The 115,343-nt window shown below is 42.7% G+C and carries 105 protein-coding genes and 1 other RNA gene (1 of these 106 running past the window's edge); 43 read left to right on the forward strand and 63 right to left on the reverse strand.

Annotation, left to right across the window (positions count from 1 at the left end; all coding sequences use genetic code 11):
• Window positions 1-115 precede the first annotated feature (115 nt).
• A complete protein-coding gene (locus ACFSJE_RS01030) occupies window positions 116-832 on the reverse strand; it encodes a hypothetical protein (protein ID WP_379829116.1) in 717 nt (238 codons plus the stop codon).
• A 412-nt stretch (window positions 833-1,244) separates the two neighbouring features.
• Between ACFSJE_RS01030 and hisS the strand changes: the two genes are divergently transcribed.
• Window positions 1,245-2,633, forward strand: coding sequence for a histidine--tRNA ligase (hisS, locus tag ACFSJE_RS01035; RefSeq protein ID WP_379829117.1), 1,389 nt, complete (start codon window positions 1,245-1,247; stop codon window positions 2,631-2,633).
• On the opposite strand, the gene ACFSJE_RS01040 is transcribed toward hisS, so the two are convergent.
• Window positions 2,617-3,165, reverse strand: a complete 549-nt coding sequence (locus tag ACFSJE_RS01040) for an NUDIX hydrolase (RefSeq protein ID WP_379829118.1) — start codon at window positions 3,163-3,165, stop codon at window positions 2,617-2,619. The two genes, hisS and ACFSJE_RS01040, sit on opposite strands and share 17 nt — an antisense overlap.
• Before the next feature lie 5 nt (window positions 3,166-3,170).
• Window positions 3,171-4,259: a M42 family metallopeptidase gene (locus tag ACFSJE_RS01045; protein WP_379829119.1), complete on the reverse strand. Its 1,089-nt coding sequence runs from the start codon at window positions 4,257-4,259 to the stop codon at window positions 3,171-3,173.
• Between the two features lie 102 nt (window positions 4,260-4,361).
• Here ACFSJE_RS01045 and ACFSJE_RS01050 point away from each other — a divergent pair, with 102 nt between their 5' ends.
• Window positions 4,362-5,066 (forward strand): DUF4294 domain-containing protein, encoded by a 705-nt coding sequence (locus tag ACFSJE_RS01050; RefSeq protein WP_379830030.1) that lies wholly within the window; start codon window positions 4,362-4,364, stop codon window positions 5,064-5,066.
• Here the strand turns inward: ACFSJE_RS01050 and ACFSJE_RS01055 are convergent.
• Window positions 5,063-5,299, reverse strand: a complete 237-nt coding sequence (locus tag ACFSJE_RS01055; protein WP_379829120.1) for a DUF6095 family protein — start codon at window positions 5,297-5,299, stop codon at window positions 5,063-5,065. The genes ACFSJE_RS01050 and ACFSJE_RS01055 overlap by 4 nt on opposite strands.
• Before the next feature lie 56 nt (window positions 5,300-5,355).
• Here ACFSJE_RS01055 and ACFSJE_RS01060 point away from each other — a divergent pair, with 56 nt between their 5' ends.
• Window positions 5,356-6,675: a GntP family permease gene (locus tag ACFSJE_RS01060; RefSeq protein WP_379829121.1), complete on the forward strand. Its 1,320-nt coding sequence runs from the start codon at window positions 5,356-5,358 to the stop codon at window positions 6,673-6,675.
• A gap of 10 nt (window positions 6,676-6,685) precedes the next feature.
• Here the strand turns inward: ACFSJE_RS01060 and ACFSJE_RS01065 are convergent, their stop codons facing one another.
• The 11 genes from ACFSJE_RS01065 to ACFSJE_RS01115 form a co-directional block, all read right to left on the reverse strand.
• Window positions 6,686-7,534: a DUF4249 family protein gene (locus ACFSJE_RS01065; protein ID WP_379829122.1), complete on the reverse strand. Its 849-nt coding sequence runs from the start codon at window positions 7,532-7,534 to the stop codon at window positions 6,686-6,688.
• A gap of 7 nt (window positions 7,535-7,541) precedes the next feature.
• A complete protein-coding gene (locus ACFSJE_RS01070; RefSeq protein ID WP_379829123.1) occupies window positions 7,542-8,435 on the reverse strand; it encodes a DUF4249 family protein in 894 nt (297 codons plus the stop codon).
• A gap of 2 nt (window positions 8,436-8,437) precedes the next feature.
• Window positions 8,438-10,846, reverse strand: a complete 2,409-nt coding sequence (locus ACFSJE_RS01075; protein WP_379829124.1) for a TonB-dependent receptor — start codon at window positions 10,844-10,846, stop codon at window positions 8,438-8,440.
• 97 nt (window positions 10,847-10,943) lie between these two features.
• Window positions 10,944-13,166 carry an NADP-dependent isocitrate dehydrogenase gene (locus tag ACFSJE_RS01080; RefSeq protein WP_379829125.1) on the reverse strand — a complete coding sequence of 741 codons (2,223 nt, stop codon included), beginning with the start codon at window positions 13,164-13,166 and terminating at the stop codon, window positions 10,944-10,946.
• A gap of 639 nt (window positions 13,167-13,805) precedes the next feature.
• Complete coding sequence (rplS, locus tag ACFSJE_RS01085; protein ID WP_036385464.1) at window positions 13,806-14,156, reverse strand: 50S ribosomal protein L19; 351 nt, start codon at window positions 14,154-14,156, stop codon at window positions 13,806-13,808.
• 136 nt (window positions 14,157-14,292) lie between these two features.
• Window positions 14,293-14,601: a hypothetical protein gene (locus ACFSJE_RS01090; RefSeq protein ID WP_379829126.1), complete on the reverse strand. Its 309-nt coding sequence runs from the start codon at window positions 14,599-14,601 to the stop codon at window positions 14,293-14,295.
• 5 nt (window positions 14,602-14,606) lie between these two features.
• Window positions 14,607-15,281, reverse strand: coding sequence for a tRNA (guanosine(37)-N1)-methyltransferase TrmD (gene trmD, locus ACFSJE_RS01095; protein ID WP_379829127.1), 675 nt, complete (start codon window positions 15,279-15,281; stop codon window positions 14,607-14,609).
• Window positions 15,282-15,308: 27 nt separating this feature from the next.
• Window positions 15,309-15,755: a GNAT family N-acetyltransferase gene (locus tag ACFSJE_RS01100; protein ID WP_379829128.1), complete on the reverse strand. Its 447-nt coding sequence runs from the start codon at window positions 15,753-15,755 to the stop codon at window positions 15,309-15,311.
• 42 nt (window positions 15,756-15,797) lie between these two features.
• Entirely contained in the window at window positions 15,798-16,406 is a 609-nt protein-coding gene (locus ACFSJE_RS01105) for a tRNA (guanine-N1)-methyltransferase (protein ID WP_379829129.1), read from the reverse strand.
• 117 nt (window positions 16,407-16,523) lie between these two features.
• Window positions 16,524-17,972, reverse strand: coding sequence for a glyceraldehyde-3-phosphate dehydrogenase (locus ACFSJE_RS01110; RefSeq protein ID WP_379829130.1), 1,449 nt, complete (start codon window positions 17,970-17,972; stop codon window positions 16,524-16,526).
• 132 nt (window positions 17,973-18,104) lie between these two features.
• Window positions 18,105-19,493 carry a S1C family serine protease gene (locus ACFSJE_RS01115; RefSeq protein WP_379829131.1) on the reverse strand — a complete coding sequence of 463 codons (1,389 nt, stop codon included), beginning with the start codon at window positions 19,491-19,493 and terminating at the stop codon, window positions 18,105-18,107.
• 133 nt (window positions 19,494-19,626) lie between these two features.
• On the opposite strand from ACFSJE_RS01115, the gene dapF reads away from it, so the two are divergent.
• From dapF to ACFSJE_RS01135, 4 genes are all read left to right on the forward strand, one after another.
• On the forward strand, window positions 19,627-20,403 hold the full coding sequence (dapF, locus tag ACFSJE_RS01120; protein ID WP_379829132.1) for a diaminopimelate epimerase: 777 nt from the start codon (window positions 19,627-19,629) through the stop codon (window positions 20,401-20,403).
• Window positions 20,397-20,930, forward strand: coding sequence for a GNAT family N-acetyltransferase (locus tag ACFSJE_RS01125; RefSeq protein ID WP_379829133.1), 534 nt, complete (start codon window positions 20,397-20,399; stop codon window positions 20,928-20,930). Before dapF ends, ACFSJE_RS01125 begins: the two co-directional genes overlap by 7 nt.
• Entirely contained in the window at window positions 20,920-21,963 is a 1,044-nt protein-coding gene (mltG, locus tag ACFSJE_RS01130) for an endolytic transglycosylase MltG (RefSeq protein WP_379829134.1), read from the forward strand. The genes ACFSJE_RS01125 and mltG overlap by 11 nt, the downstream gene beginning before the upstream one ends.
• Before the next feature lie 160 nt (window positions 21,964-22,123).
• A complete protein-coding gene (locus ACFSJE_RS01135; protein ID WP_379829135.1) occupies window positions 22,124-22,768 on the forward strand; it encodes a hypothetical protein in 645 nt (214 codons plus the stop codon).
• Window positions 22,769-22,815: 47 nt separating this feature from the next.
• Here the strand turns inward: ACFSJE_RS01135 and ACFSJE_RS01140 are convergent, their stop codons facing one another.
• Genes ACFSJE_RS01140 through dnaA form a run of 3 tightly spaced genes read right to left on the reverse strand, consistent with a single transcriptional unit; the run spans window position 22,816 to window position 25,452 of the window.
• On the reverse strand, window positions 22,816-23,556 hold the full coding sequence (locus ACFSJE_RS01140; RefSeq protein WP_379829136.1) for an SAM-dependent methyltransferase: 741 nt from the start codon (window positions 23,554-23,556) through the stop codon (window positions 22,816-22,818).
• 4 nt (window positions 23,557-23,560) lie between these two features.
• Window positions 23,561-24,013 carry a low molecular weight protein-tyrosine-phosphatase gene (locus tag ACFSJE_RS01145; protein ID WP_379829137.1) on the reverse strand — a complete coding sequence of 151 codons (453 nt, stop codon included), beginning with the start codon at window positions 24,011-24,013 and terminating at the stop codon, window positions 23,561-23,563.
• Between the two features lie 14 nt (window positions 24,014-24,027).
• Entirely contained in the window at window positions 24,028-25,452 is a 1,425-nt protein-coding gene (gene dnaA, locus ACFSJE_RS01150; RefSeq protein WP_379829138.1) for a chromosomal replication initiator protein DnaA, read from the reverse strand.
• A 202-nt stretch (window positions 25,453-25,654) separates the two neighbouring features.
• On the opposite strand from dnaA, the gene ACFSJE_RS01155 reads away from it, so the two are divergent.
• Complete coding sequence (locus ACFSJE_RS01155; protein ID WP_379829139.1) at window positions 25,655-26,053, forward strand: acyl-CoA thioesterase; 399 nt, start codon at window positions 25,655-25,657, stop codon at window positions 26,051-26,053.
• 308 nt (window positions 26,054-26,361) lie between these two features.
• On the opposite strand, the gene ACFSJE_RS01160 is transcribed toward ACFSJE_RS01155, so the two are convergent.
• The 6 genes from ACFSJE_RS01160 to ribD all read right to left on the reverse strand — a co-directional run bounded on the left by ACFSJE_RS01160 (window position 26,362) and on the right by ribD (window position 34,399).
• Window positions 26,362-26,973, reverse strand: coding sequence for an IMPACT family protein (locus tag ACFSJE_RS01160; protein ID WP_379829140.1), 612 nt, complete (start codon window positions 26,971-26,973; stop codon window positions 26,362-26,364).
• A gap of 167 nt (window positions 26,974-27,140) precedes the next feature.
• Window positions 27,141-29,231, reverse strand: a complete 2,091-nt coding sequence (locus tag ACFSJE_RS01165) for a BspA family leucine-rich repeat surface protein (protein WP_379829141.1) — start codon at window positions 29,229-29,231, stop codon at window positions 27,141-27,143.
• Between the two features lie 359 nt (window positions 29,232-29,590).
• The gene (locus tag ACFSJE_RS01170; protein ID WP_379829142.1) at window positions 29,591-31,603 is read right to left on the reverse strand and encodes a BspA family leucine-rich repeat surface protein; all 2,013 of its coding nucleotides are present in this window, start codon (window positions 31,601-31,603) and stop codon (window positions 29,591-29,593) included.
• Between the two features lie 284 nt (window positions 31,604-31,887).
• Entirely contained in the window at window positions 31,888-32,751 is an 864-nt protein-coding gene (locus tag ACFSJE_RS01175; protein ID WP_379829143.1) for an EamA/RhaT family transporter, read from the reverse strand.
• Entirely contained in the window at window positions 32,752-33,354 is a 603-nt protein-coding gene (locus ACFSJE_RS01180; RefSeq protein WP_379829144.1) for an HAD family hydrolase, read from the reverse strand.
• On the reverse strand, window positions 33,347-34,399 hold the full coding sequence (gene ribD / locus ACFSJE_RS01185) for a bifunctional diaminohydroxyphosphoribosylaminopyrimidine deaminase/5-amino-6-(5-phosphoribosylamino)uracil reductase RibD (RefSeq protein WP_379829145.1): 1,053 nt from the start codon (window positions 34,397-34,399) through the stop codon (window positions 33,347-33,349). Before ribD ends, ACFSJE_RS01180 begins: the two co-directional genes overlap by 8 nt.
• Before the next feature lie 28 nt (window positions 34,400-34,427).
• On the opposite strand from ribD, the gene ACFSJE_RS01190 reads away from it, so the two are divergent.
• The 5 genes from ACFSJE_RS01190 to ACFSJE_RS01210 all read left to right on the forward strand — a co-directional run bounded on the left by ACFSJE_RS01190 (window position 34,428) and on the right by ACFSJE_RS01210 (window position 40,474).
• Window positions 34,428-34,913, forward strand: coding sequence for a GNAT family N-acetyltransferase (locus tag ACFSJE_RS01190; protein ID WP_379829146.1), 486 nt, complete (start codon window positions 34,428-34,430; stop codon window positions 34,911-34,913).
• A complete protein-coding gene (gene prmC / locus ACFSJE_RS01195; protein WP_379829147.1) occupies window positions 34,913-35,845 on the forward strand; it encodes a peptide chain release factor N(5)-glutamine methyltransferase in 933 nt (310 codons plus the stop codon). The genes ACFSJE_RS01190 and prmC overlap by 1 nt, the downstream gene beginning before the upstream one ends.
• Before the next feature lie 42 nt (window positions 35,846-35,887).
• Complete coding sequence (gene ligA, locus ACFSJE_RS01200; protein WP_379829148.1) at window positions 35,888-37,888, forward strand: NAD-dependent DNA ligase LigA; 2,001 nt, start codon at window positions 35,888-35,890, stop codon at window positions 37,886-37,888.
• Between the two features lie 208 nt (window positions 37,889-38,096).
• Window positions 38,097-38,405 (forward strand): hypothetical protein, encoded by a 309-nt coding sequence (locus tag ACFSJE_RS01205; RefSeq protein WP_379829149.1) that lies wholly within the window; start codon window positions 38,097-38,099, stop codon window positions 38,403-38,405.
• Between the two features lie 167 nt (window positions 38,406-38,572).
• Complete coding sequence (locus ACFSJE_RS01210; RefSeq protein WP_379829150.1) at window positions 38,573-40,474, forward strand: BspA family leucine-rich repeat surface protein; 1,902 nt, start codon at window positions 38,573-38,575, stop codon at window positions 40,472-40,474.
• A 151-nt stretch (window positions 40,475-40,625) separates the two neighbouring features.
• On the opposite strand, the gene ACFSJE_RS01215 is transcribed toward ACFSJE_RS01210, so the two are convergent.
• Window positions 40,626-42,092: a T9SS type A sorting domain-containing protein gene (locus ACFSJE_RS01215; RefSeq protein ID WP_379829151.1), complete on the reverse strand. Its 1,467-nt coding sequence runs from the start codon at window positions 42,090-42,092 to the stop codon at window positions 40,626-40,628.
• Between the two features lie 117 nt (window positions 42,093-42,209).
• Window positions 42,210-43,757: a ComEC/Rec2 family competence protein gene (locus tag ACFSJE_RS01220; protein WP_379829152.1), complete on the reverse strand. Its 1,548-nt coding sequence runs from the start codon at window positions 43,755-43,757 to the stop codon at window positions 42,210-42,212.
• Between the two features lie 285 nt (window positions 43,758-44,042).
• On the opposite strand from ACFSJE_RS01220, the gene ACFSJE_RS01225 reads away from it, so the two are divergent.
• The gene (locus ACFSJE_RS01225) at window positions 44,043-45,887 is read left to right on the forward strand and encodes a BspA family leucine-rich repeat surface protein (protein ID WP_379829153.1); all 1,845 of its coding nucleotides are present in this window, start codon (window positions 44,043-44,045) and stop codon (window positions 45,885-45,887) included.
• 487 nt (window positions 45,888-46,374) lie between these two features.
• Window positions 46,375-46,671, forward strand: coding sequence for an endonuclease domain-containing protein (locus tag ACFSJE_RS01230; protein ID WP_379830031.1), 297 nt, complete (start codon window positions 46,375-46,377; stop codon window positions 46,669-46,671).
• A 387-nt stretch (window positions 46,672-47,058) separates the two neighbouring features.
• Here the strand turns inward: ACFSJE_RS01230 and ACFSJE_RS01235 are convergent, their stop codons facing one another.
• Both ACFSJE_RS01235 and ACFSJE_RS01240 read right to left on the reverse strand, forming a co-directional pair.
• Window positions 47,059-47,970, reverse strand: a complete 912-nt coding sequence (locus tag ACFSJE_RS01235) for a bifunctional metallophosphatase/5'-nucleotidase (RefSeq protein ID WP_379829154.1) — start codon at window positions 47,968-47,970, stop codon at window positions 47,059-47,061.
• Complete coding sequence (locus ACFSJE_RS01240; protein WP_379829155.1) at window positions 47,971-48,792, reverse strand: 5'-nucleotidase C-terminal domain-containing protein; 822 nt, start codon at window positions 48,790-48,792, stop codon at window positions 47,971-47,973.
• A 6-nt stretch (window positions 48,793-48,798) separates the two neighbouring features.
• On the opposite strand from ACFSJE_RS01240, the gene ACFSJE_RS01245 reads away from it, so the two are divergent.
• The 13 genes from ACFSJE_RS01245 to ACFSJE_RS01305 all read left to right on the forward strand — a co-directional run bounded on the left by ACFSJE_RS01245 (window position 48,799) and on the right by ACFSJE_RS01305 (window position 61,197).
• Window positions 48,799-49,332 (forward strand): DUF6913 domain-containing protein, encoded by a 534-nt coding sequence (locus ACFSJE_RS01245; protein ID WP_379829156.1) that lies wholly within the window; start codon window positions 48,799-48,801, stop codon window positions 49,330-49,332.
• Window positions 49,332-50,222 (forward strand): 4-hydroxy-tetrahydrodipicolinate synthase, encoded by an 891-nt coding sequence (dapA, locus tag ACFSJE_RS01250; protein WP_379829157.1) that lies wholly within the window; start codon window positions 49,332-49,334, stop codon window positions 50,220-50,222. Before ACFSJE_RS01245 ends, dapA begins: the two co-directional genes overlap by 1 nt.
• Before the next feature lie 106 nt (window positions 50,223-50,328).
• Window positions 50,329-51,171, forward strand: coding sequence for an outer membrane protein assembly factor BamD (locus tag ACFSJE_RS01255; protein ID WP_379829158.1), 843 nt, complete (start codon window positions 50,329-50,331; stop codon window positions 51,169-51,171).
• 22 nt (window positions 51,172-51,193) lie between these two features.
• Window positions 51,194-51,520 (forward strand): DNA-directed RNA polymerase subunit omega, encoded by a 327-nt coding sequence (locus tag ACFSJE_RS01260; RefSeq protein ID WP_379829159.1) that lies wholly within the window; start codon window positions 51,194-51,196, stop codon window positions 51,518-51,520.
• A 3-nt stretch (window positions 51,521-51,523) separates the two neighbouring features.
• On the forward strand, window positions 51,524-52,729 hold the full coding sequence (gene coaBC, locus ACFSJE_RS01265; protein WP_379829160.1) for a bifunctional phosphopantothenoylcysteine decarboxylase/phosphopantothenate--cysteine ligase CoaBC: 1,206 nt from the start codon (window positions 51,524-51,526) through the stop codon (window positions 52,727-52,729).
• Window positions 52,722-53,612 (forward strand): type IX secretion system protein PorD, encoded by an 891-nt coding sequence (gene porD / locus ACFSJE_RS01270; protein ID WP_379829161.1) that lies wholly within the window; start codon window positions 52,722-52,724, stop codon window positions 53,610-53,612. Before coaBC ends, porD begins: the two co-directional genes overlap by 8 nt.
• A gap of 46 nt (window positions 53,613-53,658) precedes the next feature.
• Window positions 53,659-55,311 (forward strand): DNA repair protein RecN, encoded by a 1,653-nt coding sequence (gene recN / locus ACFSJE_RS01275; RefSeq protein WP_379829162.1) that lies wholly within the window; start codon window positions 53,659-53,661, stop codon window positions 55,309-55,311.
• Window positions 55,312-55,399: 88 nt separating this feature from the next.
• The gene (locus tag ACFSJE_RS01280) at window positions 55,400-56,212 is read left to right on the forward strand and encodes an enoyl-ACP reductase FabI (RefSeq protein ID WP_379829163.1); all 813 of its coding nucleotides are present in this window, start codon (window positions 55,400-55,402) and stop codon (window positions 56,210-56,212) included.
• Between the two features lie 55 nt (window positions 56,213-56,267).
• Entirely contained in the window at window positions 56,268-57,275 is a 1,008-nt protein-coding gene (locus ACFSJE_RS01285) for a glycosyltransferase family 2 protein (protein WP_379829164.1), read from the forward strand.
• 2 nt (window positions 57,276-57,277) lie between these two features.
• Complete coding sequence (locus ACFSJE_RS01290; protein WP_379829165.1) at window positions 57,278-58,234, forward strand: CdaR family protein; 957 nt, start codon at window positions 57,278-57,280, stop codon at window positions 58,232-58,234.
• Entirely contained in the window at window positions 58,231-58,827 is a 597-nt protein-coding gene (gene coaE, locus ACFSJE_RS01295) for a dephospho-CoA kinase (RefSeq protein WP_379829166.1), read from the forward strand. The genes ACFSJE_RS01290 and coaE overlap by 4 nt, the downstream gene beginning before the upstream one ends.
• A gap of 64 nt (window positions 58,828-58,891) precedes the next feature.
• Window positions 58,892-60,475, forward strand: a complete 1,584-nt coding sequence (locus ACFSJE_RS01300; protein WP_379829167.1) for a sensor histidine kinase — start codon at window positions 58,892-58,894, stop codon at window positions 60,473-60,475.
• Between the two features lie 8 nt (window positions 60,476-60,483).
• Window positions 60,484-61,197: a response regulator transcription factor gene (locus ACFSJE_RS01305; protein WP_379829168.1), complete on the forward strand. Its 714-nt coding sequence runs from the start codon at window positions 60,484-60,486 to the stop codon at window positions 61,195-61,197.
• Between the two features lie 59 nt (window positions 61,198-61,256).
• Here ACFSJE_RS01305 and ACFSJE_RS01310 read toward each other — a convergent pair whose 3' ends face one another.
• The 8 genes from ACFSJE_RS01310 to ACFSJE_RS01345 all read right to left on the reverse strand — a co-directional run bounded on the left by ACFSJE_RS01310 (window position 61,257) and on the right by ACFSJE_RS01345 (window position 68,757).
• Window positions 61,257-61,763 (reverse strand): gluconokinase, encoded by a 507-nt coding sequence (locus ACFSJE_RS01310; protein ID WP_379829169.1) that lies wholly within the window; start codon window positions 61,761-61,763, stop codon window positions 61,257-61,259.
• A complete protein-coding gene (miaA, locus tag ACFSJE_RS01315; protein WP_379829170.1) occupies window positions 61,750-62,679 on the reverse strand; it encodes a tRNA (adenosine(37)-N6)-dimethylallyltransferase MiaA in 930 nt (309 codons plus the stop codon). The genes ACFSJE_RS01310 and miaA overlap by 14 nt, the downstream gene beginning before the upstream one ends.
• Window positions 62,676-63,518, reverse strand: a complete 843-nt coding sequence (locus tag ACFSJE_RS01320; protein ID WP_379829171.1) for an ion transporter — start codon at window positions 63,516-63,518, stop codon at window positions 62,676-62,678. The genes miaA and ACFSJE_RS01320 overlap by 4 nt, the downstream gene beginning before the upstream one ends.
• Window positions 63,515-64,846 (reverse strand): exonuclease domain-containing protein, encoded by a 1,332-nt coding sequence (locus tag ACFSJE_RS01325; RefSeq protein WP_379829172.1) that lies wholly within the window; start codon window positions 64,844-64,846, stop codon window positions 63,515-63,517. Before ACFSJE_RS01325 ends, ACFSJE_RS01320 begins: the two co-directional genes overlap by 4 nt.
• A gap of 18 nt (window positions 64,847-64,864) precedes the next feature.
• The gene (locus ACFSJE_RS01330; RefSeq protein ID WP_379829173.1) at window positions 64,865-65,524 is read right to left on the reverse strand and encodes a YggS family pyridoxal phosphate-dependent enzyme; all 660 of its coding nucleotides are present in this window, start codon (window positions 65,522-65,524) and stop codon (window positions 64,865-64,867) included.
• A gap of 84 nt (window positions 65,525-65,608) precedes the next feature.
• Window positions 65,609-66,844: a DUF1015 domain-containing protein gene (locus ACFSJE_RS01335; protein ID WP_379829174.1), complete on the reverse strand. Its 1,236-nt coding sequence runs from the start codon at window positions 66,842-66,844 to the stop codon at window positions 65,609-65,611.
• Between the two features lie 6 nt (window positions 66,845-66,850).
• Window positions 66,851-67,738 carry a 3-hydroxyacyl-CoA dehydrogenase family protein gene (locus ACFSJE_RS01340; protein ID WP_379829175.1) on the reverse strand — a complete coding sequence of 296 codons (888 nt, stop codon included), beginning with the start codon at window positions 67,736-67,738 and terminating at the stop codon, window positions 66,851-66,853.
• A 53-nt stretch (window positions 67,739-67,791) separates the two neighbouring features.
• Window positions 67,792-68,757 carry a Gfo/Idh/MocA family protein gene (locus ACFSJE_RS01345; RefSeq protein ID WP_379829176.1) on the reverse strand — a complete coding sequence of 322 codons (966 nt, stop codon included), beginning with the start codon at window positions 68,755-68,757 and terminating at the stop codon, window positions 67,792-67,794.
• Between the two features lie 113 nt (window positions 68,758-68,870).
• On the opposite strand from ACFSJE_RS01345, the gene ACFSJE_RS01350 reads away from it, so the two are divergent.
• Window positions 68,871-69,512 carry a protein-L-isoaspartate(D-aspartate) O-methyltransferase gene (locus ACFSJE_RS01350; protein ID WP_379829177.1) on the forward strand — a complete coding sequence of 214 codons (642 nt, stop codon included), beginning with the start codon at window positions 68,871-68,873 and terminating at the stop codon, window positions 69,510-69,512.
• Here the strand turns inward: ACFSJE_RS01350 and smpB are convergent.
• A complete protein-coding gene (gene smpB / locus ACFSJE_RS01355) occupies window positions 69,509-69,970 on the reverse strand; it encodes an SsrA-binding protein SmpB (RefSeq protein WP_379829178.1) in 462 nt (153 codons plus the stop codon). The genes ACFSJE_RS01350 and smpB overlap by 4 nt on opposite strands.
• A gap of 80 nt (window positions 69,971-70,050) precedes the next feature.
• Here smpB and ACFSJE_RS01360 point away from each other — a divergent pair, with 80 nt between their 5' ends.
• The gene (locus tag ACFSJE_RS01360) at window positions 70,051-70,788 is read left to right on the forward strand and encodes a DUF6503 family protein (RefSeq protein WP_379829179.1); all 738 of its coding nucleotides are present in this window, start codon (window positions 70,051-70,053) and stop codon (window positions 70,786-70,788) included.
• 2 nt (window positions 70,789-70,790) lie between these two features.
• On the opposite strand, the gene ACFSJE_RS01365 is transcribed toward ACFSJE_RS01360, so the two are convergent.
• Window positions 70,791-71,312, reverse strand: a complete 522-nt coding sequence (locus ACFSJE_RS01365) for a SixA phosphatase family protein (protein ID WP_379829180.1) — start codon at window positions 71,310-71,312, stop codon at window positions 70,791-70,793.
• A 74-nt stretch (window positions 71,313-71,386) separates the two neighbouring features.
• On the opposite strand from ACFSJE_RS01365, the gene ACFSJE_RS01370 reads away from it, so the two are divergent.
• The gene (locus tag ACFSJE_RS01370) at window positions 71,387-72,844 is read left to right on the forward strand and encodes a PorP/SprF family type IX secretion system membrane protein (protein ID WP_379829181.1); all 1,458 of its coding nucleotides are present in this window, start codon (window positions 71,387-71,389) and stop codon (window positions 72,842-72,844) included.
• A 4-nt stretch (window positions 72,845-72,848) separates the two neighbouring features.
• Here ACFSJE_RS01370 and ACFSJE_RS01375 read toward each other — a convergent pair whose 3' ends face one another.
• From ACFSJE_RS01375 to clpB, 5 genes are all read right to left on the reverse strand, one after another.
• Complete coding sequence (locus tag ACFSJE_RS01375; protein ID WP_379829182.1) at window positions 72,849-73,445, reverse strand: TetR/AcrR family transcriptional regulator; 597 nt, start codon at window positions 73,443-73,445, stop codon at window positions 72,849-72,851.
• A 118-nt stretch (window positions 73,446-73,563) separates the two neighbouring features.
• Window positions 73,564-74,628: a dipeptidase gene (locus ACFSJE_RS01380; protein ID WP_379829183.1), complete on the reverse strand. Its 1,065-nt coding sequence runs from the start codon at window positions 74,626-74,628 to the stop codon at window positions 73,564-73,566.
• A gap of 7 nt (window positions 74,629-74,635) precedes the next feature.
• On the reverse strand, window positions 74,636-75,103 hold the full coding sequence (locus tag ACFSJE_RS01385; protein WP_379829184.1) for a RidA family protein: 468 nt from the start codon (window positions 75,101-75,103) through the stop codon (window positions 74,636-74,638).
• A gap of 6 nt (window positions 75,104-75,109) precedes the next feature.
• Entirely contained in the window at window positions 75,110-76,423 is a 1,314-nt protein-coding gene (locus ACFSJE_RS01390) for a gluconate:H+ symporter (RefSeq protein ID WP_379829185.1), read from the reverse strand.
• A 170-nt stretch (window positions 76,424-76,593) separates the two neighbouring features.
• Window positions 76,594-79,194, reverse strand: a complete 2,601-nt coding sequence (gene clpB / locus ACFSJE_RS01395) for an ATP-dependent chaperone ClpB (protein ID WP_379829186.1) — start codon at window positions 79,192-79,194, stop codon at window positions 76,594-76,596.
• 142 nt (window positions 79,195-79,336) lie between these two features.
• Here clpB and ytxJ point away from each other — a divergent pair, with 142 nt between their 5' ends.
• Entirely contained in the window at window positions 79,337-79,726 is a 390-nt protein-coding gene (gene ytxJ / locus ACFSJE_RS01400) for a bacillithiol system redox-active protein YtxJ (RefSeq protein WP_379829187.1), read from the forward strand.
• 27 nt (window positions 79,727-79,753) lie between these two features.
• Here ytxJ and ACFSJE_RS01405 read toward each other — a convergent pair whose 3' ends face one another.
• Entirely contained in the window at window positions 79,754-80,938 is a 1,185-nt protein-coding gene (locus ACFSJE_RS01405; protein WP_379829188.1) for a hypothetical protein, read from the reverse strand.
• Window positions 80,939-81,186: 248 nt separating this feature from the next.
• On the opposite strand from ACFSJE_RS01405, the gene glyA reads away from it, so the two are divergent.
• Window positions 81,187-82,461 carry a serine hydroxymethyltransferase gene (gene glyA, locus ACFSJE_RS01410; RefSeq protein ID WP_379829189.1) on the forward strand — a complete coding sequence of 425 codons (1,275 nt, stop codon included), beginning with the start codon at window positions 81,187-81,189 and terminating at the stop codon, window positions 82,459-82,461.
• A gap of 41 nt (window positions 82,462-82,502) precedes the next feature.
• Here the strand turns inward: glyA and ACFSJE_RS01415 are convergent, their stop codons facing one another.
• The 8 genes from ACFSJE_RS01415 to ACFSJE_RS01450 all read right to left on the reverse strand — a co-directional run bounded on the left by ACFSJE_RS01415 (window position 82,503) and on the right by ACFSJE_RS01450 (window position 90,632).
• Window positions 82,503-83,162, reverse strand: coding sequence for a hypothetical protein (locus tag ACFSJE_RS01415; protein WP_379829190.1), 660 nt, complete (start codon window positions 83,160-83,162; stop codon window positions 82,503-82,505).
• A gap of 174 nt (window positions 83,163-83,336) precedes the next feature.
• On the reverse strand, window positions 83,337-84,005 hold the full coding sequence (locus ACFSJE_RS01420; protein WP_379829191.1) for a response regulator transcription factor: 669 nt from the start codon (window positions 84,003-84,005) through the stop codon (window positions 83,337-83,339).
• 25 nt (window positions 84,006-84,030) lie between these two features.
• Entirely contained in the window at window positions 84,031-86,127 is a 2,097-nt protein-coding gene (locus ACFSJE_RS01425; protein WP_379829192.1) for a tetratricopeptide repeat-containing sensor histidine kinase, read from the reverse strand.
• A 320-nt stretch (window positions 86,128-86,447) separates the two neighbouring features.
• Entirely contained in the window at window positions 86,448-86,624 is a 177-nt protein-coding gene (locus ACFSJE_RS01430; RefSeq protein ID WP_379829193.1) for a hypothetical protein, read from the reverse strand.
• A 140-nt stretch (window positions 86,625-86,764) separates the two neighbouring features.
• Window positions 86,765-87,499, reverse strand: coding sequence for a LytR/AlgR family response regulator transcription factor (locus ACFSJE_RS01435; protein ID WP_379829194.1), 735 nt, complete (start codon window positions 87,497-87,499; stop codon window positions 86,765-86,767).
• A gap of 129 nt (window positions 87,500-87,628) precedes the next feature.
• Complete coding sequence (locus ACFSJE_RS01440; RefSeq protein WP_379829195.1) at window positions 87,629-89,182, reverse strand: hypothetical protein; 1,554 nt, start codon at window positions 89,180-89,182, stop codon at window positions 87,629-87,631.
• The gene (locus ACFSJE_RS01445; RefSeq protein ID WP_379829196.1) at window positions 89,182-89,571 is read right to left on the reverse strand and encodes an acyl-CoA thioesterase; all 390 of its coding nucleotides are present in this window, start codon (window positions 89,569-89,571) and stop codon (window positions 89,182-89,184) included. Before ACFSJE_RS01445 ends, ACFSJE_RS01440 begins: the two co-directional genes overlap by 1 nt.
• Entirely contained in the window at window positions 89,571-90,632 is a 1,062-nt protein-coding gene (locus ACFSJE_RS01450; RefSeq protein WP_379829197.1) for a glutaminyl-peptide cyclotransferase, read from the reverse strand. The genes ACFSJE_RS01445 and ACFSJE_RS01450 overlap by 1 nt, the downstream gene beginning before the upstream one ends.
• Before the next feature lie 77 nt (window positions 90,633-90,709).
• Here ACFSJE_RS01450 and ffs point away from each other — a divergent pair.
• From ffs to fsa, 3 genes are all read left to right on the forward strand, one after another.
• Window positions 90,710-90,808, forward strand: an RNA gene (gene ffs / locus ACFSJE_RS01455) — signal recognition particle sRNA small type.
• Between the two features lie 23 nt (window positions 90,809-90,831).
• On the forward strand, window positions 90,832-91,641 hold the full coding sequence (locus tag ACFSJE_RS01460) for an SDR family oxidoreductase (RefSeq protein ID WP_379829198.1): 810 nt from the start codon (window positions 90,832-90,834) through the stop codon (window positions 91,639-91,641).
• A 42-nt stretch (window positions 91,642-91,683) separates the two neighbouring features.
• On the forward strand, window positions 91,684-92,340 hold the full coding sequence (gene fsa / locus ACFSJE_RS01465; protein ID WP_379829199.1) for a fructose-6-phosphate aldolase: 657 nt from the start codon (window positions 91,684-91,686) through the stop codon (window positions 92,338-92,340).
• A gap of 59 nt (window positions 92,341-92,399) precedes the next feature.
• Here fsa and ACFSJE_RS01470 read toward each other — a convergent pair whose 3' ends face one another.
• A complete protein-coding gene (locus tag ACFSJE_RS01470) occupies window positions 92,400-93,785 on the reverse strand; it encodes a TlpA family protein disulfide reductase (RefSeq protein WP_379829200.1) in 1,386 nt (461 codons plus the stop codon).
• A 170-nt stretch (window positions 93,786-93,955) separates the two neighbouring features.
• Here ACFSJE_RS01470 and ACFSJE_RS01475 point away from each other — a divergent pair, with 170 nt between their 5' ends.
• Window positions 93,956-95,584, forward strand: a complete 1,629-nt coding sequence (locus tag ACFSJE_RS01475; RefSeq protein WP_379829201.1) for an ABC-F family ATP-binding cassette domain-containing protein — start codon at window positions 93,956-93,958, stop codon at window positions 95,582-95,584.
• A gap of 3 nt (window positions 95,585-95,587) precedes the next feature.
• On the opposite strand, the gene ACFSJE_RS01480 is transcribed toward ACFSJE_RS01475, so the two are convergent.
• Complete coding sequence (locus ACFSJE_RS01480) at window positions 95,588-96,307, reverse strand: hypothetical protein (RefSeq protein WP_379829202.1); 720 nt, start codon at window positions 96,305-96,307, stop codon at window positions 95,588-95,590.
• Window positions 96,308-96,521: 214 nt separating this feature from the next.
• Between ACFSJE_RS01480 and ACFSJE_RS01485 the strand changes: the two genes are divergently transcribed.
• Window positions 96,522-97,061, forward strand: coding sequence for a fasciclin domain-containing protein (locus ACFSJE_RS01485; protein ID WP_379829203.1), 540 nt, complete (start codon window positions 96,522-96,524; stop codon window positions 97,059-97,061).
• A 3-nt stretch (window positions 97,062-97,064) separates the two neighbouring features.
• Here the strand turns inward: ACFSJE_RS01485 and pheT are convergent, their stop codons facing one another.
• Complete coding sequence (gene pheT / locus ACFSJE_RS01490) at window positions 97,065-99,479, reverse strand: phenylalanine--tRNA ligase subunit beta (protein WP_379829204.1); 2,415 nt, start codon at window positions 99,477-99,479, stop codon at window positions 97,065-97,067.
• Window positions 99,480-99,609: 130 nt separating this feature from the next.
• Between pheT and ACFSJE_RS01495 the strand changes: the two genes are divergently transcribed.
• Window positions 99,610-100,857 carry a peroxiredoxin family protein gene (locus tag ACFSJE_RS01495; RefSeq protein WP_379829205.1) on the forward strand — a complete coding sequence of 416 codons (1,248 nt, stop codon included), beginning with the start codon at window positions 99,610-99,612 and terminating at the stop codon, window positions 100,855-100,857.
• Here ACFSJE_RS01495 and leuB read toward each other — a convergent pair.
• Window positions 100,854-101,972, reverse strand: a complete 1,119-nt coding sequence (gene leuB, locus ACFSJE_RS01500) for a 3-isopropylmalate dehydrogenase (protein ID WP_379829206.1) — start codon at window positions 101,970-101,972, stop codon at window positions 100,854-100,856. The two genes, ACFSJE_RS01495 and leuB, sit on opposite strands and share 4 nt — an antisense overlap.
• A 41-nt stretch (window positions 101,973-102,013) precedes the next feature.
• Window positions 102,014-103,186, reverse strand: coding sequence for a 2-isopropylmalate synthase (locus ACFSJE_RS01505; protein WP_379829207.1), 1,173 nt, complete (start codon window positions 103,184-103,186; stop codon window positions 102,014-102,016).
• A 148-nt stretch (window positions 103,187-103,334) separates the two neighbouring features.
• Here ACFSJE_RS01505 and ACFSJE_RS01510 point away from each other — a divergent pair, with 148 nt between their 5' ends.
• Complete coding sequence (locus tag ACFSJE_RS01510) at window positions 103,335-104,879, forward strand: hypothetical protein (protein WP_379829208.1); 1,545 nt, start codon at window positions 103,335-103,337, stop codon at window positions 104,877-104,879.
• Here ACFSJE_RS01510 and ACFSJE_RS01515 read toward each other — a convergent pair.
• Together ACFSJE_RS01515 and panB are read right to left on the reverse strand one after the other, a co-directional pair.
• On the reverse strand, window positions 104,876-105,577 hold the full coding sequence (locus ACFSJE_RS01515; protein ID WP_379829209.1) for an RluA family pseudouridine synthase: 702 nt from the start codon (window positions 105,575-105,577) through the stop codon (window positions 104,876-104,878). The two genes, ACFSJE_RS01510 and ACFSJE_RS01515, sit on opposite strands and share 4 nt — an antisense overlap.
• Window positions 105,578-105,596: 19 nt before the next feature.
• A complete protein-coding gene (panB, locus tag ACFSJE_RS01520; RefSeq protein ID WP_379829210.1) occupies window positions 105,597-106,415 on the reverse strand; it encodes a 3-methyl-2-oxobutanoate hydroxymethyltransferase in 819 nt (272 codons plus the stop codon).
• Window positions 106,416-106,487: 72 nt separating this feature from the next.
• Here panB and ACFSJE_RS01525 point away from each other — a divergent pair, with 72 nt between their 5' ends.
• Window positions 106,488-106,967 carry a nuclear transport factor 2 family protein gene (locus ACFSJE_RS01525; protein ID WP_379829211.1) on the forward strand — a complete coding sequence of 160 codons (480 nt, stop codon included), beginning with the start codon at window positions 106,488-106,490 and terminating at the stop codon, window positions 106,965-106,967.
• On the opposite strand, the gene ACFSJE_RS01530 is transcribed toward ACFSJE_RS01525, so the two are convergent.
• Window positions 106,964-108,388 (reverse strand): L-serine ammonia-lyase, encoded by a 1,425-nt coding sequence (locus ACFSJE_RS01530; RefSeq protein ID WP_379829212.1) that lies wholly within the window; start codon window positions 108,386-108,388, stop codon window positions 106,964-106,966. The genes ACFSJE_RS01525 and ACFSJE_RS01530 overlap by 4 nt on opposite strands.
• A gap of 229 nt (window positions 108,389-108,617) precedes the next feature.
• On the opposite strand from ACFSJE_RS01530, the gene dnaK reads away from it, so the two are divergent.
• The gene (gene dnaK / locus ACFSJE_RS01535) at window positions 108,618-110,528 is read left to right on the forward strand and encodes a molecular chaperone DnaK (protein ID WP_379829213.1); all 1,911 of its coding nucleotides are present in this window, start codon (window positions 108,618-108,620) and stop codon (window positions 110,526-110,528) included.
• Window positions 110,529-110,597: 69 nt separating this feature from the next.
• Here dnaK and ACFSJE_RS01540 read toward each other — a convergent pair whose 3' ends face one another.
• Entirely contained in the window at window positions 110,598-111,242 is a 645-nt protein-coding gene (locus tag ACFSJE_RS01540; protein WP_379829214.1) for a response regulator transcription factor, read from the reverse strand.
• Window positions 111,243-111,906: 664 nt separating this feature from the next.
• On the reverse strand, window positions 111,907-112,752 hold the full coding sequence (locus ACFSJE_RS01545) for a TolB-like translocation protein (protein WP_379829215.1): 846 nt from the start codon (window positions 112,750-112,752) through the stop codon (window positions 111,907-111,909).
• Between the two features lie 433 nt (window positions 112,753-113,185).
• Between ACFSJE_RS01545 and ACFSJE_RS01550 the strand changes: the two genes are divergently transcribed.
• Window positions 113,186-114,667, forward strand: coding sequence for a potassium/proton antiporter (locus tag ACFSJE_RS01550; RefSeq protein ID WP_379829216.1), 1,482 nt, complete (start codon window positions 113,186-113,188; stop codon window positions 114,665-114,667).
• Here ACFSJE_RS01550 and ACFSJE_RS01555 read toward each other — a convergent pair.
• On the reverse strand, window positions 114,664-115,343 hold the 3' portion of the coding sequence (locus ACFSJE_RS01555) for a DUF4421 family protein (RefSeq protein ID WP_379829217.1). 367 nt of this gene lie beyond the right edge of the window; only the last 680 of its 1,047 coding nucleotides appear in the window; its start codon lies off the right edge, out of view; the stop codon is at window positions 114,664-114,666. The two genes, ACFSJE_RS01550 and ACFSJE_RS01555, sit on opposite strands and share 4 nt — an antisense overlap.

Consider the following 115,343-nt stretch of genomic DNA (forward strand, 5'->3'; position numbering starts at 1 on the left):
GACAACCTAAAACCTTTAACCCAATACCCTTCACCAAAAAAGAAAAGGCCCCCTCACGGAAGCCCAATCTCACTGATTATGATTATAGATATGTAGATGAATGTATACTAAGATTTTATTGGTCCAACCCAAAATAGCGTACCACCTCTTTGTAATCATCAGTATTCACCCCTTTGTCTTTTAAAGAAGCCTTAACATCTGTTATAGATTTCATAATGGTAGGTGTTGATGGTTCTGCAGTAGTGGTTGGGATAAGGATGATGTGGACTTCTTGATATATGCTGGGTTGCCATCCAGTATCTGCTAGATCAGCTAATAGTAGCTCCCCATCAAGGTAAGTAACGGAATATTGGGAAAGAATAGTTTCGGTGATGACTACTCCAGGGATAGGATAATAAGTTGTCCCATCGAATATATAGGTCAAAACAGCATGGGTATCCAAGACTTCTTGGGTCAACTCAGCAACCACAAGGGTAACAGGGTTTTGATCTTGGTCGAAACCACTAGTATCCACAATAATCCGCTCTGCGGTGGTTCCTTGCCCATCACCGCCATCAGCACCTTGGCAGTCCAAAGCGTCAAAAATTTCATCACCGTTAATGTCTTCTTCAGGGTCATTTACACCATCACCGTTTAAGTCCCAGCAATTGACACCATCAGCACCATCAGTACCAGCAAGACCATCAGTGCCATTGGTTCCGTTTGTACCATTCGTACCATTGGTACCATCAATGCAGTCCAATCCATCTTTTCCATCCTCTCCTGAGCAAGATGCAATAAGGCCCATGGCAACTACCATACAGCCCAACATAAAAATTCTTTGTAGTTTCATAATTTAAATTTTTGTTTTTACTGTTTTACTAACTAACTGCGCAAATGTATTGGGTAGAGCATGTGTATATAGGCACCAATTGATGAATGGGGTGTTTGGATTGACAAGACCCTTGTATTTTTGAATAAATAAATTTTAGAAGGATTTTTCTTGTTAATATAAAAAGGGGGCGCAGTGAGAACCTTTTGAATCTGTAAATTACCCTTGACCTTTTACCCAAGAACCAAGCACCCATCACCCATTTTCCTTTCACCCTAGACCAATAATCAAGATTTTTGTCATTTCGACAGAGCGAAATATGAGCGACGAGAAATCTCCAATTCGAACAGATTTCTCACATTCGTTCGAAATGACAGCTACCTCACTTAATACAATTAACAAACCCCGTATATTTGCACGAGAATTAAAATACATGGCACAGAAACCATCCATACCAAAGGGAACCCGAGATTTTTCGCCTGCCGAAGTGGCCAAGCGCAACTATATCATCCAGACCATAAAAAAGCATTTTGAAACCTATGGTTTTCAGCCCATTGAGACGCCTTCTTTTGAAAATTCGGAGACGTTGATGGGTAAGTACGGTGATGAAGGTGACCGCTTGATTTTTAAAATCTTAAATTCTGGGGATTTTATATCCAAGGTGGATGATGTGACCTATAGTTCCAAAAACTCAAACTCGCTGACCCCGAAAATCTCTGAGAAAGCCCTGCGTTACGACCTAACCGTGCCGTTTGCCCGATACGTAGTGATGCATCAAAACGAGATTGATTTTCCCTTTAAACGCTACCAGATTCAACCTGTATGGCGAGCGGATAGACCTCAAAAAGGGCGTTTTCGGGAGTTTTACCAATGTGATGCTGATGTGGTGGGTGCTGATTCTTTGTTGCAGGAAGTGGAATTTGTACAGCTGTACGATGCCGTTTTTACGGATTTGGGTCTGACTGGAGCCACCATTAAAATCAACAACCGAAAAATACTTTCGGGCATTGCTGAAGTTATAGGCGCCAAACATTTATTGATTGATTTTACCGTGGCTTTGGACAAGCTCGATAAGATAGGAGAGGAGAAGGTAAAGGCAGAAATGTTGGAAAAAGGGATATCTGAAAGTGCCATCGCAAAGGCTCAACCCCTGTTTTCCATGTCGGGTTCAGCTTCAGAACAGCTGGCGGAGTTGAAAACCTTACTTTCTGAATCTGAGATTGGTCTACAAGGAGTAGCAGATTTGGATGAAATCATCACTACCGTGGAAGCGATTGGATTGCAGTCCGCAAGCTTGCAGCTAGATGTGACCTTGGCCCGCGGCCTCAACTACTATACAGGCGCCATTTTTGAAGTGGCCGCTCCAGAAGGGGTCAGTATGGGTTCTATAGGTGGAGGTGGGCGCTATGATGACCTTACCGGTATTTTTGGGCTGAAAGATGTGAGTGGCGTTGGAATTTCCTTCGGATTGGACCGTATTTATTTGGTTTTGGAAGAATTGAATCTATTTCCCGACAGTTTGGACACTTCTTTGGATGTACTTTGTCTCAATTTTGGAAAAGAAGAGGCTTTGGCAGGATTACGTTTGGTTTCATCTTTGAGAAAAGCAGGGCTTCGAGCCGATTTGTATCCTTCGGATACCAAAGTGCAGAAGCAATTTAAGTATGCGGATAAACGAGGCGTCCCTTATGTGATTCTACTTGGAGAACAGGAACTTACTAATGGCAATTTTGTGGTCAAGAACATGAAATCTGGAGACCAAAAAGCCTACAAATTGGATGAAGTGAATCAATTTGCAGAAGCGCTTAAAGCCGATTTTTAATTTCCTTAATGATGGTTTTGTAGTAGAGCGTGCCGTGAGGAACATATTTTCCCGTGTTGGCCATCCCCCACGTTTCCTCCGCAAATTGGAGCAAAGGGACCAAATCCAAGGCATCTACTTCGCTATCCTGTTTGGTCAACTGATGTAGGGGTTCTTTCAATTCGCCCAAAAACACATGATGGAATTCGGCATCGATAAAATCGTTGGAAATTTTATGGATTGCCTTAAATGTTCCGATAGGTTCCAAATCGGTTTCAGAAATGGTAAGACCGACCTCTTCCGCAACCTCACGCACAGCCGCAATTTTAATATCTTCCCCAAAAGCCACATGCCCCGCCACGGAAACATCCCAAAGGGATGGGTGGGTATCCTTGTGTTTTCCACGTTGTTGAATGAGCACCCTGCCATCCTTGGTATAGAGCCAAACATGAATGGTAGGGTGCAGCAGTCCTTTTTGATGCGCTTCGGATTTTAAACAGGATTTTCCTGTAGGTTTTCCCTGCTCATCCAAAATGTCTACCCATTCGTCCATGGAAATCAATCAAAATAACTGAATGTCTCGCCCTCTTTTATGGTCAAAAGTGTTTCGTAGATTAGACGGATTACATTTTCCACATCTTCTTGGTGCACGGTTTCCACAGTTGTGTGCATATAGCGCAACGGCAACGAAATCAAGGCCGAGGCCACACCGCCATTGCTGTAGGCGAAGGCATCCGTATCTGTTCCAGTATAGCGTGAAGCCGCCAAACGCTGGAAAGGTATCTTTTTGGCTTCTGCAGTTTCCAAAATTCGTTCACGAAGCTTGTTTTGCACGGCGGGAGCGTAAGAAACCACAGGGCCTGACCCGATTAATATCTCGCCCTCTTTCTTTTTGTCAATCATGGGCGTGGTAGTGTCATGGCACACATCGGTAACAATGGCCACATTGGGTTTAATGGTCTGTGTAATCATCTCCGCACCACGTAATCCGATTTCCTCTTGCACAGAATTGGTGATGTACAATCCAAAAGGCAGTTCTTTTTTGTTTTCGTGCAGCAAACGGGCCACTTCGGCAATCATAAAGCCACCAACGCGGTTATCCAAGGCACGGCAAACGAACTTGTCCTTGTTCAAAATGTGGAACTCATCCGGGTAAGTGATCACACAACCGACATGCACCCCCATTTTTTCAACTTCGGCCTTGTCTTTGGCACCTATGTCGATAAAAATATTTTCAATCTTTGGGGTTTCTTCTTTGGCTTTATCCCTGGTATGGATGGCGGGCCAACCAAAAATTCCTTTTACAACTCCGTTTTTGGTATGGATATTTACCCATTTGGAGGGTGCAATTTGATGGTCGCTACCCCCATTTCTAATGACATAAAGCAATCCATCATCGGTAATATAGTTGACATACCAAGAGATTTCATCGGAATGCCCTTCAATGACCACGCGGTATTTTGCATCGGGGTTGATGACAGCGACAGCGGTTCCGTACGTGTCTGTAATGAAGGTGTCAACGTATGGTTTTACATAATCCATCCATATTTTCTGACCTTCCCACTCATAACCCGTAGGAGAGGGGTTGTTCAAGTATTTTTCAAGGAACGTTAGCGATTTCTTATTGATAATTTTTCCTGATGCCATGTGATTAATTTAGTCCACAAACATACTAATATTCACTTTTATTTAATAACCAAATCTTACCTTTATCCTTACTTTTGGCAAGACTTTTGAGCAATGAACCGGATGTTGAGAACGTATATTCTTGTTGTTTTTATCGCTTTTTGCGCCGTGGGATTTTCGCAGGAGATTGAAAACGATTCTGTGCTCAATCCCAACGATTCCATTTCCGATTATTATGTGCGATTTGAAGGCGATTCCATTCTGTATAGCTCGATTCAACTTGAAGAGGTCTACCTTTTCGGCAAGCTGGAATTTGCAGATAGAAGCGAAAGACTCCGGTATCTTATCCTTCAACGAAAGACCTTAAAAGTATATCCATATGCCAAGTTGGCGGCGGAACGCTTGGTGGAATTGAATGATAGCCTGCAACACATCAAAAAGCGACGACACCAAAGAAAGTATACCAAAAAAGTTCAAAAGTTCATTGAGGAGGAATTTTCGGAAGAATTGAAAAAGCTGACTCGCACCGAAGGTCAGATTTTGGTCAAACTGATTTACCGCCAGACAGGAACCACCGCTTTTGACTTGGTTAAGGAACTCCGCAGCGGTTGGAGGGCCTTTTGGTACAATACTACCGCCAGCTTGTTCAAAATCAGTCTTAAGGAAGAGTTTCACCCTGAAAGTATTCACGAAGACTACCTCATTGAAGATATTTTGCAGCGCGCTTTTGCTGGCAATAAGTTGGAGCGTCAGGAATCCGTATTGGACTACGATTATGCCCAGTTGAGCAACAAATGGAAAAACGCTCCTCCTGAATCCAAAAATTAGTCCTTGGATTTTTTTCCGAACACAGCATCCATCACAATATTCACGGAACGGAAGCCTAAATAAATGGCTAATCCGGCAAAAAAGACGCCTAATACTAATACTGGAATATATAGAGGATGTCCTTCATTTTTGAAGGCTTCGTAGATTAAAAATGGCCCCATGAACATTACCGCCACGGTGTAGCCAAACGATTTTAACGCTTTTACCAAAAGTTCCTTATCTGTTCGCCTCATGGGACCAAAGTAGGAATATTAGCTTATATTTAGTGGATATCGCATAAAAATTGACCATGGAACTACTCGTTTTGGGCGTTGTGGTGCTTTTCATCATCATTGCCACGGTAAGGTTTAAAATGCATCCCGTTTTTTCCTTGAACTTGGCCGCGGTGGCTTCAGGATTTCTTTTGGGACTTACGCCACAGGATATTATGGTCACGATTACGGAAGGATTTGGCAAAACATTGTCAGGTATTGGACTGGTGATTGCGTTTGGAACGGTAATCGGAATCTATTTGGAGAAAACCGGCAGTACCCAGGTACTGGCCAATAGTATTTTAAAGATCATTGGGTTGAAGCGTTCTCCGTTGGCCATTAATTTGGCAGGGTTTGTTATTTCAATCCCGGTGTATTGCGATTCAGGCTTTATCATCCTTTCTTCCCTCAACAAGGCCATCAGTAAAAAAACGGGTATTCCGGCCACCGTTTTCGCCATTGCATTAGCGACTGGATTGTATTCAGCCCACGTATTTGTACCACCGACTCCGGGACCTTTGGCGGCCGCGGCTATTATGGAAGCCGATTTGGGGTTGGTCATGACTTTGGGGCTTTTGGTTGCGATTCCAGTGTCCATATCAGGCTATTTTTGGGCTCGATTTATTGGCAAATCCCTCAAAGAGGATGAAACAGCTGAAGTCATGGAGGATAAGAAAGAAATAGTTTCCCCCGTAAAACCTTTTCAAGCCTTTTTGCCCTTACTCGTTCCTATTGTTTTGATAGCCATGAAATCCCTCGTTAATTACCCTACCTATCCGTTGGGCGAAGGAGTTGTGTTTAAAATCATGGACTTTTTAGGTAGCCCCATTATAGCCTTATTGGCGGGGGTGTTCTTTGCTTTTTCCTTGGGGCGGAAAACACCTTCTAAAGAGAAGCAGGAGTGGGTAGGTGAAGCGTTCAAACAAGCGGGTGCCATTGTTTTGATTACGGGGGCAGGAGGCGCCTTTGGAGCCATTTTGCGAACCATTGACATTGCCGCTATCATCAATTTGGAGTCCAGTTCCGGTGTTGGGGGACTTCTCATTGCTTTTGTGATTGCAGCGTTCCTAAAAACGGCTCAAGGGTCGTCCACAGTGGCTATAATTACTACCTCGGCCATTATTGCGCCTTTATTGGAAACCTTCGGGTTGTTGTCCATTACGGATAAAGCGTTGGCAGTTTTGGCCGTGGGGGCAGGGGCTATGACGGTTTCACATATCAACGACAGCTATTTTTGGGTGGTATCCCAGTTTTCCAATATCAATGTAAAAACAGCGTTGCGAGGACACACCTTGGGAACCCTGCTGCAGGGTATTACGGGTATTTTAGTAATTTTAGTGCTCTATTTGGTACTGTGACCACCAAAAGTCACTCAATAGTAATGGTCTGGGAATACTCTTGAACCACTGCAAAGTAACCTAAAGCAAATTCATTGGGAATATTCACGTTGTCAAAGAAATCGATGTTATCCAATTCGGTTACATCAAAGATATTTCCACGAACTGTGGCTGCAGGAGTTTCAAATACCCCAAAATTGTCCTCTGTTTGCTCAATGAGTAGGTTCATGTAGTTGTAGAAAGATTGGTCTGCACCCAAAATTTTAACGGTGAGTTCTTCACCTGGCTCAAACTTTTTGTCGTAGAAATAGGAAAATTGGAATTGTTGTCCTTGGATAAATTGATCATCCACAGTTGTAAAATTTCCCGAACCCATATCAAACACGTAATAATTGAGTCTATCGGGATTATCAGTAAACGTAATAATGACCTCAGTCTCATCTTCGTTGAACAACGTGTCATCCCCAATTTCCACGGCGTCAATGGGTACCGTTGGGATGTATGTTGTGCTGGCATAGTAGCGTTTGTCTTCCCAAGTGATTTGCAATAATATTTCTTCACCTTCAAGGCTTTCCATATAGTCGCGTGATCGTATGCCTTCATAAATCCCAGAACCGGGATTGTTATAATCCACCAAAACGGCACCTGCAAGTGTAATCTGCTCCAAATTGGTCACAGGTATTTCACCAAAGAAGGAATTGGTAAGGCTTACTTTAACCTGTATATTCACGAAATCTGTGCTTGGATTGACGCGCACCAGGGCGTTTACAATAAGTCTGGGCTCTTCTTGGGGAACATCTACTTCAACAACGTCCTCGCATCCAATAACCATCAAGAGAACGCCACTGAGTAACGAGTATTTTAGAACACGTAGTTTCAAAATTAACTTATTGTATCGTTAGGTTGCTTGAAAACCCCTGTACCACCGCAAAATAGCCCAGGGCAAAGTCGTTGGGCCGTTCCACGTTATCAAAAATATCGATATTGTCCAATCCGGTAATATCGAACACATTCCCCCGGACCGTAGCGACGGGCGTCTCAAACACACCCCCATTATTCATAGTCTGTTCCACCAACAGGTCTATATAGTTGTAAAAATCTTGGTTTGCTCCTAAAATGCTAACGGTTACTTCTTGACCCGGTTCCAGGTTGTCATCATAGAAATAGGAAAATTGAAATTGTTGTCCTTTAAAAAAGCGATCTTCCAAGGCCTGAAAATTTCCGAAATCAAAATCAAACACATAATAATTGTCCCGATCTGGGTCATCAGTGAGGGTAACGATTACTTCAGTCTCATTTTCATCAAATAGCGTATTGTCTCCTTGTTGCAAATTATCCAAAGGAACTGCTGGTGCATATTCGGTGCGGGCATAGTAGTTTTTTTCCTTATGGGTGACTTGTAAAACAAAAACGGTCCCGGGTTCGGCACTTGCGGTTCTAATCCGCTGATCCGATGAAAAATTAGGGTCTGGGACATAAACTCCGGTGCCGGGTTCTTCCTCGGTCAATGAAGAAAAGGCAAACTCCCCAAACTCCCCAAACTCATTGGGCACCCCATAGGCAATTACAGCGCTTTCCACTTGGGTAGGTGGATTGTCCTCAAAGAAATTGCTGGTTTCCCGCATGCGTATACGAACATCGATGAACTGTTGACTTTTATCCACACGCAAAAGACCATCTACAATAAGTCTAGGTTCGGTTTCTGGCAATTCTACGTCTACAACATCCTCACAAGATGCAAAGAGCAAGATGATTCCTATGACAAAGATTACTTTTTTCATGGTTAGAATCTAAAGTTATAGGTTACGGCTGGGATAATGCCAAAAATTGAAGTACGTATGGCCTCGTTCCGCCCTGTGTCCTCATTTTCCCTAAAGTTGATGGATGCCGCATTTTTTCTGCTATACAGATTGTAGATGCTAAAGACCCATTCAGATTGAACCTTTTTACGCTGGTTCCGTTTTGGTGTCAAGATGGCGGAGACATCCAGTCTATGGTAATCAGGAAGTCTTTCCTTGTTCCGAAGCCCATAATATGGCACGGTTAGACCTTCAAACTCAAATTGCCCCACAGGATAATTGGAAGGTTGCCCGGTCTGAAAGATAAAATTGGTGTTAAAGCTCCATTTCTCATTGAGATCATAACTTCCATAAATGGAAAGGTCATGGCGCTTATCATATGGTGTGCTGTACCATTCTCCTAGATTGATTCCCGTCTCAAGGTCTGAACGCCCTGTATCTATTCCTAGGGCTCTTAGATCTCTGCCAGGGGTTCGTTGCTCAGATTTAGACCAGGTATAGGCCAACCAGCCCTTAAGTCGACCTTCATTCTTTCGTAATAACAATTCCACGCCATATGCCCTGGCCTGCCCATTTAATATGACCCTTTCAATGGCATTGTTGGCAATTAGGTTGGCACCGTCTATATAGTCAATTCGGTTGGCGATGTCCTTATAGAAACCTTCGGTCTCAAAACTGTAATCGCCACCTTTAATGTTCCTAAAATATCCCACCGCATATTGATCCAATAATTGAGGTTTTACAAATGGACCGCTCGGTGTCCACACATCCAATGGGGTGGGGGAGCTGGTGTTCGACAATAGATGAAGGTACTGTGCCAACCGGGTGTAACTGGCCTTTACTGAACTCTTACCATTAAAATTGTATGAAGCGGAGACACGTGGCTCTAAATTGAAGAATTTTTTCAATGTGCCACTTCTTCCAGGACTCAGGGTATCAATGGGTTCTGCTTCACGATAGACCAGCGCAAAGGGATCGAACAAAACAGGATTGTTGTTTTCATATACATAAAACTCATCCTGTCCAAAGCGGTTAAATTGGCTGGCGCGAAGGCCGTACTCCAGGCTTAAATTTTCTGAGACCTGATGTTCAATATCGATATAGATAGCATTTTCATTGGCGTATTTTTTGGTCAACTGTTCTTCCAAAATGCCGGAATCTGGACTGTTGGGCTTTATTTTTCCAGGATTGAAGACGTAGTAGGTGTTATTGAGACCGTAATTGAGCTGTAGCTTATCGTTTATATAATGTTTAAGGTCATACTTTAGGTTGAAGTTTTGGATGCCAGAATCCCACTCAAATCCCACAAAATCAAGCTCTAGGCCATAGTAATAATCAGAATAGATGAGAGACAGGTTTGAAAACAACCTATCTGAAAACAAATGGTTCCACCTGAAATTACCTACGGCATTTCCATAGGTGTTCACGAAGCGATCACTGATGCTGAACAGGTCACGCCCAAAGTAACCTGAAAGAAAAATGTTGTTCCGATCGTTGATTTTATGATTTATTTTGGCGTTCAGATCATAGAAATAGGCTTTGTTGTCCACATCGAACAGTGGAAGGAACAAATGTGCATAAGACGCCCTTCCACCTACTAAAAATGCCGTTCTATCTTGCTGGATGGGTCCTTCCAGCAATAGTCTACTCGCTACCGCTCCAATACCACCATTGACCTTAAAATCCTTGCTGTTCCCTTCTTTTTGAAAGATTTCGAGTACGGATGAAACTCGACCACCATAACGGGCAGGAATACCTCCTTTGAACAGTTTTACATCTTTGATGGCATCTGGATTGAAGACCGAGAAAAAACCAAACAGGTGCGATGAATTAAACACAGTGGCCTCATCCAAAAGAATAAGGTTTTGGTCCGTGGCCCCTCCTCTCACATTGAATCCGGAGGACGCTTCACCGGCGTTGGTAACACCTGGCAGGAGCAATAACGATTTAATGACATCCGCCTCTCCCAATACCACAGGAATCTGTTTAATGGTCTGTACGGCCATGGTGTTGACACTCATCTGCGGTTTTCGGATGTCCAGACGTTCAACATCATCAGTGACCACAACTTCTTCCAGTTCTTCAGCTTCTTCGAGCAGGCTGAAATCCCGTTTTGTATTGGCGTTTAGATTGATGGTTTGTCGAATATCCTGAAAACCCAAATAACTGACCACCACGTTGTATTCCCCTTGAGGAAGGGTAATGGAATAAAAACCATACTCGTTGGTGGTAACGCCGGTATTGATTTCAGGAAATGCAATGGTGACTCCTATTAAAGTCTCGTTGCTGTTAGCCTCGGAAATAGTGCCACTAAGCGTAAACTTCTGCTGTGCCTGGGCAAGAACACCAAAAAGGAGTAGGCCAAGGCTGAGGACAAAATGTCTAGTCGGCATTTGTTAGATTTTCCTAAAAATACACATTATATGCTTAGGTGGAAAAACTAAAAAAGCCCTGTGCAATACTTTTTTGCTGAACAGGGCTTGTATCCTTTTATCCTATGGAATTCAGGATGTTATTGAATGTTTCACTAGGTCGCATGGCATGGGAAGCCATACCAGCATCGGGCAGATAATATCCGCCGATATCCACGGGCGACCCTTGGGCATCAATCAATTCTTGGGCGATTTTGGCTTCATTGGCGGACAAAGCTTCAAACACTTTTCCAAAAGTTGCTTTTAATTCCTCGTCCTCATTCTGATTTGCCAATTGTTCGGCCCAATAAAGTGCCAAATAAAAATGACTGCCTCTTGTGTCCAGTTCGTTAACCGTTCTGGATGGGGACTTATCGTTATCCAAGAATTTTTCAGTTGCTTTATCGAGGGCATCTGCAAGCACCAAAGCTTTTTGGTTTTTGTTCTTTTCACTGTAGAATTCCAATGAAACCCCAAGGGCCAAGAATTCACCCAATGAATCCCATCGCAAGTGACCCTCTTCCAAAAATTGTTCAACGTGCTTTGGAGCTGACCCACCTGCACCAGTTTCAAATAGACCACCACCGTTCATCAAAGGAACAATGGAGAGCATTTTGGCACTGGTACCGACTTCCAAAATAGGGAAGAGGTCGGTCAAGTAATCCCGTAGAACGTTTCCAGAAACTGATATGGTATCTTTTCCATCCTTTAGGCGTTGAAGCGTAAACTTGGTAGCTTCAATCGGAGATAAGATTCTAATGTCCAATCCTGTGGTATCGTAATCCTTAAGGTATAGATTTACTTTTTTCATCAATTCAACATCGTGTCCTCGGCTTTCATCCAACCAGAAAACAGCAGGCGTATGCGTGGCTTTGGCTCTTCCAACGGCCAGTTTCACCCAATCTTGAACGGGCGCATCCTTAACTTGGCACATTCTCCAAATATCACCTTGCTCTACGTTGTGCTGAATCAGACTTTCACCTGTTGACTGGCTCACAACCTTCACCACACCATCAGATGGAATTTCAAAAGTCTTGTCATGCGAACCATATTCCTCCGCCTTCTGAGCCATTAACCCAACATTGGGAACGGTTCCCATGGTGGATGGGTCAAAAGCGCCATTTTTCTTGCAGAAATCGATGGTTGCCTGATAAACTCCGGAGTAACTACTATCAGGAATGATGGCCTTGGTATCTTGAAGCTTTCCATCTTTATCCCACATTTTACCTGAATTTCGGATCATGGCGGGCATAGAGGCATCAATAATGATGTCTGAGGGTACGTGAAGGTTGGTAATTCCTTTTTCAGAATTTACCATAGCCAAATCGGGTCCATTGTCAATGGTCTTTTTAATGGCTCCTTCAATTTCTTTATGTTGATTTTCTGGAAGCTTTGCGAGCTTGTCGTACAAAGTCTCCAAACCATCATTGGGGTCAACACCAATTTTTTCCAAAGTGGCCCCATGTTCTTTGAACAATTCCGAGAAATACACTTTAAGGGCATGTCCAAAAATGATAGGGTCAGAAACCTTCATCATGGTCGCCTTAAAATGCAGGGACAATAACAAGTGATTTTTTCGTGCATCAGCAATTTCTTCGGTCAAGAAATCCACCAATGCTTTCTTGCTCATTACGGTGGCATCGATGATTTCACCTTTTTGCAAAGCAAGATTATCTTTTAAAACGGTTGTGGAACCGTCGGCACTTACCAATTCAATGCGAACTGAATCGGCATTGGACAATGTAAGGGATTTTTCATTCGCCCTAAAATCACCATGCGACATGGTTGCCACATGGGTCTTGGAATCTGACGACCATTCACCCATGGTATGTGGGTTTTTCATGGCGTAATTTTTTATGGCCTTTGGAGCCCTTCGGTCAGAGTTGCCCTCGCGAAGTACTGGATTTACAGCACTTCCTTTGATTTTATCGTATTTGGCCTTGATGGCTTTTTCTTCATCATTTTTAGGCTCGTCCGGATAATCGGGAAGGTTATATCCCTTTTCTTGTAATTCCTCAATGGCTTCTTTTAATTGTGGAATGGAAGCACTGATATTGGGAAGCTTAATAATGTTGGCTTCTGGTGTCTTGGCCAATTCGCCTAAAATGGCCAGGTCATCTGAAACTTGCTGGTCTTTATTTAGATATTCTGGAAATACAGCAGCAATTCTACCGGCCAAAGAAATGTCCTTGGTCTCGATAGTGATTTTTGCGGTTTCTGTATAAGCTTTTACAATGGGTAGGAAAGATAATGTAGCTAAGGCTGGTGCCTCATCTGTTTTCGTATAAAAAATTTTGGCCATTTAAATGTATTTGTTTGAGCGGTGCAAATATACGATTTATGGATGGTGAAATAATAAGGAAAATCTAAAAGTAAGAGGGAAAAGGTGAGAATTTTTTAAAAACAAAAGCCATATCCATGTGCGAACATTGATATGGCTTTCTTTAAAGGACTAAAAGACTTGTCTTGTGTTGCTACAAAACCACAATCCTGAGATTGCTTACGCCTGTTGCCCTTTAGACGTTTACTTTACTTGATTTATTCAATTTCACAACCAAACTTAATCCTGCAAAGTGTCCTGATAATTTCCTAAATCTTATCAAAACGGGAAATTGCTCTCCCATCCGCACATAAAATTCACGAACTCTCCTTGTGGTCCCACCGAAGTGCTTCCTCAATTTGAAATTCCTTTTGTGATCAGTAGTGTTACCAATTAAAAGGGAAATTTTCAGTTTTTAAAGAACGTCCACTTTAAAACGAAACATGATTTTGATTTTCACCACTCTCATATTTCTTCCACTAAAGTAGTCCAAAGAATGGAATACGCAAATTTTATAACCGATTAAAAATCAACAATGTATGAACCGATGTTATCAACAATTGTTCATAAAAAAAAGCACCTTTTAAAGGTGCTTTTTTGTTCGGTATGAGGAGATAAATACTATCCTCTAACTTCTTTGATACGGGCCTTTTTACCGGTAAGACCTCTAAAGTAGAAGATTCTAGATCTACGTACTTTACCTTTTTTGTTTACTTCAATTCGCTGCAATGCGGGCATGTTGATTGGGAAGATTCTTTCTACCCCAACGGTACCGGACATTTTACGAATGGTGAAAGTTTCAGTGGCACCGCTACCTCTTCTTTGGATTACAACTCCTTTAAAGAACTGGGTACGGGTCTTTTCACCTTCCTTAATTTCATAGTACACAGTAATGGTGTCACCAGATGAAAATTTTGGAAATTCTTTTTTTGGAACAAATTCGTCTTCAACAAATTTTATTAGGGATTCCATGGTTTAATTTTTAATGTTTAGCAAGACCAACTTTCACGTATCTCGTCAGAGGTTGATTTTGAGATTGCAAAAGTAATGCAATATTTAGAAATAGCAAGGTGTTTTTTGTTTTTTGAATAGCCAAATCTTCCGGAGGCTATTTTTTCACCTGCTTTGCCGCAAATAATAGCAATCCAATGGCAAAAAGAATGTAGGGGAGAGGCGTTAAAATACTGCCCAACGCATTGGTGTTAAGGACTGATTCAGGTCCTTCTTGGGCAGAGAAAGTGCTCAAAAGTAGAAAACCAAGCCCGAGTATGATGGATAGCACACTACCCGAAAACATGAGCACCGTACCCAGATTCCGTTGTTTCAACAACAGAATGCCGCAGGCCAAGACCACAATCAATTTTCCAAGTGCGTTTAAACCGCCGCCAATCATAAAATAGGCTTCATAGTTTTCCATAGCATTTACTTTAAAAGGTCAGGTCTTCTTTTTTGTGTGCGTTCCAAGGCTTGTTCCTCTCTCCATTTTTCGATTTTGGGAAAATCCCCACTCAAGAGAATTTTTGGAACTTCCAATCCTTTGTATTCTGCCGGACGGGTATACACTGGTGGCGCCAAGAGATTATCCTGAAACGTATCGGTAAGGGCAGAGGTTTCATCATTCAACACCCCGGGAAGCAATCGAATGACTGCATCACACAAAACCGCAGCGGCCAATTCACCCCCGGAAAGCACATAATCCCCAATGGAAATCTCACGGGTTACATGCATGTCCCGCACGCGCTGGTCCACACCTTTATAATGTCCACATAAAACAATGATGTTTTCTTTCATGGAAATCTGGTTCGCAATACCCTGATTCAGCGTTTCACCATCTGGGGTCATATAAATAACTTCGTCATACGCCCGTTCTGCCTTCAGTTGGGAAATACATTTATCAATAGGCTCTATCATCATCACCATTCCGGCGCCACCACCAAATTGGTAGTCGTCCACCTGTTTGTAGTTTCCCGAGGAGTAATCCCTTAGGTTGTGCAGATGCACTTCAACCAAATCCTTTTCAATGGCTCTTTTTAAAATGGAAGCCTCAAACGGGCTCGCCAATAACTCTGGTAGTACTGTTATAATGTCTATCCGCATGGGTGCAGCTGAAAATACGTAAGTTGATTAAGTTTTGGAATTTCTCCAAAAGTAGTGAATGTAGTCCGTATCATTCTTCCAATCCAAACGCTCGTATAATTTTTGGGCAGGATTGTCCACCGCCGTTTCCAAGGCCAATCCCTTAAAGCCAAGTTCTTGGCAGTGCAATTTAGCCTGATTCAACAATGCTTCCCCAACACCTTTCTTCCGATGGTTGGGAGATATAAACAAATCGTTTAGAATGTAGGAGGGTTGAAGGGACACGGACGAAAATGTCTTGTACAACTGCGTGAACCCTATTGGCTCTTGGTTTTCCAGGGCGATAAAAATCGCCGTTTCGTTTTTTGAGAACCGTTCTTTAAGAAAATTGCGGGCCGATTCCTCATCCGACGGCTGCTTGTAAAACACCCGATATGCATCAAAAAGGGGAACAACGAGTTCCAAATCTGCGATGGAGGCCTTTTTAATGGTCATAGGGTCTAAATTTTAAAAGGCTCCCTTTCGGAAGCCTTGACTTTATTTTTTCTGCTTGTTCAACTCGTCCTGTAACTGACGGCTTATCTTTTGCTCTCGCTCCAAAGATCTTCTGCGATGTTGTTCATATTCCTGTTCCAAGTCGGCTAAAGCCGTTTTGGCCTGTTGGGTCAAGAAGTTACTATTCTTAAAGCGGTAAATAAAGAACAATAGGAACAACAACAACGCAAAAATGATGGACCAAAGAATAAAATTGTAGGTCCCTTTACTGATCAGGGCTCCAAAAAAGGAAATACTGTCCTTCTCTTCGGTAACGTTGTTCAGTTTATTGGTGGTATCCTGCAACTTGGCATTAAGGTCTTCAATCTCTGCTTTGTTAGCGGTTATGTTGGCCGAAAGGTCTTTTATAGACCCATAAGCCGTGTTGATAGTGTCAAAAACATTGCTCTTTATCTCGTTAAGGGTAGACAATTTAATGACTTCATAAGGAACACCATTTCCAGACCTGTAATTGGTGGATTGTCGTTCCATGACCTCAAACTGACCTTTTATGGTCATGTCTTGGGGCTCATCGGAATTTTCCTCTTGTGCGAAGGATGAAAAGTAGGGTGCAAGTAGGGCAACTGCAATTAAAATTCGTAAATGCTTCATGGTCAATATATTCTCGTAAATAATTTAGATTAAGGGTAGGGCGAAATTACACCAATAAACCTAAAATTAAAAGAAAAACCCATTTACTAGGCTTGTGTTCCCGCTTTTCCCAAATCTTTAGTAGTAGGTATAACGCCTAACTTTGGCAATATATTTCGCTAATCGGATAACTTGATGGGAATAACCATACTCGTTATCATACCATATATAAAGCACCACACTTTTCCCGTCGGCCGAGACAATGGTGGCCTTGCTATCGTAAATTGATGGGGCAGAGGTGCCTACAATATCCGTGGAGACCAATTCGTTGCTCAATGAATATTTGATTTGCTCCACCAAATCGCCTTCGAGCGCATACTTTTTTAAAATGGTATTGATGCTCTCTTTGGAAGTCTTGTTCTTTACCTCTAAATGAAGTATGGCCAAAGAACCATTCGGTACAGGTACCCGTATGGCATTGGAGGTCAATTTTCCCTTTAAAGAAGGAAGTGCTTTGGCCACAGCTGAACCGGCTCCAGTTTCCGTAACCACCATGTTCAACGCTGCAGCTCGTCCTCTGCGGTATTTGCTGTGCATATTATCCACCAAATTCTGGTCATTGGTATAAGCATGTATCGTCTCCAAATGTCCCTTTTTTATACCGAGAGAATCCTCGATTACCTTCAGCACAGGGGTAATGGCATTGGTGGTACATGACGCGGCAGAGTAGATTTTGGTTTTGTCTGGGTCAAATTCGGTATGATTGACACCGTGTACAATATTGGGTATCTCTTTTCCGGGAGCGGTGAGGAGCACCTTGCTTGCACCTTTGGACTCCAGATGTCTGGAAAGTGCCTCTTTATCCCGAAACGCTCCAGTATTGTCAATGATTAGGGCGCTATAAATTCCATATTTGGAGTAGTCAATATCCTCAGGTTTGTCCGCGCTGATGAACTTTACGGTGGTGCCGTTGATGATGAGCGCTTGGTTCTTGGCATCCACGTCCACGGTTCCCATAAACTGTCCGTGAACCGAATCAGTTTTTAAAAGAGCGGCGCGTTTTTCCAGTACATCTTCACTTAAATCCCCACGAACCACCACCGCTCGGAGGCGTAGTTGACTCCCTCTTCCTGTTTTGGCCATAAGCTCGCGTGCCACCAATCGACCAATGCGACCAAAACCATAAAGCACTACGTCTTTGGGTTTAATTTCTTTGGTCTGCTGGGCATCTTTGAGTTTATCAAGAACAAATGCCTTTACATTGAGATGGGTATTGTCATCGGAATGATATTCGTAAGTAAGTTTTCCAATATCCAACTTGGCAGGAGGGAGGCTGATGTCATTTATCGCCCGCAAAATCTCCACCGAATCAAAAATGGAGATGGGTTTCTGAACAAATTCACCAGCATACTCATGTAGGTTGATGATGTCACTGACATTCTTATCAATGATTTGATTTTTAAAGAGCACCACCTCAATGGCCTTGTCGTACCAAAGGTCGCTGATAATTTTGATGAATTCTGTGGTTGCTTTTCGTCTATCTGCCTGAAAAGCAAGCTCTTTCTCATAGGATTTGATGTCTCCCATAGTCGTTTGTTTGTTATTGTTTAGTAGTTGCAGCGGCTAAATTAGCTATTTTCAAACGTTTTCGTAAAAGAATAAAGACATAAAAAAAGCACCTGTAAGCAGGTGCTTTTAAGTTTGATTTTGTCACTTTTATTAGAAGATCATGTGTTCCTTTTCACCATTTTCATTGATCATGGTAAAACTGGTTCTTCCATATTTGGTGACTTTTCCAAATTCTTCCTTTGCATCGTCAATATTGTTGACCTCAGTGTCATTTACGGCAATGATCACTTTGTTCTTAAGGTTATATCGACTATATCCTTCAGGCACATCAATAATCTTTACACCTTTGGAGATGCCAAACTTTTTCTTGTCTGCTTTGGAAAGATTTTTTACCATAAAACCTGCGGCAGGAAGAATAACGGTTTCCTCTTTTTTAAGGGTCACATTTTTGGTGATGCTCTCACCATTACGGTCCAATTTAACCTTTACAACATCGCCTGGCCTTTTGGAAGCAAGATATCCTGTGAGTTCCGAGAATTTGTGAATTTCAATGTTATCCACTTGTTTAATAATATCCCCGGACTGCAAACCGGCTTCTTCGGCCCCAGAATCTTCAGTTACCGAATACACATAAACACCTTCAATTTCATTTAGCCCTTCTTCAATGGCTTGTTGCGAGTTAACGTTGGCAGCGGAAATCCCTAAAAGTCCTTTTTGTACATCTCCATACTCCATGATATCCTCAACCACTTTTTTGGCAGTATTGCTGGGAACCGCGAAGGCATAGCCCACATAGGAACCGGTCTGGGAGGTTATGGCAGTGTTGATCCCAATCAAATCCCCATTGGTGTTGACCAAAGCACCACCACTGTTTCCAGGGTTTACGGCAGCATCGGTCTGGATAAAGGATTGACTTCGGCCCAATGAACGTGCTTTGGCGCTCACAATTCCTGCGGTAACGGTAGAGGTCAGGTTAAACGGGTTTCCAACCGCAAGCACCCATTCCCCAATCTTGGCATTGTCTGAATCTCCGAAAGCCAAATAAGGGAGTGCGTCCTCCGCATCAATCTTTAAGAGAGCAATGTCGGATTCTGAATCGGCCCCGATGACCTCTGCATCATACGTTTTATTATTGTTTAGGGTAACCTGCAATTGGCTGGAGTTGGCAATGACGTGGTTGTTGGTCACAATATAGCCATCAGGGGAAATGATCACCCCGGAGCCTGACCCCACCTGAGGGGTTTGCTGGCGTTCAAATCCGTAGAAGAAATCAGAAAGGCTGCTCGGCCCTTTGCTGATGGTCAAGTTTTTTACGTGGACCACGGAATTTACCGTTTTTTCTGCGGCCAACGTAAAGTCAACCTCATTGATTCCAGCTCCACTGGCCGAAGTCGGTAGATTGCTTGTGGTGATAAACGGATTTTCCTGTTCGGCGGCTACCCATTTATAATTGTCTTTTTCAAAAAATAATTTGTAGGATCCCAGTGTAATTGCGCCTGCAAATACGGACACTAGGAGCAAACTGGCTATTCTCTTCATAATTCGATATTTTTTTAACATTCAGTTTGAACAAAATTAAAAGAATTCATTTTTTGACTTTGTCGGTTTAACTCCCTTTTAACTGCAAAAATTTCCTTAAAGAATACGCTATTTTTGTTCCTTTGTAGGGATTATGAAATTGCAGTTTTTTAAATATCAAGGAACGGGAAATGATTTTGTCATCATCGACAATCGTCAGGATATATTTCCCAAAAACAATACCAAACTGGTAGCACAGCTGTGTGATAGGCGGTTTGGCGTTGGTGCGGATGGGTTGATTTTACTCGAGAATGACAAAATGTCGGACTTCAAGATGGTCTACTACAATGCGGATGGAGGAGAAAGTACCATGTGTGGTAATGGCGGTAGATGTTTGGTGGCTTTCGCCCATTTCTTGGGGGTCATCGGAAATGAAACCACCTTTGTTGCTGTTGATGGATTGCACGAAGCCACTATTGAAGGGGATTTGGTCAATTTAAAGATGGTGGATGTCGATGAAATTCGCGAGAAGCCTGCGTATGCTTTTTTGGATACAGGCTCTCCACACCATGTGCAATTGGTGGAAGAGCTGCAAAAATTTGATGTCCATAAGGAAGGTGCGAAACTGCGTTATGGTTTATATGGAAAGGCAGGGAGCAATATCAATTTTGTGGAACAGGAAGGTTCAGATGCGTTTCAAGTGCGTACCTATGAAAGAGGCGTTGAAGATGAAACGTATTCTTGTGGCACAGGGGTTACTGCTGTGGCCATTGCCATGCACAAATTGGGTAAAACCAATTCCAATACCGTAAAAATCACTACCCCAGGGGGTGATTTGTCCATCAGTTTTGAACAAAACAACGGGCACTATACCAATATTCATTTAAAGGGACCGGCCATTCAGGTCTATAAAGGAGAGATAGAATGTTGAACCTAAAAGGGAAGCAGGTATATCTAAGGGCTTTGGAGCCAACTGATTTGGATTTTCTCTACCAGTTGGAGAATGATACAGCCATTTGGGAAATCAGCGGCACCCTAAAACCCTATTCCAAAAAAGTGCTTCAACTGTATTTGGAGAATGCCCATCGGGATATATATGAGGTAAAGCAATTGCGTTTGTGCATCTGCAACTCGGATGATGTTTGCATAGGTCTGATTGATTTATTCGATTTTGACCCAAAACACGGTCGTGCGGGAATGGGCATTGTCATTTCCAATCCATCAGACCGAAACAAGGGTGTGGGGGCAGAGGCCATTGAATTGCTGTGCAACTATGCATTCACCACCCTGAATTTGCATCAGTTGTATGCCAATATTTTGGAGGACAATGAACCAAGTATCCATTTGTTTGAAAAAATGGGCTTTGAAAAAGTGGGCACTAAAAAAGAATGGATTCGCACCAGTGCAGGATTCAAGAATGAAATTATGTTTCAAAAGATAAAGACGAATGAATCTTAAAAAAGTACTTTGGGCTACCGCTATTTTAGGTCTTTTGATCTGTGGATTCATCGCCTACCAGATTTATAGCGCCATTTTCAGTCCCAACACCCAGTTCAATAATACGGAAGCTTTTGTGTTTATCAAGTCGGATGACACCTTTTCAGATGTCAAAAATTCGTTGGAGCCTCTATTAAAAGACTTGTCCACTTTTGAGGCTGTGGCCCAGCGCAAAGGGTACATCAACAATATTAAGGCAGGTAAGTATGCCCTGAAAAAGGGGATGAACAACAACGAAATCATCAATACCCTGCGCAGCGCCAATGTACCGGTTGATGTTTCCTTCAACAATCAAGAGTCACTAGCGTTATTGGCCGGGCGTGTCTCTGAACAAATTGAGGCGGACAGTCTTTCCCTGCTTCAGGCCTTCAATGACCCTGGTTTTTTGAATGAAACAAAGTTTGATGAGGACAGTAAACTCGGAATGTATCTGCCCAATACCTATGAATTCTTTTGGAATACCAGCGCGGAATCTTTTAGAGATCGCATGTTGAAGGAATATCAACGTTATTGGAACGAGGAGCGATTACAGAAGGCAAAGAACCTTGGGCTTACTCCCGCTCAGGTGATTTCATTGGCAGCAGTTGTGCAAAAAGAAACCGCAAAGGTGGATGAGCGTCCTCGGGTGGCCGGAGTGTACCTAAATCGAATTAGAAAAGGAATTCCCTTGCAGGCGGACCCCACGGTTATTTTTGCCATTAAAAAGCAAACAGGAAATTACGATACCATTATTAAGCGCGTATTGTATCGCGATTTGGAAATGGATTCCCCCTATAATACCTATAAATATGGCGGTGTTCCTCCAGGCCCGATCACCATGCCCGATATCTCATCCATCGAGGCGGTTTTAAACCCCGAAAAACATGAATACCTTTATTTTGTAGCTGATGTTTCCAATTTTGGATACCACATGTTTGCCAAAACTTTGGCGCAGCACAACCGAAATAAGGTGCAATACATTCAATGGTTAAATTCACAAAAAGTGCTTCGATAGTGTTCTTTACCGTTTATTTACAGCGGTTTAACGGATTTTAAGCCTTATTTAAGAAAATCTTAGGAGCTTTAGGCAAGCCTTTAACATGACTCCCCCTATATTTGCCGGCCAAATTGATTTTTGATACGTATATAGTATCGAGATCACAAATATGAACATTATGAAAAGATGGATAGGTTTTATACTACATCTTGCCATGATTGTAGTTTTGACAAGTTTTGGTACGTACACCGTATTGAAGAAAGTGGATGTGGAGGTTCCAGATGCACTGAAGGTGACAACGGACTTTGAAACACCTGCTCCCAAGGACTCTATCGCGTTCTCTGGTGAAGTACAGATTGCCCCTCCCTTTTTAGGAAAAGCCTACAATGGGTTTAAAGATGCCCTGGCTTTCAAAGAATCCCAAGGTAAATACCATGTGGTGAACACATTGGGCTACATGGGGAAATATCAGTTTGGGGGAAACACCCTCCATTTGATGGGCGTATATGATGTAGAAACTTTTTTGAACGATCCCATATTACAGGAAAAAGCCTTTGATGTTAACGTAGCCAGAAATAAATGGATTCTACGGAGAGATATTAAGCGTTTTACGGGAAAACGAATCGGTGGTGTTGAGGTTACCGAATCGGGGATTTTGGCCGCAGCTCATTTGGCTGGAGCCGGAAATGTAAAGAAGTATTTACGTTCTTATGGACAGGAGGATGTTTCAGATGCGTACGGAAGCAGCATTTCTTACTACATGAAAAAATTCGCGGGATACGATACTTCCAAGATTCAACAGCGGAAGGATCCCAAAATATAGTGGCAAGGTAACAATTAGCGAAAGCCCAGAATTTATTCTGGGTTTTTTTATGCCTGAATGATATAGATGGTAGGTCTTTTGTCGAGGTCAATATTGATTTCACTCCACTCATGGGCACTCATGGTCTTAATGAACTCAGTAGGTAGGGTAATATCGCAAGCAATGCACAATCGGGTGGTTTTATGCAATATTTTAACCAGCTCTTCAAGCAATTTGTTATTTCGATAAGGGGTTTCCATAAATATTTGGGACTGTCCCTTTTCGCGGGAAAGGTGCTCCAAACTTTTAATTACGGCCTTACGCTCCTTGTTGTCTATGGGTAAATAGCCATTAAAAGCAAAGTTTTGTCCGTTCATTCCACTGGACATCATGGCCATTAGAATAGATGAGGGACCCACCAAAGGAACCACTTGAATTCTTTTTTCATGCGCCACACGAACCACCGAAGCTCCAGGGTCCGCAATCCCGGGGCAACCCGCCTCGGACAATACACCAACATCGTATCCGTGAATGCAGGGATCTAAAAACGAAGGAATTTCTTCTAATTTGGTATACTTGTTCAAGCTTTGCATGTGCAAGCTGGGTTGTGGCTTGCTGGGACTCACTTTTTTGATGAAACGTCGTGCCGTCTTTTCATTTTCCACAATGTAGTGGTCAATTTTTTCAATGGTTCCCTTTAGGGAAATGGGCAATACTTCCAATGGTGCATTGTCACCCAAAGTGGTGGGAATCAGATATAATTTACCGACCACCAATCCTGGTTTTGGCTGTTCCTGCGTTTCTTCCATACGGTCAATTTAGTTTTTTCGCAATTGCCTCGCAAGCCAAATCAATCATTTGATATACATCCTCAAAACCATCTTCCCCTCCATAATAAGGATCCGGAACCTCATTGATGCCCACATTCACCTCACTCAACAAAAGTTTTACTTTATGGGCTTCTTGTGAATTATTAGCCAAGCTGGCAATATCGGAAAAGTTGTTCCGGTCCATCACATAAATGAAATCAAACGACTCAAAATCCATTCTGGAAAACCGTCGACATTTTTGTAGGCTGATATCCAACCCATATTTTTTGGCCACAGCGACCGAACGTGGGTCGGGAGGATTTCCAACATGATATCCCGCGGTACCTGCCGAATCAACATAGACCTCGTTGGGGTCCACTTTGGATTTTAGAATACCTTCGGCCAATGGTGACCTGCAAATGTTGCCCAAGCAGACCATCAAAACTTTGGTTTTCATTAAAAAAGAAGGGATTAAGAGAACTTTTTGCTAAGGTCCTCGATGTATTTTCTGAATTGCTTATCGGTCTCTGCAAGGTTATCCACCGTTTTGCATGCGTGGAGCACGGTGGCGTGATCACGCTTCCCAATTTGTGAACCGATACTGGCCAAAGAGGCCTTCGTGAATTTTTTGGCAAAGAACATGGCCAACTGTCTGGCCTGAACAATATGACGTTTACGGGTCTTGGATTGAAGCGTGGCCACATCCATTTCAAAATAGTCGGATACTACTTTTTGGATATAGTCGATGGAGACTTCGCGCTTGGTATTCTTCACAAATTTTTCCACCACCTGTTGGGCCAATTCCAAAGTGACCTCCCGCTTGTTGAAAGAGGACTGTGCAATCAATGAAATAATGGCGCCTTCCAGCTCCCGAATATTGGTCTTGATGTTTTTGGCGACATGATCAATGATATCTTCGGGCATTTCTACACCATCTCGGTACAGTTTGCTCTTTAATATGGAAACGCGCGTCTCATAATCCGGGCTCTGCAATTCAGCGGAAAGTCCCCATTTGAATCTGGACAACAAACGCTGCTCAATATCCTGCATATCCACTGGAGCTTTGTCCGAAGTCAAGATAACCTGCTTACCATTTTGGTGCAGATGGTTGAAGATATGGAAGAACACATCTTGGGTTCCAGATTTACCGGAAAGGAACTGCACATCATCAATAATGAGCACATCTATCAACTGGTAAAAGTGGATAAAATCGTTACGGGTGTTCTTCTTTACCGACTCTATATATTGTTGGGTGAACTTCTCCGCAGAGATGTACAACACCGTTTTTTCTGGATATTTATCCTTGATTTCAACCCCAATGGCGTGTGCCAAGTGGGTCTTCCCCAAACCAACGCCCCCAAATACCAATAAGGGGTTAAAGGAAGTTCCTCCAGGCTTGTTGGCTACCGCCATTCCAGCGGAACGTGCCAAACGGTTGGAGTCTCCCTCCAAGAAATTATCAAAATTATAATTGGGATTGAGTTGGGACTCTATTTTGATGTTTCGAATCCCAGGGATGACAAAGGGGTTTTTTAACTCGGGACTTTTGGAGGTAATCGGCACATCCAATTCTTGGGGGCCGACGGCGGTACGGTTGGCACTTGGAATCTGTTCGGTGAACGGTTCCTTGTTTCCGTACTTGTTCTCCATTTTTATGATGTAAATGAGTTTTGCACTGCTTCCCAATTCCCGGGTCAAGGCCACCTTTAAAAGCTTCACATAATGCTCCTCCAACCACTCGTAAAAAAACTTGCTGGGAACCTGAATGCTGAGTGCCTTGTCTGTTAACTTGATGGGCTTAATAGGTTCAAACCACGTTTTGAATGCCTGCGGTTGGATGTTATCCTGGATAAATGCCAAACAGTTGTTCCATACGGAATTAGCAGTAACACTCATGAAGTTTTTCCTTGTTTTATTGGTTAGCTTTAATACTTAAGATTAAACATCTAAAGGATAGCAAGATGCTTATTGGATGGGACAAATATGTGAACAAATCTTTTAAAAAAAAAATCATTTTGTCATTGAAAGTTTTGTTTTTTTTTCGCATGTTGTCCTAGCATCAAGCAAGCCTCTAAATATATAATTTTTAACGTAAAGTATGGGGTTAAATTTGTATTCTTTTCGGGTAAGGTACTCAGAAACTGACCAAATGGGTGTGGTTTACCATGGTAACTATGCCCAATATTTGGAAATGGGTAGAGTGGAATGGTTACGAGCCCTCGGAGTCACCTATAAGAGCATGGAAGATAACGGAATCATGCTACCCGTAATATCATTACATATTGACTATAAAAAGTCTGCACTATATGACGATTTGATCACTGTGGAAACTCAGTTGAAAAACAAGCCCATGGTCAAAATTGAGTTCGAGTACAAGATCTATAACGAAGCGAAGGAGCTTTTGGCCACCGCCCACACCGTTCTAGCCTTTATGGATAAAAAAACGAACAAACCCATTCGCTGCCCAGATTATATTTTGGAAAGGTTGGATTTTTAGAGTTCAGAGTTCTGAAAGTTGCATAGTTGGTATTTGTTGATTTGCTATTTGATAGTCGCTTAATGTTAATTCAAAATTGTCATTCTAAGTCTAGCGAGGAGAGTTGTTTTTTCAGTACGACTCTAATTAGCCGAATTTTCACGAATGAACTTGAGCTTGGTCTTGGCTCTTTATTCTTAGTTCAGGTAAAAGTTAAAGGAGGAAAAATTTTTATTATTGGATTGCTGAGATTGTTGGATTGCTGGATGTTTGGAATTTGTTGATTTGGAATTTGTTGATTTGAAATTTGTTGATCTTTCCCATAACCCTTAACCCTTAACCCAAATATTCACCTCCTGCATCTCCCCAAACAGTTGTTGAATATCTTCAGCTTCACTGAGCCGCACTGAAATGACCAACTCACAATCCATTTCCATTTTTTGGGAAACAATGTTCAGATTTTTTTGTTTGATGGCACGCATCACCTTGTCCATTTCAGGATAACCAAAGTTGAGTTTGAATTGTGATTCCACCACACGTTCCATAATATTGGCATTTTCTAGCGCCATCTGAGCGGCGGTCCGGTAGGCCTGAATCAACCCACCGACCCCTAGTTTGGTGCCTCCAAAGATTCGGGTGACGGTTACCAAAATATTGGTCACATCAAAAGATTGAAGCTGCCCATAAATGGGCATTCCTGCTGAATTGTTGGGCTCGCCATCATCATTGGCGCGGTAGGAACGCGCTTGGGCTCCCAATTGCCAGGCATAGCACACATGATTGGCGGTGTGGTGTTTTTTCCGAAGTTCCTCAATGAAGGGTTTTACGTCATCTTCGGATGCTATGGGAAAGGCTTGGGCAAAGAATTTACTTTTCCGGTCTTTGTAGAGGATTTCTTCCGAAGGTTGGGTAATGGTTTTGTAAACGTCATTTTTTTGCATTGCCACAAAACTATTGATTACCGCCCAGATTTCAATTACCAGACATCTGATTTCAGAAATCTGACTTCTGAGTAAAAAAACACCGAGAAGAAAAATTCCCTCCCGGTGCTAATTATGAAAAACCCAATCTCTATAGTTTTTGCATGGGCTTAACCACCCGCATGCACTTAATTACAATTATAGGCATCCCCAGTGATAGTCCATCCTTTGTTGATGCCGGTAAGATACGATCTCTCATTTAAAGCGTTACAAAAAGTTAGTCCTGTTGCTCCTAATGCAATGTTTGCAGGTGCATTGGGGCCAGACCAACCTATTAAGGTGTTATCATAATTGGTTCTTGAAAGCCCAGAATTGTTGAGCATATTGCTCATATTCGTAACACTGCTAATGTTCCAGGCGCCCAAATTTTGGTTAAAAGCTGAAGCACCAGAGAACATCCCTCGCATATCTTCTACCGCACTCACGTCCCATGCTCCTAAACTTTGATTGAACGAGATAGCGTCGATGAACATGTATCGCATTGTGGTTACGGAACTTACATCCCATCCACTGATGCCACGGTTGAACGAACTAGCGCCATTAAACATAGAATCCATATTGGTTACATTTCCCGTTTTTAATCCCCAACCATTGAGAAATCCATTAAAGGCAGTGGCGTCATTGAACATGGCCTGCATGTTGGTCACATTACTTACATCCCAAGAATTAAGGTTCTGGTTAAACAAGGTGGTACCGCTAAACATGAAACTCATATCTGTAACTTTGCTGACATCCCATGCACTGATTCCATTTCCCTCAAAAGCAATATTGTCCTTGAACATTGAAGTCATATATGTTACATTCCCGGTCTCCCAACCACTGACGTCGCCGTTAAAATTGGAAAATCTGAACATGTCGACCATACTTGTGGTCTGTGAAAGATTTGGGACATCCGTAGCGTTGTATAGGAAAAATGTATTGTTAAATGTACTTTCAAAAGATTTCCATTGAATGTCCCCCCATTGCTCCAAACTTTGAAACATACCAGGGTAGTATATATCGAAGTATGGAAATTCCCCTTTTATAGCCATGGTAAAATCGCTTGCGGTTCCGTAGGTGTGTTCAAAATAAATGCCGTCACTGTCAATAAACTCTGGGGTCTCTTCCACGGTGCCATCGCCCCAGTCCACGATAAAGTCATAGGTATATGTTTCGGGATTCACTTCAATGGCCACTTGTAGAGCATCATTAGCTGTTTCCCATGTGGTCACAAACCATTCGGGGTCGGTCGCCTTGTCCTCAAAGCGGTCCAGTACAGTAATGGTGATGTTGGCCTCCACCAGATTGCCATTATTGTCGTCCACACTTACGGTGATTTCATGGAGATCATCGGTCTCTTCATCCAAACTCTTGCCGTCAGCCAAGCTTAGTTTACCATCCGCAGTGATCTCGAACAGGTCATTGTCATTTGTTGTTATGGCAAAAGTAAGTGCATCTTGTTCGGGGTCCGTCGCTAAAACGGTACCGATCACCACATCATCCGCAATGGTCTCTGCGGCCTCAAAGGACTGTGCTACAATGATTGGCGCTCCGTTGGCCTCGGTCACTGTAATGGTAATCTCCGCTTGGGCAGCAGTGTTGCCATCGCTCACACTAACGGTTATGGTATGCTCTGGGGTGGCAAAGTCAAGACTCTCCCCGTCGCCCAGTTTCAGTCCACCAGTTGGTGTGATGTCAAAATGCCCAGAGTTGTCCTGAACCATGGAAAAGGTCAGATCCGCTTGGTCGTTATCCGCATCTGCGGCGACCACGGTGGCAAAGATTTCGGTATCGGCGATGTTCTCGGCCACTTCAAAGCTTTGGGCCTGGATCACCGGGGTCTCATTGGTGGCCACCGCTTGGGTGACATTAATCGTGAAATTGGCCTTGGTCGTTACAGTACCATCATTTACACCAATGCTTAGCGCATGGCTGGACTTGGTGGTAGCATTCAATGTCTTTCCAGCGGTGAGACTTAGGGCACCTGTAGCTGAAATCTCGAACAGGTTATCGCTGTTGGTGGCAATGCTAAAGGTAAGGGTGTCATCCGTATCTACGTCGGTGGCAGTCACCGAGCCGATCACAAAGGTATCGCTGATGTTCTCCGCAACGGTGAATGTTTTTGTGGTGTTCGTTATCACCGGGGCGGTGTTGTCAGGAGCGGAAGGACCATCGTCTTTACCACAGGAAAATACGGTCAGCACAAAAATGACCAGATAAAGCAATTTTTTTTGATTCATGGTATTGGGTTAAAAGTTTAATAGGGCAATTTCCCAATTGTCTTTGCCTTTTATAGGGGTGAATTGATGGATGATGGTTTTGGATTGATGGATCTTAAGTCAGAAGTCAGAAGTCAGAGGACAGCAGTCAGATGTCTGATGTCAGAGATTGGAGGACCGAAGTTGGAAGGTTGGATTTTTGGATGATTGGATTCTTGGGATTGTTGGGCTCTTGGAATTTAGTCTTTGATTTTTGGCTATCAAATTTTAGAAGTCTGATATCTGATATCAGAAATCTGGCTTCTGAGTAAAAAAAACACCGAGAAGAAAAATTCCCTCCCGGTGCTAAAATTAGGTTTATGTTATACCGTTAAATCATTCTATAAGCCGCATGGCACAGCGCCATAATCAGTTATTGACCAACTTTTGGTGGTAGTGAGATGCATTCGTGCAGCAACAGTTTGTTGATTATCACAATAGTTAAGACCAAGAGCACCAATAGCAAGTCCGGAAGGTTGAGTGTTTGAAGCCCAACCTATTAAAATGGAGCTATAAATAGCAGGCGAGAGCCCAGATAGATTCAACATGTTGGCTGTTGTTACTCCCATGCTGTTGAATTCCCAAGTTCCTATACTTGCATTATTGAACGCAGAAGCCGAATTGAACATTGCATTCATGGTATCAACATTGCTTACGTTCCATTGGCTTAAATTTCGATTAAAGGAAGTATTATAAGCAAACATATACTGCATATCGGTTACATTATCAACAATCCAACTACTGATATCACCATTGAAAGCAGTTGGGCTATTAACGTCTGACGCGAACATATATGACATATTGGTAACGTTGCTCACATTCCAATCGTTCAAGTCTTGATTAAATCTAACAGCTCTGTAGAACATAAGAGACATATTGGTTACATTGCTCACATTCCAATCATTGATGTCAGAATTAAAAAATACGGCACCTTCAAACATGGATTTTGTGCTATTGACTGCTGATAGATTAGGAGTGTCCGTAGCGATTGATGTCAAGTTTTGACAGTAATAAAATGCCTCAAACATTGACTTCCATAGATTATTCCCCCATTGTGCTATTCTTGTTAATTTATTACGATTCGCTTGGGTCACGTTGTACATCCGAAGAGCAGGAAAACTACTTCCCTTAATAGCCACCTGATGGGCGCCAGGACCAGCATAAACATGCGATATGGTATTACTATGAGCAATGTTTTCCACTGTGCCATCACCCCAATCCACGGTATAGTTAAATGGAAGATTAAGACCTGCATTTACACCTATGGAGATGGATTCGCTTTGGGAACTCGTTTGCCAAATGGTAATAAAGGATTCGGGATCTTCAAACAAGTTTTCAATAACGTTGGTCACGGTTATTGTAATTTCAGTGGAAACTGGGTCGTTGTTATCATCGGTCACTTCAATGGTAATGGTATGCTCATCTGTGGTTTCAAAGTCTAAACTCTGGCCACCTGCCAAACTCAGTTCGCCTTCTTCCGTGATTTCAAAAAGGCCGTTGTCGTTGGCCGCTATTGAAAAAGAAAGGGTGTCGCCTTCATCTGGGTCGGCAGCCAGTACAGTGCCGATTATATCAGAATCGGAAATATCTTCCGGCACCTCAAAAAGTTGTGCTTCAATTGAAGGTGCTTCATTGATTACGACCACGACTACCTCTGTAACAGTTATAGTTATGGTGGCTTGTGCGGCGGTGTTGCCGTCACTAACACTTACAGTAAAAGTATGCTCTGGGGTGGCAAAGTCAAGACTCTCCCCGTCTCCCAGTTTCAGTCCACCATTTGGAGTGATGTCAAAATGCCCAGAGGCGTCCTCCACCATGGTAAAGGTCAAATCTGCTTGGTCGTTATCCGCATCGGTGGCGACCACGGTCGCAAAGATTTCGGTATCGGCTATGTTCTCGGCCACCTCAAAACTTTGGGCCTGGATAACAGGGGGCTCATTGGTGGCCACCACTTGGGTAACGTTAACGGTGAAATTGGCCTTGGTTGTCACTGTACCGTCATTGACCCCTATGCTCAATGCATGGCTGGACTTAGTGGTGGCATTCAATGTCTTTCCAGCGGCGAGGCTTAGGGCGCCTGTAGCTGAAATCTCGAAAAGATTGTCGCTGTTTGTGGTGATGCTGAAGGTAAGGGTATCATCATCCGCATCGGTAGCGGTCATCGTGCCGATCACAAAGGTATCGTTGATGTTTTCCGCTACCGTGAATGTTTTTGTGGTATTGGTAATCACCGGTGCGGTGTTCTCTGGTGTAGGTGTAGGTGTAGGTGTTGGTTTTGAGGGACTATCATCTTTACTGCAAGAGAGTAGGGTCAACACCATAATAACCAGATAAAGCAATTTTTTTGGATTCATCATATTGGTTTAAAAGTTTAATAGGGCAATTTCCCAATTGTCTTTGCCTTTTATAGGGGTGAATTGATGGATGATGGTTTTGGATTGATGGATCTTAAGTTAGAAGTCAGAAGTTGGAGGTCGGAAGTTGGAGGGTTGGCTTACCAGATGGTTGGATAGTTGGATAGTTGGAATTTGGAATTTGGGATTTGGGATTTGTTGATTCGTTTATTCAACCTAGGCTCTTGAGCTTGAACTTGTTTTCTGGAATTTGTTCATTGTTAATTGGTCATTGCCAATTGGTTTTAGAAAAGAGCCACCAAAACAATGCTCACAACGGCCAAGGCAACGCCGCTCCAATTTTTTAGGCTCAGACGCTCCTTAAACAATACAATCCCAACCAAAGTGGAAAGCATGACGATGGCCACATTGTTTAAAGTGAATATGGCCGCACTGCTGAGCATATCGGTGCGCAGCGCCCGAATCAAAAAATAAATGGAAAAATAATTGGGGACACCAAGGGCAATTCCGCCCAAGATATTTTTAAAATTGACTTTCAACGGGGTGCTTTTGGTTCGAATACCTATAAATAGGATACCTGTTAATGCCGCACAGCCGAAGACCATGGACGAAAATAGGGGAACCTCTGCATCGGTCAGGTGTAGTTCCTCAAAATATTTGATGCTGGTATCAATAATTCCAGAACCCAGAAAAACCAAAAAAGGAAGCAAGAGGGTTTGTCGATTGATGACCAAATGCTTTTGTTTCAATGAAGCCAAATACACTGCTACCAAAGCCAATACAATGCCTATGATTTGAATGAAGGTTAACCTTTCATCAAACAACCAAATCCCAACAATCACTGGGATGACCAGCGACATTTTGGTAGCGACTGAGGCCACGGATACTCCGGCCACCTGTGCCGTTTTGGCCATAAGGTTGAAGATAGTGATGAACAACATTCCCATTAAAATTGGTCCCCAAAACCAAGAGGCATTGAACAGTTGTCCAATATCCACAGTGCCTTCGTACAGAAAAAAACCAGTGATACAGGCCACCATATAATTGACCACAATGGCATAGAGCGTTTGTACTCTATAGGTATCATACAGCTTAAATACCACAAAAATGAGGGTAGAACTGAGAATACTGAGGGCCAAGGCTATCATTTATAGAAAGAGATTTAGTTGGGTGACATCTTCTTGCCCTACTTGGAGGTTCCAAACACGGATGCCCAGACTAGCGGCGGCATCGGTATTCTCTTTTACATCGTCCACGAACAGCGTTTCGTGGGCAGTTAATTGATTTTGTTCCAGTACAAATTCGAAAATCTCTGCATCTGGCTTTCGCATCCCCATTTCATAAGAAAGGTAAAACACCTCAAACGCATTTTTAAACCGATTGAACCGCGACATCCCCATTTCCTTTTTTACAAATTCAATATGTAGGTCGTTGGTATTGCTCAACAAAAAGAGTCGGTATTGATTTTGTTCAGCTAGATTTTCTAGAAAGGTCAGGCGTTCTTCAGGAAAATCCAAAAGAATGGCATTCCACGCACCCAATAATTCTTCCATACTTGCTTTTGGGAATTGATGCGCGACCTGATTTAGAAAGTCTCCAGTATCTACCAATCCTTTTTCGTATTCTTTAAACAAGGTGTCCAACTCTGGAGTGATTCCGGCAAACCCAAACTTCAACATTTCCCGTGCCGTGGCCGACTTGTCCAAATTGATAAGCACATCGCCAAAATCCAGAATAATATTCTTAACCATGAGCGTAAGTGATTAAAGTGTCTGACAAAATGGATTCTTCGCTCAGTAATTTTCCAATAAAACGGGGGGCTTGAATGCCATTTTCAAAGAATTTTTCAGCCTCAAAGATTCGGGCTTCGTCCCACAAACCTTCATCTATAAAAGTTTGAAGGGTTTTTGAACCTCCCTCAACCAACAGGCTGGTTATGGAATGTTTGTACAGCACCTCACATATTTGCTTGGCCACAGGTTTGGAAAAATCGATTACTTCGTAATCAATCCCATTCAAATATTTAGATTTATCTTCAATTTGGGTCAATACCAAAGTTTTAACCGATCCGTCCATCACATGGAAACTCGAACCAATTTTTAAATCTCTGTCCAAAACCACACGAATCGGATTTTTCCCAACCCAATCGCGGGTGTTCAACTTTGGATTGTCCTCCAAAACGGTGTTGGTGCCCACCAAAATGGCCTGTTCCTGACTCCGCCACTGGTGTACCAGTTGTTTGGAGTAGGGGTTGGTAATCCAAAAAGGTTCTGGGTTGGATTTTCTAAGATTTGGGTCCGGTGCGATAAAACCATCTGCGGTCTCGGCCCATTTTAATATGATATAAGGGCGTTTTTGCTCCTGAAACGTCAAAAATCGTTTCAAATGCGCCCGACATTCATCCTCAAGAACTCTTACGGTTACTTTGCATCCTGCTGCTTCCAGCTTTTCAATACCCTTTCCGGCTACTTTGTCATGCGGGTCTTTGATGCCAATCACCACTGCGGGGATGTTATGTTTGATGATCAAATCGGCACAAGGGGGTGTTTTTCCATAATGGGAACATGGTTCCAAAGTGACATACAGCGTAGCCTCGGGCAATAAACTTTTATTTTCTACAGAATTGATGGCATTCACTTCGGCATGTGGACCGCCATACGGACTGGTAAATCCTTCACCGATGATTTTTTCATGGTGAACAATCACGCAGCCCACCATGGGATTGGGAGCAGTGGTGCCCAATCCTTTTTTGCCCAATTCGATACTTCTAAGGATGTATTTTTGGTGTATATTCACCCCGCAAAAATAGAACAATTAACGCAACATGGAAGATACGGTGATTCGCGAAATCACACCTGAAGATAATGCGCAAGTGGCGCAAGTAATCCGGAAGGTTTTTGAGGACATGGGCATAGCCAAAGTGGGGACAGCCTATGCCGATAAAGCTCTGGATGATATGTACTCGGCCTATGATGTACCCAAAGCCACCTATTTTGTGGTGGAGCATCAAGGGCGAATCATTGGTTGCGCGGGAATCGCCCAATTACAGAACTACGAAGGCAATGTCTGTGAACTTCAAAAAATGTATTTTTTGGAAGAGGCGAGGGGCAAAGGAATCGGTTCACAAATGATTGCTGTATGTTTGGAAAAAGCCAAAGAATACGGTTTTGAAGCCTGCTATTTGGAGACCATGCCTTATATGAAAGCTGCCCAAAAACTCTATCAACGAAACGGTTTTGACTATATCGATGCCCCTATGGGCAATACAGGACACTACTCTTGTCCGGTTTGGATGCTTAAAAAATTATAATGTTACTGCGGGAAATCAAGCACATATTCCATAAAGAGTTGGATGCCTTATTTCCTATTGAAGAGGTCGATGCTTTTTTTTACCGATGTGTAGAGCATTACTTAAAGTTGGAACGCTTTGTTTTGGCAGTGCGACCCGAACTCACACTGACCAAGGAGGAGGAACAACCCATGTTTGAAGTGCTTTCCCAATTAAAACAAGAACGTCCGTTGCAATACATTTTAGGCGAAGCCCATTTTATGGATTTGGAACTCAAGGTCAATGAAAGCGTTTTGATTCCAAGACCCGAAACGGAGGAATTGGTGCAATGGATTTTGGATGATTTGGACGCTGAGCACACCCGAAGCGTCATTTCGACTCCGCTCAATGACCCTTTGACCGAGACCCTTCACCCGATACCCATCACCCATCACCCAAAACCCTTTACCCTTTTGGATATCGGTACCGGAAGCGGTTGCATTGCCATAGCCTTAGCCAAACATATTCCACAGGCAAAAGTTTATGCGTTGGATGTTTCCGAAGAAGCCTTGGTAGTGGCCCAAGAGAATGCCAAAAACAATCAAGTTGATATCACGTTTCTCCATCAGGATATCCTTGAACTTGAGCTTGCTCTTGAACTTGATTTTGATCTAATCGTTTCCAATCCACCCTATGTCAGGGAGTTGGAGAAGTCCGAAATCAAAAAAAATGTAAAGGAGTACGAACCTGAAACGGCACTTTTTGTTCCCGATGAAGACCCTTTGCTATTTTACAGGGCCATTGCTGAATTTTCAAAGCGCAACCTAAAGAAAAATGGCACCTTGTATTTGGAAATCAATCAATATCTGGGCGAGGAGACCAAAGCCCTTTTGAAAGCCCATAATTTTTCGGAAATTGAACTGCGAAAAGACCTTTTTGGCAACGACCGAATGCTTAAAACAATTGTCCCCTAGAGGGGACTTTAGGGGTGTTTTTCATCTTGAAAAATAAAACATATGAACATCGAACAAAAAATAACATCCCTTCGGGATGAACTCCGCGAACACAACTACAAATATTATGTGCTTGACCAGCCTTCCATAACGGATTTTGAGTTTGATATGAAGTTGAAAGAGCTTCAAAAATTGGAAGCGGAGTATCCCGAATTTTACGATCCTGCTTCGCCAACCCTACGTGTGGGTGGAATGGTCACCAAAAATTTTGAAACCGTTGCGCATGAACACCGCATGTACTCTTTGGAAAACTCCTATTCCAAAGAAGATTTAGAGGATTGGGAAAAACGCATTCAACGTATTTTGGGTGATGTTCCTGTGGAATTTACCTGCGAGTTGAAGTATGATGGCGCGTCCATCAGTCTCACCTATGAAAACGGACAATTGGTTAGGGCGGTTACCCGTGGCGATGGCTTTCAGGGGGACGATGTGACCAATAACATCAAAACGATAAAGTCGGTTCCCCTTCAGTTGAAAGGAGATTACCCGTCAAAATTCGATATTCGGGGAGAAATCATTCTCACCTTGGAGGGTTTTGCCAAAATGAACCAAGAACGTATTGAAGCTGGGGAAGACCCCTACATGAATCCCAGAAATACGGCTTCGGGAAGTTTAAAATTGCAGGATAGCGCCTTGGTGGCCCAACGCCCACTCGAATGTTTGTTGTATAGTATTGCAGGAACCAATTTGGGTATTTCCTCCCAATTTGAGGTCTTGGAAAAGGCCCGTTCTTGGGGATTTAAGGTGCCAACGGTAGCGAAATTGTGTAAATCTACGGAGGAGGTGATGCAGTTTGCGGACTATTGGGATGTCCATCGACATACGTTGCCTTATGAAACGGATGGGGTTGTGGTGAAAGTGAATAGCATCCAGCACCAGGAAGAGTTAGGGTATACCGCAAAATCGCCGCGATGGGCCATGGCCTATAAATTTAAGGCTGAATCGGCCACCACCATTTTGAATGAAATTACCTATCAAGTGGGACGAACCGGGGCCATAACTCCAGTGGCCAACTTGGAACCCGTATTGCTGGCGGGAACCACGGTAAAGCGCGCTTCTTTGCACAATGCCGACCAGATTGCCAAGTTGGATGTGCGGGAAGGCGATACTGTTTTTGTGGAAAAAGGAGGTGAAATCATCCCAAAAATTACGGGAGTAGATTTCACTAAACGCGCTATGGATTCAGCGCCTACGGAATATATCACCCATTGCCCTGAATGTGGTACAGAATTGATTCGTAAAGAAGGCGAGGCACAACACTTTTGCCCCAATGATACCGGATGCCCTACTCAGATAACAGGTCGCATCCAGCATTTTATTTCTCGAAAAGCCATGGATATTGAGGGGATGGGCAGTGAAACCGTGGAATTGCTGTTCAAGGAAGGCTTGATTTCCAACTACGCGGATCTGTACACTTTGACCAAAGAAGACGTTGTTCCTTTGGAACGGATGGCGGAAAAATCCGCAGAAAACTTGGTGAATGGGGTAGCCGCCTCCAAAGCCATTCCTTTTGAGCGGGTGCTGTTTGCACTGGGGATTAGATACGTAGGGGAGACCGTAGCCAAAAAGTTGGCCAAGGCTTATAAAAATATCGATGCATTGATGGCTGCAACCCATGAAGAGCTGGTCGCTGTGGATGAAATTGGCGAACGGATTGCGGATAGTGTCATCAAATTCTTTTCCGAGCCCACCAATTTGGAACTTGTTGAGCGATTAAAATCCTACGGATTGCAATTCTCCCTTTCCGAAGAACAATTGGAAAATCAGACCGACAAATTAAAGGGGCAAACTTTTGTGGTTTCCGGAGTTTTTGAGACGGTGAGTCGAGATGAACTCAAAAAATTGATTGAGGACAATGGGGGCAAAGTGGCCTCTTCCATTTCTTCAAAAACCTCTTTTGTGGTAGCTGGCGACAATATGGGACCCAGTAAAAAGACCAAAGCAGAGAGTTTGGGGGTTCCCATTATTTCGGAACAAGAATTTATGGAGAAACTTCAATCGTAAAACACAACCTTGATTTCACCATACCGAAATCTTTCCTTCTCAAGAAGAAATTTAAACTCCCCTCTAGAGAGGGGTTGGGGGTGTGTCCTTCACAATTTCCAATAAACAATTACCAAATCCCAAAAACCCATCACCTTTACCCAAGAACCTAAAACCTACCACCCATAACCTCACGAAACACAAACAATTTTCATATTTTAGGCAGACCATGAACGTTACACCCAAAACCTATCAATCCTTTCAAGACACTTTAAGCCAAAACCAACCATCCCAAGAATGGTCATCTGCACTTCAAGCGCTGTGGTATGATGCAAAAGGGGATTGGGAGGCTTCCCACGATATTGCGCAGGATATTCATTCGGCAATGGGCAGTTGGATTCATGCGTACCTCCATCGCAAAGAAGGAGATAGGTGGAATGCTGGATATTGGTACCGGCAGGCGTATAAACCTTTTCCGGATTATTCTTTGGAGGAGGAACTTCGGGTTTTGGTCAATGCAGTTATCAATGGGCAGTGAACCATTTGAAATAAGCAAGTCCTAACCTCCAAAACCCCTAACCCACAAACCCAAAACCCTTCACCCAAAACCTCTTAGGTCAATCCATAAAGGGTATCCATCAATTCATAGCTAAGACTTTCTCAAGATTTTTGCTACTTCCCTCCCTATAACCAAAAAATAAGATCATGAGACAAAAAAAATTGTTAGTGATGGCCCTTTTTGTAGTGGGGCTTTTGATTTCCTGTAGTAAGGATGATGGCCCTTCGACTGCCAACAATGCCCCAGAGATAACCAACACCATCAAAACATTCACTGTGGCGGAGGATATATCGGATACGGCGGTAATTGGCAAGGTAACGGCCACGGATAAGGACAAAGACGTTCTAACGTTCCGCATTAAAACGAACAGTGGTAACCTATTTGAAATCAATAGTTCAGGAGAACTAAGTTTGATTGCCGGCAAAACACTTGACTTTGCTACCATCAAAGTGCATACAATTGTTGTGGAAGTGGATGATAAGATTGATCAGGACGAGGCCGCTTTCACCATCAATGTTACCGAAGTGGGCATTGTTAATGAAGCTCCTATTTTTGACCAAGAAACCTTGGTTTTTGAAATAGAGGAGAACATCACGGACTCTGATGTAATTGGCACCGTTAAGGCTACCGATGATGACGGTGACGACTACTCCTTTTCCATGCCGGATGACCCTTTGTTTATGATTTTTGCTAATGGAGACATTAAACTTCGCTCAGGAGCATCCCTTGATTATGAGACCAGTACGGAGCATACCTTTGACGTGACCGTGTCCGATGGATTTGGCAATAACACGGCTACGGTGACCATTACAGTGCTAGATGTGGATGAAACTTTGGCAGCGGACCCTACTTCTTTTGTCACCACATGGACCACTCCCTCCGATGATTTTGAATTGATTATCGGCACCAACAGTGAGTTAAGTTATGACTTTACCATTGATTGGGGTGATGGTACCGTGGAAGACCTATCCGCATTGACCGAAGATCCATCGCATGTCTACGCAAAAGCGGATACGTATACGGTGGCCATCAACGGAACTTTCCCGGCCATTCAAATGTATCGATTTGAAGAGGATCAATTGATACCCTCCCAACAAGCCCTTATTGGAATTGAACAATGGGGCACTATTGCTTGGGAAACATTTGGTGCTGCATTCCAAAATTGTGCAAATCTCGAAATTTACAATGCAGAGGATACTCCTGATTTAAGCATTGTAGAAGACTTGTCCAGTATGTTTTATGGCGCAACCTTGTTCAATGGAGATATCAGCGATTGGGACACTTCAAATGTGACCAATATGGGAGGAATGTTTTCACAAGCCACATCTTTTGATGGGGTCATCGGTAATTGGAATACCAGTAATGTCATCGATATGAGTTTAATTTTTTTGGGAGCCAAGTCGTTTAATCAAGATATTGGGAACTGGGATACTAGCACAGTTGTCAATATGATGGGTATGTTTGCAGGAGCAAGCTCTTTCAATCAATATATTGGAGATTGGAATACATCGCAAGTAACCACCATGGAGAATATGTTCACCGATGCCGACTCTTTTAACCAAGATATATCCACAAAAAATAATGGTGCGAGTTGGAATACCTCCTCGGTAACCAGTATAACGGCAATGTTTTCTGGAGCAGCAGCATTCAACCAAGATATTGGAAATTGGGACACCTCAAGTGTCACCAGAATGGATGCTATTTTCTATGCCGCTGAAAACTTTAACCAAGACCTATCCAGCTGGGACACCTCTCAAATTACCAATATGTTTTTCATGTTCAATGGAGCGACTGCTTTTGACCAGAATTTGGCAGCATGGAATATTGGAAATGTTACCATAATGGATTCTATGCTAGATAACTCAGGTATGTCTCCCCAAAACTATTCTGACACCTTGATTGGTTGGGCAGCGCAAAACCCAACAAATAATGGTTTAAATCTTGGAGCCGATGGGCTTCAGTATTTGTGTGTAGCCGTTGATGCCCACGATGTACTTAGTAGTAAATGGAACATTACTGATAATGGTTTGGGAGAGATCTGTCCATAAAAGATAAATTTTCAACCTAAGATATGCACCGCAGAAGCCAAGGCTTCTGCGGTGTTTTTACTTCCCCTCTTGAGAGGGGCTGGGGGGTGTGTTCACAACAAAAAAATGCCGGACAAGCCGGCATTTCCATTGATAGTTGAATAGTGATTGTTTACTGTTTAAAAAGTTTTACGACTTCACTGGAGTTGTCATCGTATGTCAATTGTAGAAAATAGAGTCCTGCTTTGCCTCTAAAACCGGATAAATCCAACAATGCTTGTTGGCCACCGTCTATTTTTCCTTTGGGAACTTTGTATTTGAATCCAGAAGCATCGGTCAACACCGCGCTTTTAATGGAACGTCCTTCCAATAGCGTCACATTGACACTGCTTGAAAATGGATTTGGGTAAAGAGCCAATACATTGTCTGCAATGGCAGCAGGGTCATCACCATCATCTGAACCTGCATTGGGACTTTCGTGGATTTCACGATTGACCTTGCCGTTCCAGCCCATATCATCAAAAATGGAAAGGACAATGGGGCCAGGACTATCAAATGAAACGCCGGTTGACAAAAAGGCAACCATGAGTCCATTCGCGGTTCCTGCATAGGAAACGTAATCCAAATGGGAATAGCTGGAACCGGGCAACCAAATGTCTGTTAATCCCGGGATGGGCCCAAAAATATCAGAATCCAAAATAGTGAATATCTGGGCTCCCTTACCTTGGGTGGCTCCTTTGATGCTTGGTCCTTTTGAGGTCAACGGCCCGGATAAAAGCAAATCGCCCAATTCTGTACTGAAATTGGCAAACTTGTGTTCTTTTAAGATGGATTTGCCATCAGCGGAATGTGCCAATCGGTCATAGATTGCAGGCAATACCGGGCTTGGAATTCCAAAGCCGTAATCGCCCACACCAGTTTCATTGTCCACAAACAACGACCCAAAGAAGCCCAATCCATGGCCCAGCTCATGAAGTACAACAGATTTGAAATCATAAAACCCTGAGGGGGTGTTGCCATCCGTTCCGTAATACCAGTTGGGGAAAACGGTGCTAAAGTTGGCGATGATGTCATAGCTCGTAGGGTCTAAATCATCACCTGCTAATTTATCGGCCAACGCATTGCCATACCACGTATCTCTTTCAAGACCTGGATAGCCCGCATAAATACTAGTAGGTCCGGCTGAACCTAACACGCCTTCGTCAAGGGGCTGAAACACGGCCGCAACATAGATAGGAACATCAGACGATAAAAGACTGGCCCATGTATCCACAGCGGATTGAAATGCCGTTGCCGCAATGATAAAATCTTCGATAGGAAGGTTAGGGTCGGCATTATAGTAGTCCACAAAAATAGTGGCCCCGGAAGCTGCTTTCTTTGAATTGGAGGCTGATTTTTGAGATCCATTGACGGTAAGTCCTGTTTTTGCCTTTCCCAAGCTGTGGTGCATGGCTGCGGCGGCGTCATTTGTATGGATTTCACAATAAATGTCTCCGTTACTGTTTACGGTCAGCTGACTGACAGGCGCAGGCAAAGCCTCACTTGTTTGGGCAAAACCGACAGCAGTGAGAAGTAAAAAGCAAAAAGTGAGATAAAATAAATGAAGTTTGGGGTGTCGAGTAGAAATCTTTTCTTTCATATAGTGGGGTTAATAGTTAAGGTTTTATAAAAATGTTAAAAAAATCATACATAAAAAAATATCATTAACATATTTTAACAATACTCGATAAACTACAACTAATTGTGCATTCGAAACTTAGGAAAGATGTAGTTCCCCATCATCATCAATGATGTATTCGTAATAAAACCACTTCTTTTTATCTGATTGTTCCTCAAATTTGAAAGCCGTTATCAAGCGTTCTCCATCCGTTTTTAAATACACGGCACCGTACACATCGACATTGGTTCTTCCCAAATGCGAAATCTTGTTTTTTATGGCATCTATGAGGTCTTGGGATGGGTTGTCATCCGAAGCGAGTTCATCTACTTTCTCTTTCAATTCCTCAACCTGTTTTTCGTCTTCAAACTCGCGAGTGGACCGTTGAAGCTCAGTAGAAAGGATGACAGGGGAGGCCCCTCGGCCAAATTTGCCCAATCGACCTAAAAGGTCGGGTCTGGGATGCACGTGTCCTTCTTCATCCCCTGAAGAAATCACAAAGCATGCTGGATTCACGGCCATCATGAACTCATCGGTTACTTTATCAGAGCCGTGGTGACAGACCTTCATGATTTCAGACTTGAACCAATGGGCACATTCATTGAGCATTATGGCATGATTCGGATTGTTCGGTTTTGGAAAGGAATCCATGTTGGAATAGTGTTGCAGCAGGTATTTTTCCGCAGGAACGTTGAGGTCTCCACCAAAGAGAACCTTGTATTTGCCATAATGCAAGCGTAAAATCACGGAATGTCCATTTTTGGTCTCGCCATAATTACTGCTGATGCGTTTAAGTCTAGGTTTATTATTTGTATCATACTCCACGACAGGCCCAAGTACTTCAATGCTGTAATCTCGTCCATTAAGGGGTTGAAAATTGGGCATGTACGCCCGGCCGTTTATATGGATACTGTGATTGGGGTCAATAGAAAGCATTTTAAAATCAAGAACCTTTGGATTGTTCAGGGCATTATGCATAATCGGAGGGTAGACCTTTTGCCCAAAAGTGGAGCTATCACTAAAATGTGCTTCAATATCACTTTTATCGATGGCCAAATTTTCCAAATAATGGTCCCCAGTGATCGGGTCCTGCACTGTGCCGCCCAACTTTGCGAAAGTTCCTGAAACAGGGCGTTCCACCAAACCGCTTTGGTAGACCGTTTTGAAGCCGATATCATGGTCCGCGAAAATATCCTTGAAACCTAAATAGTGATCTTTGTCGGGATGGGTGATTACGGCAGCCTCAAAATCGAAACCACGGTACGCTTTGAATCGACCATTGAGAAAAGCGGCCATGTTGCCACCTTCGCCTGCATCGATCACAACGATCTTCTCATTTTCATCATCCTCTGGGGTAATGAGCACCGCACCGTCTCCTTGGCCAACATCCAAAAAAATAATTTCCAAAGGACGTTTGTCCGATGTGTGCTCGGTTTTGATGTAGTAAATCTCTTTTTTGGTCTTTGGTGCCCAGATGATAGCGGTCCAGCCTGGTCCCACATGGGTGTAATCGTGGTTGTCATCCACTTTCAGCCAATCGCCCCAAAGGACTTGCTTGGCTTTTTTCAGTTCTTGCTCATTTTCATCATACTTATATAAGTACACTAATTCTCCGTCCGGACCGAGGTCGACATAGGTTTGGCTCATGGCGATGGTTTTGAGTCCCTTTTCTGAAAAGAGACGGTTATAAAATCCGAAAAATAGTTTGGGGGATTTCGCTGGAGAGAACCAATTCGAATATAAGTAATTTCTGACTAAAACCCTCAAGTATCATGTAAAGTGATTGTTACTGTTTTACCCAAAACCCAACACCCCACCAAATCAACGAATCCCGGTCATCCATCAACCCAAAGAGTTCATCCATCAATTGTGCCACCAAAAAGGTCTTGACAAATAAGAACTTGCAGGCTTAACCTTATAAATTTTAAAATTATGATACGTAAAAAATTGCTTTATTTGGTCATTTTAGCATTGGCCGTAGTTTCTTGTAGTAAGGACGATGGTCCTTCAGCCCCAGACAAACCTACCATAACCAGTTTATCAAAAACTTCGGGACCTGTAGGAACGACATTCGACATTATAGGTACCAACTTCAGTACCACGAAGACCCAAAACACCGTTAAAATCGGTACCACCACGGCAACAGTATCCGTTGCCACGGCCACTAAGATTACCACGTCGGTGCCGCAAGGGGCCACTACGGGCAAGGTGAGCGTCACTGTTGGCGGAGAGACCGCCACTGGGGGCACCTTTACCGTGACCCAGCCTCTGCCCAACAACTCGGCACCTGTGATCAACAACCCTGACCCTGTATTCAGTGTTGTGGAGACCTTGGCCATTGATGTTCCGGTAGGGGCCATTGATGCCACGGATGCCGACCAAGATGTGCTGAACTATGTGCTCAGCGGGACAAACAGTGGGCATTTCATGATTTCCGCTGCAGGCGTGATAGGCTTGGCAGAGGGGGAGTTCCTCGATTTTGAGACCACCCCTGTGTACAACTTGAGCGTCAGCGTTTCCGATGGCAAAGGTGGTACGGCCACAACGGACATCACCATAAACGTTACCGATGTGGATGAAGCACCGGAAGTGGAATCCTTGAGCCTTGAGTTCCCTGCGGCCGAGGACATTGTTGATACCGATATCATTGGAACCGTGGTGGCCACCGACCCTGAAGGGGCAGAGCTTGACTTTTCCATTAAAAAGGACGTGTCCTTTTTATTTGAGATAAACGCCGCCGGCGAACTGAGCCTGATAAAGAACAAGCAACTTGATTATGAGACTTTAACAGAACATCCCATAACCGTTGAAGTCTCGGACGGAGAAAACATTGTTACCGTGGAAATCACCGTGACCGTAACCAATGTTGAAGAATTGTCCGATGACCCTGCCTCTTTTATCACCACATGGATGACCTCCGCGGATGAAGGGGAGATTGTGATCGGTTTGGAAATCAGCCTAGTGAAAGATTATGATTTTCAAATTGATTGGGGAGATGGTAGCTTGGAAAGTTATAATGAGCCCGCTACGGTAAACCTAGCACACACCTATGAAACTGAAGGAACGTATACTGTGGCCATAAAGGGCAGTTTCCCGGCCATAAAAATGAGTGTGGGCGGTAGTACCCCAAATAAGTTGTTGACCATTGAACAATGGGGCACCAATGTCTGGAAGACAATGTTAAGTGCTTTTTCCGGTTGCAATGATTTAGTCATTAACGCTCCTGATTTTCCCAACGTTTCCGAGGTAACGAACATGGCCAATATGTTCGCCAATACTTTTGGTCTGGGCAGCAATCCAAACACGGATTTTAGCAATTGGGATACCTCAAATGTCACCAATATGTCCCATGCCTTTGAGAACAGTAGTGTTAACAATCCCATAGGATGGAACACCATCAGTGTCACCAACATGTCCAGTATGTTCAAAGGAGCTATACTCTTTAATCAGGATCTAAGCACTTGGGATGTCAGCAGCGTAACCAATATGTCCTCCATGTTTGAAGGGGCCTCTGCATTTGACCAAAGCCTTGGGGATTGGGTTATTGCATCTATCCAAAACATGGAAAATATGCTAGATGGAACAGCGCTTTCCACCGCAAATTATGATGCTACATTGGATGGATGGGTTTTCTCTAATTCTGGGTCTCTTAATAATGATATTACTCTAGGCGTTTCAGGTCTTTTTTATTGCGAATCTGAATTTCTTAGACAAGATATAAAAGGTCTTTTTAACTGGTCATTTGTTGGGGACAGCTTAGATCCAGAATGCCCATAATTTATAAGAACTTATTTAGGTAAGTTAAAACCTAAACGCAGACCCATGTAAAGCACCGAGGGGAGACCAATTGGCCCTCTCGGTGTTTTTTTAGCTCCCCTCTAGAGAGGGGTTGGGGGTGTGTCACTTTTGGAGAGGGGCTGGAGTGATGCCACAGAAAGTTCCCCTCTAGAGAGGGGTTAGGGGTGTGTCCTTACAATGAACAAATATCAATGGCCAACAAACAATCAGATTCTATATAAAACAACAAAGACACAACCCTGATTTCGCCATATCGAAATCTTTCCCTTCTCAAGAAGGGATATAAATTCCCCTCTTGAGAGGGGTTAGGGGTGTGTCAACTCTTGAGGAGAGGCTGGGGGTGCGTCCTCCAAGAAAGCAATCCAAACAGTTCATGAAAAAACCAAGAAGAAAAATAATCCCATATAACCCAAAGCTCAAAGAACTGGCTCGCCAATTGCGAACCAATTCCACAAAAGCATAAATTATCCTTTGGCAAAAACTAAAGCGCAAACAAATGCACGGTTACGATTTTCATCATCAAAAACCCATAGATAATTTCATTTTGGACTTTTTCTGTCATGAACTCATGTTGGGTATAGAGGTGGATGGATATTCCCATGAGTTGGTTGAGGTGCAACAAAAGGATAGGGTCAAAGAACTGACGATGTCGAATTTTGGGATAACCATACTTCGCTTTACGGATCACCAAGTTTTGAGGGATATGGAAAATGTGCTCCGGATCATAGAGGACTATATTCACACCAAAGAAACACAACCCTGATTTCGCCATACCGAAATCTTCCCTTCTCAAGAAGGGATTTTCAACTTCCCCTCTCGAGAGGGGTTGGGGGTGTGTCTGCTCGATAAGCGATGAACAATTAGCAAGACCTAAGTACCAAAAATCCAAAACCCAAAAACCCAATTCCAAAAATCCTAAAAAGTCATTTCGACATGAGATGCCAAGCATCAATTGAGAAATCTGTTTTCAATAGTCCAAGAACCCAAGAATCAAGAGTGAGACTCAAGTCCAAGTTGATTTGTGAAAATTCGTGCAATTCGTGTCAAAATGGGTTTTTACATCCGTTCGACTGCCTTCCCGTTTGTTCAGATGGGAGCTAAGGGTGATAGCCAGAATGGAAATTGCTTATTGCAAATTGTTCATTGAAAATCAGACCGAAATGCTCACTCCATTTGCGGAAGCCTTCTTATCGGTATCAAAATAGAAGTCAATTCTACCCAAATTAAGACCGTAGCACCCCACTTGGTTTATTAAAACAGAGTCCCCGTTCTTATTGATGCGTACATCGGGCCGCTCCAAAAAGGTATGGGTGTGTCCACCAATAATTAAATTGGTATAATACGTCCGTTGTGCCAATTGCGTATCCGAAGGCCGTTGTGGGTTTTCATAATCGTAGCCCAAGTGTGAAAGACAGATGACCAAATCACATTGCTCACCTTCCTTCAGTTGGCGCTCCATATCCAAGGCTATCTCAAAAGGGTCTAGGTAGCTGGTTTCCTTATAAAGCCGTTTGGTCACCAAACCATCAAATGCAATCCCAAGGCCATACACCCCAATCTTAATACCGTCCACCACATAAAGCTTGTAGGGTTTCACCTGACCTTCCATTACGGTATTGGAAAAATCATAGTTAGCGGAAATCATGTCAAAAGTAGCGTGTGGCATCTGTGCCAACAATCCATCAATTCCGTTGTCAAAATCGTGGTTACCGATGGTGGAAGCATCATATTTAAGCTTGCTCATCAATTTAAACTCCAGTTCCCCACCATAAAAATTAAAATAGGGGGTACCTTGAAAAATATCCCCAGCATCAAAAAGCAGGGTGTTTGGGTTCTCATTTCGGATTTGGTCCACGAGCGTTGCCCTTCGGGCAATTCCACCCAAATTAGGATACTGCGAATGCGATGCTGGAAATGGGTCTATGTGGCTGTGCACATCGTTGGTGTGCAAAATGGTCAGTTTTTTGGTGCCAAAACCAGCACAGGAGTTCAAGCTAAGTCCACCCAGGCCAACCAAGGTTGAGGCCGCTGCCGTATGTGTTATAAAATCCCTTCTCTTCATCTATTTCAATTGAATAAAGCGGTCGTCCACCGCGGCATTTAGCGTATCCGCTTTCTTAAAATAATCGATAATGGCATTGCGCAATAGGTAATCAATGTGTGTTGTGGAAATGGTGTCCTTGAAAAAACCAATACTGGGACCACCCTGTACCAAATAATCGGAGGTTCCCACAAAATAAGTGCGGTTCTCATCAAACGGTTCCCCTTGAATGTCCACCGACTCCAATGAGCCACTCTTATCCAAAACAATCTGCATTCCCGCAATAGGGTGGACCCTGTCCGAAGCCATCAAAAAAGCGATGAGTTCCCTAACGGCTGAGCCGCTCATTTCAACAATGGAGATATAATTTTCAAATGGCATGACCTCATAAGCGTTTCGGGCCGTAACATTTCCTGCTGAAATAATGGAACGTACCCCTCCGTAATTGAGCACCACAAAATCCAAATCGTTCCCAGTGCGGGATTTAAAGATGGGTGCGGCTTCGCTTAGGACAATATCGGCCATAAGATTGCCCATGGAGGTATTGTGCTCTCCATCTTCCAACAAAAAGGGTTTTGGGGCATAAGCCAAAGTGCTATCCAACACCTGATTTATGCGGTTTCTATAGGGTTCAACAAAACTAGAAATGGAATCCACCTCTTCAAGCGAGGCATCAATTGGGATTTGCCGACCATCAATTTTGGAGAGTGCTCCGGTCTCCTGCTTACAGGAAAATAAAAAACAAAGAGTTGTAAATACAACAAATTGTTTGAATTTTAAACCAATCACGTGCGTATCTTTGTTAAGTATCTTGGTAGAATATTTACCTTTGTAAAAATGCATAAAAATATGTTTATAAAGGGGCTCCAAGATAAATTTAAGGTTAAATCAGGGCTTAAATATTTAAAGGAGGAAATGGAAAAGCCTTCTTTGCCTATAGCCCGGGAAAAGGGAATTACCAGTGTTGGCTGTATTGTTGATGTGGATAAGTTCCAGAATGCGGAGGCCTTTTATGAATTGATTGACGAGTTTTCCCTCAGGCCCAATGCCATAAAAATCATTGGTTATAAAAGGGAATACGACAAAAACTCACCTTATGCCATCCAGATATTTTCGGATAGGGATTTAGGATGGAAAGGACAGATTGAGAACGGTTATGTCCTGGAGTTTTTGGGAAGGGAATACGATATGTTAATCAATTTTTATGAAGAGGACAATTTGATGATGAAATTGCTCTCTGTGAAGACCCCAGCCCGATTAAAAGTTGGTTTGGGTTCGCAGGACCCCAAGGTGAACGATTTGATCTTAAATACAAACATGAAAGATTTTGCACTCTTTAAGAGTGAATTGAAAAAGTATTTAAAGGTTTTAAAAGAATTGTGATGGAAAAATTGATGGGTACAGGTGTTGCATTGATAACCCCTTTCAAAGAAGATTTTTCGGTGGATGTGGATGCGTTGGTCCAGATTGTGGAACACAACATTCAAGGTGGAGTGGATTATTTGGTGGTACTGGGTACTACGGCTGAATCTGCAACCTTGAACAAGATAGAGAAACAATTGGTGGTGGACACCATCATTAAAACCAATGCGGGACGTTTGCCGTTGGTTTTGGGTGTGGGCGGAAACAACACCATGGCCGTTGTTGAGGAATTGCAAACCGTGGATTTGTCCGAGTTCGATGCCATTTTATCCGTATGTCCTTATTACAATAAGCCCACTCAAGAAGGTATCTATCAACACTTTAAGGCAATAGCCAAGGCATCTCCGAAACCTGTCATTTTATACAATGTTCCGTCAAGAACGGGAGTAAACATGTTGCCCGAGACCACGCTTCGGTTGGCACATGAGGTTCCCAACGTTCTCGCCATTAAAGAAGCTTGCGGGGATATGGTTCAGATTGATAAAATCATCAAGGGAAAACCAGAACACTTTATGGTTATTTCCGGGGATGACTTTACCGCGCTGCCTACCGTTTTGGCTGGTGGGGCTGGAGTGATTTCCGTTTTGGGTCAAGGTTTGCCTTCCCAATTTTCAAAAATGATGAACTTGGGACTTCAGGAAAGTTCCGATGAAGCGTACAAGATTCATCACCAACTATTGCCTTTGATGCAATTGATTTTTGAAGAAGGAAACCCCGCCGGCATTAAAGCCATCTTTGAAAGTTTAGGACTTTCAAGAGCTGAGGTACGCTTGCCATTGATGGAAGCTACACCTTCCCTAAAGAGCAGAATCGGTAGTTTTTTAAAGGCGCTGGATACTGCACACGCTTAGATTTCGTTAAAACTTGCCCAAAAGCTTGGGCAGTTGGTTTTGCACCCGTTATTTTTGGACGATAAATTGTTTTTTTAAATCCGTTCATTATCACTAATTTTGCAAAATGTTTTTGAAAATGAGGTTCATACTCCCTTTACTAGCCGCATTCGTAGTTCTTGTGTCCTGCAGTGAGTACCAGAAAGTACTCAAGAATGAGGATATCAAGCCTAAATATGATTTGGCGGAAAAATTCTACGAAGAGGGCGACTACAAAAGGGCAAAAAGATTGTACGAGCAGATTGCACCAAAATATGTGGGAAGACCACAAGGTGAGCGGGTGATGTTCTTTTTTGCCGATTGTTATTTTAAGACAGGGGATTATTACTTGGCCGGTTATCAGTTTGAACGTTTTATAAAATCCTATCCCAAAAGTGATAAGATTCAGGAAGCAAGTTTCTTGGGTGCAAAAAGCTACTACGAACTTTCACCTGTGTATACCTTGGACCAAACCGATACGGATAAAGCGTTGGCCAAGTTGCAGACGTTCATCAATACCTACCCAGAATCTGAGTATTTTGAGGAGGCCAATGCCATGGCAAGGGAATTGACCACCAAAAAGGAGAAAAAACAATTGGAGATTGCCAAGCAGTTCAATAAATTGGGAAAATTCAATTATCCTATCTTGGTTTCGGCAATTACAGCATTGGATAATTTTATTTCGGACAATCCCGGCTCTGTATACAGGGAAGAGGCTTTGTACTATCGTATTGAAGCAACCACCAATTTGGCCTTGAACAGTACCGAGAACAGAAAACAAGAACGTCTGCAAGAAGCTCTTGATTCGTATAATACCTTAATGCGTTATTTCCCAGAGTCCAAGTTTAAAAAAGATGCGGATAATTTGTTGGATAAAATACAGAGGGAAATGAACGCATATACCGTTTCCACCGATATTACTACTAAATAAACGTTTTTTAAAACAGCTGCATATGCAAGATTTGAAAAATACAAAAGCCCCAGTTTCCACGGTTACCGTTAACCGTAACGAGTTTGACCAAAAAACGGGGAACATTTATGAAGCTATTTCCATAGTTTCAAAACGTGCCATCCAAATCAATTCTGAAATCAAAAAGGAATTGTTGGAGAAGTTGGAAGAGTTCGCTACGTACAGCGACAGCTTGGAAGAAGTCTTTGAGAACAAAGAACAAATCGAAGTTTCCAAGTTTTACGAAAAACTTCCAAAACCCCATGCTTTGGCGGTCCAGGAATGGTTGGAAGATAAAATCTACTACAGGAACACAGAGAAAGACGCCTAAGAAATGCTCGGCGGTAAAAATATCCTTTTGGGAATTTCCGGGGGAATCGCCGCCTACAAAACCACATTTCTGGTTAGGCTATTGATAAAAGCTGGTGCCCAGGTCAAAATTGTAATGACCCAGAGCGCCAGCTCTTTTGTTTCCCCACTTACCTTGGCCACACTGTCCAAAAATCCAGTGCTGATGGATTTTGTCAACGAGGAGGAAGGCAGTATTTCATGGAACAACCATGTAGAACTTGGACTTTGGGCGGATATCATGCTCATTGCCCCAGCAACAGCCAACACGCTCTCCAAAATGGCCAATGGGGTATGCGATAATCTTCTTTTAGCTACGTACCTATCCGCAAAATGCCCGGTCTATTTTGCCCCGGCCATGGATTTAGACATGTACAAGCACCCTTCTACCAAGGCTTCCTTGGAAAAATTGGAATCTTTCGGCAATAAAATGATTCCCGCAGAATCCGGTGAGCTTGCCAGTGGTTTACATGGCGAAGGGCGTATGGCAGAACCCGAGAACATTATTCAGTTCCTTCAAGAGGATTTGGGCAAAGGTTTGTCTTTGAGTGGCAAGAAGGTGCTTATAACGGCGGGTCCCACGCATGAAGCCATTGACCCGGTGCGTTTTTTAGGGAATCGCTCTTCGGGCACAATGGGTTTTGAGTTGGCCAAAAAGGCGGCGGAACTTGGGGCAAAAGTGGTTTTGGTCTCTGGTCCAACCAGTTTGGACATCAAGCACAATTCCATAGAATTGATTCGGGTGACTTCAGCCCAAGAGATGTATGAAGCATGCCACAATCATTACAACGACACCGATGTTGCCATTTGTGCAGCCGCAGTGGCAGATTATCGTCCTAAAAATGTGGCAAAAGAGAAACTGAAGAAAAAAGAAGGCGACCTGAATATTGAATTGGAACGAAATCCGGACATTCTACTATCGCTAGGGGAGAAAAAGTCGCACCAATTTTTGGTTGGATTCGCTTTGGAGACCGAAAATGAATTGGAAAATGCCAAAGGCAAACTACAACGTAAAAATCTGGACGGTATCGTTTTGAATTCTTTGAAAGATGACGGCGCCGGATTTGGGGGAACCACCAATAAAATTACCTTCATTGATAAGAATTTGGAGATAAAAACGTTTGGATTGAAGACGAAGCCCGAAGTGGCCTCCGACATTTGGGAAGAAATCATCTCCAGAATCCATGCGTAACACTCTTTTGCTCTCTTTGTTTTTTATTTTCACCTTGACGGTCTCCGCCCAAGAACTCAGCTGTGTGGTTACCGTGAACTCGGACCAAGTAGGGCAGACGAACCAACAGATTTTCAAGACTTTGGAGCGTTCATTGAACGATTTTGTCAATAACAGCAAATGGACCAATCGCGTTTATAAGGAAAATGAACGGGTAAACGCCAGGATGTTCATCACAGTAACCTCATACGAGTCGGACCGTTTCGAGGCCAATATCCAAGTGCAATCTTCTAGACCCGTTTTTAATACATCGTACGAAAGTCCGGTATTCAATTATAAGGATGATGCCTTTAATTTTCAGTATCAAGAATTTCAGCCTTTAGTGTATAATCCCAACTCATTCGATTCCAATTTGGTAGGGGTGATTTCCTATTATGTTTATGTTGTTTTGGGATTGGATGCGGATACGTTTTCTTTGGAAGGCGGTGATGATTATTACCGGAGGGCGCAGAACATTGTTACCCAAGCACAGGGGTCCAATTTTAGCGGTTGGAGCCAAGAAACTGGGGAGCGTACCCGTTTTGAATTGGTGGATAACCTGCTGAGCAATTCGTTCCGGGAATACCGTATCGCCATGTACAACTACCACCGCAAGGGATTGGATGTTTTGGCGGACAACAACAGCACTGGAAAACAGGTCATAGCGGGGAGTCTTCGGTTATTTGAAACCTTGATTAGTCGCAGACCCAATGCATTTTTAATCCAGACCTTCTTCGATGCCAAATCCGAGGAAATCCAAAATATCTTCTCCGATGGTCCCAAGGTGGACATCGTAAAACTTAAAGAAACCCTCAACAGGGTGGCACCATTTTATTCCAGCACTTGGAATGAGATAAATTACTAGTGCAGTTCTCTAAAGAGATTTATCTTTACGGAGAAAATCTTTAGCATTGCTGGCAAATCTTTCCATTCAAAACTACGCTTTAATTGATGACGTAAACGTTACGTTTTCCAATGGTTTTACCACAATTACGGGTGAAACAGGGGCGGGAAAGTCCATTCTATTAGGCGGTCTTTCTTTGGTGTTGGGGAAACGGGCAGATTTGACCTCCCTGAAAAATACGGAACAGAAATGCGTCATTGAGGCGGAGTTCGATATCTCCAAATACGATTTAAAATCATTTTTTACCGAAAATGATTTGGATTACGAGGACCGAACCATTCTTCGGCGTGAAATTTTGCCCAGTGGAAAATCGCGTGCCTTTGTGAATGACACCCCGGTCACTTTAGATGTGCTCAAGGCCTTGGGTGACCAACTGGTGGATGTGCATTCACAGCACCAAACACTTCGTCTTACGGAGAATGATTTTCAATTGAAGGTAGTGGATGCCCTGGCCAATAATTCGGAGCATATAAAAACCTACAGAACTCATTTGAATCGTTACAGAATAGCTTCAAAAGAGTTGCGGGAATTGGAAGATTTTCAGACTAGTGCGGATAAAGAGCACGACTACAATAGTTTTTTGTTGAAGGAACTTGAAGATGCCAAACTCAAGGAGGGCATGCAGGAAGAGTTGGAGGCTGAATATGAGCAGTTGAGCAATGTGGAGGAAATCATGGAGCAATTGTCTGCCGGGTTCCAATTGTTGAATGATGAGCAATTGGGCATTTTGGGCCGAATGGGTGATTTAAAACGAGCCTTTCAAAGTTTGGCCGATTTTGGGCCAGCTTACGCATCCCTCAGTCAGCGAATTCAATCTATTTTGATTGAGACCGATGACATTGCATCAGAATTGGAGCAATTAAAAGATGCTGTTGAAGCCAACCCAGAACGGTTGGAAACAGTGAACAGCCAATTGCAGCTGCTTTACGACCTTCAGAAAAAGCATCATGTGGCATCTGTGGGTGAGTTGGTCATCATTCGGGAAGATTTAGCCAAAAAGGTGGAGGCTGTGGCCAATATTGAATCTAAAATTGCTGAGAAAAGAGGTGAAGTTGCCAAGCTTACCGAACAGGCTGAAGATGCTGCTGAAAGAATACGAGATGCTAGAAATTCGGTCATCCCCAAATTAAAAAGCATGCTCCAAGAAAGTTTATATGCATTGGGAATGCCTTCGGCCAGTTTTAAAATTGAGGTAAATCCGTCAGAATCGTTCAAGCCCAATGGAAAGGATGATTTGGTGTTCTTGTTTTCGGCCAATAAAGGTTCAGACTATGGCGAATTGAAAAAAGTGGCCTCAGGCGGGGAGCTTTCCCGCATCATGCTGACCATTAAATCCATTTTGGCTACGTATGAGCAATTGCCCACGATGATGTTTGATGAAATTGATACCGGGGTTTCCGGAGAGATTTCAAACCGTATGGGCGAAATCATGCAGCAGATGAGTCAGACCATGCAAGTATTCTCCATTACCCATTTACCACAAGTCGCTTCCAAAGGAAGACATCAATTTAAAGTGTTTAAGGAGGAAGGCGAGGAGGGGACCAGTACCCGCATGAAAGAGCTCTCCAATGACGAACGTGTGCAGGAATTGGCAGAAATGCTAGGGGGTAAATCGTTGTCAGAATCCGCATTGGCACACGCTAGGCAGTTGCTTCAATAGCGATAGCAGCCCACATTCGGGCAAAAAGCATGAAACTTCAAAATAGAATAAATATCTTTGCAACTGAACCAACAATAGCGAAAAAACTATGGCATACAATCTTTTAAAAGGTAAAAAAGGAATCATTTTTGGAGCTTTGGATGAGAATTCCATCGCATGGAAAACAGCAGAACGCGTTCATGAAGAAGGTGGGACGTTTGTGTTGACCAATGCCCCAATCGCCATGAGAATGGGACAAATAAAGGAATTGGCAGAAAAGACCAACTCTGAAATCATTCCTGCAGATGCCACCAATGAGGAAGAACTAAAGCATCTTGTTGAGAAATCCATGGAAATTTTGGGTGGAAAATTGGATTTTGTCCTTCACTCCATTGGTATGTCGGTCAACGTTCGAAAAGGAAAACATTATACGGACGAGAACTATGATTTTACGGCTAAAGGCTGGGATGTTTCGGCGCTTTCATTTCATAAAGTACTGCAATCTTTGTACAAAGCTGATGCCATGAACCCTTGGGGCAGCATTGTGGCCTTGACCTATATGGCGGCGCAGCGGACTTTCCCCGATTATAACGATATGGCCGACAACAAAGCCTATTTGGAATCTGTGGCAAGAAGTTTTGGTTATTTCTTCGGGAAGGAGAAAAAAGTACGGGTGAACACCATTTCACAATCCCCAACACCAACAACCGCAGGTCAAGGTGTAAAAGGTTTCGGTGGATTTATCAACTATGCCGAAAAAATGTCGCCACTCGGAAATGCTACGGCCGCAGAGTGCGCGGATTATACCGTAACCTTATTTTCGGACCTTACCCGAAAGGTGACCATGCAGAACCTCTTCCATGATGGAGGGTTCTCTAACACCGGGGTAAGTCAAGAGGTCATCGATGAATTTTCCGAATAACACAGATAAATAAGATTGAAAGCCATCCTTCCTTGGGGTGGCTTTTCTTTTTCATATGAACACTTTCATTTCCATAGTGGTGCCGGTGTACAACAGGCCTGAAGAAATTCGGGAACTGTTGGAAAGTTTGGAGCGTCAAGATTTCAATGACCCGTATGAAGTGGTCATTGTGGAGGATGGCTCTTCTGAAAGTTCTGAGGAGATTGTAAGGCGATTTCAGGACAAGCTTCATATTTCATATTACTATAAAGAAAATTCAGGACCGGGAGATTCTAGAAACTTCGGGATGCAAAAGGCCAAGGGCAACTATTACATCATTCTGGATTCTGATTGTATTCTTCCCAAGCAATACCTCACAGAGGTTGACAAAGAGCTGAAACGGGAATTCGTGCATTGTTTTGGAGGTCCGGATGCCGCAGATGCTTCGTTCACCGATGTGCAAAAGGCCATCAACTATGTAATGACCTCCTTTTTTACGACTGGGGGTATCCGAGGGGGGCAGAAAGCCGTTGGAAAATTTCAACCCAGAAGTTTTAATATGGGTATTTCTAAAGAAGCCTTTGAAAAAGCAGGGGGTTTTGGCAGAATTCACCCGGGGGAGGACCCAGATTTGACTTTTCGCATCTGGAAGGCAGGATTTGAGACGCGATTGTTCCCCAAAGCCTTTGTCTATCACAAAAGACGCATCGACTGGAATAAATTCTATATCCAAGTGAATAAATTTGGGATGGTACGCCCCATTTTAAACAAATGGCATCCTGGAACAGCCCGACCTACCTATTGGTTTCCTACCCTGTTTATGATTGGTCTTTGCTTTTCTTTACTTCTAGCGATTGTAGGCATTGTGTTGCCTTTATGGCTGTACAGCTTCTATTTTTTAGTCTTGTTTTTGGATGCATTGTTCAAGAACAGAAATGTAAAAGTTGCCTTCTTGGCAATTTTTGCGGCATTAACGCAGTTTACAGGATATGGGATAGGTTTTCTGAAGTCCACTTTCTTGCTTAACTTTAATAACAAAGAACCGGAAGAGTTATTCCCAAAACTGTTTTTTAAACGGAAGTAATAGTGTTCAAAAAAGTATTGCACGGCCTCAATCAAAAAAAAGTGAAGGTGTTTTCACTGTTTTTGATATGTTCTTTTTTAGCGTGGTTTCTGAGCAATCTGTCCGAATCTTATGAAGCTAGGGCCAAGTTGACACTGAATTACAGGAACCTTCCAGACTCTTTATTATTGGGAAAAAATTCCGTGAATGTAATGGAGGCCAAGTTACGTACCAGTGGTTTTCAGTTTTTGTTTTACAACTTCGTGAAAAAGCGAATCGACGTGGATGTCTCCCAAGTGGAATATCAAAATGGGCGGTATGTACTAACGGAAGACGCCTTAAAGAAACAAATAGACGTGCAGCTTTCGCAGAACATCTCGCTTTTGGATTTGGACCGAAGCAGATTGGTGGTGGACTTGTATCAGGTCGCGTCAAAGGAAGTGCCTATTAAGGCAAATCTGGATTTAAAGTTTCAGCAGAACTTTATCATGGAGGGAAAACCGAAAATCACGCCATATAATGTAGTGGTAAAAGGACCTGAAAGTGAAATTGATACCCTCGATGAAATTGAAACCGAACTCATACAGTTGACCAATTTGTCCAGCGATTTTTCAAAAGATGCTGCACTGGTCTTCCCAAAAGGATTGGACAATAGTATTTTTTCGGTTGGGCGGGTGACTGTTTCGGGCAAAGTGGTGAAGTTTTCAGAAAAAGTATTTGAGACAACCATCACTGTGGTAAATCCTCCTGATGGGTATCAAGTAAAGACCTTTCCAAACTCGGTAACTGTGCTTTGCAAAGCCACCGTGGATAGATTGAAAGGAATATCCTCTGCGGATTTTGAGGTGCAAGCGGATTATGCTCAGGTTAATGGGAATACTAAGAACACCTTACTTTTGACCATTACAAAAATGCCAGAAAATGTATATGACGTGCGACTCTCAGAGAAGACCGTTAACTTTGTGCTGGAACAACGATGAAAATAGTTGGGTTAACAGGAGGTATTGGCAGCGGAAAAAGTACCGTCGCCCAAATGTTCAGGGAACTGGAGGTACCTGTCTATGATTCTGATGAAGAAGCTAAAACCTTGATGATTTCTTCCAAGGAAGTAAAAGAGGCCATTACGGCATTGTTGGGAAAAAAAGCCTATCGAGAAGGGTTTTTAGATAGGGCTTATATTGCTGATAAAGTGTTTAAGGACCCAGAATTACTTCAACAATTGAATGCCATTGTGCACCCTGCGGTTAGAGCACACTTTTTGGAGTGGGCCCAGAAAAAATCCGTACCTTATGTAATACAAGAAACCGCTCTGATTTTTGAAAATGGAGTGCAAAGCAATTACGACTTCACCATTCTGGTGACCGCACCCAGGGAAATAAGGTTGCGGCGTGTAATGGAAAGAGATGGCGCAACTGAGCAGCAGATTCTTCAACGAATGGAAAACCAGTTGGAGGATGAGGAAAAAATAAACCTGGCCGATTTTTGTATTGAGAACGTTGAATTGGAAACTACAGCGCAAAAGGTAAAGCAACTCCACACCAAGCTACTGGCCCTATCCGCCCCAAAATTTTAACATTTTTGTTAAGGTTAGGTTAAACGGTAAAAGGCCTAAATGTTAAATTTTTAATTTTGATTCAATGAACAAGAAGCTATTCGTTCTTCTCGTCATTCTAATGAGTTTATCCCTTACCGGGATAATATTCGTTCAGGTTTACTGGATCAGAACCTCCATAAACGACAAAGAAGAACAGTTCTCAAGAACGGTCACGGACATTTTAGACAAAGTGGCAAATAGGGTGGAGAAGCGGGAGATGAAGGAATACTCAGATCGTTTGGCTTCACTTGTTGACAGTATTGGTCAACCTAAAAGCACGCAGTTCAGAAATTTTTTGTTCGTCGACCGGGATTTAAACTCCGATGAGATTCTTTTTTACTCCCACGGAATCCTGGAAGAGGATTACAATATAACATCAACGTTCTTTGATAACATAGACGGAGGAGAGGATTCAACCACCATTAAGAATTACACTAGTAAGCGCACCAAGGCCATTTACAAGGAGGAATTTGGTCTGGATGGTAAAAGTTATAGTCTGACTCCCATCCAACGTGCCGAAAAGATAGGCGGGCTGTCCAGCATTGACAAAGCCGCATGGGAAGATGTGTTCATGGAGGCGGCCAAGACAAAGCCCATTCATAAACGTGTGTCCAATCAAGAATTGGAACTACTGCTCAGTCAAGAACTGAAAAACAGAAACATTGATATTGACTATGAGTATGGGGTATATAGCCAAGGCTATCCTACCAAAGTACGTTCAAAAAAGTTTAAGTTCTCTGGAACCAAGATGTATAAGGCTCCCATATTTAAGGACAGTGAAGGAAACAGTACATTTTCATTGCTTTTGACTTTTCCCAGCATGAAAAAATTCCTGTTCAGGTCCATTATGAGTATGGCGTTGCTATCGCTGATTTTTACCTTGGTCATAATGATAGCCTATTCCAGTGCCATTTATCAATTGATCAAACAAAAGCAGATATCGGAGATAAAGTCGGACTTTATCAACAACATGACGCACGAGTTCAAAACGCCGATTGCGACCATTAATCTTGCTGTGGAGGCCATTCGCAACCCAAAATCCATCGAAGATAAGGAAAAGGTGCTTCGGTATTTGGGAATGATTCGGGATGAGAACAAACGCATGCACGCACAGGTGGAAAATGTGCTTCGCATTTCCAAATTGGAAAAGAATCAGTTGGATATCAGTAAGGATCGGGTTGATATTCATGACATCATTGGCGATGCCATAGCCCATATCGACCTTATTGTTCAAGATCGCGGCGGATACGTCAATGCGCATTTAGATGCCGAAAGGTCTGAAGTTCTGGCAAACGACATGCACATGACCAACGTTATTGTGAATGTGCTGGACAACGCTGTGAAATACTCTCCGGAGTCTCCAAAAATAGATGTGTTTACCGAAGTGGTAAAGAATAACATCATCATTAAAATACAGGACCAAGGAGCCGGAATGAGCAAGGCCGTCCTGAAAAAAGTGTTCGAGAAGTTTTACCGGGAACATACCGGTGACATACACAACGTAAAAGGCCACGGATTAGGATTGGCCTACGTAAAACGAATTATAGACGATCATCAAGGTGAGGTTTATGCTGAAAGTGAAAAAGGAAAAGGAAGCACTTTCTATATTAAACTCCCTTTAATTTAAAACAAACTATGGAAACAGAAAGAAAGAAGATACTATTGGTAGAGGATGACCCAAATTTTGGGATTGTCCTTAAGGATTATTTGTCCATGAACGACTTTGAGGTCGTTCTGGCCAAAAATGGTATGGAAGGTTTTGAAAAGTTCAAAAAGGATAATTATGACGTTTGCATTTTAGACGTGATGATGCCCTACAAAGATGGATTTACCTTGGCCAAGGAAATCCGCGAGAAGAACGAGAACGTTCCAATCATTTTCCTTACTGCCAAGACCATGAAGGAAGATGTGCTTAAAGGATACAAAGCCGGGGCTGATGATTATTTGAACAAACCTTTTGATTCTGAAGTGCTTTTAATGAAACTTAAAGCGATTCTTCAAAGAAAGGCGTCCAGCACCTTAGCGGATAGCAAACAATTTGAGTTTGAAATTGGTAATTTCCATTTGAACTCCAAACTTCGCTTTTTGAAATATAAGGAGGAAGAGCCCATTAAATTATCACCAAAAGAAAATGAACTTTTGCGTTTGTTGGCCTTGCATGAAAATGATTTGATGCCACGGGAATTGGCATTGACCAAAATATGGAGGGATGATAATTATTTCACCTCCCGAAGTATGGACGTTTACATTGCTAAGTTGAGAAAATACCTTAAAAAGGACGATTTGGTGGAAATCCTGAACATACACGGAGAAGGGTTTAGATTGGTGGTTAAGGCCGAAAACCAATAAACCATATTCCATTCAATATAAAAAAGCCACCAAATAGGAGGCTTTTTTAGTTTAGCTTTTTAATGAGCCTCTGATTTTATTTGCTCCACTATTTCTTTGATGATTATTTCGGGTTCTTTGGTAACCGACACCTTAATGGCCCTCTTGGGCGGCTCCAAGGTCTCAAATTGCGATTTAAGGAGCTCAATGGGCATAAAATGGTCTTTTCTAGCCTCCAATCGCGCTTTTATCAACTCAAAAGAACCGTTCAGGTAAATAAACTCCATGCAGGTGCCCACTCCAGCACGCAAAAGACCTCGATAATTTTTTCGTAGGGCTGAACAACCTATTACGGCACCTGTATGCCGATGCTCGCGCGCAACCTGATTCAATCGCAGCAACCACTCTTTACGGTCTTCATCAGCAAGCGGTTGGCCAGCTTTCATTTTATCAATATTCTCTTTGGGATGGAAGTCATCCCCATCAAAAAAGGGGTACTTTAATCTATGCGCCAGAAGTTTTCCTATGGTGGTTTTTCCAGTGCCGCTAACGCCCATTACCACCAATACCTTTTTACCGTTGGGCATGGTTTAATTCGTTAAGTTGTTGTTTAGTTTTTTTCAAAATTTGATCACTGTCGGTAGTATGGTCCACCCAAAAAACACTTTCGTTCTTTCGCAACCAAGTCAATTGTCGCTTTGCAAAACGTCTTGTATTCTTTTTGATTTCCGATACGGCAACCTCCAATGAACAATGCCCGTCAAGATATTCAAAAAGTTCTTTGTAACCAACTGTTTGTAATGCATTCAGATTTTTATGTACATGCAAGGTCTTAGCTTCATCCAACAACCCTGATTCCATCATGATATCCACGCGGGTATTGATTCGCTCATAAATCACCTCTCTGGGCGCCTCAAGTCCAATGTAAAGGTGTTTAAACGGTCTTTCTGGCTTGTTTTGGGAAAGGAATGTTGAATACGGGCGATTAGCGGTAATGCAGACCTCCAAAGCACGAATAAGTCGATGTGGATTGTCCAAATCCACTTTGTTGTAATACTCGGGGTCTCGTAATTTTAATTCTTGTTGAAGGTATTCCAACCCTTTTTCCTGCAATGCTGCGTTCAAGGATTGACGGAGTTCGGGGTCAACCTCAGGAAAATCATCCAACCCATGGATCACGGCATCCACATAAAGCCCACTTCCACCGACCATGACCACCACATCTTTTTCCTGAAACAGGGTATCCAAAAGCGATAGGGCATCTTTTTCAAAATCTCCTACGGAGTAGGGTTCATAAATGCTTTTGTGTTGGATGAAATGGTGTTTTACAGCCTTCAATTCGTCGGGAGAGGGCACGGCCGTACCAATTTCCATTTCCTTGAAAAACTGGCGGGAATCCGCAGAAATGACATCAGTATCAAAATGCTGGGCCAATAAAATGCCAAGTGCCGTTTTTCCAATGGCTGTGGGTCCTACCACAGCTATCAATACTTTATTGCTCATAGCGAATGTCCACAATTATAACAATGGGTGGCATCGTCCCTATGGCCCTCCGCCGAGCAATTGGGGCAGGCTTGGGTATTTACATGTACCATATGGCCGCCGTCTTTTACATTTTTACTGCTTCGGGAAAATTCAGCGGTCACAATTCCAGTAGGAACCGCAATGATGCCATAACCCAAAATCATGATGACGGTGGCCAAGAATTGCCCAAGCGGTGTTTGTGGAGCAATGTCACCATAACCCACAGTGGTCAAGGTAACAATGGTCCAGTAGATGCTAGTGGGAATACTGGTGAAACCGGCATCATCCCCTTCAATGAGATACATCAAGGTTCCTAAAATGACGGATAGAATCAAAACCACATAAATAAACACCGCTATTTTGGTCCGACTCGCCTTAAGAGCGGACTGCAATTGTGAAGCTTCGCCAATGAATTTCACCAATTTCAATATCCTAAAAACCCGCAAAAGCCTGAATGCCCTTACGGCCAAAAGAACTTGGGAACCCGCTAATATGTAAGACAGGTAAAGAGGAATGGTAGAGATAAAATCGATGATGCCATAAAAACTGAAAATGTATTTAAATGGCTTTTTTATGCTGATGACCCGGGCAATGTATTCCAAAGTAAAGAAAATGGTGATGCCCCATTCCAGGGTCAGTAGGATTTTATGATGTTCCTTATCTATATGGTCCACACTCTCCAGCATCACCAAAATGACGCTAAGAATAATCAGTGCAAAGAGGACGATGTCAAAAAACTTTCCGGCAGGGGTGTCGGCTTCATAAATGATTTCATGAAGTTTGTGTTTCCATCCAGATGGTTTGTTTTGTTCGGTCAAGGAGCCAAGTTTAGCGGAACGACTTTAAGCCTATTGTTTTTTCTGAGATACGACTCAATGATGAACGTGGTGTTTTCATCGCTCGGTATTGAGGTCATTATCGACTCCAAGATATGAATATTATTGATTTGATGGTTGAGTTCCACAAACCCAAACCCTTGAAGGTGACCTCCTTTAATGAGGACAAAACTACGTTCGCCGGTTTCCCTTCCTTGGTCCAAAAGAGCAATGCTTTTACCAAAAATGCTGTATTTGTCAAAAGCAGAAAGCACTTTTTCATTGCAATCAGCGATTGATTCATTGCTTTGTGCGCAAGTGGCTTCGGTATCAATGGAGCAGGGGCATATTTCGAATTCAGAGCTGATTTTATTCAAAAAACTTCTGGCCGAAGGAACCCCGTTGAACCCAATCTTCTGATTCGCCCTTGATTTACTGCTCTCAATAGCCAAGCTGATGTGCGCCTTCCCATTTTGCTCAAAATTGATGATATGGGAGAATAGCTTTCTTCGGGCAATGCTATTGTGTTTGGGTTTGGTCCTTCGTAATTCCTGATATTCCTTCAACAGTGCCACCAACTCGCTTCCGGTTTCATCATATGTAACTTTTTTGGTCTCTTTCTGAAGTTTGCGTGCCAAGCTTCCCACGTTGGTGAAGTGTTGGTTCACTCTTTTTTTGATGTTTGTGGTCTTTCCCAAAAAGATGATGTCCCCATCCTTGTTGTGCATGTAGTACACCCCCGTTTCCGAAGGGAGGTTAAAGACCATGTCCAGTTGGGTGGGGGAGAGTTCGCCATGGGTTTCTTCCCGAACCACAGTTTTAATGATGCTTTTATCCGAGTCTTTACCCAAGAGCAACTTAAATAATTTTAGGGTAGCGATGGCGTCGCCATTCGCTCGGTGTCGGTCGCTCATAGGAATACCCAGGGAGCGTGCCAATTTTCCCAAACTATGCGATTCTGCATCCGGAAGCATTTGTTTGGAAAGGTCCACGGTGCAGAGTGTTTTACGTTGGTAGTCATACCCCAGCCGTCTGAATTCGGTACGAAGGATGCGATAATCAAATTGGGCATTATGTGCAACAATGGTAGCTCCTTCGGTGATTTCCACAATTCGTTTGGCGACTTCGTGGAATTTAGGAGCGGAACGAAGCATTTGGTTGTTGATTCCTGTAAGCTTCGCCACAAAAGGTTGGATTTCCCGCTCTGGATTGATCAAACAGATAAATTTGTCCACCACTTTACGGCCATCAAACCGATGGATGGCAATTTCCATAATGCCTTCCTCATTGTATTTTCCTCCGGTACTTTCTATATCAAGTATGGCGTACATGAAAAATTTGAATCGATTTTACTGATAGTTTCGTGCTCCAAATATACTACTTCCAATACGCACCATGGTGCTACCTTCCTCTATGGCCAATTGGTAATCGCCACTCATGCCCATGGAAAGAATGGTGACTTCGGGTAATCTTTGTTGCAGTTCATTGAAAATGGATTTGAGATGAGCGAACTCCTTCCGTACCTGGTTTTCATCCGAAGTGAAAGTCGCCATTCCCATCAAGCCCACAATTTTAATGTTTTTCATGGCTTTGAATTCCTCTGATTGAAGCAAAGCTTCCAACTCAGTATTGTCCAGTCCAAATTTGGTGTCTTCTTCGGCAATATGCATTTGCAACAAACAGGGAATCACCCGGTCGTATTTGTCGGCTTGCTTATCAATTTCTTTCAGTAGTTTAAGGCTATCCACCCCGTGAATCAAAGAAACGAACTCGGCCATGTACTTGACCTTGTTGCGCTGTACGTGGCCAATCATGTGCCATTCAATATCCTTGGGCAGTTCCTCCCATTTTTGGGTCATTTCCTGCACTTTATTCTCGCCAAATACCCGTTGCCCTGCTTCATAAGCTTCTAGAATATCCGCATTGGGCTTGGTTTTGGACACTGCGACCAAGGTCACCCCTTCGGGCAATTCATTTTTTATGGCTATAAGGTTATCTTTTATTGACATGCTAGTATAATTGTCATTCCGCACTTGATGCGGAATCTATTCAGTTTATGGATTCCTGCCTTCGCAGGAATGACAGAACAAGTATTACAATTCATAAATCGCCAGTCCACTGCGCAATTTAGGTTCAATATACGTGCTTTTGGGGGGCATTACCAAACCTGCATCGGCAATGGCCTTGATTTCTTCTATAGTCGTGGGCATTAGGCTGAACCCTACTGCGAACTTACCGTTATCCACACTGTCTTTCATTTGTATGAGGTTGTTTTTGCCATATCCATAGGCAATCCGTTTGTCGTTTCTGAGGTCTGAAATCCCTAAAATGGGCTCCAGAATGGTTTTGTAGAGAATTTGGGTGTCCAATTGGCTCAGCGCATCGGAAAAGCTGTAATTGATGTTCCTGAGATAAAGCGAGTAGAATTCTCCACCCAAATACATGCTGAACTGATGCTTTTTTGAAGGACGAAGTGGGCCCTCTTCTTGTTTTTCAATTCTAAATTGAGCATCAAGTTGAATCAAGAACTCTTCTTTGGAAAAACCGTTCAAATCCTTGACCATACGGTTGAATTCATAAATCCGAATCTGTGATTCTGGGATAAGGTAGGCCATAAAATAGTTGTAGGCCTCCTCTCCATTGTGGCCCTTATTTTCGGATTCCATTTGTTGGGCCAACAGATTGCTCGAAGCACTTCGGTGATGACCATCTGCAATGTAAAGCGCATCCATTTCAGCAAAAGCCGCTTCGAGTTTGGCAATGGATTCTTTGTTGGAAATCTTCCACAGACTGTGGTTAAAACGGTCCGTAGTGGTAAAGTCGTACACTGGTTTCCGCTGCGTCTCCTGTTGAAATACATCCCAAACCACTTCGTTATCAGCATAGGTCATCAAAACAGGTTCGGCGTTGAAACCTACGGTATGCAGGTAGTCCGCAAAAAGTTCTTCGCGATGCTTTAGGGTATCCTCGTGTTTTTTGATGATATCATTCCGGTAATCGGCTACACTGCAGGCACAAAAGAAACCAAGGCTCTTGAAATCGTCCTTTTCTATTTGATACAAGTAAAAGCTGGCGTCTTCATCCTTCTTCAAGGTGTTTTCTTCCAAAAACTCCAAATACCGATTCTGCACCAGATGAAAACGTTCTTTTCCGGTGATGTTTTTGTGAAACTTGAACCCGGGGTTTATGATGTGCAAAAAGGAAAATGGATTGTATTGCAGCACCGATTTGAGTTCATCCTTGGAATATTCTTCATAGGAACGGGATGCCACAAAGGAAACCTTGTCCTTTGTGGGTCGGATGGCCTTAAAAGGTTTTATGAATGCCATTCGGGTCTATTTGAATTGGGCTGAAACCTGTTCCGCTTTCCGCGATTCCGAATAATCGTAAAACCCTTCTCCTGATTTTAGGCCCAATTTTCCAGCCATGACCATGTTCACGAGCAATGGGCAAGGTGCATATTTTGGATTTTTGAAACCATCGTACATCACGTTCAAAATGGACAAACAGACATCCAACCCAATAAAGTCCGCCAATTGCAAGGGTCCCATGGGGTGGGCCATACCTAATTTCATCACCGTATCGATTTCTTGAACACCGGCCACACCATGGTAAAGGGTCTCAATGGCCTCATTAATCATGGGCATTAAAATTCGATTGGCCACAAAACCGGGATAATCGTTGACCTCGGTAGGGGTTTTGCCGAGTTTTTCCGAAAGTTCCATGATGGTTTTCGTCACTTCATCCGAAGTGCTGTACCCACGAATGATCTCCACCAATTTCATAATGGGAACCGGATTCATAAAGTGCATACCGATGACCTTTTCAGGTCGATTTGTGGCAGCTGCAATTTGAGTGATGGAAATAGAAGAGGTATTTGTTGCCAGAATAGTAGCTGGGGGACAAACCTCATCCAAATCTTTGAAAATTTTCAGTTTGATATCTAGATTTTCCGTGGCGGCTTCAACTACCAGGTCCACTTGGGAAACGCCGTCTTTTAAACTTGTAAAAGTGGAAATATTGCCTAGCGTAGCCTCTTTTTTAGTCTGGTCAATCACCTCCTTGGCCATCATGCGGTCCAAATTTTTGGTGATGGTTGCCAAACCTTTGTCCAATGAAGTTTGTGATATATCAATCAAATGGACTTGAAATCCGCTTTGCGCAAAAACATGGGCGATTCCGTTGCCCATGGTTCCAGCACCGATAACTGCTATTTTTTTCATGGTATTCTGATTAGTGTTTTGTCAGTCCGAACGCAGTCGAGAACCACAAAAAGCTATTTCTTGAACGATTCAATAATCTGAAGTGCCACCTGCAACGCTTTGGTACCTTGTTCCAAGGTCACCACCGGGGTAGTATCATTGTTAATGGCATCCGCAAAGGTCTCCAGTTCATCCAGAATGGCATTATTGACATCAATTTCTGGATTTTCAAAGTAAATCTGCTTTTTCTCGCCTTCGGCATTTTGGAGAATCATATCGAAATCCCCGGGTTGTTCTGGGGCATCTTTCATTTTGACCACTTCAACTTTCTTTTCCAAAAAGTCAACTGAGATGTAGGCATCTTTCTGGAAAAAGCGGGATTTGCGCATGTTTTTCAATGAAATCCGGCTTGCCGTAAGGTTGGCCACACAGCCATTTTCAAATTCCACCCGGGCGTTGGCAATATCAGGTGAATTGCTGATCACCGAAACCCCACTGGCGTTGATTTGTTTTACTTCCGAAGGAACAACACTCAATATGGCATCGATATCGTGAATCATTAAATCCAATACCACAGGAACATCGGTGCCTCTAGGATTGAACTCAGCCAATCGGTGGGTTTCAATGAACATCGGGTTTTCTATCTTGTCCTTTACCGCTAAAAATGCTGGATTGAAGCGCTCCACATGCCCCACTTGGCCTTTTATGCCATGTTTTTGGGATAGTTTCAATAATTCTTGGGCCTCTTCAAACGTATTGGTAATTGGCTTTTCAATAAAAATATGCTTTCCCTTTTCAATGGCTTTTTTGGCACAGTCAAAATGGGAAAGGGTAGGGGTCACAATGTCCACCACATCCACGGCATCCATGAGGGTATTGATGTTTTCAAAATGTGTGTAACCAAACTCAGCGGCCACTTTTTTTGCGTTGATTTCGTCAGGATCGTAAAAACCAATGAGTTCGTAGTGTTCGGATTGGTTTAGGAGCCGAAGATGAATTTTACCCAAATGTCCTGCGCCGAGGACACCAACTTTTAGCATATCTCTGTTTTTTTCAAAAATACGGATATGATGGCACTCTTCATAAAAATAACCAGCTAACTGTCCGTAAAGTTTTTGAAGAACTTTTTAAATTCGTGGACCAGACCAAGACCATGAAAGATACGCTCAAGCATAGCGGAATGCGCAATAAATTGGCAGAATTGTTGGAAGCCAAGGGAATACGGGACAAAAAGGTGCTCAATGCCATAAAAACGATACCCCGTCATTTGTTTTTGGACAGTAGTTTTGAGGACCACGCTTATCAGGATAAGGCATTTCCCATTAGTGCGGAGCAGACGATTTCGCAGCCCTATACGGTTGCTTTTCAAACAGAATTGCTTCACGTAAAACCAAACGACAAAGTTTTGGAAATTGGAACGGGAAGTGGGTATCAAACCGCTGTATTGCTGCATTTAAAGGCAAGGGTTTTCACGATTGAGCGTCAATTGGAGCTTTTTAAAAAGACACGATTGTTCTTCAATAAAATGCACTACCGACCCAAAAAGATGATTTTTGGGGATGGTTACAAAGGTCTTCCAGAGGAAGCGCCGTTCGATAGCATCATTGTCACCGCTGGTGCGCCGGAAGTTCCGAAACCGTTGATGTCCCAGCTTAAAGTGGGAGGTAGGCTTGTGATTCCTGTAGGAGAAAATGAGCAGGTGATGACACTATTTGTCCGCAAATCCGAAAAGGAATTTGAAAAAAAGGAACTCGGGGCGTTCAGATTTGTTCCACTGCTTGAGGATAAAAACTAGTTATTGAAACCCTTTTTGATTCGGTCCAAATTTCGTTTACTATCCCGGTCCTTAATGGTATCGCGCTTATCATACAATTTTTTACCCTTGGCCAATCCAATGTTCACTTTGGCCAATCCGCGGTCATTGATGAAGAGATTCAGGGGGATGATGGTATTCCCAGAGGTGGTTACTTCTTTTTGCAGTTTTTTCAACTCCCTTCGGTTTAAGAGCAGTTTTCGTTCTGCCTTGGGTTTATGATTGTAATGACCGCCGTAGCTGTACTCATCAATCTGCATATTGATGACAAAAAGTTCGCCTTTGTCATTGAACTCGCAAAAACTTTGAGATATGGAAGCTTTGCCCAAACGAATGGATTTTATTTCGGTACCCCCCAGCACAATCCCTGCGGTATAGGTATCCAAAATCTCGTAATCGAATCGGGCCCTTCTGTTTTTTATGTTGATGTTTTTCTGCATTGGGGGCAAAAATATAAACTCTTTGCCAAGAAAATTGTAATGTTATAGGAGATTTTACGATTACCTATAAAACCAAACCCATGAAAAGAATCCTAGTTCCCCTGCTCTTACTTTTGTCTTTGGCTTGCAAGGAAAAACCAAAAGCTCCACTTACGGCGCAAGAAATTGTGGATAAATCCATTGATGATAGCGGTGGAATTCTGTTTGAAGATCACACGGTTTCATTCGAGTTTAGGGACAGAACCTACGTGTCTGAAAATGACAATGGGAAAAAACTGTTGAAGCGTATTTTTCAAGTCGATTCGGTAACGATTATGGATGTGAAAACCGGAAATGACTTTCAACGGTACATGAATGATTCGTTGGTTGCTGTTTCAGATTCCCTGGCCGGCAGGTATGCCAATTCGGTCAATTCTGTCCATTATTTTGCACGACTTCCCTACGGGTTGAACGACGCCGCAGTAAACAAGGAACTTTTGGGAAAGGAGACCATTCAAGAAAAGGAATATTACAAAATCAAAGTAACTTTCGACCAAGATGGTGGAGGCGACGACTTTGATGATGTTTATGTGTATTGGGTTGATTTAAAAACATTTAAACCAGACTATTTGGCATATAGCTTTCATGTGAATGGTGGTGGGCAACGGTTCAGAAAAGCTTATAATGAACGATATGTAAATGGAATCCGGTTTGTGGATTATGAAAATTACAAACCAAAAGACGAGGATTCAGATATTCTTAAAATCGGGCAATTGTTCAACTCGGGAGAACTGGAACTGCTATCCAAAATAGAATTGACCAATATTAAGGTCGAGTAGGGTTAATCCATTTTTAGACGGATGTCCGTAGGAACGCCATCAATGATGCGAACAATGAACAAGCTGCTGTTGTCATCGTCATCCATGGCACTGTATTTTTCAACCCCAATCATTTTATTGACAAATTCTGGTGTGGTATTGCTGTGGCCCACTACCAAAACATTGAGGCCTTCGTTTTCAGACTTAAATTGTTCAATATCAATTGAATTCGGTTCGTAATATTTCACATCGATGTTCTTTTTTACCGAAGTAGGGGCAGCCGTCATGGAAGTGCGTTCATAATTGGTCGAATAAATCACATCAATGGCTATTGGGTCAAATACTTCTGCCCAACGGATGGCTCTGTCCAGTCCATCTTGGTTTAACTCGGGATCAGGATTATCAGGGTCGGTTCTGTCCTTTTCCGCATGTCTGATAAAATAGTAGGTGGAGACCACAGGTTCTTCCACAATTTTTGTATCTTCTTTGCAGCTGATACTTCCAATAATAATTGCAAACGCAATTAAGACTTTGGTTATTCGCATAGTATTTATCTAAAGTTTCCCTTAGTTCATCTAAATCTCATTTAAAAGTAACGTTTAATTTTCTATTTTACTGTATGCTTAGATTTTTGGTTTGTTTTCTATTGGGATTCCTGTCTGTAGTGGGATGGTCACAAGAACCCAGCTTGCCACCTGATTTTAGACAACATACACTAACACAGTTCAATGCCAATTTATTGAATGCCACCTATGCTTCGGATTGGAACAGCCCCAATTCGTTTTCCATTTGGACTCGTTGGCAGTGGCAGTCCGTGGATGGAGACCCGACTACTATTTTTGCCAATTATTCGCATCAAATTAATACAAACTCTACCGTTGCGATGGGATTTCTGCAGCACAATACGGGCATTTTCTTGAATACGGGGGCCAATCTTACCTATGTGCATACCTTTTCTTTGGATGAAGGGGTTGAACTTTTGGCAGGGATGAACCTATTTGCATTTCAGAACACGTTGGCTGATGACCGTTTTGTACCCGACCAAGATATAGACCTCCCAGAATTGCAGAGCAGCAAGGATTTTATACTTCAATTTTCACCTGCGTTACGGTTAAAGGTCAACCAATTTAGTGTAGGCCTTGCTTTTGAAAATGGTATAGGGTTCAATTTGTCCGATAGTGGGGATAGTTTGGAAAATTTCAAAATAGTCACAGGTACATTGAGCAATGATTTTAATGTGAATTTGTTTCCCACTTGGGGAACGAGTTTTGTGCGGCCTGTGGTGTATGTCAAATCAATTCCGGATATGGACACTCAATTTGGGCTAAACACCTTGTTTTCCACCCCGAAATTTTGGCTGCAGGGTGGGTATAACAGCTTTTATGGACCTTCCGGAGGTGTGGGGGTTACCATAGCCGATGTATTTTCGATTGGTGGATTAATGGAATTTGGAACGGATGCTGAATTGAGCGATGAAGATACTACTATAGAATTGGTGGCGTCCTATCGATTTGGCAAAGCCGATGACCGGAAAAAAGTAGTGGGTTTTGATGTGGAAAAAGACGATGCTTTGGCAAGGGAGCGAATGGCAGAGGAGGAACGGTTACAGGAATTAAGGGAGCAAGCCCTAAAAGAAGAAGCTCAAAAAGACGAAGAAGCCCAACAAAGACTTTTGATGGAAGAGCAACGGGTGAAAGATTCCATTGCGCAAGCACAATTGGCAGCGCTGCAGCTAAAAGAACAACAAGAAAAAGATAGCATCGCTAGATTGCAAACCCAAAAGGTTGAATTACGTCCTAACGAACGCTATGAAGAAGTTACTGGTGAAGAAGGTTTGGAGCCAGGCTTTTATTTGATTGCCAATGTGTTCGGTACCAAGAAGTATTACGAGAGTTTCATGCTCAGTCTTAAAGCAAGAGGATTGACCCCAGGGTCTTTTTATCGCAACAAGAATAAGTTCAATTATGTGTATTTGCAACGGTATGATACGATGGACGAGGCCCGAAAGGGAAGAGATAGTCAATACGGAGGTAAATACACGGAAAAAACTTGGATTTTTAGGGTTAGGGGCAACTAGGGAATTACTTTTTTATTTCCCGATTGACCAAATGTTCCAAATAGGAAATGGTATTGATGAGATATTTGCGGTCACGGGTCATGGTGCTCATGGCAATGGCTCCTTGAATCATGGTAAATAATTGCCGAGCAAATTGTAGTGGAGGAACAGGAAGGTGAATCTCATTCTGGTTGACTCCATTTTCCAAGACAAGGGCGATTTTCCCTTCAATCTCTTTAATGGTCTCCTTAACTGCTGCGGCGAGCAGATTGTTGTTGCTTTGGGCGTCCACACCCACATTTAGGATGGGGCATCCTCCCATGGGAAGTGAAAACACATCGTACTGCTTATAAAAATGCATTAAGGAAAAGAGTTTTTCCAACGCATTGCCTTTCACATTCAATTTTTCATCGATAGTGGCCAATAACTGTTTTTGATTGTATTCAAAAGCGGATAGTGCTAGAGCTTCCTTATTTTCAAAATTACCATAAATGGCGCCTTTGGTAAGTCCGGTAGCCTCGGTGAGGTCGCTCATGCTGGTGCCCACGTAACCAAACTTATTGAAAATAGGTGCTACCGTCTCAATGATATAGGCTGTGGTACGTTCTGCTTTCTTAGTCATGGCGGTTGGTTGGTATAGGCAGCAACTAAGATATAAAAAAACATATACTGTTTGGTATCCGAGTGGAGTAAAGCCTCTATTTTAACAGAGTTGAGGCTTTTTCAATACACAGCGCCAATTATTTCCAGACCCTTTTCAAGAAATTCAAGAAATTCTGACTTGTAATTTTTTCAATATCCGATTCCGTATACCCTCTTTTGGATAGCAATCCAGGGATTTTCTGCAAATCGGCAATGGTGTCTACATCATAAGGACCTTGTTCCGTGCCGAAGCCACCATCCAAATCGGTGCCAATTCCAACGTGATTGGTATTTCCGGCCAATTGACAAATGTGGTCCATATTATTGATCATAACCTCTAAATTGACGCCCATTTCTTTGGGGTCCGATTTTCCACGCACCCAGTTCGGAACCATCATCCAAGCATCCAACGCAATCCCGATTACCGCCTCTCTCGAAATCAATTCCTTAAGTTGTTCATCGGAAAACTGCCGATTGTGGTCCACAAATGTTCTGCAAAGCTGATGGCTGGCCCAAACAGGACCGTTGTAGACATCCATGGTTTCCCAAAAACTCACATCACACAAATGCGTAGCATCCAAAATAAGATTAAGTTCCTCTATTTTTTTAAGCAGTTCCTTTCCCTTGACTCCAATGCCACCAACGGAATCCGTGCCATGGGCATACACTCCGGGGCCATAATGTGCAGGACCGATAGCTCTGAGACCAGCCTCATATGATTTCTCCAAATAGCTTAAATCCACGATAGAATCAGCTCCTTCCAGACTCAGAATATACCCGATAGGCTTTTTGTTCTGGTTGCTTTGCCAAAGTTTGAGATGTTTTTCCAAACCTTTAGTATCCGTTATCTGAACCATTTCCTCAGCGGCTTCCATGGCCTTGTACCAAGCCAATTGGCCTTGCGTCTGAGCCCACGCCTGATGTTGGGAGTGCCAACCGGGAAGCGGATTGTCCTTTTTAACATAACGTGCGATTTGCGTGGCCACACAAAGCCCAACCTTGCCCTTTCGCATGGCAGGGAAGGAAACGGTATTGTTGCCGCGGTCTGGCTTGTCGGTTTTTCCTTTTTCCCGTTCCCGGATTTCTGAAACAGGGAGGGTAAGGTCTCGATTCCACTCCATGGCGTTCATGGCGAGGTCTAAATGGACATCAAATAGAAACATAAATGGATTATTGGTGAAGTTCAAACATGGCTTCAATCTCAACAGGAATATTTTCAGGGAGCATCATGCCTACCGCACTTCTCACTCCAATGCCATTCTCTTTTCCGAAAACATCTGCCATCAGTTCACTAAAACCATTGATGACGTAAGGTTGTTTTCCAAAATCGGGCGTACAATTGACCATGCCCAGCACTTTTACGACTCTTTTGATTTTATCCAAACTGCCAAAATGGGTGGTAATGGTGGATAGCATTGTCAACCCGACTTGTCTAGCGGCCAATTTGGCTTCATCCCTGTCCAAATCATCACCCGCACGGCCTTTCATCAGGGAACCATCCAGATTCACCGGACCTTGGCCTGAAACGTATAAAAAATTATCCACGACCAAAATTGGTCTATAGACTCCGGCAGGGGGCGGAGCAGGAGGGAGTTGAAGATTCAATTCCTCAACTCGTTTTGAAGGTGTGTTATTCATATTGAATTAGATTATTGTACTTAAAACCAAAACTCCGATTAATCCCATGATTCCGACCAAAGTTTCCATAACGGTCCATGTTGATAGGGTTTCTTTAACGGATAGATTGAAATATTCCTTGAACATCCAAAACCCGGTATCGTTGACGTGTGAGAGCATTAAACTTCCAGAACCGATTGCCAAGACCATCAATTCTGGACTAGTTCCCGTGCCTGATGCCAAGGGAAGCACGATTCCGGCTGCAGTCAAACCCGCAACGGTGGCCGAACCTACGCTTACCCGAATCGCCGTGGCGATAAGCCAGGCCAAAATCAAAGGAGAAACGCTGGAACCTTTGAGGCTGTCGGCAATATAATCGCTCACATGGCTATCAATCAAGACTTCTTTTAGGGCTCCGGCACCGGCAATGATCAATAAAATCATAGTGATGCTAGACACCGAAGATGAAATCGAATCCATAAGAGTTTTCATTTCCTTGCCTTTCGAAATCCCAAGGGTGAATAGGGCCAGCAAAACAGAAATCAAAAGCGCAATAACAGGATTCCCGATGAAGGTGAGGATATCGCGTAGCAGACCTTCTTCCATAAAATTTTCGGCTGCAATGCCAATCCCAATAAATAATATGGGAGAGAGTGCGGTAAAAATACTGGTGAAGGTTGATGGAAGCTCTTCCTTTGGGATGATATTTGGGTTGTAGAATTCTTTAAGTGGTTTTGCCTCAACGTTTTTAATGGTTCGGGCAAATAAAGGGCCGGCCACAATAATGGCGGGTACCGCAATGACAAGTCCATATATCAATGTTTTTCCAATATCTGCATTGAACATGGCCGCAATGGCTGTAGGTGCAGGGTGGGGTGGAAGGTAACCATGTGTAACGGAAAGCGATGTAAGCATGGGGAGTCCCACATACAGTAAGGGAAGCCCGGTTGATATCGCCACCGTAAACACCAAGGGAATCAGAATAACAAAACCTACGGAGTAGAACATGGGTATTCCCACAATAAAACCGGTTAGTACCATGGCCCACTGTACATGTTTTATTCCGAATTTATTCACTAACTGGGTAGTAATTTGTTGGGCAGCCCCACTATCGGCGACCAGTTTTCCCAGCATGGCTCCCAATCCCAGAATCAATACTAAAAAGCCCAAGGTGTTCCCGATACCCCTTTGAATGGAATTCACCAAATTTCCCAATTCCATACCCTGAAAGATACCTACGAAAAGGCAAACGATAATAAAGGCAAGGAAGGCGTTCAGTTTGAATTTGGCAATTAAAAGGAAAAGCAGAAGGATACCTAGAACGGCAATTATGATTGGCATATCTGGATGGTTGTTTGTAGTTGTGTGCTGTAGGCTAAAATAAGGATTTAAACCAAACCAAAGCTGTTGGTTTTTGATTTCAAGCCGTAAGGCTCGGGATTTTGGGAAAGTAAAAAGCCTTCCCCGCAACTGCGGGGAAGGCTTTCCAAAATAAAAATTATGATGAAAAATTATTCTATCAATTCACCTTGGTTTCGGAACACTAGTTCGTCATCGAAGGAATCCAAGAGTACTACACTGTCCGATGTAATAGTACCGGAAAGCAGTTCCTTGGAGAGATTGTTCAGTACTTCTTTCTGAATCAATCGCTTCACAGGTCTTGCACCGTATTGGGGGTCGAAACCTTTGGCTGCTAAGTAATCAATGGCCTCTTGGGTAGCATCCAATGTGATGTGCTGTTTGGACAACATCTTCTTCAAGTTGTTCAACTGAAGCTCAACAATTGCCTTAATGTCAGCTTTGTTCAGCGGAGCAAACATGATGATGTCATCTATCCGGTTCAAGAACTCGGGACGAATGGTCTTGCGCAACAATCCCATCACTTCCACTCTTGCAGCTTCGGAAGCACTTTCCATATCCACAGCATTTTCAAACTTCTCCTGAATGATATGGCTACCCATATTGCTCGTCATGATGATGATGGAGTTCTTAAAGTCTGCCACACGACCTTTGTTGTCGGTCAATCTACCTTCGTCCAAAACTTGTAACAAAATGTTGAAGGTATCTGGGTGTGCTTTTTCAATCTCATCCAACAGAATCACAGAGTAGGGTTTTCTACGTACGGCTTCGGTCAACTGACCTCCTTCGTCATAGCCCACATATCCTGGAGGTGCTCCCACCAAACGGCTCACGGAGTGACGTTCTTGGTATTCACTCATATCTATCCGGGTCATGGCGTTTTCGTCATCAAACAGATAGGCGGCGAGTGTTTTGGCCAACTCGGTCTTACCAACACCGGTGGTTCCCAAGAAAAGGAACGAACCGATGGGTTTTTTCTCGTCCTGTAATCCAGCCCGGCTTCTTCGGATGGCATCTGACACGGCTACAATCGCCTCATCCTGACCCACTACACGCTTGTGGAGTACATCTTCCAGTTTCAATAGTTTCTCTCGCTCGCTCTGCATCATCTTGGTTACAGGGATTCCGGTCCATTTGGCCACTACTTCGGCAATGTCCTCATAGGTGACCTCTTCCTTGATCAATGTACCTGCTGTTTGTTGTTCAGCAAGTTCATCCTCCAATTTATCCAGCTTTTCCTGAGCCTCCTTGATTTTTCCATAACGCAATTCGGCTACTTTCCCGTAATCCCCGTTCCGTTCGGCACGTTCCGCTTCCAATTTATAGTTTTCGATATCCTCTTTTGTTTTCTGGATATTGTCCACCACGGTTTTTTCACTTTCCCATTTGGCGAAAATTTCATTGCGCTCTTCTTTGAGATTGGCCAATTCCAAGTTCAGGGTCTGCAATTTAGCCTTGTCATTTTCACGTTTAATGGCCTCAATCTCAATCTCCAACTGCATGATTTTTCTATCCAGCACATCCAATTCTTCGGGTTTGGAGTTGATTTCCATTCGAAGTTTGGAAGCGGCCTCATCCATCAGGTCGATGGCCTTGTCGGGTAAAAATCGGTTGGTGATGTAGCGTTGTGACAACTCAACTGCACCAATAACAGCCTCATCTTTGATGCGCACCTTGTGGTGAGCCTCATATTTTTCCTTAATACCCCTCAAAATTGAAATGGCACTTTCGGTATCGGGTTCGTCCACCATTACTTTTTGGAATCTACGCTCCAGGGCTTTGTCCTTTTCAAAGTATTTTTGATACTCATCCAAGGTAGTGGCCCCAATGGCGCGAAGCTCTCCTCTGGCCAAAGCAGGTTTCAAGATGTTGGCTGCGTCCATGGCGCCTTGTCCACCTCCAGCACCCACCAAGGTGTGGATTTCATCAATAAAAAGGACAATATTGCCATCTGAGGAAGTGACCTCTTTGATAACGGCTTTCAATCGCTCTTCAAACTCACCTTTATACTTTGCGCCGGCAATCAAGGCACCCATATCCAAGGAATAAATGGTTTTGTCCTTCAGGTTTTCGGGGACGTCCCCTTGCACAATCCGGTGGGCCAAACCTTCGGCAATAGCCGTTTTACCTACACCGGGTTCACCGACCAGCATGGGGTTGTTTTTGGTCCTACGTGACAGAATCTGCAACACCCTCCGGATTTCCTCATCACGACCAATAACAGGGTCCAATTTGCCGCTATCAGCCAATTGATTAAGGTTTTTGGCGTATTTATCCAACGAATTATAGGTTTCCTCGGCACTTTGCGAAGTCACCTTTCCACCTTTCCGCAATTCTTGAATGGCAGCGTTCAGGTCTTTTTCGGTAACACCTTGATCCTTGAGAATCTGCGCGATTTTACTTTTCGATTTAAAAATTGCAAGCAGCAAATGCTCCACGGATACGAATTCATCGCCCATGTTTTTTGCAACTATGCTTGCTTCGTTTACGGTTTTGCCGGCTTCCCTGGAAAGCATGATTTCACCTCCGGAAACCTTGGCAAAGCTCTGGAGTTCCTTATCCAAGATTTGGTTGAGGAGTGCGACGTTGACATTCAACTTTTTCAAAATGAACGGAAGAACGTTTTCATCGACCTCACCAATAGCCTTGAACAGGTGTTCATTCTCTATTTGTTGATGGCCAAATTCTTGGGCCAATTGTTGTGCCCTTTGAATTGCCTCTTGTGATTTTATGGTAAAATTATTAAAGTTCATAGTCTTTGTTTTCTGCATAGGGGTCAACAATCTTACCAATATGCACTTACCGACATAATGTCTGTAAAACCCCAAAAACACAGGACATTTAGTCAGTTGTAAGCTTTTTCACGGTTCACGACATATCCCTTAAATTTGCTTTATGGGAATATTTGACAGTGTTTTTGGAAAGAAGGAAAAAGTAGTGGAGGAAAAGAAGCAATTGCCTTGGGTGCATTTGGAATCTTTGGAGCAATTGGAAGGGATAACGGAAAAATCGAATCATAGAACCCAAGTCATTTATAAGCATTCCACAACCTGTGGAATCAGTAGCATGACCTTACGAATGTTCAGCGATGCTTATGACATGGATACAGAATGTGATTTGTATTTCTTGACTATTCAGTCACATCGGGATATTTCCAATGCAGTAGCATCCCAGTTTGGAGTGCGGCATGAATCCCCGCAATTACTCATTATAAAAGATGGGAAAGTGACCTTTCATACTTCGCATGGGGCGATTTCTGATGTCAATCTAAAAGATTACGTATAAAAAAAGCCCCATTATGGGGCTTTTCTCTTAGTTGAATTGATATTGTGAGACAATGCCTTTCAGCCTCGCTTTGAGGTCTTCACCAGCATCATATACCATTTGTTCGTTTGACGGGAAGGGAACTTCCCTTGCATTCAAATACAGTAAAAGGTCATCCTCCAATGCTCTCTTGTCGCCTTGGAAATTGGCAAAAATGTGCTCAAACACAAACTGGCTAGCTAGAGGATAGGCATTGATTTCCTGTCCGCTTCTTAAATCGGTAAACCGAACCTTGGCGCCAATTTGGGCAGTTTTACTTTGTGTAAATTGAAAGAATTTACAAGTAACTGTGCGCATTTTGTCCACTTTGAGGTCGTTGCCCAAACTGTCCTTTGCCACGTTTCCATTGGAATCCAAAACATATTCCCAGCCATCTTTGATTTGTCGTTCTTTAATGATTTGAGTCTCATTCACGCGCTCTGGGGAAATGTTGATTTCCATAAAATCCAGATTCATGGCGTAATCATACTTTACATTGCTCAAAGGGTTGGTGTGGTACTGCAACCAGAAATTATCAATGCCGAATGCATTAAAATCCAACAACTCTTGTTCCAATCGCTCTGGGATAATCTGCTCAGTTTGATTTGCAATTTCAACACGAACAAACTCCAATCCTTTATTATAGGCTTCATCCATTTTAGCAACAGTTTGCTTGTAACCGGGGTTGATATCCTGTAAATACTTCAAATCGTCATAGGCAGCTCTGTAATCGGCCTTGTATTTGGCGGATGCCAAAAGACCAAGTGCATTTTCATACAAATGCTCAGACAAATCATCCTTGGTATTCAGGATTTGGTTGTCGTAGTTCATGAATTTGAATCGAGCATCCCTGCCTTCTTCAAAGATGGTAAGGGGCAATAAAGGTCGAATGCGTTGCTGAATGTCCTTCAACGACAAATATTTGTTGTAGATGACCTCCAAATTGGCTGGATTGCCATCATTTTGCAAGAAAGCAATCTCTTGTTGCTCCCGTTCTGCGTTCTTGGCAAAAGCCTCTTCCAAAAGGGTGATGTACTCTTGATTGCCCTTCTTGGTCTTGTTCTCGGCCAAATTTTTAATGGCCTTGTTCATTGCGGTAAGATAGTTACCGGTGTTGAGCGCCTCTTGGGTCTTTTTGACGCCACCACAAGCGGCAACCAGAATCAATACGGTGATAAGTAGAAATTTTTTCATGGTTTTTGATTTATTGGTTATGGATGGTTTTTCAATTGCTGTGCCAAAAACCAACATTTTATTAACGAAAAAGGTTGAACGGTAGTATATTATCGGTGAAATACTCTAAATAAACTCGTTTTCAGGAGGTTGGTGGTCCATTCCGAATTGTTAATTGCCGTTTGATAAAATGCGTGCTCCGCGTGTTTTTTATTAGGGATAATCGATATTCAATTTGTAATTTTGGCCTTTCTTTAATTTAAGGCAAGATGCAAAGAGACCACAAGATTTTTGAGTTAATAGCGCAAGAGCAGGATAGACAGATTGAAGGTATTGAACTGATAGCTTCGGAAAATTTCACTAGCCCACAGGTCATGGAGGCCGCGGGTTCTGTGTTGACCAATAAATATGCCGAGGGCTATCCGGGAAAACGCTATTACGGTGGGTGTGAAGTGGTAGATGAAGTGGAACAGCTTGCCATAGACCGCGCCAAGGAATTGTTCGGTGCAGTGTACGCCAATGTGCAGCCCCATTCCGGTTCCCAAGCCAATGCTTCGGTATACCATGCTTGTTTGAATCCCGGGGATACCATCCTAGGGTTTGATTTGTCCCACGGAGGACATTTGACCCATGGTTCACCGGTTAACTTTTCGGGAAAATTATATCGGCCTGTATTTTACGGGGTTGATGAGGAGACTGGAACGTTGAACTACGACAAAATCCAAGAAATAGCGGAACAAGAAAAACCGAAATTGATTATAGCGGGAGCTTCCGCCTATTCACGAGATATGGACTTCAAGCGATTCAGGGAAATTGCTGATAGTGTTGGAGCTATTCTAGTTGCGGATATTTCGCATCCGGCTGGATTGATTGCCAAAGGAATTTTGAGTGACCCGATTCCACATTGCCACATTGTTACTACCACTACGCACAAAACCCTTCGCGGACCAAGAGGTGGACTAATTTTGATGGGGGAGGACTTTGATAATCCGTTTGGCATCAAATTAAAGAATGGAAACCTCAGAAAAATGTCAGCTTTGTTGGATTTAGCCGTTTTCCCTGGAAATCAAGGTGGTCCTTTGGAGCATATCATAGCAGCTAAGGCAATTGCTTTCGGAGAGGCTCTTTCCGATGAGTACCTGCACTACATGATTCAGGTTAAGAAAAACGCGGAAGCCATGGCCAAAGCCTTTGTGAAGCGTGATTATAAGGTGATTTCTGGCGGTACGGACAACCACATGATGCTCATCGACCTTAGAAACAAGAACATTACGGGTAAAGATGCTGAAAAGGCACTTGAAAAAGCAGCAATCACGGCCAATAAAAATATGGTGCCTTTTGATGACCAATCTCCGTTCATTACTTCAGGTATTCGTTTTGGAACCCCTGCCATTACCACAAGGGGGTTGAAAGAAGCGGATATGGAAACCATTGTTGGCTTTATTGATGAGGTCATTGCAGATCCAGAAAATGAAACAACGATTGCCTCCATAAAACAAAAGGTCAAAGATTTAATGAAATCCAGACCTTTGTTTAATTCGTAATGGTTGGGTTGGTGGGTTTTTACGCCTAAGGTTTAAGTTATTTATTCCAAAAGGAAAAGGTCCTCGTGACAGAGTTGCTTATCGTTTAGGGAATAGATCATTACCTTATGGTGGATGGTATCCTCAAAATAAAGGCCCCAAAAATCAAAATAGCTGCTTTGACTCTTGTTCGGTTCAAAGACATTGTGTGCTTTTCCTTCATAGACCGGAACAAATACCTCATAGGGCATTTCAGTCAGTCCTTTGGTGAAATACACAAAATGTTCGCTTATTTTGGATAGAATGGTTCCTATTTGTTCAGGAATACTAAAGTCATTTGTTCTGGAAATGACGATGGAAGTGTCGGTGTAGTGTAGAGAGGCTTCAACAATATCCAAAGTATGGCCATTTTGGGCATTCATGCTTTCCAAAGCTTTGGTAAAACAAGAAGACAAATGCACTTGACTTTCTGTGGGGTAACTATAACTGCCCCAATTTCCTTCGTTGAAATGACGAAGGGTCTCGGTTAGACCAAAATTAAACTTAAGGTCTAAAATCAAGTCGGCCTTGTTCTGCGCACTATTATAGCGGCACTGAATTTTAGCTTCAGCAAAAAATTCCCGTTCCAGAATTTTAATGAACTCGTCCACTCCGTTGACGGCCTCAAATATCTTTGCGCCGCTAAAGTGAAAATTAGGATTGTTTTCGTGTAGGGATGACATAGTTTTCAGCATTGTAATTTCTTACCATTAAAGTTAGGTTGATTCTTTTTTTCGAGGTTGGACAAAATCCTTAAAAATTTTGTGGGTTTTCCTTGATTTGTAGGGTTTTTACCTCAAAATGAATTGATATGATTTACGCTTGCGCTGAAATGCAGGTAACTGGTTGAAGGTTTGTTAAATGAACCCTCTGTTTTTGGCGGCTAGGATAAGGGCCAAATCGTTCTCATTTTCGGTGCCAAAAAGGGTTTTTAGATGGCGTTTTCGGTTTTCGATGGAAGAAGGGGAGAGCCTGATGAATTTCTCCAAATCCTTGTTTTTGGTCCCTTTGGAAAGGTGATAGAGTATCTGCCTGTCCTTTTCATCCAAATCAATGTCATTGGACATTTTCTTGCGGATTGCAGAAAGTGCTTTTGAAGAGTAATAAGGCGGATTTAATACAATCGTTTTCACGGCATCTTCCAAGGTCTTTGGGTCAATGTCCGTTTTTACCAAATACCCATCTGGGTCCACGGTTTTAAGAATACTGTTGATGCGGTAATTGTCGCTAAAAGACGACATGTAGACAATTTTGCTTTCGGGCACTATTTTCCGTGCCAGTATGCCCAAATCTTCACCGGAATACGGTTGGTCCTCGTTGGGAGCGAAGAGTTGAACATCCAAAAACAAAATGTCGTATTTAAAGGAATTCGCGGAGTTTTCAATAAGCTTTTTACCAGATTCGTAGGAGTTGGCAGTATCCACAATGATGGTGTACCCATCAAAAGCAATGCGTTCCAAGATAAACTTGTATCCAAGCATTGTCATTTCGTGGTCATCTATGGCCAATATTCTAAGCGTACTCATATTCTGGTTTTGTGGTTAATAAGATTTAGGTGTTTAAAACGTGTTTTTGCGTTGCTTCGTTGAGGGAATTCTCCAACTCGATGTATTTGCTTGGAATGGTTACGGTAATGGAGGTCCCATATCCTTTTTTGCTATCGATATCAAAGGTGCCTTTGACTTTTTTGACGCGGGATATGATATTCCGGATGCCAATACCACGTTTTCCTTTGGTGGTATCAAAACCGACTCCATCATCTATAACGGTCAATTTCAACTTTTCACCGTTCATTCCAAAAGCAATGTCAACGCGCTGGCATTGTGCGTGCTTAACACAGTTTTTGAGTGATTCTTGAACAATCCTGTAGGCGTTTATCTTGATGTCTCCCAAGAGGTTGTCCCAGCTCACTTTGTTGTCATACGTAAAAGAACATGTTATCCCCGAAGACTTTTCAATACCTTGAATCAAGTCCTCAAGCGATACAATAAAGTTATGAAATTTTTCATAAGATGCGTGGTTCAGCTCATGCGAAATGGTCCGTATTTCCTCCTCAACTTCCCGGAGGCGCTCAATCAATTGGGCCCGTTGCTCCACAGAAGCAGCGTCTTCACGGTCATTTAAACCACTCAAAATTAGACGGATTCCCAGCATTTCCCCAAGAATTCCATCATGCAATTCCTCTGAAATCCGTTTTTGCTCCAGTTGCTTTCCTTCCTCAAATTTACCTTGTTGGGAAAGCATGAGGTTATAGATCTCATGATTGCTCTCTTGTTGTTTCTGTCTGAATTTTAACCGGTTGTTATGGATGTACTGCGATACGATGATGAGCACGGCCATCCCAAAAATGATCAAGCCCAATACCGCACCGACCCAGATTTGTTTTTCCCGGGACAATATTTGGTTTTCTTCAATTACTTGGTCAGTTTCCAAGCGGATTCGAGCAAATTTATCCCGTTTGGTGCGCTCTTCCTCCTTTATGGTCTCATTAAGGTCGTAATAGGCATCAGAATACGCCAAAGCGTTCTCTTTGTCCAGCTTGGTTAAAAGACGGAGTACCTCGGTCAAGCGCTCATTATTATAGGTTTCCTGGGCCAATGCCCTAGATTCTTTGGCATATTGAATGGCTTCTGTACTGTCACCTTCATGCGCCAAGATTTCCGCATAAAACTGTTTTGCCCTGGGTTGATCAGTTGTATTGTCGGTACTGTCATTGATTTGAATGGCACGTTGCAGCAGTTCCTTGGCCTTCTCATCGTCTTTTTCTCCCTTAAAAATGGTATATGCTTGACTTGTCAGTGCAAGTGAATACAAGTCTATATTTTCTTCCTTTATAGTCTCGTTGTTTAGCAATTGGTTAAATACCTTTTCCGCCGAAACAAAGTCATCTTTTTTTAAAAGCTCATGGGCGATATTGTATTGGTTTTGCTGAATGAACTCAGCTTGGTCGGATTCTTCTACATATTCTATATAGGTGCTTGCTTTTTCAAAGAATTCCAAGGCCTTGTCCCGGTCGTCCATACCGCTGGCAATGACACCCAGCATGTTGTAACAATTATAGATGCGCTTTTTATCATTTAAATCTTCAAAAATTCGCAAAGCGGCCGTAACATTGATTTCTGCACCTAAATAGTCCTTGTAGGAATCTTGTATTCGACCCATGATATAGAGCATTCTCGCCTCAAGGCCATCTGATGTGTTATTGGAGGGAAGCTGTTCAAAACTTTTTAGCGCTTTTTGGTAATGGTAAAAGGCACTATCCAAGACGCCATGTTTACTGAAAAGATACCCCATGTCCCAATGCGAATTTCCCAAAACAATATGTATTTGGGAATTTTCAGCCAACTCCATAACTTGTTTGTTGGTTTCTCTAAATCCAAGGGAATCCGGTAAATTACGGTAAGCCAAGGATATATTCGAAAGTTTTTCAATACCAATACTGTCATTTGGAAGGGATAGTGCCTTATCCTTTGCTTGTTGTAGCAAATCTTTTCGCTTTTCCAAAGGAAGCTCAACACTGTCTTGGGCTATTCTTATCCAAGAGTCGATTTGTGCAGCATCCGGATCAGTAGAAACCGCTTGCTTTTGGGAGTTTTTGTTACAACCCAGCAAGATGAGAAGTATGACGATAAGAATTCTCTTTTCCAATATTAAGTAGGTTGTCTTTATTTACTTAAATTACAAGGTAACAAAAAAGCCCCAAATCTTGATTGAAATGGGGCTGAATGTATTTTAGGGTTTGAATTAAAGTTCTCTGTCTTCGTCAGCAAAGGACTTTAGTTCGTATGTTTTACTGCGGAGCTTTTCCGAGAGGTAAATTCTTTTTTGAATTTCACTCACCTTATACTTCAATGGTTGTCCATTGAGCTCACTTGCCTCTTTTTTGCACGATAAAATGCAGATTAAGACAACAGCAGCTGTAATTATTTTACTCATTTTGGCACGGTTGGTCTTAAGGTAGAAGAACATTATCCGTTTCCACGCCCTTCATCGCCATTGGAAGACTTTCCATCAGTGGCTTGGTCTTGATCTAACTTAAGGGTTTTTACCAAAGCTTCAGTGTCTTGTACATCGGTTTCAGGTTCGCAAGAAAACAATCCAACAGTTAATAGTGCTAGTGCGAAAATACTTAGTGCTCTTCTCATAATAATTAGGTTTATGGTTTTAATAAATAGGTTTATGCAGCTAAGATATTTTGATGCACTAGGGTAGGGTACTATGCAACAAATGTTTTAGTAGATGACACAATTCTGCTAGAATTCTGCGTAATAGCGTTAGAATTTTGCTAATTGATAGCCTTTACTGCAGTTTTGGAGAGCAATTCCTTTAAGGCGTCTATCTTATCCTTATAGGTTTTGGAGAAGGGGAGTTCCTCTTCGCGGTCATGGTTTAAGGTGCAGATGGATTTACCGTAGTTGATACGGGATACATACCTACTATTTAAGATGTAGCTCTGGTGTATCCGAATAAAGCCTTGGGGAAGACTATCCTCAAAAGACTTTAACGTTTTAAAGGCGCTGACCACATTACCATCGCGCATGTAGAAATCTGTGGTATTGTTGTCCGATTTAAGATACAGGATATCCTTGGTGTCCAAATACCGATAATCGTTGTACGATTTTAAACAAATCGTGGAAGGCATGTTGTGCTTTGGGTGCAGTTTGCGAAGTCGCATAATGGTCTTACGGACATCAAACTCATTATGCGGAAGTATCCAATAGTCGAAAAAGCCGCTTTTAATAGCGTTGTAAGCGTATTTTTTGGTTTTGGAGTATCCTATTATAATAGGTAAGGAGGGCATGTACTGATTCAACTCCGTAACCATTTGAAAATAATCCATCCCATCTTCGCCAAGATTGATGAGGACCATATCGGGTGTAAACTTTAAAATGGTGTTTAGACCTTCAGAAGCGTTGGTGGCAACACCTGCACATACAAAATCATCATACTCCTGTAAGTAGAGCTGTAATTGCAGCTTTGAGGCTGCACTTGAATCGATTATGGCGTAGGTGTAATCCATGTGCAATTTGCTGATTGCAAGTTACTAACGCACAAAAAAAACTCATTGCAGTTTTCCCTTAAAAAAACTATGGGTTTTACCGTAAAACGGTTGCTTTTCCTACAATTCTCCTTAAAAATTCGTTAAAAACTAATTATCTGTAACGAATTCATAGGCGCCAATATCCGGATTTTGGGTTCTGTCGGTTCCTAGAATGTCTGCGGGAACGGTGAGTGAAGCGTCGGGGTCGGCAAGGTCAATAGCAGCAGAGTTTTCATTGATGTTCAGTTGGTTTTCAATCGGTTTAATAAAATCAGGGTCTTCGTTAAACACGATGTTACGGTAAAAACTGCTATTTTCAAAATTATAGAGGGGGTTTTCGATGACTACATCATCGTCCAAATCCAACTTTATAAGGCAATTACTGAAATTAAAATTGAAATCTGAGCTCAAATCCTGTTGTAGCATAAGCTCGGTATTGGAGCTTCCAAAGATGATGCAATTGACAAAATCCGCACTTTCCAAGGTCGATACAACCCGATTTCCATCAGGCGCTATTTGATAATTACTCAGAGAAACGGAAGAACCGCCCCTAAAACCATGGCTCCAATAATTGGCCAATGTACAGTGGGTGAAACTATAAATTCCGCCTTCAGCAAACAGCGATGAATTGCCGGCTCCTCCCAGAACTGTATTTTCTGCATCAATAAAAGCGTCAATGGCCCAAAGATTATGGTTTTGACTGTTATGGATTTGGGTGTTTCTAAGGGTGAGGGTGGGGGTATCCAAGATTCCGTCTCCTTCAACCCGTAACCCAACAGTGGCATTTTTAAGGGTCAAGTGATTTATCTGATTGTTGCTACTACCTTCGCGAATCCAAATCGTGCCCCATTGACCCGGCTGGTCGGCATAGTAGCTTTCAAGTCGGTCTCCTTCAAAAATGACCTCATTTTCCAAAGCCTCAGGGTCTTCACTTAATGTACCGTTTATGGCAATGGATGCTCCGGTATCAACCAGAATCCCGGAATTGTCATGAAAATGAACCCTTGTCCCTGCTTGCATCGTCAAGGTGTTTCCATCTGGAACGGCAGCATATCCGTAAATCACATACGGCTTTTCATTGGTGAAGAGCAATTCATCCGACTCCAGATAAAACCCTTCAACCTTAATGTCCTCTCCATTTTCATCCGTACCCAAAACAAGTGATTCCTTGGTGCCATCTGAAAGTGTTCTGGGATACAAAAACACGGCATCTTTGACCAAAGTGACCAATTCTACCCTTTGGGTAGCAGGACCTGTACCGAACAAAAGACTCTCAGTATACAAAAATTCATTTTCAGGGATTTCTGAGATATCGAATGTGGTTTCGATAAGCACATAAAGACTGTCCTTGGCCAAAAGCGGGACATCATCGAACTCTTTTCCGGGCAAACCATCCACATTTAGTCGATAGCTGCTGTTCTGGCCAGTTTCCATGCCCACATAGGGGATAAGAATATCTTCATCGGAACGATTGTAGACTTTTAAGGAATAGGTACTGCTGCCAATATTGGTAAAGACGGTATCCAAAAAGACCGTGTCCCTTGAAAATTCCAAGTTGCCCGTGCTGGGCACAAACTCAAAATCTGTACGACATGAGGCAACCACCACCAAAAACAAGGCGGTCAATGCGGCTAAAGGCCATCGTATGTACCAGCGAGACACTATAGAAATAGGGTTTTAACAGCATCGGGAACTCGTTTGGGGCGAAATGTTTTTGCGTCCAAAAGGCACCATTCTGTATGGGCATTAACCAAAAGTTGGCCTGTTTTATTGTTCTTGATTTCAACGACCCTTGTAGAAATGGGCCCTGTGTTGTCCTTTATATAGGTATTCATTTGTATGGTATCTCCTAATACCGCGGATTTGTGATATGAAATATTGTGGTTTTTTACCACCCAGACCATTTCATTCCGAATCTCCTGTGAGGTGACCTTCTCCCAGTGATTTTTTGAAATTTCCTGAATCCATTCCACGTAGCGGACATTGTTCACATGGTTCAGGTCGTCCAAGTCTTGCAATTGCACATCAAAGGTTTCCGTGTAGTTCTGCATCAATCTTTTTTACGGATTTTCACCTCAAATAACTTGTCCCAGTTTTTACCGGTCACAAAAAAGGTTTCTTTATCCTTGTTGTAGGCAACACCATTGAGCACCGAATTGGTATCATCCCATTCCGGCCCACGGTTCACCTTGCTTTTTAGCCCACCAAAATTAATGACCCCTTCAATGGCCCCCGAGGTAGCATCAATGATCATCATGCTTTCTTTTTGGTAGACATTGGCATAGATTTTACCATTTACATATTCAAGCTCGTTGGCTTTGTTGAAAATGGACTTATTGGTAGCCGTTTCTATGTGGCCTTGCTCCTGAAGGGTTTCAGGATCCAAAAACCAGATTTTTTCCGTACCATCACTTTTGAATAATTTTTTGCCATCGTTACAAAGCCCCCATCCTTCACGACTTTCACCGTAGGTGAAGGTTCTGAGTTGTTCCAAATTTTCGGGATTGTAAACAAAACCCATTCCGCTTTGCCAAGTAAGTAGGTACAGCTTGTCGTTAAGAATGGTGATTCCCTCGCCAAAAACTGAATTTTCCAAAGCCACGTTTTGAAGCACTTCCCCCGTCTCATAATTTACCTTGCGCAGAGTAGATGCTCCCCGTTTCCCTGTACTTTCATAAAGCACCCCATTATTGAATTCCAATCCTTGAGTATAAGCGGAAGGATCATGTGGGTAGGTGTTTATAATGTCATAGGTATAAATTTCGGGGGCAGATGGTGCCAAGAGCCGAAGTTTCTCCTCGATTTCCACAGCTTGGTCCTCAATATTGAATTTGGCCACGAGGGTCTTGCTGCCCAAAGTGGGTACATTTAGGGTGATTTTGCCATCTTCGACAGGAAGTTCCTGCCCATCCATGTAATAATGGACTTCGGAAATTTCGATATCCTTTTTGTTTTTGAGGACTACGCCAACCTTTTGGTTTTGCTGTGGATTGTTTTCTTCCAACTGAATGGAAAAATGTTTCGATGGGTCGGCGTCTCCTCCGCAGCCTAGAAAAAAGAGTAAAAAGCCAGAAATGGAAAGCAGTTTTACCATGGTTTTTAATTGCTTCATGCTATAATGATCCTTGATCTTCGAAATTAAGGATGAAATAGGATTGTGACAAATTTAAAAGGTCGTATATTTGCATCTGGCAAGTCCTACACGACCAGCTCCTGTAGAATCCCCCAGGGCGGGAACGCAGCAAGGGTATACGGTCGTAGCGGTGCGATGTAGGTAGCTTGCCTTTTTTTGTTCCCTGAACCCAACCAAAATGGATAAAAAAGTTGTTCTTATCACCGGCGGTTCTTCTGGTATTGGCAAGGCCATTGGAACTTTTTTGGCCTCCAAGGGGTATGTGGTATACGGCACCACAAGAAATCCCAAAAACTATCCCGATTTTGATGCTTTTGAACTTGTGCAGTTGGATGTGAAAGATGTAAACAGCATTCAAAAAGCCGTTTCATCTATTATTTCCAAGGAAAAGCGACTGGATGTTTTGATCAATAATGCCGGGGTGGGCATCACGGGACCCATCGAAGAAACACCCTATGAGGAAATAGTTAATGTTTTTGAGACCAATTTTCATGGTCCAGTGCATATGATGAAGGCTGTATTGCCACAAATGCGCAAACAGGGTGGGGGAGCTATCATCAACATTACCTCCATTGCTGGATACATGGGATTGCCTTTCCGGGGATTTTATTCAGCCACCAAAGGTGCGCTAGGTCTAATTACGGAAGCATTGCGAATGGAAACCAAGGACTTTGGTGTTACGGTTACCAATGTTGCCCCGGGAGATTTTGTCACTAATATCGCAGCAGGCAGGTACCATGCCCCAGTTTTGGACGGTTCGCCTTATGAGGATAAATACGCCCAGACCATAGATTCCATAAATAATGATGTGGACAGTGGGGGAGACCCTATTAAAGTTGCAGAGGCCGTATACAAGATTATCAACCAAAAACAGCCCAAAGTACATAATCCCGTTGGGGCTTTTTTACAAAAGTTTTCCCTTAGGTTAAAGAAAATATTACCGGACAAAGTCTACGAAAAACTATTGCTCAACCATTATAAGTTGTAATTTTACACTTGTTAGTACTAATCAAATCGAAAATAAATCAGAATGAAGTTTTTTATTGATACCGCAAATCTAGATCAGATAAAAGAGGCCCAAGCATTGGGAGTATTGGACGGTGTTACCACCAATCCATCATTAATGGCCAAAGAGGGCATTACAGGAAAGGACAATATTCTTAAGCATTACGTTGACATTTGTAACATCGTTGATGGTGATGTTTCCGCTGAAGTAGTGGGAACCGAGTTTGATGTCATGGTTAAAGAAGGTGAGGAGTTGGCCGAATTGCACGAACAGATTGTAGTTAAGGTGCCCATGATCAAAGATGGTGTAAAGGCGCTAAAATATTTCTCAGATAAAGGCATACGTACCAACTGTACCTTGGTTTTCTCTCCAGGACAGGCGTTGTTGGCCGCTAAAGCTGGAGCTACCTATGTTTCTCCATTTTTGGGTCGTTTGGATGATATCTCAACAGATGGTTTAAACCTTATCTCTGAGATTAGATTGATTTATGACAACTACGGATTTGAAACGCAAATATTGGCGGCCTCCATCCGACACACCATGCACGTGATCGATTGTGCCAAAATAGGTGCTGATGTTATGACAGGCCCATTGTCATCAATTGAAGGGTTGTTGCATCACCCACTTACAGACATTGGATTGGAAAAATTCTTGGCAGATTACCGCAAAGGGAATTCCTAAGACGATATCAAATCAAAATAAAATCGAAGACCCTGAAACTATGTTTCGGGGTTTTTTGTTTATAGCGAAGAATAGAGATCCCCAAAACCTTCAACAATCAAGGTATCTTGGGTGATCACACATTTGTTGATTTTGTCGATGACCATCGTCATTTGAATTTCCTTGAAGTTTTCACCATAGAACTGGCTGTTCTTGTCCAGACCATATTGGTCCAGAAAGGCATTCCATTGCGCGTAGCTGGTTTTCAGGTTGATTCCGACGAAATTGTGCTTGGGATATTTCTTTTTCAATTCGGCAATACGTTTGATGGTATTTCTGAACTGTTGTTCTTTTTCAGCAGTCCAAAAATAGATGACCGTATTCTTTTTTCTGCTGGCAATAGTCTTTAGGGAAACATCTTGGCCACTTGCATCCTTTAGGGTCAAATCCGGTAATGTTTGACTGGATTGTAAATGCTGGATGCTTCTATACAGATGGTCTATTTCATCCTTATGTTCCTTATTGGACGATAGTGTATTGAACTTATCAATAAATAGCTGACATTCAGGGTCTGATTTGTGCTCCTTAATCAAATAATCCACCGCAATGTTCCTAAAAAGAACGTCCCTGATATCTTGCTCTTCCACCAAACTGTCCACCAAATGGAGTTTGTGCTTATTGAAGTGCAAGTGATTACTTCCAATTTGCTCTTCCCTATCGCAATCCTCCATGCATTCCATGTAGGACAAGTTTCCGAAATGCCATTTCATGAAATCAAAATAGGGCTTAAAGTACGTTAGGTCGCTATCGTTAAAATTGATGCTATCCCTGTATGCATAAAAAGAGTGGTTGAAGTTGTGGACGTTTTCTTCCCCAGTTTTACGTTTGTGGAAAAACGGATATTTTTCTTTGTAGATGTAGTTGTTATAATCCACAGAAGCTTTTGCTAGGTTGAGCGCACGGTCAGAAAGTTGAACATCAGTTAACATTTCGCTTAAATGATGGGTTTTCATATCCCGTAGCGAATCCACCTTTTTACTGAAATCTTCTGGGTCCAAATCGTAGAAGCTGTACACCACAGAGCCTTCGGATTCGTAGGTGAGGTACATTTCCATTAAAAAGTTGTTCACTTCGCTTCCTTTTCCGGAAAAAACCAAGGATTCATCAAACTCAACGGTGTTCAAACGAGCGAGAAGACTATCGCCTTCCTGAAGGTAAATGTATTGAAGTTCGGGTTCGTGGTTAAAATGGTAAAGTCCCTCATCAATTCCTTGAAGATTAAAGGAAAAGCGGTTGTTGTCATCCAATTTCACCGAGTCCACATAAGCGTCGTTTCGGTAGAGAACAACGTAGTCACTCGTAGGATTAACGATTTCACCCCCAAAGAAGACAGAAGCACATTCTCCGTTCTTCCTTGCACAACCAAAAGTTGACAATAAGGTGAGGCCGAGTAAAATTCTAACCATAAAGGGAACAATACGTTTATCGAACAAAATTACGGATACCTGTTAGCTGAGCTTGTTAATGGGTAGTTAAATGTTGTAAAACTGTGTTTTTATGCCACTTAATAATGTGCTCTTAAATTGGAATTACGCCTCGCTTTTAGCTACTTTTGCAAAAAAATAGAAGAAATAGCATGTTATCAGTATCCAATTTATCCGTACAGTTTGGAAAGCGCGTATTGTTCGATGAGGTCAACGTAACCTTTACCGATGGAAATTGCTATGGTATCATTGGGGCCAATGGTGCCGGAAAATCAACTTTCTTGAAGATTTTATCGGGCCAACAGGACCAAACTTCCGGTCATGTCCATCTGGAACCCGGCAAACGGATGTCCATTTTGGAGCAGAACCACAATGCGTATGATGAATTTACGGTTTTGGAATCTGTGGTTATGGGTAACAAACCTTTGTACACCATCAAAAAGCAAATCGATGCACTTTATGCTGATTATACGGATGAAAATGCGGAGAAGATAGGGGAGTTGCAGGTTGAGTTTGAAGAAATGAATGGTTGGAATGCTGATAGTGACGCCGCCGCGCTTTTATCAAACTTGGGTATAACTGAGGATTTGCATTACACAACCATGGCCGACATGGATTCCAAGTTGAAGGTACGGGTGCTATTGGCCCAGGCCTTGTTCGGGAACCCTGATGTTCTGATTATGGATGAGCCGACCAACGACTTGGACTACGAAACCATAAATTGGTTGGAGAACTTCTTGGCCAACTACGAAAACACCGTAATTGTGGTTTCGCACGATAGGCACTTCTTGGATGCGGTTTGTACCAGCATCGCCGACATCGATTTTGGAAAAATAAACCTCTACTCAGGGAACTATACTTTCTGGTACGAGAGTAGCCAGTTGGCGGCCCGTCAGAGAGCCCAACAGAACAGAAAAGCAGAGGAAAAGGCCAAGGAACTTCAAGAATTCATTCAACGTTTTAGTGCCAACGTGGCCAAGAGTAAACAGGCCACTTCCAGAAAGAAGATGTTGGACAAATTAAAGGTTGAGGACATTAAACCTTCCAGCCGAAGATATCCAGCCATTATTTTTGATCGTGAACGCGAAGCAGGGGACCAAATCCTAAATGTGGAGAAACTGTCAGCCGCGACTGAAGATGGCGATGTGTTGTTCCAAAATGTGAACATCAACTTGGCAAAAGGGGATAAAGTGGCCATTCTTTCCAAAGATTCCAGGGCCACGACCGCTTTTTATGATATCATTTCAGGAAAAACCAAAGCAGAGTCAGGTTCTTATCAATGGGGTGTGACCACCAGTCAATCGTATTTGCCTGCGGATAACTCAGACTTTTTCAAAGACGATATTAATTTGGTGGACTGGTTGCGTCAGTGGGCCAAAACCGAAGAAGAACGCGAAGAGGTCTACATTCGTGGTTTCCTTGGAAAGATGTTGTTCAGCGGGGAAGAAGCATTGAAAAAATGTACAGTACTTTCCGGTGGTGAAAAAGTGCGTTGTATGTTGAGCCGCATGATGATGCTTCGGGCAAATGTATTGTTGTTGGATGAACCCACCAACCACTTGGATTTGGAGAGTATCACGGCCTTCAACAACTCATTGAAAAACTTTAAAGGCACCATCTTGTTGACCACGCATGACCATGAATTTGTGCATACCGTGGCAAACAGAATCATTGAGTTGACTCCAAAAGGCACCATTGACCGTTACCTTACTTTTGATGATTACATGTCTGATAAGTCCATCAAAGAGCAACGGGAAAAAATGTATGCCGTTACGGTTTAGAATCTAGGCATTGTAATATTTGCTGTTCCAGATGGCGGGGTTAAAATTCTTGCCCAGAGCAAATCCGTAGAATATCACTACGGAGGCCACACATTTGAACATAAAGAAAAAGATGATCCAGAATTCGGCCGTTGTGTTGTTTTTGGAGAACAATCCATCTGGCACTAGTAGCGTCACCACAAAACTAATGAGCAGCACTAGAAATGTCAAGTTCACGATATTCTTGAAAGGCCACACTAGCATTTTCCGTAACGGATGCAGGTCATTTCCCCATTTGTGCACCAAGTAGAAATAATCATTGCCTATTGGCGCGAAGAGTAGGGGGTCATCCTTATCCTCCAACTTAAAGAGTTTGGAAGGTGCCATGATTTTGTAACCTTTGATTTCGGTCTCGTGCAAAGTTTCCAATTCCTTAATTTTTGAAATGGCACTTTTCGGAATCTTCCCCTTAAAATAGGAACTGTCCAAAAATCGGAGTCTGTAATCAATACAAATTTCCTTGATTTGGTCAATGTGAAAGATTTTGTCTGTATCCAAAAGGTCAAAAACAAGTGCGTTGGAAACATCCTTGTTTGTTGAACTTAGTTCGCTTGAAATTCGCTCTTCGGTCAAGGCGTTCTGCTGCAGAATAGCCTGGACTTCCGCTAAAATATCATGTTCTTTCTTCTGCTTCTCCTTGATTTTATGAAGCTTGTGCTCAATGTTCGTTCCCTTTGCAATCATACCTGTTTTCTTAGCAATTCCTTCAAAGTTAAGCAATTGAGATGTTGATTCTAAACAGGGTTTTGAAAAACCTCGCGTTAACATTTCGTTAAATCAAATTTGGGGCAAAAAAAATGATTGACATTCTGTTAAAAAGGTGTATCTTATCGAAGTTTTTGACCGTTAATCGTAAAACCACAATATTTAAAAACCGCCCAAATCTGAGAACCAATCGATGAAAACCCCGCTTTTAAAAACCCTACTTGGCCTTTGCCTATCCTTTAGTTTTTCAGCTTTCTCCCAGAGTACTGGTTCTGCAAGTTCATCGGCAATAGCACACAATACAATCGCCTCAGAGCACCATAAGATTCTTTCTGCGGCCGTGGAAGCCACAGATTTGGATGATATTCTGGACAATTCGGGGCCTTTCACAATTTTTGCGCCTTCCGATGCCGCTTTTGAACGTTTTTCAAGCGAAAAAATAGCCCAACTCATCAACTCTCAAGATAAGAGTGCTTTAAAATCGTTGGTGGCATATCATATTGTTGCAGGCCATTTGACTGCCTCACGAATCCTAAGAGCCCTGTGCAGAGGTAATGGTAAAGCAAGCTTCACCACGATTCAAGGAAAGAAGCTATTGGCACATTTGGATGGCTATGACATCGTTTTAACCGACCCAATGGGAAATACGGCACGTATTACTACCGCAGATGTAAGCCAAGAGAATACAGTCATCCATGAGATTGACAGTGTTATTCTTCCCACTCAAATGTAAGGACTAGCGCAGTTCTGCTCCCAATTCTTTTTGGTACTGGGTCAAAAGTTTGCCCATGATTTTATCAATCTGCTTGTCTGTCAAGGTCTTTTTGTCATCCATCAAGGTAAAACTGACAGCATAGGACTTTTTACCCTTTGGAAGGTTTTTACCGGTATACACGTCAAACAGGTTCACCTTTTTCAGTAGATTTTTTTCCGTGCTCCATGCAATATCATAGACTTTTTGGAACGAAGCATTTTCATCCAACAACAGCGCGAAGTCACGGGTAACCTCAGGGAATTTTGGAATTTCCTGGAATATCACATTTTGTGTGTTCACGGAGGACAAAATCGAATCCCAATGAAAATCGGCGAATAAAACATCTTGTTTTATGTCGAATTTCTTCAACATGGCCTTGCTCACCAATCCATATTCAGCCAATGGTTTGCCATTTATACTGCAGGAAAGTCCCTCTGCGAATACGGCATCAGCATGTGGTTTGGTGTCGATGCCCTTTAGACCCAATCGGTCAAAAAGACTTTCAACGATTCCTTTTAAAAAGAAAAAGTCGGTTTTCTTGGATTCGCTTGCCCAGCTATCTTCGGAACGGTCCCCAGAAATAAATAGGGACAGGTGGCGTTTCTCCTGATTTTCCGCTCCGACTTTATGGTAGGTTTTCCCAAACTCAAACAATTTAAGATTGGTTTTCTGTCTGTTGTGATTAAAACTGACAGTTTGCAATCCAGAAAGCAACATGGAAGTGCGTAAAACGGATAAATCGGAGCTTAACGGATTCAGCATTTTAACCGCTCCGTCACCAGCTACCTTTTCTGAATCAGCCGCCACAAGGCTATTGGTCATGATTTCGTAGAATCCTTGGGCAGCCAAGGTGTTTCCTACGACATCTTGAATCCTGTGATTTTCAAAACGGGAAGTTCGGGCAATGGAGGCGTTCAACTTCTCCTTGTAATCAATATTGTTGTATCCGTAAACCCTTAGAATTTCTTCAATCACATCCACTTCGCGAGTCACATCCACACGATAGGTTGGGATGGTCAAACCTAGACCAGATTCTGTAACGTTGTTGATCCTGATTTCCAATGAAGACAAAATAGATTTAATCGTGTCCCTTGGAATTTCCTGCCCAATCAAGGAGTTGATTTTATCAAAGGTCAAGAACACTTGTCGCTCCTGTGGTTTTTTGGGATAGAGGTCAATGACTTCTGAAGTGATGTAACCTCCGGCAATTTCGCGAATCAACAAGGCAGCTCTTTTTAAGGCATACTCTGTCATATTGATGTCGATACCGCGCTCAAATCGGAATGATGCATCCGTGTTAAGCCCATGACGTTTGGCCGTTTTACGGATGGAAACCGGGTCAAAATAGGCACTTTCCAAGAAAATAGCCGAAGTATGTTCCGTGACTCCTGAATGAATGCCACCAAAAACCCCAGCGATGCACATGGGTTTTTCCGTATCACAAATCATAAGGTCGTCCTCATGAAGTTCCCGTTCCACCTCATCCAAAGTTTTGAACTTGGTTCCAGCGGGGAGCGTTTTCACTTCAATTTTATTGCCTTTTATTTTCGAAGCATCAAAGGCGTGCAAGGGCTGCCCCAACTCGTGGAGCACATAATTGGTTACATCCACCACATTGTTGATGGGAGAAAGGCCAATGGCTTTCAAGCGATTCTTTAACCAATCGGGGGAATCTTGAACAATAAGATTGCTGATGGTAACACCGCAATATCGTGGAGCAAGCATGCTATCCTTCACTTCCACATCAATCTTCAATGAGCGGTTGTCAATGGAAAAGTTGCTGGTTGACGGAGTCACCAATTCTTTTTGGATTTCCTTTTGTTCCAAACCGGCTTTAAGGTCTCGGGCCACCCCAAAATGACTCATGGCATCTGCACGGTTGGGAGTGAGTCCAATTTCAAAAACCTCGTCATTTTCAATATCAAAGACTTTGGAACAGGGGGTGCCAGGTTCTAATGCGGAGTTCAAAATCATAATACCATCGTGGCTTTCACCAAGACCGAGCTCATCCTCGGCACAAATCATCCCCTGGCTTTCTTCACCACGAATCTTACCTTTTTTGATTTGCCACGCTTCACCTTCTTTGGTATACAACGTGGTTCCGATAGTGGCCACAGGAACCTTTTGTCCTGCAGCTACATTGGGGGCTCCGCAGACAATCTGCAATGGGGTTTCTTGGCCCACATCCACAGTCGTTAGTTTTAGGCGGTCAGCGTTAGGATGTTGAACGCAGGTCAATACATGACCGACTACCACGCCCTTTAATCCACCCTTTGCTGATTCAAAACTGGAAATGCCCTCAACCTCAAGACCCAGGTCAGTCAACAGTTCACCTGTTTTCTGTGAATCCCAATCAATCTGCAAAAACTGCTTCAACCAGTTGTAAGAAATCTTCATACCCCAATTTTATAAGTCGACAAATATAAAACAATAGGGGAACAGATTCAACGTAAATAGCGTTCATAAGTCGGATGTAGTTGTAAGTTTTGGATTGTATTTGCTACATTTAGGAAAAATCTTTCAGGGTATGAGAAGAATTTGTGTGCTGTTACTTACTGTTACACTGTTGGTTGCATCGTGCAAAAACGAAGAGGAACGAAAATTGGCCTTAGGTGATTGGGTGGGTAAAATGGAGGTCTTGGACTCCCGATTATTACCCTTCAATTTTACACTTTCCTTGAATGAAGATGGAAAGTACATTATGGAAATGCGCAATGCAGAGGAAGTAATCATCGTGGATGAAATTACAATAAACGGGGATTCCTTGAACATACGAATGCCCATATTTGAAGGTCATTTTACGGGAACGTTCACCGAAAACGAGATGAAAGGCAATTTTATTGAGGAGGGTAAGGAGCGTTCGGTTCCTTTTAGTGCCGTGCATGGTGATAATACACGATTTGAGGTAAAGGAGGATGCCACCGTAAACATATCAGGGATATGGGAAACCTATTTCAATGTCAACACCCAAAATGAATATCCGGCGAAGGGTATTTTCATGCAAAATGGTAATAACGTGAAAGGTACTTTTAGGACCAAAACGGGGGATTACCGTTATCTGGACGGGGTGGTATCCGGAGATAGCATGAAACTTTCAGCATTCGATGGTTCCCATGTGTATCTGTTCTTGGCTCAAGTAACCGATAGTACGTTGGATGGCACCTTTTATTCAGGGCGACATGCAGTACAGGAGTTTTTGGGCGCCCGCAATGAGGCATTTGAACTTCCTGATGCGGATTCATTGACCTACCTAAGACCGGGTTATGATAAATTCGACTTTTCTTTTCCAGATGCTACTGGAGAAATGGTGAGTCTTTCGGACCCGCAATTTAAAGACAAGGCCGTTTTAGTGCAGATCATGGGCACGTGGTGCACCAATTGCTTGGATGAAACCCGATTTTACGTCGACTTTTTGGAAAAGAACCCTCACTTGAATGTGGAATTGGTGGCATTGGCGTTTGAATATGCCAAGACCAAGGAAAAAGCATTTGAGGGCATTACAAGATTAAAGGAACGTACAGGAGCTGATTACCCCATTCTTTTGGCGCAATATGGCACATCAAACAAGCAGAAGGCCAATGAAAAGCTGCCCATGCTGAACCATATTTTATCCTATCCAACTACTATTTATATTGATAAAAATGGAGAGGTGAAAAAAATACATACGGGATTCAACGGGCCGGCTACGGGTGAAAAATACGAGCAGTTCAAAGAACAGTTTGCGGAAACTATTCAAGAGCTTACCACTGAAGAATCGGGAATCTCGGCGGACTAAATAATGGTCGATTTACCTAAATCGATGTTCTCATCGTTCATGTTGAAATCATCTTCAATATCCACAATATTGTGGGCGATAAAATCACCAACCTGGTTGGTCCCGTATTGACTTTTTGGCTTCAAATCTGGGGTAACAATACCTTTTTTCAAGGCCTTATCTACCGCTTTTTTAATGGCAAGTGCTTCTTCACCAAGATCAAAATGTTCCAACAGCATTGCTGCGGATAGGATAGAGGCAATGGGATTGGCAATGTCTTTTCCAGCGGCTTGTGGATACGAGCCATGAATAGGTTCGAAAAGCGCGTTTTCCTCCCCAACGGAGGCCGAGGCCAACAATCCGATGGACCCTCCTATAACACTTCCTTCATCTGAAATAATGTCCCCGAACATATTTTCGGTTAGGATTACATCAAATTGACTTGGGTTCAGGATGATTTGCATAGCGGCATTGTCCACAAAAAGAAAATCCAAAGCCACCTCTGGGTAGCTTTCTCCAATTTTGGTGACCACTTTACGCCAAAGCCGCGAAGATTCCAATACGTTGGCTTTGTCAACCAAAGTGAGTTTCTTTTTTCGGGTTTTAGCCGCTTTGAATGCCAAATGGGTGATTCGGCTTATTTCTCCTTCCGAATATTCACAAAGGTCAGAGGCGATGGTGCCTTCCTCATTCAATTTCTTCTCACCAAAATAGATACCCCCGGTCAATTCTCTATAAATTACAAAATCAGTACCCGAAATAATATCTTTTTTCAATGGAGATTTGTCAAGCAATGAAGGATACGCTTGCACGGGCCGAATATTGGCAAATAGCCCCAATTCTTTTCTCAACTTCAACAAGCCTTGCTCTGGCCGAACTTTGGCATTGGGGTCATTGTCAAACTTTGGGTCCCCAATCGCACCGAATAGAACCGCATCAGCCTCTTTGCAGAGTTTTAGGGTGTTATCGGGAAGAGGAGCTCCCTTTTTTTTAATGGCGATGGCTCCGACGGGCGCCTCTTTATAAACAAATTGGTGATTGAACGTCTCTTCAACGGCTTGTAAACATTTCACTGCCTGGGCCAACACCTCGGGTCCTATACCATCTCCAGGTAGCAAAGCAATGTTCAAATTCATCTTGTAACCTTTGGTTAAAATGTAAAGCGGTAAGTCAGGTATTAAGCGATGCTTTGAATGCTGATATTGCTGGTCTCCACAATTTGGTGGATATCCTCATCCAAAATTTCCTTTTTCTGGTCCGCAAACTTCAAGAAATTTTCATAGACCACATCCAATTGAACCTTGGTCAACTCGTAACCCACCTTTTTGGCTCTGTAAGCCAAGGCAGCACGGCCACTTCTTGCGGTCAACACAATGGAGGATTCATTGACGCCCACATCTTTTGGGTCAATGATTTCATACGTTTCTCGTTGTTTGATGACACCATCTTGGTGAATACCTGAACTGTGTGCAAAAGCATTGGCGCCAACAATGGCCTTATTGGGCTGCACGGGCATTCCCATTTTTTGGGAGACCATTCGGCTCGTATCCCAAAGCAATTTGCTGTTGATGCCAGTGTCCAAATTCAAATAAGGGTGTTGTCTTAGAATCATAACCACTTCTTCCAAAGAAGTGTTTCCAGCACGCTCTCCAATACCATTGATGGTACACTCAATCTGACGTGCGCCATTGATTACCCCTGCGATGGAGTTGGCAGTGGCCAAGCCCAAATCATTATGGCAGTGGCAAGAAAGTATGGCCTTATCAATACCTTTTACGTTCTCCTTCAAGTATTTCATCTTGGCGCCGTATTCCTCAGGAAGACAATATCCGGTGGTGTCAGGAATGTTGAGAACGGTTGCACCAGCTTTAATGACAGCTTCACAAACTTGGGCTAAAAACTCATTATCGGTACGTCCTGCATCCTCGGCATAAAACTCAACATCCTCAACGAAAGTTTTGGCATAGGCAACGGCGTCCACGGCACGTTCTATGATTTTTTCGCGGGTAGAGTTGAATTTGAACTGAATGTGGGAATCGGAGGTTCCAATTCCAGTATGGATTCTTGGTTTTTTTGCTGCTTTAATGGCCTCGGCGGCCACTTCAATATCTTTTTTCACGGCGCGTGTAAGTCCACAGACCGTTGCATTTTTGACCAATTTTGAGATTTCGTGTACAGATTTGAAATCGCCAGGGCTAGAAATTGGGAAGCCTGCTTCAATCACATCCACGCCCAAATCATCCAGACGTTTAGCGATCACCAATTTTTGCTCCGTGTCCAACTTACATCCAGGAACTTGTTCTCCGTCTCTCAGTGTCGTATCAAAAATTTGTACCTTATCTTTACCCATTATTTTTTTGTCTGTTTCTTCTAAGTACTACGAAAATAGAGAAGGATAGGGGAAGAATAAAAAAAGGCTTGAATCCTTTACAACGTTAAATTGTATTCACTATAATATAATATATTGAAATACAAATAGTTAAATTATATTTTTTACGATGACAAATGCCAGTAAGGACGCGTTGTTCGTGTTGATAAAATCGCTTTCCAAATCGGAAAAACGTCAATTTAAGCTGTATGTCGGCCGTTTGGGTGTCAATACGGATGCAAAGTTTTTGGCGCTTTTTAATCTTTTGGACAAAATGCGGAAGTATGATGAGCGTCAAATTTTGGAGAGTGGTATTGTAAAAAAAGCACAGCTTTCCAATTTAAAGGCACATTTGTACAAGCAAATTTTGGTAAGTCTTCGGTTGAACCCGGTGAACCAAAATGCACGTGTGCAGATTCGGGAGCAGTTGGATTTTGCCACTATTCTCTATCAAAAAGGGTTGTACAAACAAAGTTTGAAGATTTTGGACAAGGCCAAAACATTTGCTATCGAGCATGAAGAAAAGAACGTGGCCTATGAGATTGTGGAGTTGGAAAAGGTCATAGAGACCCAATACATCACCCGGAGTATTCCAGATAGGGCCGATGAACTTGCGGTACAGGCCAAAGAACTTTCGGCACAGAACGTAATGACGAGCAAACTCTCCAACCTTTCCTTGCAGTTGTATGGAATGATGCTGAAAGTAGGGTATGTTCGAAGTGATGAAGACCTTCAAAAAGTAAAAACCTATTTTGAAACCCATTTGCCAGCTTACGAGTTGGATAAATTAGGTTTTCGGGAAAAATTATGGTTGTATAAGGCACATTTGTGGTACAGTTTGTTGATTCAGGACTTTTTGTCAGCCTACAAATATGCCAGTAAGTGGGTGGACCTTTTTTATGATAATGAAGAGATGATTCCGTTGAATCCGGTATTCTTTTTAAAGGGCAATCATTATCTTTTGGAGTCCATCTTTTTTGTGAAGTATGCTTCGCAGTTCAGGGAAACCTTGGACCGCTTGGAGGCACAGGTTGAACATCCGGATTTTCCCCAGAACGACAATATTGCGTCCCTTGCATTTTTGTATATCAACTCCAACAAATTGAACCTTCATTTCTTGGAAGGGACTTTTGACAAGGGGTTGTATTTGGTGAACATCATTGAATACGGCATCAAAAAACATCGGGAGCGAATCGATGAACACCACATCATGTTGCTCTACTATAAAATCGCTTGTCTGTATTTTGGAAACGGGGACAACAAGAATTGCATTGTTTACCTAAAAAAGATTATTTCAAACAAGAATTTGAAAATGCGGGAAGACCTCATGTGTTTTGCCAGGGTGTTGAGCTTGGTGGCGCATTATGAGGCAGGCATGGATTATCATTTGGAAGTTCAGCTTAAAAGCACCTATAAGTTTTTGTTGAAAATGAACGACTTACATGCTGTTCAAAAAGAGATGATCAAATTTTTAAGAGGTTTGGGAGACATCTACCCCCATGAGCTCAAAAATGAATTCCAAAAATTGTACAATGAGCTGAAAAAATACGAGAACCACCCTTATGAAAAACGGGCATTTTTGTATTTGGATATCCTTTCTTGGTTGGAAAGTCACTTGGAAAACAAACCTGTGGGACAAATTATTCGCGAAAAGGCACTTGCAGTTACCCGCTAAAGACAAGCTTTCCAAACGGGGTCATCTGGAGGTGGAGCTAAAAATGTGATGGTCTCCTTTTGGACAGGGTGTTCCAGTTCAAGACTTCGAGCATGTAAATGGATACCTCCATCCTTGTTGCTTCGGTCTGCCCCGTATTTTAAATCACCCTTTATGTAGCAGCCCATTGCAGCCAATTGCGCCCGGATTTGATGGTGCCGTCCAGTCTTCAAATCTATTTCCAGGAGGTAATAGTTATCCAATTTTTTCAGGAGTTTATATTCCAAAACGGCCTTTTTGCTGTTTGGGACCTCCTTATCATGCGCATAGGACTTGTTTTGTTTAGGATTGCGAACGAGCCAATGCGTCAGGGTTTCTTGATGGTCTTTTGGTGCATTTTGGACCACAGCCCAATACATTTTTTTGGTATATCCTTCAGAAAACATTTTGTTGAGTCTTGGCAAGGCTTTGGAGGTTTTTGCAAAAAGAACAATTCCCGAAGTGGGCCTATCCAACCGGTGCACTACGCCCAAATAGACATTTCCGGGCTTGTTGTATTTTTTCTTGAGGTATTCTTTTACAACCTCGCTCAACGGGGAATCTCCGGTCTTATCACCCTGAACGATGTCGCCCACCCGTTTATTGATGACAATAAGGTGGTTATCCTCAAAAAGGACTTGAAGATTGGATGGATTGGAATGGGGAGTGTTAATTGGCAATTGGCAATTGTTAATTGAATCAATATGATTCTTCATCATTCGGAAAATCCCTGCTTTTTACATCGTCCACATATTGAGAAATGGCAGCGCTCATCTCATCATACAGATTCATGTATCTTCTCAAAAAACGAGGGTGGAATTCGTGGGTCATGCCCAATAGGTCGTGGACTACCAAAACTTGACCATCAACTCCATTTCCGGCACCAATACCAATAACGGGGATTGAGACGCTTTCCGCCACTTCTTTGGCCAGTTGGGCAGGTATTTTTTCCAGAACAATACCAAAACAGCCCAATTCTTCCAGTAGTTTGGCATCATCCTTCAACTTTTGAGCTTCTTCCTCTTCTTTGGCCCGAACCGTGTACGTTCCAAATTTATAGATGGATTGGGGGGTAAGCCCCAAATGTCCCATAACAGGAATCCCCGCTTGAAGAATTCGACTCACAGATTCCTTTATTTCATTGCCACCTTCCACTTTTATGGCATGGGCACCACTTTCCTTCATAATTCGTATGGCGGAGCGAAGCGCCTCCTTGGAGTCACTTTGGTAACTCCCAAAAGGAATATCCACAACTACCAAGGCCCTTTTCGCCGCACGCACCACTGAACTGGCATGATAAATCATCTGATCTAAGGTAATGGGCAATGTGGTTTCATGACCTGCGATGACATTACTGGCAGAATCTCCTACCAAAATTACATCCACATTTGCGGCATCCACAATTTTCGCCATGGAGTAGTCATAAGAGGTGAGCATGGAAATTTTTTCACCACTTTGCTTCATTTCAATCAAGGATTTCACCGTGACCCTTTTGTATTCTTTTTTGGCAACAGACATTTGGTTCATTTTTACTGGATAAATGTAAGCAGATTTGTTTAATTTGGGGGTCAATCAAAAAACTACAGTATCATGAGAATTGCATTCAGTTTGGCATTTTTTTGCCTATTATTCAACAATGTAAGCGCCCAAGGGCCTAATCCTGCCGGTTTGGAGGAGCAAGAAAAGGTAAAGCAGGTCATCCAAACTTTCTTTGATGGATTCCACAAACAAGATTCCACTATTATTAAAAGTACGGTCGCTGACAGGGTCGTGCTTCAAACCACAGGCAAGGACCAAGAGGGTAACACCCGTTTCAGGGAAGAGGAATTTTCAAAATTCCTGACGTCCATCTGCAGCATTCCGGATAGTGTCAAATTTCAGGAAAAGTTGACTTCGTTTTCCATTCAAGTGGACCGAACCATGGCCAATGCTTGGGTAGGGTATGAGTTTTGGTTGAATGATGAATTCAGTCATTGCGGTATCAATTCCTTTCAATTGGTTGATTTTGATGGGGAGTGGAAAATCATTTACCTAATAGACACCCGAGGAAAAGAAGGGTGTTTGAACTAACAATCACTTAAAAATACACCTACGGCCAAACCGCCTTCGGAGGTTTCCTTGTATTTGGAACTCATATCCTTGGCGGTTTCCCACATGGTGTTGACCACCTTGTCCAAAGGAACTTTGGCTTCTTTTGGGTCGGTATCCAAGGCGAGTTCGGCAGCATTGATGGCTTTAATGGCACCCATGGCATTGCGCTCAATGCAGGGTACTTGGACCAAACCACCAATGGGGTCGCAGGTGAGTCCCAAATGATGCTCCATGGCAATCTCCGCAGCAATCAACACTTGTTCTGGGGAACCGCCCATAAGTTCGGTGAGTCCGGCTGCGGCCATGGCTGAAGACACCCCGATTTCCGCTTGGCACCCGCCCATGGCAGCAGATATGGTGGCTCCTTTTTTAAATATGCTTCCTACTTCGCTTGCCACCAACAAAAACTGACGGACATCATCAAAGTCGGCATCATGATTTTCAATGACCATATAATACATTAAAACGGCAGGAATAACCCCCGCGCTTCCATTGGTTGGGGCCGTGACCACCCTTCCCAAGGATGCATTGACCTCGTTCACGCTTAGCGCAAAACAGCTAACCCATTTAATGATTTGACGGAATTTCACCTCAGTTTCGCGTATGCTTTCCAACCATTCCTGTGGATTGGAGTAGGGGGTGTCACCTTTCAATTTTTGGTGCATTTCAAAAGCGCGTCGCTTTACATTGAGCCCACCAGGAAGTTTTCCTTCGGTATGGCAACCTGTGTACATGCATTCCAGCATGGTATTCCAGATGTGATGAAGTCCTTCATCAATTTCAGAAGCGGTGCGTAGGGATAGTTCATTCTCAAGAACAATCTCAGAAATGGATTTGCCTTGTTCCAGACAGTGTTGGAGCAATTCATTTCCAGTTTTTACGGGATGTGGAAACGTATTGAAAGTCGCTTTGTTTTCTTTAGCATGAATCCGTTCTTCCTTGACCACAAACCCACCACCAATGGAATAATATGTTTCTGAGATTTTTTTGCTGTTTGTTAATTGTGCTTCAAATTGGATGGCATTGGAATGAAAGGGTAAAAATTCCTTTTTGAAAACAATATCATTGACGAAATCGAAAGGGATTTCACGTAGACCACCAAAATTCAATTTTTTGGAGGCTTTAATTTGTTGAAGGCTGTTATCAATACTGTCAATGGGAACCGTAACTGGGTCGGTGCCCAACAATCCCATCACAACAGCGATATCCGTAGCGTGACCTTTGCCAGTCAAGGAGAGGGAACCGTAAAGCGATACTTTGATTTTATCAACATCATCAAAAACTTTTTGTTCTTTAAGCTCCCTTATCCATCGTTCCGCAGCCCTCCATGGGCCCAGCGTATGGGAACTGGAAGGCCCCACACCAATTTTAAGCATATCAAACACGCTGATACATTCCATATAGGCAATTTACTATGTCAAATATAGTAAGCTCCCTTAATATAAAAGTCGGAATTCGATGAGAAGGGACACTTTGTAATTTGTGGTGACACACCTGCAATTTTGCCCAATTCCATGCTAAATCCCATCAAATTGCTGACACCTTGTCATATTCTGCCGCATGGCATAATCATTGACCTTTACTGTGCGAGCTTAAAAAGAACTGTAAACAGATATAACTTTAGATACGATGAGCAAAATTATAGGTATAGACTTGGGTACGACCAACTCCTGTGTCTCTGTAATGGAAGGTAACGAACCGGTGGTAATTCCAAATGCCGAAGGTAAACGTACCACTCCTTCTGTAATTGCATTTGTAGAAGGTGGAGAAATAAAGGTGGGAGATCCTGCCAAAAGACAGGCGGTCACCAACCCCAACAAAACGATTTATTCAATTAAGCGATTCATGGGTAACAAATACTCTGAATCCAAAAAAGAAGCAGACCGAGTTCCTTACAAAGTGGTAAAGGGCGACAATGATACTCCACGTGTGGATATTGATGGTCGTTTGTACACCCCTCAAGAACTTTCGGCTATGATTCTTCAAAAAATGAAGAAAACAGCCGAGGATTACTTGGGTCAGGATGTCACCCGTGCGGTAATCACCGTTCCTGCATACTTTAACGATTCCCAAAGACAGGCCACCAAAGAAGCTGGTGAAATTGCCGGTCTTACTGTGGAGCGAATCATCAACGAGCCCACCGCAGCCTCTTTGGCCTACGGTCTTGATAAAAAAGATACCGACCAAAAGATTGTGGTGTTTGACTTTGGTGGTGGTACGCACGACGTTTCCATCTTGGAATTGGGTGACGGTGTTTTTGAAGTATTGTCAACCGATGGTGACACACACCTTGGTGGTGACGATGTTGACCAAAAAATCATTGACTGGTTGGCCGAGGAGTTCATGAAAGACGAGGATATGGATCTTCGTAAGGATGCCATGGCACTTCAGCGTTTGCGTGAAGCTGCGGAAAAGGCAAAAATTGAATTGTCATCTTCTGCACAGACAGAAATCAACCTGCCTTACGTAACTGCTACGGCATCAGGACCAAAGCACTTGGTAAGAACACTATCACGTGCCAAGTTTGAACAATTGATTGAGGACTTGGTAAAAAGAACCATTGATCCTTGTGAGAAGGCGTTGAAATCTGCCGGTCTTTCAAAAAGTGACATTGATGAGATCATTTTGGTAGGTGGTTCTACCCGTATCCCTGCGGTACAGGAAGCCGTTGAGAAATTCTTCGGCAAGAAACCATCCAAAGGGGTTAACCCAGATGAGGTTGTGGCCATTGGAGCCGCTATCCAAGGTGGTGTATTGACAGGGGATGTAAAAGACGTACTCTTGTTGGATGTAACCCCACTTTCATTGGGTATCGAGACCATGGGAAGCGTGTTTACTAAATTGATTGAAGCGAACACTACAATTCCTACCAAAAAGTCACAGGTATTTTCTACTGCGGCGGACAATCAACCTTCGGTTGAAATTCATGTATTGCAAGGAGAGCGTCCTATGGCAGCAGATAACAAAACCATTGGTAGGTTCCACTTGGACGGTATTCCGCCAGCGCCAAGAGGTACACCACAGATTGAAGTAACCTTCGACATTGATGCCAACGGTATCATCAAGGTTTCTGCAACGGACAAAGCCACGAACAAGACGCAAGATATCCGTATCGAGGCATCTTCTGGTTTGACCGAAGAAGAAATCAAAAAGATGAAGGCCGAAGCTGAAGCCAATGCCGAAGCTGATAAAAAAGCGAAGGAAACCGCTGATAAATTGAACGAGGCTGATGCCATGATCTTCCAAACGGAGAAGCAATTGAAGGAGTTCGGCGATAAATTGTCCGATGACAAGAAAAAACCGATTGAAGGTGCTTTGGAAGAATTGAAGAAAGCCTACGAGACCAAGGATGTAGCTGTTATTGAACCTGCTTTGGAGAAAATCAACGAAGCATGGAAGGTAGCTTCCGAGGAAATGTACAAGGCTCAAGCTGATGCGGCCCAAGCTAACGGTGCTGATACCGCTGGAGCGGAGGGAGCAGCTGGTGGCGCCAAAGAAGGCGATAACGTAGAAGACGTAGACTTCGAAGAAGTCAAGTAAAAACTTCTAAATAATAGATTAAAAAACCCTGACCAGTGGTCAGGGTTTTTTGTTGCTTGGTTTTGGGGATTACGCAGCATTCAATTGCCGCATTTCCATTTCCCGAAGCTTTTGTAGGGCCTCGGATTTTGAGTTAACATTTAGTTTTACATAAATGTTCTGAATGTGAAAGTTCACCGCGCTCGGTGTTACACAAAGTCGATCTGCAATCATTTTGTACGTGAATCCTTGGGTAAGGAGTTCAATGATTTGGTTTTCCTTTCGTGAGAAGGAATCAAACGTCTTCATTTGAAAGGAGCTGATGATTTTTTTAGCGATGTCATGTTCCAAGGCTACGCCATGTTGGTCTAGGGCCTCAACCGCATTGAACAACCGCTCTTTGGTCAGTGGTTTGGTAAGGTAACCACTAGCTCCTTTTTTAAACGCTTCTTTGATGAGTTTAAAATCGTTCTTTTTACTCATCATCAAGACCTTAAGGTCTTCGTCCTTTCTAAGCAGATATTCCAGTCCATCAATTCCAGAGATTCCAGCTAAGGAAACTTCCGAAATCACAATATCAGGATTGGTGCGTCCAAAATTGGACAATAGGTCGTGCACAGAATTATAGATGCCGTGCAATTCATACGCCATCACATTTTCAAAATAATACCTATAGATGGGAGATAGGCTCGCATCATTGTCAATGATTGCAATTTTTAAAGGGTTAGTTTTCATGATAAGAAAGATTTGGGGGTCTGACTCTTTTACATAATTCGCCTTCCATTCGGCCCAAATAGGGCAAAAGGTATTCCATTCGAAGTATTTTCAAAGTTGATAAAACGACCAAACCAAAAGCATTTTCCACGTAAAGTAGGTTTACGGAAATACCGGTGGCATACATCAAAATTGAATATACCGACACTAATCCCAAAAAGGGATTACATCAAAAATAAAGTTTAGAAAAGGTTGTAGGTTACCTAAAAATGAAGTTGAAAATAGTCTTTAGGAATTCCTTTTTTCCGAGAGTTGTAGTTTTTTTTCATGACTAAAAGATTTGGGTTTGTATTATTTCAAGAATTAAAGTAGAACTTTTTTTAGTTCAATAGACGAAATTGTAGCTTTTTTCGTTCAAATGCATTTTGCATTTTAAGGGATACAAGGGTACAAAAGCATGTAAATTACTGGTAATCAAAATTATAAACAAAAAAACAGGACACCTTTTTTGGTATCCTGTTTCTGCTGAAAAAAATCGGTCAGATTGAAATAATACAACCCGCTTTCTATGATAGACTGTCAGTTCCCCCTGTCTTTCTTATCATGGTCATGAGTGTTTCGATCTCGGCTATGAAATAGAATCAAATGACACCTCAGGTATGGTTGACCGATTATTTTGTTTTATCTATTTGTCCTCGAATGAGTTGCTGGTGTATTCCACGCCTTCATGCATTGCAGTTTGAAGCGTATTACCGTTGTCCGCAACATCATCGTATTTGTTTTGGTCCTTCTTAGAACTGCCATAAGCCACAGTATATTGTGATATGGTATGATTTTGACCTCTATTGCTCACTACAAAGCCCAATCCTTTTTCTGGACTCAACTGAATGGCATAGTCATCACTATCACTATTGATATGGTTGCCCAAGTTTACAGAAGGAGTAAGGGTGTTCATCACCACTTGCGTGGCATAAAGGTCCAATCCGCCTAAGCCATCGCGTCCTTCTGAAGCAAAGAACAACAAGGTTCCATTGTATAAGCTAGGGTAAAGTTCATCTTCTTTGGTATTGACTTTGGGTCCAAGGTTTTTGGATACGCCCAGGCTACCATCTGCTTTGATGTCGGCTACATAGATATCATATTTTCCATAACTTCCTTTCATGTTGGAAGCGAAGAACAAACGCTTTCCATCTTCGGAAACGGTTGGATGTTTGGCGGAGTAATATTTAGAACAAACTTCCATTTTGGTGACGTTCTTCCATTCACCATTAATATTTTCGGCTCTGTATATTTCGTGAATCACTTCTTTTTTGGAGAAGACTCCATATAAAGGCTTTTGCTCAGTTACTTTACTGAAGTAAGCTGTTTTTCCGTCTTTGGTGATGGTCATGGAGGGAACATACCCATCAATGGTAGATAGGTTACCATCCAAAGTTGTACTGACTAAGTCTTTGGCCATTTGGGCCTTGGCAGTTGCACTGCAAAATAGCATTCCTGAAACAAGTAGGCTGTAAAAGATTGAACGTGTCATGATATTAGATTTGGGGGTTAATACATCACAAAGATCAAAAAGATTCACAGGGAATACTTATGAATTTTTCATAGGTTTTCAATTTTAACGGATAAAAAGTGTATTTCATCGAAAAAATTTTAGACGTTTTATCAATTCTGAACTTCGATATACCGATAAACGAGGAATTTAGGTCGATAAACGAGGGTTTTTAACGATGAAATAATTCAGGTCCTGTTGTTTTTTGACTTCTTAAGGACTGTTTTTCAACAGGATGCATTCCAAATAAGTAGGTTTTATCTGGAATTTCATGCAAAAACCATTTGTTGTCATAAATAAAGATAGAGTTGTTAGAAGACTTTGAAACAACTAGCAAATAGCCCGATTTGGTGTAACTTCGCCTTCGCTAAAAATAGTCCGTGAACGCTTGGAAGGGCTACTTTGAAGAGAACGAATGGAGATTACCATAGAAAATATCATCCTTGTTGGGTCGCTATTACTCCTTATAAGTATTATAGCGGGCAAAACCAGTTATCGATTTGGTATACCCACCTTATTGCTTTTTTTGACGATAGGGATGCTTGCTGGCTCAGATGGAATTGGGGGGATTAATTTTGATAATCCAAAGATTGCACAGTTCGTCGGTGTGGTTTCTTTAAATTTTATTTTGTTCTCCGGCGGATTGGACACTAGTTGGCAATCCGTAAAGCCTGTTTTAAAGGAAGGCATCATGCTTTCCACCTTGGGCGTTTTACTTACTGCGGTAGGGCTGGGCTATTTTGTTTTTCTGATTACTGATTTTACGCTGTTCGAAAGTTTGTTGCTCGGAGCGATAGTTTCCTCCACCGATGCAGCTGCGGTATTTTCAATTCTAAGAGGTAAGAATCTTGCGCTAAAAAAGAATTTGCGGCCAACGCTTGAATTGGAAAGTGGGAGTAATGATCCCATGGCTTACGTATTGACCATTGCTTTTCTGTCCTTGGTTCAACATCCAGAAAAGAGCATACTTTCTGTCCTCCCCATATTTTTTATGCAAATGGCGATTGGAGGTATTTCCGGCTTTCTCTTTGGAAAACTGAGCAAGATTGTCATCAATAGGATTCAACTGGATTTTGAAGGACTTTACCCTGTACTCACCATTGCGTTGATGTTTATAACCTTCTCCACGACCGATGCTCTCGGTGGAAACGGGTTTTTGGCTATTTATATCTGTTCGGTATACTTGGGCAACCAAAACTTGATTCATAAAAAGACCATCATGCGGATGTTTGATGGTTTGGCATGGCTCATGCAAATTGTGCTCTTCCTTACCCTTGGACTATTGGTTTTTCCATCCGAGATAGTTCCTTTTATGGGTATAGGACTTTTGATTTCCTTGTTTTTGATTTTCGTTGCCCGCCCTGTTGCTGTATTCCTTTCCTTGATACCGTTCAAAATGAAATTGAGGCGCAGATTCTACATCTCGTGGGTAGGATTGCGTGGGGCGGTCCCTATAGTATTTGCAACCTATCCACTTTTGGCTGGGATAGATAAAGCACACATCATCTTCAATATCGTTTTCTTTGTGTCGCTCACGTCCGTACTCATCCAGGGGAGCACCCTTACCATTGTGGCGAAGTGGCTGCATGTTGGACTTCCCGAAAAGGCCAAGGCAATGTCGCCGACGGATGAATTGCTTTCAGAGCACCCCAAAGCGCTGATGAAAGAAATAAAAATTGAGGAAGGTTGCCCAGCCGCAGGATTGAAAATCGTGAATTTGAACTTTCCGAAGAAAGCCATCATCGCAATGATAGAGCGCGACGGAAACTACCTCACCCCAAACGGGTCTACCGTTATTGAGGCAAACGATAAGCTGGTGGTACTTACGGATAAAGCTGAAATTCTGGAAAAGGTTTACGCTTCCCTCTCACAGCAATACGAGGATGAAGGCACCTAATTCCCTGTAAACGGTTTAAACAATTTTTTCACCAAAGTGGGTGGCTCAAAACGATACCCTACGTACAAGACGCCATAAAACTGGTCATTTTCAGTTCTTGAATTTTGCCCTTCATTGTACCAACTCGAATTAAACGTGAGGTTGGCACCAAAAATGACCTTCTTTGAGCTATACCCCAAGTTGAGCCCAGTGGAGATGGAACGGGTAAAATAACTATCTGTATCAATATCTGTGACTGTTCCATCCAATGTGGTGTTTTGGGAAAAGCGAATGCCTAGCGATGGGGAAAGATTGCCGGACACAAACCAATTTTCATGTAACACATAGGTGTAATAATAACTTGGAGCAAGTCTGATGTTAAAGAACCGCTCTTTGCTGTCTATGTCCAGTTCATTGAAGGTAAAAGTGTTGTAGTCATAAAATAACGTAGCTACAAAGCTGCCACTGCTTTTCTTTTGCCATTCATTTTGATACACGATATTTCGGTACGAAAAATTGGGATTGAAAACATATGAAGTGGACATCCCATATTTGGAACTGGTGAGGTTGCTGAACTGAAGATAAGGGTCTGTGCCTTCTGTCCAGTCCGGAGCAAAGTCGCCCATATTTTTAACGTAATAACCCGACACCTTACTATATTCCAAGGCTTGCACCCATTTCCCAAGAAAAAAACGAA

Origin of the sequence: Flagellimonas iocasae (assembly GCF_042682725.1) — a bacterium.
Taxonomy (GTDB): Bacteria; Bacteroidota; Bacteroidia; order Flavobacteriales; family Flavobacteriaceae; genus Flagellimonas; species Flagellimonas iocasae.

Excerpts from the sequence above, each read along its gene's own strand:
- ACFSJE_RS01405 (WP_379829188.1), bottom strand. The coding sequence starts at position 80,938 with ATGAAAAAATTTCTACTTATCACCGTATTGATTCTGGTTGCCGCTTGT.
- ACFSJE_RS01310 (WP_379829169.1), bottom strand. The coding sequence starts at position 61,763 with ATGCCCAACGGTAAAAAGGTATTGGTGGTAATGGGCGTTAGCGGCACT.
- ACFSJE_RS01545 (WP_379829215.1), bottom strand. The coding sequence starts at position 112,752 with ATGACACGTTCAATCTTTTACAGCCTACTTGTTTCAGGAATGCTATTT.
- ACFSJE_RS01155 (WP_379829139.1), top strand. The coding sequence starts at position 25,655 with ATGGGGTTAAATTTGTATTCTTTTCGGGTAAGGTACTCAGAAACTGAC.
- ACFSJE_RS01075 (WP_379829124.1), bottom strand. The coding sequence starts at position 10,846 with ATGCCGACTAGACATTTTGTCCTCAGCCTTGGCCTACTCCTTTTTGGT.
- ACFSJE_RS01530 (WP_379829212.1), bottom strand. The coding sequence starts at position 108,388 with ATGGAATGTATCAGCGTGTTTGATATGCTTAAAATTGGTGTGGGGCCT.
- ACFSJE_RS01450 (WP_379829197.1), bottom strand. The coding sequence starts at position 90,632 with ATGAAGCAATTAAAAACCATGGTAAAACTGCTTTCCATTTCTGGCTTT.
- dnaA (WP_379829138.1), bottom strand. The coding sequence starts at position 25,452 with ATGAGTGTTACTGCTAATTCCGTATGGAACAACTGTTTGGCATTTATC.
- mltG (WP_379829134.1), top strand. The coding sequence starts at position 20,920 with ATGAATCTTAAAAAAGTACTTTGGGCTACCGCTATTTTAGGTCTTTTG.
- ACFSJE_RS01225 (WP_379829153.1), top strand. The coding sequence starts at position 44,043 with ATGATACGTAAAAAATTGCTTTATTTGGTCATTTTAGCATTGGCCGTA.
- ACFSJE_RS01305 (WP_379829168.1), top strand. The coding sequence starts at position 60,484 with ATGGAAACAGAAAGAAAGAAGATACTATTGGTAGAGGATGACCCAAAT.
- ACFSJE_RS01060 (WP_379829121.1), top strand. The coding sequence starts at position 5,356 with ATGGAACTACTCGTTTTGGGCGTTGTGGTGCTTTTCATCATCATTGCC.
- ACFSJE_RS01385 (WP_379829184.1), bottom strand. The coding sequence starts at position 75,103 with ATGAATAACACACCTTCAAAACGAGTTGAGGAATTGAATCTTCAACTC.
- ACFSJE_RS01190 (WP_379829146.1), top strand. The coding sequence starts at position 34,428 with ATGGAAGATACGGTGATTCGCGAAATCACACCTGAAGATAATGCGCAA.
- ACFSJE_RS01210 (WP_379829150.1), top strand. The coding sequence starts at position 38,573 with ATGAGACAAAAAAAATTGTTAGTGATGGCCCTTTTTGTAGTGGGGCTT.
- ytxJ (WP_379829187.1), top strand. The coding sequence starts at position 79,337 with ATGGGAATATTTGACAGTGTTTTTGGAAAGAAGGAAAAAGTAGTGGAG.
- ACFSJE_RS01050 (WP_379830030.1), top strand. The coding sequence starts at position 4,362 with ATGTTGAGAACGTATATTCTTGTTGTTTTTATCGCTTTTTGCGCCGTG.
- ACFSJE_RS01475 (WP_379829201.1), top strand. The coding sequence starts at position 93,956 with ATGTTATCAGTATCCAATTTATCCGTACAGTTTGGAAAGCGCGTATTG.
- ACFSJE_RS01390 (WP_379829185.1), bottom strand. The coding sequence starts at position 76,423 with ATGCCAATCATAATTGCCGTTCTAGGTATCCTTCTGCTTTTCCTTTTA.
- ACFSJE_RS01460 (WP_379829198.1), top strand. The coding sequence starts at position 90,832 with ATGGATAAAAAAGTTGTTCTTATCACCGGCGGTTCTTCTGGTATTGGC.
- ACFSJE_RS01550 (WP_379829216.1), top strand. The coding sequence starts at position 113,186 with ATGGAGATTACCATAGAAAATATCATCCTTGTTGGGTCGCTATTACTC.
- ACFSJE_RS01325 (WP_379829172.1), bottom strand. The coding sequence starts at position 64,846 with ATGTACGCCATACTTGATATAGAAAGTACCGGAGGAAAATACAATGAG.
- ACFSJE_RS01100 (WP_379829128.1), bottom strand. The coding sequence starts at position 15,755 with ATGACCATTAAAAAGGCCTCCATCGCAGATTTGGAACTCGTTGTTCCC.
- ACFSJE_RS01110 (WP_379829130.1), bottom strand. The coding sequence starts at position 17,972 with ATGGGAGACATCAAATCCTATGAGAAAGAGCTTGCTTTTCAGGCAGAT.
- ACFSJE_RS01525 (WP_379829211.1), top strand. The coding sequence starts at position 106,488 with ATGAGAATTGCATTCAGTTTGGCATTTTTTTGCCTATTATTCAACAAT.
- ligA (WP_379829148.1), top strand. The coding sequence starts at position 35,888 with ATGAACATCGAACAAAAAATAACATCCCTTCGGGATGAACTCCGCGAA.
- ACFSJE_RS01260 (WP_379829159.1), top strand. The coding sequence starts at position 51,194 with ATGCAAGATTTGAAAAATACAAAAGCCCCAGTTTCCACGGTTACCGTT.
- ACFSJE_RS01165 (WP_379829141.1), bottom strand. The coding sequence starts at position 29,231 with ATGAATCAAAAAAAATTGCTTTATCTGGTCATTTTTGTGCTGACCGTA.
- ACFSJE_RS01245 (WP_379829156.1), top strand. The coding sequence starts at position 48,799 with ATGTTTATAAAGGGGCTCCAAGATAAATTTAAGGTTAAATCAGGGCTT.
- ACFSJE_RS01145 (WP_379829137.1), bottom strand. The coding sequence starts at position 24,013 with ATGAAAACCAAAGTTTTGATGGTCTGCTTGGGCAACATTTGCAGGTCA.
- ACFSJE_RS01285 (WP_379829164.1), top strand. The coding sequence starts at position 56,268 with ATGAACACTTTCATTTCCATAGTGGTGCCGGTGTACAACAGGCCTGAA.
- ACFSJE_RS01445 (WP_379829196.1), bottom strand. The coding sequence starts at position 89,571 with ATGCAGAACTACACGGAAACCTTTGATGTGCAATTGCAAGACTTGGAC.
- ACFSJE_RS01360 (WP_379829179.1), top strand. The coding sequence starts at position 70,051 with ATGAAAAGAATCCTAGTTCCCCTGCTCTTACTTTTGTCTTTGGCTTGC.
- ACFSJE_RS01540 (WP_379829214.1), bottom strand. The coding sequence starts at position 111,242 with ATGAAAACTAACCCTTTAAAAATTGCAATCATTGACAATGATGCGAGC.
- coaBC (WP_379829160.1), top strand. The coding sequence starts at position 51,524 with ATGCTCGGCGGTAAAAATATCCTTTTGGGAATTTCCGGGGGAATCGCC.
- ACFSJE_RS01205 (WP_379829149.1), top strand. The coding sequence starts at position 38,097 with ATGAACGTTACACCCAAAACCTATCAATCCTTTCAAGACACTTTAAGC.
- ACFSJE_RS01215 (WP_379829151.1), bottom strand. The coding sequence starts at position 42,092 with ATGAAAGAAAAGATTTCTACTCGACACCCCAAACTTCATTTATTTTAT.
- ACFSJE_RS01510 (WP_379829208.1), top strand. The coding sequence starts at position 103,335 with ATGACAAATGCCAGTAAGGACGCGTTGTTCGTGTTGATAAAATCGCTT.
- ACFSJE_RS01180 (WP_379829144.1), bottom strand. The coding sequence starts at position 33,354 with ATGGTTAAGAATATTATTCTGGATTTTGGCGATGTGCTTATCAATTTG.
- ACFSJE_RS01480 (WP_379829202.1), bottom strand. The coding sequence starts at position 96,307 with ATGATTGCAAAGGGAACGAACATTGAGCACAAGCTTCATAAAATCAAG.
- ACFSJE_RS01090 (WP_379829126.1), bottom strand. The coding sequence starts at position 14,601 with ATGGAAAACTATGAAGCCTATTTTATGATTGGCGGCGGTTTAAACGCA.
- ACFSJE_RS01350 (WP_379829177.1), top strand. The coding sequence starts at position 68,871 with ATGAAAGATACGCTCAAGCATAGCGGAATGCGCAATAAATTGGCAGAA.
- ACFSJE_RS01485 (WP_379829203.1), top strand. The coding sequence starts at position 96,522 with ATGAAAACCCCGCTTTTAAAAACCCTACTTGGCCTTTGCCTATCCTTT.
- ACFSJE_RS01375 (WP_379829182.1), bottom strand. The coding sequence starts at position 73,445 with ATGACTAAGAAAGCAGAACGTACCACAGCCTATATCATTGAGACGGTA.
- ACFSJE_RS01420 (WP_379829191.1), bottom strand. The coding sequence starts at position 84,005 with ATGAGTACGCTTAGAATATTGGCCATAGATGACCACGAAATGACAATG.
- ACFSJE_RS01370 (WP_379829181.1), top strand. The coding sequence starts at position 71,387 with ATGCTTAGATTTTTGGTTTGTTTTCTATTGGGATTCCTGTCTGTAGTG.
- leuB (WP_379829206.1), bottom strand. The coding sequence starts at position 101,972 with ATGAATTTGAACATTGCTTTGCTACCTGGAGATGGTATAGGACCCGAG.
- ACFSJE_RS01105 (WP_379829129.1), bottom strand. The coding sequence starts at position 16,406 with ATGAAGCATTTACGAATTTTAATTGCAGTTGCCCTACTTGCACCCTAC.
- ACFSJE_RS01300 (WP_379829167.1), top strand. The coding sequence starts at position 58,892 with ATGAACAAGAAGCTATTCGTTCTTCTCGTCATTCTAATGAGTTTATCC.
- ACFSJE_RS01470 (WP_379829200.1), bottom strand. The coding sequence starts at position 93,785 with ATGGTTAGAATTTTACTCGGCCTCACCTTATTGTCAACTTTTGGTTGT.
- ACFSJE_RS01380 (WP_379829183.1), bottom strand. The coding sequence starts at position 74,628 with ATGTTTCTATTTGATGTCCATTTAGACCTCGCCATGAACGCCATGGAG.
- ACFSJE_RS01055 (WP_379829120.1), bottom strand. The coding sequence starts at position 5,299 with ATGAGGCGAACAGATAAGGAACTTTTGGTAAAAGCGTTAAAATCGTTT.
- dapF (WP_379829132.1), top strand. The coding sequence starts at position 19,627 with ATGAAATTGCAGTTTTTTAAATATCAAGGAACGGGAAATGATTTTGTC.
- ACFSJE_RS01135 (WP_379829135.1), top strand. The coding sequence starts at position 22,124 with ATGAAAAGATGGATAGGTTTTATACTACATCTTGCCATGATTGTAGTT.
- ACFSJE_RS01045 (WP_379829119.1), bottom strand. The coding sequence starts at position 4,259 with ATGGCATCAGGAAAAATTATCAATAAGAAATCGCTAACGTTCCTTGAA.
- clpB (WP_379829186.1), bottom strand. The coding sequence starts at position 79,194 with ATGAACTTTAATAATTTTACCATAAAATCACAAGAGGCAATTCAAAGG.
- miaA (WP_379829170.1), bottom strand. The coding sequence starts at position 62,679 with ATGAGCAATAAAGTATTGATAGCTGTGGTAGGACCCACAGCCATTGGA.
- ACFSJE_RS01340 (WP_379829175.1), bottom strand. The coding sequence starts at position 67,738 with ATGAAAAAAATAGCAGTTATCGGTGCTGGAACCATGGGCAACGGAATC.
- fsa (WP_379829199.1), top strand. The coding sequence starts at position 91,684 with ATGAAGTTTTTTATTGATACCGCAAATCTAGATCAGATAAAAGAGGCC.
- ACFSJE_RS01330 (WP_379829173.1), bottom strand. The coding sequence starts at position 65,524 with ATGTCAATAAAAGATAACCTTATAGCCATAAAAAATGAATTGCCCGAA.
- coaE (WP_379829166.1), top strand. The coding sequence starts at position 58,231 with ATGAAAATAGTTGGGTTAACAGGAGGTATTGGCAGCGGAAAAAGTACC.
- ACFSJE_RS01080 (WP_379829125.1), bottom strand. The coding sequence starts at position 13,166 with ATGGCCAAAATTTTTTATACGAAAACAGATGAGGCACCAGCCTTAGCT.
- smpB (WP_379829178.1), bottom strand. The coding sequence starts at position 69,970 with ATGCAGAAAAACATCAACATAAAAAACAGAAGGGCCCGATTCGATTAC.
- ACFSJE_RS01255 (WP_379829158.1), top strand. The coding sequence starts at position 50,329 with ATGTTTTTGAAAATGAGGTTCATACTCCCTTTACTAGCCGCATTCGTA.
- ACFSJE_RS01220 (WP_379829152.1), bottom strand. The coding sequence starts at position 43,757 with ATGAGCCAAACCTATGTCGACCTCGGTCCGGACGGAGAATTAGTGTAC.
- glyA (WP_379829189.1), top strand. The coding sequence starts at position 81,187 with ATGCAAAGAGACCACAAGATTTTTGAGTTAATAGCGCAAGAGCAGGAT.
- trmD (WP_379829127.1), bottom strand. The coding sequence starts at position 15,281 with ATGCGGATAGACATTATAACAGTACTACCAGAGTTATTGGCGAGCCCG.
- ACFSJE_RS01365 (WP_379829180.1), bottom strand. The coding sequence starts at position 71,312 with ATGCGAATAACCAAAGTCTTAATTGCGTTTGCAATTATTATTGGAAGT.
- ACFSJE_RS01125 (WP_379829133.1), top strand. The coding sequence starts at position 20,397 with ATGTTGAACCTAAAAGGGAAGCAGGTATATCTAAGGGCTTTGGAGCCA.
- ACFSJE_RS01040 (WP_379829118.1), bottom strand. The coding sequence starts at position 3,165 with ATGGACGAATGGGTAGACATTTTGGATGAGCAGGGAAAACCTACAGGA.
- ACFSJE_RS01280 (WP_379829163.1), top strand. The coding sequence starts at position 55,400 with ATGGCATACAATCTTTTAAAAGGTAAAAAAGGAATCATTTTTGGAGCT.
- ACFSJE_RS01430 (WP_379829193.1), bottom strand. The coding sequence starts at position 86,624 with ATGAGAAGAGCACTAAGTATTTTCGCACTAGCACTATTAACTGTTGGA.
- ACFSJE_RS01170 (WP_379829142.1), bottom strand. The coding sequence starts at position 31,603 with ATGAATCCAAAAAAATTGCTTTATCTGGTTATTATGGTGTTGACCCTA.
- porD (WP_379829161.1), top strand. The coding sequence starts at position 52,722 with ATGCGTAACACTCTTTTGCTCTCTTTGTTTTTTATTTTCACCTTGACG.
- ACFSJE_RS01335 (WP_379829174.1), bottom strand. The coding sequence starts at position 66,844 with ATGGCATTCATAAAACCTTTTAAGGCCATCCGACCCACAAAGGACAAG.
- dapA (WP_379829157.1), top strand. The coding sequence starts at position 49,332 with ATGGAAAAATTGATGGGTACAGGTGTTGCATTGATAACCCCTTTCAAA.
- ACFSJE_RS01175 (WP_379829143.1), bottom strand. The coding sequence starts at position 32,751 with ATGATAGCCTTGGCCCTCAGTATTCTCAGTTCTACCCTCATTTTTGTG.
- rplS (WP_036385464.1), bottom strand. The coding sequence starts at position 14,156 with ATGGAATCCCTAATAAAATTTGTTGAAGACGAATTTGTTCCAAAAAAA.
- ACFSJE_RS01115 (WP_379829131.1), bottom strand. The coding sequence starts at position 19,493 with ATGAAGAGAATAGCCAGTTTGCTCCTAGTGTCCGTATTTGCAGGCGCA.
- ACFSJE_RS01070 (WP_379829123.1), bottom strand. The coding sequence starts at position 8,435 with ATGAAAAAAGTAATCTTTGTCATAGGAATCATCTTGCTCTTTGCATCT.
- ACFSJE_RS01495 (WP_379829205.1), top strand. The coding sequence starts at position 99,610 with ATGAGAAGAATTTGTGTGCTGTTACTTACTGTTACACTGTTGGTTGCA.
- ACFSJE_RS01240 (WP_379829155.1), bottom strand. The coding sequence starts at position 48,792 with ATGCATTTTTACAAAGGTAAATATTCTACCAAGATACTTAACAAAGAT.
- ACFSJE_RS01160 (WP_379829140.1), bottom strand. The coding sequence starts at position 26,973 with ATGCAAAAAAATGACGTTTACAAAACCATTACCCAACCTTCGGAAGAA.
- ACFSJE_RS01140 (WP_379829136.1), bottom strand. The coding sequence starts at position 23,556 with ATGGAAGAAACGCAGGAACAGCCAAAACCAGGATTGGTGGTCGGTAAA.
- ACFSJE_RS01435 (WP_379829194.1), bottom strand. The coding sequence starts at position 87,499 with ATGGATTACACCTACGCCATAATCGATTCAAGTGCAGCCTCAAAGCTG.
- panB (WP_379829210.1), bottom strand. The coding sequence starts at position 106,415 with ATGTCTGTTGCCAAAAAAGAATACAAAAGGGTCACGGTGAAATCCTTG.
- dnaK (WP_379829213.1), top strand. The coding sequence starts at position 108,618 with ATGAGCAAAATTATAGGTATAGACTTGGGTACGACCAACTCCTGTGTC.
- ACFSJE_RS01345 (WP_379829176.1), bottom strand. The coding sequence starts at position 68,757 with ATGCTAAAAGTTGGTGTCCTCGGCGCAGGACATTTGGGTAAAATTCAT.
- ACFSJE_RS01505 (WP_379829207.1), bottom strand. The coding sequence starts at position 103,186 with ATGGGTAAAGATAAGGTACAAATTTTTGATACGACACTGAGAGACGGA.
- hisS (WP_379829117.1), top strand. The coding sequence starts at position 1,245 with ATGGCACAGAAACCATCCATACCAAAGGGAACCCGAGATTTTTCGCCT.
- ACFSJE_RS01415 (WP_379829190.1), bottom strand. The coding sequence starts at position 83,162 with ATGTCATCCCTACACGAAAACAATCCTAATTTTCACTTTAGCGGCGCA.
- pheT (WP_379829204.1), bottom strand. The coding sequence starts at position 99,479 with ATGAAGATTTCTTACAACTGGTTGAAGCAGTTTTTGCAGATTGATTGG.
- ACFSJE_RS01030 (WP_379829116.1), bottom strand. The coding sequence starts at position 832 with ATGAAACTACAAAGAATTTTTATGTTGGGCTGTATGGTAGTTGCCATG.
- ACFSJE_RS01235 (WP_379829154.1), bottom strand. The coding sequence starts at position 47,970 with ATGAAGAGAAGGGATTTTATAACACATACGGCAGCGGCCTCAACCTTG.
- prmC (WP_379829147.1), top strand. The coding sequence starts at position 34,913 with ATGTTACTGCGGGAAATCAAGCACATATTCCATAAAGAGTTGGATGCC.